Raw genomic sequence first — 112,565 nt, 5'->3', positions numbered from 1 at the left:
TTCGCGCCGCGCTACGTGGCCTCGGTGCTTCGGACCCAGAAGAACATCGCGGTCAACATCCGCGAGGAGAAGAACCTCCTGCCCGAGCACGCGCGCGAGCTCGCCGCCTTGCGCCAGACGTTCATGGCGCGGATGGAGACGCTGGTGGCCGGGGCGGCGCGCGACGGCGGCGTCGCCCTGCCCGACCCGCGCGTGGCCGCCTTTGCGATCGTGGGCGCGGTGAGCTGGTCGACGTTCTGGTTCCACGCCGACGGCCCCCTGACGGCCGAAGCGCTGTCCGGGAAGATGACCGGGATCATCCTCCACATCCTCGCGGGCGACGAGGTGGAATCCGCGCCCTAGGGCACCCGCCGGCTCCGGGTCCGCAGCTGCCGCGATTACGGGCGGCGCAAAAACTTCTAGCCAGAATACTCGTCAGTATGTGATTGTATCGGTGAGTATGGCGCGGCGCCGAGTCGCGCCGGATGCGGCAGGGAGCGGCCCGGTGGAGCAGGTCGAGACACTCATCGTCGGGGCGGGGCTCGCGGGGCTGCGGGCGCTGCACGCGCTGCGCGAGGCGGGGATCGGCGCCACCGTGCTGGAGGCCTCGGACGGCATCGGCGGGGTCTGGAACCATAACCGCTACCCGGGCGCGCGCTGCGACGTGGAGAGCTACGACTACTCCTACAGCTTCTCGCCCGAACTGGAGCAGGAGTGGCGCTGGACCGAGCGCTATCCGACCCAGCCCGAGATCCTCCGATACGTCGAGCACGTCGCCGACCGCTTCGACCTGCGCCGCGACGTGGTGCTGAACGCCCGCGTGGCGCGCGCCGACTACGACGAGGCCGCCGCCCGCTGGACCGTCAAGACCGAGGACGGGCGGCGCTGGAGCGCGCGGTTCCTGCTGCTTTGCCTCGGCCAGCTCTCGGCGCCGAAGCTGCCCGACTATCCGGGGCAGGACGCGTTCCGCGGCGAGGTCGTGGTCAGCGCCCAGTGGCCCAAGGGCGGCGTGGATTACGCGGGCAAGCGCGTGGGCATCGTCGGCACGGGCAGCTCCGGCATGCAGATGACCCCGGTGATCGCGCAGTCGGCCGAGCATCTCACCGTGTTCCAGCGCACCGCCAACTACAGCGTGCCGGCCGCCAACGCGCCGCTCACCGACGAGGAGGACCGCGCGGTCAAGGCGGACTACGCCGCGCGCCGGGCGCTCATGCGGAACTCGCCCACGGGGCTGGGCTTCAAGCCGGCGAAGGTCCGCACCCTCGACGTGCCCGAGGCCGACCGCGAGGCGGCCTTCGAGGCGGCCTATCACCGGCTCGGCTTCGGCTTCGCACTGACCTATCCCGACATCCTGCTCGATGCGGAGGCCAACGCGGTCGCCTCCGCCTTCCTGCACCGCCGCATCGGCGAGCGCGTCCACGATCCCGAGACCCGCGAGAAGCTGATCCCGCGCACTCACCACTTCGGCACCCGGCGCCCGTCGGTGGACAGCGGCTACTTCGAGGCGTTCAACCGCCCGAACGTGACCCTGGCCGACCTGCGGGAGTTCCCGATCCTAGAGTTCACCGAGAGCGGCATCCGCACCGCCAAGGCGCACCACGACCTCGATCTGGTGATCTTCGCCACCGGCTTCGACGCCCTCACCGGCTCGCTCCTGAAGCCCCGGATCGCGGGGCGGGGCGGCCAGCTCCTGCGCGAGAAGTGGGCCGAGGGTCCGCTCACGCAGCTCGGCGTTGCCACGGCGGGCTTTCCCAACATGCTCGTCGTCGCCGGCCCCGGCTCGCCGTCGGTGCTGTCGAACGTGATGGTCTCGATCGAGGAGCAGGTGGACTGGTTCACGGACCTCCTGGCGGGGATGAAGCGCCGGGGCGAGGTCGAGATCGAGGCCACGCCCGAGGCCGAGCAGTCTTGGACGGCGCACGTGCAGGAGCGCGCGCGCGAGACGCTCTACATGACCGCGGACAGCTTCTACAATGGCGGCGAGATGGCCGGGAAGCCGCGCGTCTTCATGCCCTATTCCGGGGGAATCCGGGCCTATCGCCGGATTCTGGAAGAGACTGCGGCGGGGGGCTACGAGGGTTTCGCGCTCCGCTCCGCGCCCGCTGCCGCGCAGCCCGAGGAGGTGGCGCAGGATGGCTGACGCGCGGGGCCATGTGGGCGTCGTGGGCGCCGGGACGATGGGCACGGGCATCGTCTACGTGTTCGCCATGGCGGGCTTCGCGGTCCACCTGGTCGAGCCGGACGCCGCCGGCGTGGAGCGGGCGCGCGGCGCGCTGCGCGAGGCGGCGGACGGCGCCGTGGCGCGGGGCAAGGTCGAGCGGGACGAGTCCGACGCCCGCCTCGCCCGGATCGCGGTGCACGGCGATGCCGCCGACCTCCCCGAGGCGCTGGACCTCGTCGTCGAGACCGTCCCCGAGCGCCGCGCCCTCAAGATGGAGGTGCTGGCCCGCATCGCCGCCCGCGCGCCGCGGCTGATCGCGACGAACACCTCCGCGATGTCGATCGACGACCTCGCAAGTGCGGTAGCGGACCCCTCGCGCTTCCTGGGCATGCACTTCTTCAACCCGGTCTGGTCGCTGAAGCTGGTGGAGATCGTGCGCGGGCCGCGCACCGACGCGGGCGCGGTGGCGGACGCCTGCGCCTTCGCCGAAGCGATCGGTAAGGGCACCGCCGTGGTGGCCGACAGCCCCGGCTTCGCCACCAGCCGCCTCGACCTCGTGCAGGCGCTGGAGGCGATCCGCATGGTCGAGGCCGGCGTCGCCTCGCCCGAGGACATCGACCGCGCCGTCACGGCGGCCTACCGCCACCCGGTCGGCCCCTTGCGCCTGAGCGACATGGTGGGCCTCGACGTGCGCCTCGACATCGCGCGCCAGCTCGCCGGCACGCTGGGCGCGCACTTCGCGCCGCCCCGCCTCCTGGAGGAGATGGTCGCGCGCGGCGATCTCGGCGCCAAGTCGGGCCGGGGCTTCTACGACTGGCCGCAAGGCGCGGCCCCCATGCAGGCAGGCTAGGCATCCGAATGGCACAGGTCTTCAACTCCACCCTCGTCGACACGGCCGAGCACCACGCGATGCTCCGCGACAGCGTCGGCAAGCTCGCCGGCGGCTTCGGGCGCCGGTACTTCCAGGACGTCGTGCGCCGGAAGGCCAAGCCGGTCGAGCTGTGGGACGCGCTGGGCGAGGCCGGCTTCATCGGCGTCCACGTGGACGAGGCGTATGGCGGCGGCGGCGGCGGCATGGCCGACTACAACGTCATCGTCGAGGAGGTCGCCGCCCAGGGCTGCCCGATCCTGAGCCTCGTGATCGGCTCGATCTGCGCGCCGATCATCCAGGGGCACGCCAGCCAGGCGATGAAGGACGCGTGGCTGCCGGGTCTGGCGTCCGGCAAGAAGCGCCTCGCCTTCGCGATCACCGAGCCCGATGCCGGCTCGAACACCCACAACGTCTCCACGGTCGCGCGTCCCGACGGCGACGGCTGGGTGCTGAACGGGGCCAAGTACTGGACATCGGCGGTGGACGAGGTGGACGCGATCATGGTGGTGGCGCGCGGCGAGGAGCCGGACGCGCGGGGACGCGGGCGCCTGTCGCTGTTCCTGGTGCCGACGGACGCGGAGGGCATCAGCAAGACCCCGATCGAGACCGCGCTCCACGTGCCCGAGACGAGCTTCATGCTCTACTTCGACAACGTCCAGATCCCGCGCGAGGCTCTGGTGGGGACGGAAGGCGAGGGGCTCAAGCACCTGTTCTCGGGCCTCAACCCCGAGCGCATCTGCGCGGCGGCCATCAACAACGGCATCGCCCGCTACGCCATCGAGCAGGGCGCGCGCCAAGCCGGCGAGCGCAAGGTCTGGGGCACGCCCATCGGCGCGCACCAGGGCGTCTCGCACCCGCTGGCCGCCGCCTACGTGGGCGTGCAGCAGGCGCGACTCATGACGGCGCGCGCGGCGCAGCTCTACGACGAGAGCTCGGGCGAGGCGGGCGAGGCGTCGAACATGGCCAAGTTCGCCTCCGCCGACGCCTCGCTCGTGGCGCTCGACCAGGCGATCCAGGTCCACGGCGGCAACGGCATGGCGCTGGAATATGGGCTGGCCGACCTGTGGTTCATCGCCCGCCTCCACAAGACCGCGCCGGTCAGCCGGGAGATGGTACTCAACTTCTTCGCCCAGCACTCGCTGGGCCTGCCCAAGAGCTACTGAGATGGGGCGCGCGGTGCGGAACCCGGCGGCAGGGAGCTTCGCGGACGTCGTGCGCGCCCATGCGCGCAGCCGCCCCGACGCCCCGGCGCTGACCTTCGGGGCGCGCACCTGGACCTTCGCGGAGCTCGACGCCGCGAGCTCGCGCGCGGCCAACGCCCTGCGGGCGCGCGGCGTGGGCGCCGGCGACCGGGTGGCGATCCTCGCGCGCAACCGGGCCGAGTACTTCGCGCTGATCCACGGCGCCAACAAGATCGGCGCCACGCTGGTCTGCCTCAACTGGCGCCTCGCCCCGCGCGAGATCGCCGAGATCCTGGCCGACGCCGAACCGGCGCTGGTCCTGGCAGACGACACCGGCGCCACGCTCCTGCCCGGGGACGCGGAGGCGGTGCGGCTGGGGCCCGAGTTCGACGCCATGTGCGAGGCGGCCGGCGACGCCGATCCGGGGCACGCGGCGGCTCCGGACGAAGTGGCGCTGATCCTCTACACCTCGGGCACCACCGGGCGCCCCAAGGGCGTGATGCTGACGCACGAGGGCCTGGGCTACACCCGCGCCCTCGCGGACGCCTGGGGCATGGGGCCCGGCAGCGTGAACCTCGTGGCGATGCCGCTCTTCCACATCGGCGGCTGCGGCTACGGCTCCAGCACGATGCTGGCGGGCGGGCACACCGTGCTGATGGCCGACGTGGACGTGGGCGCCATCGTCGAGCGGATCGCGCGCCACCGGGTGACGCACACCTTCATGGTGCCCGCCGTGGTGCAGGCGCTGCTGGGCGCGCCCGAGGCCGCGGAGGTCGACATGGGGAGCATGGAGCTCCTGATGTACGGCGCCGCCCCCATGGGCGACGTGCTCCTGCGCCGCGCCATGACCGCGCTGGGCTGCCGCTTCATGCACGCCTACGGCATGACCGAGGCCTCCGGCACCGTGGTCTGCCTCGGCCCCGAGGAGCACGACCCGGACGGCCCCCTCGCGCCGCTCCTGAAGTCCTGCGGCACGGCCCTGCCCTGGGTCGAGCTGCGCGTGGTCGACCCGGCGACGGGCCGCGACCGGCCCGCGGGCGAGGTGGGCGAGATTTGGCTGCGGACGCCGATGCTGATGCGGGGCTACTGGCGCAACCCCGAGGCCACCGCCGAGGTGCTGGTGGAGGACGGCTGGTTCCGCACCGGCGACGCGGCCTTCCTGGACGAGGCGGGCCACGTTTTCCTGTTCGACCGCTACAAGGACATGATCATCTCTGGCGGCGAGAACATCTACCCGGCCGAGATCGAGAACGTGCTGAACGGGCACGCCGCCGTGGCCCAGGTGGGCGTAATCGGCGTGCCGCACCCGCGCTGGGGCGAGACCCCGCTGGCGGTCGTCGTCCCGAAGCCCGGCACCGCGCCCACCGAGGCCGAGCTGCTGGACCACGTGCGCGCCTCGCTCGCGCGCTACAAGTGCCCCTCCTGGGTGGTGTTCGCCGAGAGCCTGCCGCGCAACGCCTCCGGCAAGGTGCTCAAGCACGAGCTGCGCCGCGCCCACGGGGCCTCCCGGTGAGCGTGCTTGCCCTCGTGCGCCGCTGGGTGGTCGGCTACTTCAACGGCCACGACGCCGCCGTGGCCCGCGCGATCTGCGCGCCGGACTACGCGCTGCGGATCGGCGACGTCACCTTCGCGGGGCGCGACGAGGCATGGCTGCCGGCGGTGGACGCGCAGATGCGGGCCTATCCCGGCCTCGGCATGACCGTGCACGAGACGTTGGCCGGCGATGGCTGGGCCGCGGCGTGGTTCAGCGAGCACGGCGCCACCGAGGGCCGCGCCGCCGCGTGGTCCGGGGTCGGCATCTGGCGCGGCGATGGCACGGCCCTCTCGGGCTGCGTGGCGCAGGAGGACTACATGACCCGCCGCCGCCAGCTGAAGGCCGGCACGGTCGACCCCGTGGACCGGCCTGCCGTGGCGCCCTGGGACGTCGAGCCGGCCCCGCGCGACGAGGCCGCCGAGCGGGCCGTGCTCCAGTGGGTGGGCGTCGGCTGGCCGCGCCCCGGCGCGGTGGTCTGCGACGACGAGCACGTCACCGGCGAGCCGCTCGCCTTCGACGTGGCCGGCACCGAGGTGGTCGAGCTCGTCTCGGCGGGCGACCGCGTCGCCTTCTCGGTCCGCCAGCGCGGCATCTTCCGCGGCGGCCTGCCCGCCCCCGCGAGCGGCCCCGCGATCGCGACGCTGGACGTGAACGGCCTCGTGCGGGTGCGGGACGGAGAGGTGGTCGGGGGCCGGGTGATCCGCGACCGCATGGGCCTGTGGTCCCGCCTGAGGGCCGCGGCATGAGCGCGAAGGTCCTCGTGGAGCGCGAGGGAGCGATCCTCGTGGTCACCCTGAACCGCCCCGAGCGGCGCAACGCCATCGACCGCGAGACCTCCGAGGCGGTGGCCGCCGCGCTCGACACGCTCGACGCCGATGGGGACCTCTCGGTCGCGATCCTGGCCGGCGCGGGCGGGCACTTCTCGGCCGGCATGGACCTCCACGCCTTCGCCGCCGGCGAGCGGGTGGAGCTGCCGGGACGCGGCCTCGCCGGGCTGACGCAGTCGCCCCCCGCCAAGCCGCTGATCGCCGCCGTGGAGGGCTACGCGCTCGCGGGCGGCTTCGAGATCGCGCTGGCCTGCGACATGATCGTGGCCTCCGAGACGGCGAGCTTCGGCCTGCCCGAGGTGCGGCGCGGGCTGATTGCCGGATCGGGCGGCCTCGTGCGCCTACCCGAGCGGATGCCCCGCGCGGTGGCCATGGAGTGCGCGCTGACCGGGCGCACGATCCCGGCCGCCGAAGCCGAGCGCTGGGGGCTGGTGAACCGCCTCGTGGCGCCGGGCGGGGCGCTGGACGCCGCCCGCGCGCTGGCCGCCGAGGTCGCCGAGGGCGCGCCGCTGTCCTTGGCGGCCACGAAGCGGATCGTGGCGGAGGCGGGCCGCTGGCCGGAAGGCGAGTTGTGGCCGCGCCAGAACGGGATCCTCGAGCGCGTCATCGCCTCGGGGGACGCGCGCGAGGGCGCCCGCGCCTTCGCCGAGAAGAGATCGCCGCGGTGGACGGGCACGTGACGCCCGCCCCCGCGGCGAAGGGAGCACGACCGGCCCGCCATCACGGCGGCCGCATCAGGGAGGAGACCAACCCATGAGACTGAACGCATACCTTCGCGGCACGGGCGCGGCGCTGGGCCTCGCCGTCCTCGCCGCCACCGCCGCCACCACCACCGCCGCCGAGGCGCGCGAGGTGAAGATCGTGGTCGGCGTGCCGCCCGGCTCGGGCGCGCACTACGGCGTCGACGCCTTCGCCGCCGATCTGGCCGAGCGCACCGGCGGCGAGCTCGAGGTCAAGGTGTTCCCGCCCTCGCTGCTCGACCTCGTGCAGACCTTCGGCGGCATCCGCGACGGCATCGTGGACGGCGGCTACCTCGTGCTGAACTACTTCCCCTCGGAGTTGCCCGAGGCGATGCTGCCCATCGAGATGGCGATGCTGGGCCAGAACCCCTACGCCATGGCCGGCGCCATGAGCGAGTACATCCTCACCTGCGAGGCCTGCGTCGCCGAGCGGATGGCCAACAACCAAGTGCCGCTGGGCAACGCCTCCACGGGCGCCTACGCGATCATCGGCACCGCGCCCATGACCACCGAGGAGGAGCTGGCGGGCAAGAAGATCCGCGCCGCCTCGGGCGCCTGGAGCCGCTGGGCCGAGGCGATGGGCGCCGTGGGCGTCAGCCTGCCGGGCAACGAGATCTTCGAGGCCGTCAGCCAGGGCACCATCGACGGCGCCTTCAACGCGCCCTCGGAGCTGACCTCGATCCGCCTGATCGACGTGGCCACGGACGTCACCGTGAACATGCCCGGCGGCACCGTGCACGGGCTCGACGTGATGAGCGTGAACCGCGACTTCTGGCGCTCGCTCACCGACGAGGAGCGGCGCGCCTACATGGACGCCGCCGCGCTCGGCAACGCCGCGACCACTTGGAAGTTCGCCAGCGACGTGGCCGAGAACCTGGCCATGGCCGAGGAGCAGGGCATCGCGCTGCACGAGGCTTCGCCGGAGATGCTGGCGAAGTCCGATGCGGCCATCGAGGCCGACCTCGCCAACATCGTCGCCATCGCCACCGACACCCACGGGCTGAAGGACGCCGAGAGCAAGATCGCGCGCTTCCGCGAGCTGGTCGCGAAGTACGAGGGGCTGCTGCCGCTCGACCGCGAGTGGACGCCCGAGGAGATCGCCGAGGTGTACCGGGCCGAGATCTTCTCGAAGCTCGATCCCGCCACCTACGGCATGTGAGGGTCGGGCCCGTGTCCAGCGCCTCCGATCGGATCACCGCCGTCGCGCGGAGGCTCGTCCGGGCGTTGGACCGGGCCCTTCTGGCGGTCGCCGCTGTGGGGCTGGTGGCGATGATGCTGCACATCAGCCTCGACATCCTGTCGAGCCTCCTCCTCAACCGCCCCGTCCCGATCACCTCGGCGATGGTCACCAACGTCTACATGATCGCGGTGGCCTTCCTGCCGATCTTGGCCGCCGAGCGGCGGGGCGCCCACATCGGCGTCAGCCTCCTCACCGACCTCATGCCGCCCCGCGCGCGGTTCGGGTTGGAAACCTTCGTGCTCGCGCTGATGGCGGCGGCCTACGCGATGCTGCTGTGGCAGTCCCTCGAGCAGGCCCTCGCCAAGCTCGCGCTGGGCGCCTTCGTGGTGGAGCAGGGCCTCAAGATCCCGGTCTGGCCCACCTTCTTCATGCTGCCCGCGGGCTTCGGCGCGATGGCGCTGCTGCTCGCCCTCAAGGTCGCGCTGCGCCTCGCCACGGGCGAGGACGCCCTCGCGCCCGCCGCCGCTGACGGCGACGCCCCGGAGGTGGAGCATGTCTGACGCGATGATCGGAGTGGCCGGCATCGCGGGGCTGATCGTCCTGATCGCCGCCAACATGCACATCGGGATCGCGCTGATCCTCGTGTCCTACGCCGGGCTGGTCGCCATCGTCGGCACCGGCGCGTCGTGGGGGATGCTAAAGGTCGTGCCCTACACCTTCATCTCGAACTGGACGCTGTCGTCGGTGCCGATGTTCGTGTTCATGGGCTACGTCTGCTACAACGCGGACCTCACGCGGGGCCTGTTCGACGCCGCCCGCCTGTGGCTCGCGCGGCTGCCCGGCGGGCTGGCGATCGCCTCCGTGTTCGGCTGCTCGGGCTTCGCCGCCGTGACCGGCTCCAGCGTCGCCTGCGCCGCGGCGATGGGCAAGGTCGCGGTCCCCGAGATGCTCCGCAACCGCTACGACGCCAGCCTGGCTTGCGGCACCGTGGCCGCCGCGGGCACCGTGGGCGCGCTGATCCCGCCCTCGATCCTCCTCATCGTGTTCGGTGTGATCGCGCAGGTCTCGATCACCGACCTTTTCCTCGGCGGCATCGGCGCAGGCGTCGCCACGGCGGCCGCCTACGTGGCCGTGATCCTCCTGCGCGTCGGCCTCGACCCCTCGCTCGCGCCTCGCGTCACCGAGCGCGTCACCTGGGCCGAGAAGTTCGCCGCCCTGGGCGGCGCCCTGCCGGTGATCGTGCTGATCGCCGCCGTGCTCGGCGGGCTGTTCGGCGGGCTGTTCACCGCCACCCAGGCCGGCGCCGTGGGCGCGCTGATGGCGCTGGTCGTGGCGGCAGCGCGGCGGAGTCTCTCGTGGCGCACTTTCAAGACCTCCGTGGTGGAGACCCTCGTCACCTGCGGCAGCCTCTTTATCGTCACCATCGGTGCCAGCATGCTGACGCGCTTCCTGACGCTCTCGGGCGTGGGCGACGCGATCACCGGGGCGGTGGACCAGCTCGGCACCAGTCCGGTGCTGCTGCTGGTCATGATCGCGGCCGTCTACCTGATCCTTGGCATGTTCTTGGAGCCGATCGGCGCAATGCTGATCACCCTGCCGATCTTCCTGCCGCTGGTGGCCAGCGCGGGCATCGAGGTGATCTGGTTCGGCGTATTCGTCGCAAAGCTCTTGGAGGTGGGCATGATCACCCCGCCCATCGGCCTCAACGTCTTCGTGCTCTCCTCCACCGTGGGGCGCGCGGCGCCCGCCGCCACCGTGTTCCGCGGCGTGATGTGGTTCTTCGTCGCCGACATCGTGCTGCTGGGCCTGCTTATCGCGTTCCCCGGCATCGTCACGTTCATCCCGTCGGTCTTCTGACCGGCCCCGTCCCCCTTCCGAAGGAGCCTCCCATGAAGGAAGCCGTCATCGTCTCTACCGCCCGCACCGGCATCGGCCGCGCGTTCAAGGGCGCGCTCAACGACACGAAGTCCCCGACCATGATGGGCCACGCCATCGCCCACGCCGTGGAGCGCGCCGGCGTGGAGGGCGCCGAGATCGAGGACACCACGATCGGCACCGTGCTGGCCGCAGGGACCGCCGGCATGAACCTCGGGCGCAACGCGGTGTTCGCCGCCGGCCTGCCGCACTCGGTGAGCGCGTCCACGGTGGACCGCCAGTGCGCGTCCGGCCTCGCCGCCATCGCAATCGCCGCGCGGCAGATCATGTGCGAGGGCGTGCGCGTGGCGCTGGCTGGTGGGCAGGACAACATCAGCGCCGTGCAAGGCCCCTACTTCGACGCCGCCATGGCCGCGAAGGACGCGAACGTCACCGCGAAGGTGCCCCACGCCTACATGCCAATGCTGAAGACGGCGAAGGTCGTTGCCGAGCGCTACGGCATCTCGCGTGAGCGGCAGGACGAGTACGCGCTGCAATCCCAGCAACGGACGGCGGCGGCGCAGGAGGCGGGGCGGTTCGACAGGGAGATCGTGCCGTTCACGACCCGCATGACCGTAAAGGACCGGGCCACCGGCGAGATCTCCAAGCACGAGGTCGTGCTGGACCGCGACGAGGGCAACCGGCCCTCCACCACACTGGACAGCCTCGCCGGGCTCAAGCCCGTACTCGAGGGCGGCACGGTCACCGCCGGCAACGCCAGCCAGCTGTCCGACGGGGCAAGCGCGATGGTGCTGATGGAGGCCGCCGAGGCCGCCCGCCGGGGCCTCGAGCCGCTGGGCGTCTACCGCGGCATGGCGGTCGCCGGCTGCGCGCCCGAGGAGATGGGCATCGGCCCCGTCTTCGCGGTGCCCCGTCTTCTGGAGCGCCACGGCCTGAAGGTCGCCGACATCGATCTGTGGGAACTTAACGAGGCCTTCGCCTGCCAGGCCCTGTACTGCCGCGACGAACTCGGCATCGACCCGGAGATCTTCAACGTGAACGGCGGCGCCATCTCGATCGGCCACCCCTACGGCATGACCGGCGCCCGCGTCGCTGGCCACGCGCTGATCGAGGGCAGGCGCCGCGGCGCCAAACGTGTCGTGGCAACAATGTGCGTGGGCGGCGGCATGGGCGCGGCGGCTTTGTTCGAGGTCAGCTGAGACCCAGGCGAACGGGGCGGGGGAGCAGTTCCGCCCCGGCAGCTGCATGATTTCGGCGGGATCCCTGCTCTTGCTGGAGTTCCAGCCGAGGGTTGACCAAGCCGTCGCCGCACGTCGTTGAAACCTAGCAAGGTTCCATGGCTAGCCAAGCCGGGTTCGGATCATGGAACGACGTTGCCTAGGTCGCCTTACGCAAAGCGTTTACGTCGCGATCGTCCTCGGTTCGTCTGCCCCGGTCCCTTGAGTCGCGCAGATCCGTTGCGCTGGCGACGAGATCCTCGACCCGACCGCGCTCCACCGGCCCTGACCAGTGACCGCCGCGCTTGAGGCTCGAGCCGACGATGGCGCCATCTAGATGCGGCAAGATCTCCGCCACGTTCCCGGGCGTCAGTCCGCTGCCGCCGATCACCGGCAGCGCGGTTCCGGCGCGGATCGCCGCGATCTCCTCAATCGGAATGGCATCGCCGGTGCGGTTGCCGGTCGCGATGGCGACGTCGGCGTCGTAGAACTCGGTGTCGCGTGCCAGTTCCGAGACGTCCCGGTCGCCGGTCACGGCATGGGCCCCGTGCTTAACGTGCACGTCAGCGAAGATCGCCACGGCATCAGCGCCGATGCAGCGGCGGAAGCGCAGCGCCTCGCTGCTGGGACCCTCTACCAAACCCTCATTGGCAACGTAGGCGTTGACCCACTGGTTGACCCTCACGAAGCGCGCGCCGGTGGCGTGAGCGACAGCTAGGGCGCCCATGGCGTGGTTGGCCAAGAGGTTGATGCCGAAGGGCAGCGCCGTGCGCTCGGCCACCGCCGCCACGATGGCCGCCATTGCTGCGATGATCTCGGGGCCGATCCGTTCGGGCTTGAGGAACGGGATGTCGCCGTGGTTCTCGAGCATCAAGCCGTCCATGCCGCCCTCCTCGTAGGCGCGCACGTCGGCGAGTGCGATCTCACGCAGCTCGGTCACCGGGGCGCCGGCGTAGCGCGGCGTGCCGGGCAGGGGGGGCAGGTGGACGTTGCCGATCAGCGGGCGCTCGCACGCGAAGATCCGGCGGAGGGCGTTGGAAGTTCCGGGCATGGTGGATGATCCTCGCGTTCAGATGGGTGCGGCGCCGGCGAGCGCGCGTGCATAGCGGGCGTTCCGCGCCTCGGGGTCCGGACGCTGGGTCGCCAGGGCGCCGTAGGCCTCGACCACGTAGGAGGCCGACACAGTTCCCATCGCTCCGCATTCCACGAGCGGCCGCCCGGTCGCGAGCCCGGCAAGGAACCCGCCGCAATAGGCGTCGCCGGCACCGGTCGCGTCCGCTAGGTCGACTTCGAGCGCCGGCACATGGACGATCCGTCCTCTGCCCGCCTCGGCCAACAGCGAGCCCTCGGCACCGATCTTGCCGACGACGTGAGCCCCGGCCCGCCGCGCTGTGGCGGCGAGCCAGTCCTCGATCCGGGCAGGCCCCCAAATGCGTGCGATTTCAGCTTCGCTTGGCAGGAACGCATCGAGGCTGTCCAAGTAGGAGAGGTCAGCGTAGCGGCTGGCGTCGATCATCCCGTCGGCGAGGATGTCCATGGTGAGCTTGCGACCTGGACGGCGCAGGGCCTCGACGGTGCGGATCGAGCTTTCCGGTCCCTGAGGCGCGACGTGGATGCCCGAAGCCTCGGTATAGGCCTCCGGCATGGCGCCCCGTGCGGCATCCATGTCGAGGGGCGTGGAGGAGCCGAGCTTCATGATCTGCTGCTTGTGCGCATCGCTCTCGTGCAGCATCCACAGCTCCAACCCGTTGCCCTCGGCGGTGGCGATCCCGGCGACGTCGAGGCCCCAGCCTGCGATCCCGGCCCGGCTGCGTTCGGCATGGGGCCGGCCCGCCGGCGCGTGCACGCCGACGTTCGGGTTCCAGATGGCCGCCCCGATCGCCGAGTAGAGCGCGCCGCCGCCGGGCATGGCCTTGCGGCACGTACCATTTTCGAGGACGATGTCGTCCACCGTGAGCCAGCCCACGGTCACGAGGTCGATCATGCCTCCTCCTCTAGCTCGGCTGCGAGCATGGACATGTACACGATCGCCCGCGACAGGCTGACCAGGTCGTCCAGGTGCGCCGTCGGGAAGGCACGGTCGAAGTGCCGGTCGGCCCCGGGAAAGCCCAGGAGGACAATCGCGTCGCTGCGTTGCATCACGCTCACGTCGTCGCTGCGCGAGGTATAGAGGTTCGCGGTCTCCTTCACGTTCGCCCCGCGCGAGCCGAGCGCACCGGCGAAGGTACGCACAGCTGCATAGAGCGCCGGAGGCGTGACCGCGCCTCGCGCGAGGCTCGAGAACTCGCTTAGCACCGCGCCGGCGCCGGGAACGCCGGCCCCCTCCGGGCCACCGTTCCCCTCGGCGGCCGTCTGCTGCATGTCGACCACCACCGCGAGGCGCGGCGCCGGCGCGGCCGCCACGAGGCGGGCGGAGCCACGGCCGATCGACTGGTTGCCCGTCGCCGCCGGTCCCTCCTCCTCGTCGGGCATCGCTAGAAAGGCGTCCGCGCCGATCGCAGCCAGGACCGGCGCGGCCACGGCTAAGGCTGCGACGCCGCCGGCGTTGTCGAAATGCCCCGTCAGCAGTCCGCTCCCGTCCGCCGCGAAGGGTGCCACCGGCACCACCCGGTCTCCGGGTCGCAGCGGTGTGCCGCGGGAGCTGCGGAAGGTCGGGGCACCGGCCTCGGATACTAGCGTTCCCTCGGCCACGGTGCGGAAGGCCGCCGCGTCCAAGTCGTAGCGCAGCGCCCGTGCCGGGCGCTCGCCGCTCTGGGTCAGGTGATAGCAGAACGGCACGAGCGGGTGCCTGCCCCCCTGCGCGGGATGGACAAGGTAGCTGATGGTGTCGAGGTGGGCGACGTACCAGAGCCCTGAGTTTGCGCCCGTGCCGACCGAGAGCGCCGCCGTGCCCGTGCCACGATAGTCTGGGTCGAGCGCGAGGTTGGCTCGAAGCGCGTCGTCGTCTTCCAGCAGCGCACGCAGGACAGGCGCGCGCAGGAGCGAGGCGGCGCCGGAGGGAGCGGGCGCGTCGCTCAGCGCCCGGAGGTAGCGCAGCATTCGCTCGGGCGTGACGTGCGCCTCAACAGCGGTGCGGCTGCCGTCGCAGCGCCGGAGCGCCCTCTCGATCTGCCGCGCGGTGGGGGCGCGGACGAGCCGACGTCGGGCGGCGGGGGCACTCACGTCCGGCTCGACCGGGCCATGATGAAGACCGCGACCACGATCAGCGCGCCCTTGAAGAGCTGCTGCACGAACGGATCGACCCCGGTCAGGTTCAGGATGTTCGCCAGCACCCCGATAATGAGCGTGCCCACGAAGGTTCCCGCCACTGAGCCCTTGCCGCCGAACAGGCTGGTCCCTCCGACCACCACCGCGGCGATGGCGTCGAGCTCGTAGGCCTGCCCCGCGATGGGCGTGCCGACGCTGAGCTGCGAGGCGTAGACCAACCCGGCGACCCCTGCCACGCCGCCCGAGATGACGTAGACGGCAGTCTTGTAGGCTCCCACGGGAACGCCCGACAGGCGCGCGGCGTCCTCGTTCGAGCCGATCGCGTAGACCGAGCGGCCGAAGGGCGTGAACGCAAGGACCACGCCGCTGATCACCAGCGTGGCGATCAGGATCAAGGTCGGGTTCGGCACCCCGAAGGTGTAGCCGTTGCCGAGGTCGTAGAAGGCCTCGTCGAGGATCGGGATCGGCGTGCCGCCGGTGTAGATGAACGCCAGCCCCCGCGCGAAGGACAGCGTGCCCAGCGTCATGATGAAGGGCGGGATGCCCGCGAGGGCGACCCCGACGCCGTTGACCAGCCCAAGTCCCATCGCTGCGAGAATGCCGAGCGGGATCGCTACCGCCATACTCTGGGTTTCCAGCAGGCCGGCGAACAGGACCACCGAGACGCCAAGGATCGATCCCACTGACAAATCGATTCCTTTGGTGATGATAACGAACGTCATGCCCACCGCGAGGATGCCGACAATCGAGACCTGCCGCAGCACGTTCATCAGGTTTGGCACGCTGAGGAATCGATCGTTGAGGAAGGACGACACGATCACCAGCAGGACCAACGCCGCCAGGACGCTGGTCCTGCGCAGAAGGCCGCGGAGGACGACCGTGCGGTCGCCCGGCGCGGGGGCATCGGATCCGGCCGCGGGGGAAGTGGGCGATTCCGTCATGGAGGGGTCTCCGTCATGTTCCGTCGAGCGATGCGGCACGCATCACGCTATCTTCGGTCGCCTCGCCCCGGGGCAGCTCGGTCGCGAGACGTCCCCCGCGCATAACGACCACGCGGTCGGACAAGCGCAGCACTTCTTCTAGTTCCGATGAGATAACGACGACGGCCACGCCGTCCTCGGCGAGCGCCTCGATGAAGCGGTAGATCTCGCGCTTTGCACCGATGTCGACGCCGCGGGTAGGCTCATCGAAGATCAGAACGCGCGGGTTCCCCGCAAGCGCCCGGGCGAGCAGGACCTTCTGCTGGTTGCCGCCGCTCAGGGTGCCGATCTCAGCTTGCATGTCGCCCGGCCTGATGTCGAGTTGCGCGATCTGCTCGCGCACGAAGGCCCGCTCCCGGCCCGGCCTCAGGAAGCCGAACCGTCGGAAGCGGGCGAGGTTCGAAATGGTGACGTTCTCGCGCACCGGCCGGTTGGGCAGCAGGCCGTAGGCCTTCCGGTCCTCGCTCAGGTAGGCGATCCCGTGGCTCCGCGCCGCCGCCGGTCCCGACAAGCGGACCGGGCGCCCGAGCAGCTTCAGGCGGCCGGCCGTGATGGGCCGCACGCCGAAGATCGCCTGCGCGACCTCGGTGCGGCCGGCCCCGATCAAACCGGCGAGGCCGACGATCTCGCCCTCGCGGACCGAGAACGAGACGTCCTTGAAGGCTCCGTCGCTCGATAGGCCCTCTAGCTCCAGCGCCACCGCGCCGGCGGTGCGTCCCTGCGCATGATGCGTCTCGAACTTTCGGCCGATCATCTTCGAGACCAACCAGTCCTGATCCACGTCTGCGACGGCACTCGTGCCGGTGCGCTCTCCGTCGCGCAGGACGGTCACACGGTCGGCGATGCGGAAGATCTCCTCGAGGTGGTGAGAGATGAAGACGATGCCGATGCCTTGGGCCTTCAGTCGCCCTACCAGTTCGAAGAGCGTGTCGACGCGGTCCGCGTCGAGCACCGCCGTGGGCTCGTCGAGCACCAGCAGCTTCGCCTCGACCGAGATCGCCTTCGCGATCTCGATCATCTGCTGCTGGGCGATGCTTAGGCGACCGACCGGCACTGTTGGGTCGATCTCTATTCGCAGGCGGTCCAAGAGTTCGCGCGTGCGTACGCGCATTCGGCGATGGTCGATCAGGCCCAAAGCGTTGCGGGGGAAGTGCCCGAGGAAGATGTTCTCCTCGGTCGTCAGGTGGGGGGCGAGCGACAGTTCCTGATGGATCACGACGATGCCCTGATCGAGCGCGGCCTGCGGCGAGCCGAGATTCACCGCGTGCCCGCCTAAGTGCACGGTGCCCCCGTCGGCGCGGTGCACGCCGCCGAGGATCTTGATCAGTGTCGACTTGCCGGCCCCGTTCTCGCCCACGATTGCGTGGACTTCGCCGCGGTCGACGGCGAGGTCCACGTCGCGCAGCACGACGTTGCCGCCGAACTGCTTTCGCAACGATGCTGCCTGGAGGAGCCGGTCTGCCATGTCGCGGGGCCCGGGGCGCGCCCGGCCGGAGCCGAGGCGCCCCTGTGCCGTCACTTGCAGGGATCGAGCGACGGCTCGAAGTCGCCCCAGCCGCGGCCGATCCACTCCTCTGCGTTCTCGGCGACAACAGTGGGCGAGTCCGGCAGCGCGAGTTGCTGCCCGGGCTGACCGTAGGCCTCGGCTCCGGGGATCTCGCGGCCCGTCAGCGTGTAGAGCGCGGCACGCATCGCGATGTCGCCTATGAACGGCGTGTAGTTCCCGTCGGCGCGGAAGGTCCCGTCGCGCACCGACTTGAAGCCCGCGTTCGAGCCGTCGAACGTGTAGTGCTTGATGCCGTCTTCGCAGCGGCCGGCCCGGGCGATCGCGAGCTGGGCGCCCCACGAGGATTCCTCGGCATGAGAGAATACGGCGTCGATCTCCGGATAGGCGGTGAGGAAGTCCTCCATGATCGGCACGGCAGGCTCGCGGATCCACTCCCCGTCGCCGACGGCCAACACCTCGATGTCCGGGTTGTCGGCGAGGACGTTCTTCATGCCCTGGTCGCGGTCCACCGCCGGCGAGGAGCCTTGGAGGCCGGTGATCACGACGATCTTGCCGGTCCCGCCTAGGTCTTCAGCCATCTTCTCGGCCACCTTCTCGCCCATGGTCACGTTGCTCTGGCCGATGAAGAGTGTCTTCTCGCTTGGCACGTCGCGGTCCATGACGATGAGCGGGATACCCTCGTTCATCACCGCGCGAGAGGCGGGGATGAGCGCAGCCGACTCGACCGGGCTTAGCAGCACGGCGTCGACGCCCCGTGCGAGCAGGTCGCGCACGTCGTTGCTCTGCTTTGCAACGTCAACGTTGCCATCGAGCACGATCATGCTGACGTTCGGATGCCGGCATGCCTCGGCCTGCGCCGCCTCCAGCATTGAGATGCGCCAGGGGTGGTTGAATCCGGTCTGCGAGAAACCGACGACGATCTCGTCCTCGGCGCCATCGACGGCGACGGGGCCTGCCTCCAGAGGCAGGATGTCGGTGAACGGCAGGCCTTCGTACTGCTCGAGCAGTTGCTCGCAGGTCTTGCCGGAGATGGGCATCGTCTCCTGGGCGGCGGCACCGGACGTGGCGCCCATGGCCGCGAGGAGCGCGGTGGTGGCGATCGAGGATCTCATATGAACTCCCTGTCGTTCTGGTGGCGGCCGCCGTCTGCCGGCAGCGCGTCGGCGCCCCCGCGCGGCGTGCATCGGCCTCCTCCCGAGGTGATGCGGGGCATTCGCTGCTTGCCGCGACACGACTCACTAAGCATGCTCGAAGGAGGCAATGCAAATGATATGACGTTCGGACGTTAGCATGGATGATTGGCAACGCCCCCTGGCGGCGGACAGCCCCGCTCCCCTCTGGTTCCAGATCGCTGAGCGCCTACGTCGTGCGGTCGAGGACGGTACGTTCCCACCCGGCGAGACGTTGCCTTCGGAGGCGCAAATCAACCGGCAGTTCGGCGTCAGCCGCGCCACGTCCCGGGCGGCGCTGAACGAACTGGAGTCGGCAGGGCTTATCGTGCGCCGCTCGGGCAAGGGTTCGATCGTGCTGCGCGCGCGGGTCGAGCAGCCCGCCGAGGAGATGGCGGGATTTTCCGAGGACATGCGCCGGCGCGGACTGGAGCCGTCGTACCGTGTGCTGGGGACCGGCCATGTGCCAGCAGCGGCGGAGGCTGCCGAGGCGCTGGAGGTCGCAATCGGAACTGAGGTGTTCCGTTCGCACCGCCTGCTGCTCGCGGATGGCGAGCCGATCGGCACGGCGATGTCCTGGCTGCCGCCCCGTCTGTTCCGCAGCCATCCCTATCCCACCGGCGAGGAACTCGAGACTGGGTCGCTCTATGCTTGGCTCAGGGACCGCAGGGGCGTGACCGTCCAGCGCGCGCGCGAGTACATCGAGGCGGCGGCCACGGACGGCGCGCTGGCGCGGACACTGGGTGTGCCCCGCGGCTCGCCACTGCTGATCGCGCGCCGCCAGTCCTTCGACGCGCAGGACAAGCCAGCGGAATACGTGATCCTCAGCTTCCGCCCGGATCGCTACCGCTTCCATCTGGAGGTCCGGCGCTGAGATCGCGTCGGTGCCTGCGGATGGGACCCCGACGGCCGGGAAGCTATCGCGACCTGTGTGGCCGAACCCATTATCCCGAGGCCCCGCGGTGCAAGACCATGAATGGAGGACAGTCCCTGCGCGGCCAGCCGGAACGAAGCCCTTCGCGCCATCGTGCGGGACAATCGGATGATCTTGCGAAAGTAAGGCAGCAATCACTTCTGGAACAGCACTGAGACTCGGATAAACCGGGAGCTGAAGGTCCGCTGTGCGAAGCTACTGAAATGGAGCTCGTTGCTCGCGACCTGGAAAGGTAGGCTGCGGAGAAACGTGCGCGCGTTGCCTTCTCTAACCGCGTCACTGAGCTGAAGATCCCCGTCTTGCCGGAACCAGGCTGACCTGGCCCCCCGCGAAATTTCTCGCCGCAATGTGAAGTCTCTTCACCTCGAAGGAGCAGACGACATGAGGAAGAGCTATTTCACGGACGCGCGGATCATGGAGTTGATCGAGGTGTAGGGAGCCAGGGTGGCGACGACGGATCTCTGTCGCGAGCACTGCTTGAGCCCGGCCATGTTCCATAAGCCAAAGGCAAAGTTCGCCGGTATGGAGTTGTCGGGCGCCTAGCGGCTGAAGGTGCTCGAGGCCGAAAACGCGAGTCTCAAACGGCCGCTGGCGGATACGATGCTCGACAACGTCGTTCTCAAGAATCTGCTGAAATAGCGCTGGCGGCGAGGCATCGCGTCGCCATGCGTTCGAGACCGATGGCGAACGAAGGAGAGGCGGGACGCGGCGCTCCGTGCGATGCGGGATCACGAGATCTCAAAGCGCCGGGCGTGTCGGCTCGTCCACTGTCCGGAAGGGCGTTGCCGCGGCGATGTCCCGCGAGGGGGTGGACCCCAATACGGTCCGACTCGCTCATCGAATGACGAGGACGCATGCGCGGCCATGCGGGAGATTCCGGGCGAGGGGCAGCGCCCTCGGCTATCGCCAGACCGAGATCCTGCTCGAACGCGGAGACACGGCGATGAACCGCAGCGAGCCGGACCAGGGAACGGTCCGGGGAACCGTTTCCCCAGCGAAGCGCTCCCCCGGCTTCGCCGTGAGGAATGGCTGGCGGTGAAGCGGAGGCGAGGGCGCAAGCGCGCCCGCGGGACCCGGGCGCCGATGCCCCAGGCCGCTCGACCAAACGCGCACTGGTCGTTCGACTTCCTGTCCGGCACGTTCGGCGCGTCCCGCCGCTCGCGCATCCTCGCGGTGAACGACGACTGTTGCCGGGAGGACCTTTGCTTCGTCGCCGACGCCAGCATTGCCGGGGACCGGGTCGCGCGAGTTGGATGCTCTCGTCCGAGTTTACGGCATGCCCGACGGCATCGTGTCGGACAACGGCGCGGAGTTCACCAGCGCCGCGATCCTGATGTAGGCCGACCGCAACGGCGTGGCCTGGAATCGCATCGATCCAGGCAAGCCATTTGGGAGAAGGCGCCTACCCGGCTCTGCCGGTCCGGGAGGACGCCCTGAACGTCATGCGCCCGGCCGCAACGGACGTCCCGACGGTCTGAAGTACGCGGCCATTGTCGGTCTGCACCGCGAGGGCGGCCTCGCCGCGTTGATCGCCGATGGGCATGTCACGGCGACCACGGTCTTCGATCCTCGCTACCGGTGCGAGGGACGGTACAAAACCTAGGCCGACAGCACCGCGTTCCGGGCGCGTTTCACGACCATCATGCTTCTGTCGCGAGAGCCGTTTCCGCGCAGTAGGTCATGAGCCGCCTTGGGGCGAAAGGCGTACATCGCTTCCAGCCGTAGGTAGGCTCGACAGCCAGAACCCAGGGTACGGTTTACCTCGTTGCCAAGATTGAGGGGTTTTTCGCGTAGGTGCTCCGGTTAGCGTCCTCGCAGGTGGTGTAATTTCTGGTGCAGATCGCGGTGCAGCCGGGGGTGGGGCATGCCCCACCCCCGGCTGCTCGATCCGCGGTGGCCACCGGGCGCATCGGGTTAAGGTGGAGTTGCTGAGCTTCACCAGAGAGTCCGAGGAGAACCCGATGACCGAGGACAGACTACCCATAGCCGAACTGCTCGCGAAGAGCGGGGATGACGACTTCTTGCGCTCCGTCGCGGAGGCCGTGCTTCAGATCATCATGGAGGCCGACGTCGAGGGCCTGATCGGGGCCGGCCGTCACGAGCGCAGCGAAGGGCGCACGACCTGGCGCAATGGCTACCGCGACAGGACGCTGGAGACCCGCCTGGGCCCTCTGAACCTGAAGGTCCCGAAGCTGCGCCAGGGCAGCTACTTCCCGGGCTTCCTGGAGCCCCGCAAGCCTGTCGAGAAGGCCCTGGTGGCGGTGATACAGGAGGCGTGGATCGCTGGGGTCTCGACCCGCAAGGTCGACGAACTCGTCCAGGCCATGGGCATGAGCGGGATCTCGAAGTCCTCGGTTTCCAAGCTCTGCCGCGAGATCGACGACCGCGTGCAGGCCTTCCTGGAGCGCCCCCTCGACGGGGAGTGGCCCTACCTGTGGCTCGACGCCACCTACCTGAAGGTCCGCGAGGGCGGGCGCATTGTCAGCGTCGCCGCCATAATCGCGGTCGCCGTGAACACCGATGGCCGGCGCGAGATCGTCGGCCTGCACATCGGCCCCTCCGAGGCCGAGCCGTTCTGGACGAGCTTCCTGCGCAGCTTGGTGAAGCGCGGGCTGTCGGGCACCCGGCTGGTCATCTCCGACGCCCATGGGGCCTGAAGGCCGCCATCACGCGCACCATGGCCGGGGCCGCCTGGCAGCGCTGCCGCGTCCACTTCATGCGCAACGCGCTCGCCCACGTCCCACGCTCCCAGAACACGGTCGTGGCTGCTGCCATCCGCCAGGTCTTCGTCCAGCCCGACCACGCTGGCGCCACCACTGCCTGGCGCCACGTCGCAGACCAGCTCCGCGAGCGCTGGCCGAAGCTCGGCAAACTCATGGACGACGCCGAAGCCGACGTGCTCGCCTACATGGCCTTCCCGGCCCGCCACCGCACCAAGCTGCATTCGACGAACCCGCTCGAGCGCCTGAACAAGGAGGTGAAGCGCCGCGCCGACGTCGTGGGCATCTTTCCCAACGAGGCATCCATCACCCGCCTCGTCGGTGCCGTCCTGCTCGAGCAGAACGACGACTGGCAACTCCAGCACCGCTACATGCAGATCGAAGGAATGGCCGAGCTCGACGCCGAAACCACACCCGAGATCGAGGGCGGCACAGCACCCCAGATCACACCGCCCCCTACACCCAAAGCCGCCCGAACCGATGCACTCGGAGCCACACCGAAATTACACCTCATTGACGGACGTGATCGGGCTCCGTCTCGAATGGCTACGCCGACAAGTCCCGGATGGAAGGTCGTATCCCCTTCAGGCTCCGCGACCGCTGCCTAGGATGCCCTGCGCCGGCGCAGGGGATCTGGGTGCCCCCGACGTTCACTTCGTGCGGCATGCCTGATTCCCAGAAGTTCACCGCAAGGCGCTGTAAGGAAACAGCAATGTTGCCTCGACGACCGCGCTCGAGCCTCCTGCCATGCCTTCTTGCGCAGACTTCTGATGCGTTTTGCGCAAGCTTCCCGTGAGTTTGGCATTCTGGAAGATAGTGGCGGTCCCGGCAGGACTCGAACCTGCAACCTATCCCTTAGGAGGGGATTGCTCTATCCAGTTGAGCCACGGGACCCCCGGCGGTGCCATAGCGGGCGGGCGCGGCGCTTGTCCACAGGCCGGCCCGCGGGCTAGCACGGGGCGAGGAGCACGGAGGCCCCCTTGTCCGACAATCCCCGCAGGCGCAGCCTCACGCTCCGCGACGTGTCCGAGGCCGCGGGCGTCTCCGAGATGACCGTGAGCCGCGTGCTGCGCGGCCGGGGCGACGTGAGCGAGCGCACCCGCGCCAAGGTCGAGGCCGCCGCGCGCGCCCTGGGATACGTGCCCAACAAGATCGCCGGCGCGCTCGCCTCGCAGCGCGTGAACCTCGTGGGCGTGATCGTGCCATCGCTGTCGAACCTCGTGTTCCCCGAGATGCTGGCCGGCCTGCAGGACGGGCTGGAGGACACGCCGCTGCAACCGGTCGTGGGCGCCACCGACTACGATCCCGCCAAGGAGGAGCGCACGCTCTTCGAGATGCTGTCCTGGCGGCCCTCGGGCGTGGTGATCGCGGGGCTGGAGCACACCGCGCCCGCCCGCGCCATGCTCGCCGCCGCGGGGGTGCCGGTGGTCGAGGTCATGGACGTGGACGGCGACCCGGTGGACGCGGCCGTGGGCATCAGCCACTGGCGCGCAGGCTACCAGGTGGGGCGCGAGATCGTGGCGCGCGGCTACCGGCGCATCGGCGTGATCGGCACCAAGGTCGACGGCGACCACCGAGCGCGCAAGCGGCTGGAAGGGGTGGAGCGGGCGCTCGCCGAGGCGGGGATCGGCATCGCGGCGCGCGCCGACTACGCGGGCGTCTCGGGCTTCGGCAAGGGCCGCGAGATGACCGCCGCGCTTCTGGACGGGGCGCCCGACCTCGACTTCATCTTCTACACCAACGACCTCACCGGAGCTGGGGGGATGCTGCTGTGCCTCGAGCGCGGGCTCGACGTGGGCGAGGGGATCGGGCTGGTGGGCTTCAACGGCTTCACGCTGCTCGACGGGCTGCCGCGCAAGCTGGCCACGGTCGACAGCCGCCGCCGCGAGGCGGGGCAGATGGCTGCCCGGATCATCACGGGATCCTGGGAATTCGACGGATCCGACCGCCGGGTCGAATTAACGCCGCATTTCTTGGCTGGAGATACGATGCGGACCCGGCCCGATTCCAACGAGGCGGGCTGACACGCGCGAGCCGTCCTCTCCGCCATCCGGGGGCCGTCCGCGCCCGAGCAGAGCAGGACGACAGACGATGCCCCTTCCCGACGAGATGTCCGCCCGGCGCTTCGCCCGCCGCGGGTTCGAGGCGCCGGCGGGCGCGGACGCGCGCCGCGCGGGGCCCACGCCGGTCGCCGATGCCGCGCTGGAGGATGCCGGCGCCCGTGCTAGGAGGGCCGCATGAGCAGGAAGGCCAACACCCTCGAGTTCCAGCACACCCGCAAGGAGGGCGTGCTGCGGACGTGGTTCCGCGGCGAGCAGACCAACTTCAACCCCGACTTCGCCCGCATGGCCGGGGCGGATTCGGCCCTGAAGTGGGCGGTCGACGGCTGGGCGCCCGAGGCGCCGATGGTCACGCCCGAGACCCGCATCTGCGCCTTCGGATCGTGCTTCGCGGCCAACATCTCGAACTGGCTCGCCAGCCGGAACTACTCGGTGCTGACGAAGGACCAGGGATCGAACGCCTACGTGGTGAAGTGCGGCGAGGGGATGGTGAACTCCTTCGTGATCCGCCAGCAGTTCGAATGGGCCTTCGAGGGCAAGCGCTTCGAGGAGGAGCTGTGGCACGGCTACTCGGCCGAGAGCTACGGCTACGACGAGGCGGTGCGGGAGGCGACGCTCGACATCTTCTCGAACACCGACCTGTTCATCCTTACCTTCGGTCTCTCGGAGGTGTGGTACGACGAGGTCTCGGGCGGCGTGTTCTGGCGCTCCATCCCCGAGGACGTCTACGACCCCGCGCGCCACAAGTTCCGCGTCACCACCGTCGAGGAGAACAAGGACAACATCCGCGCGATCTACGCGCTGATCCGCAAGCACCGCCCCGACGCCAAGATCCTGGCGACGCTCTCGCCGGTGCCGCTGATCGCGACCTTCCGGCCCGTGTCCTGCATCTCGGCCAACTCGGTCTCGAAGGCGGTGCTGCGGGTGGCCCTGGACGAGCTGATGCGCGAGCTGGGCCCCGAGGGCGTGCTCCACTACTGGCCCTCCTACGAGATCGTGACGGACGTGTTCCACTCGCCCTTCAAGCAGGACCGGCGGCACCTGCCGCGCGGCGTGCTCGACTTCATCATGATGCTCTTCGAGGAGGTGTGGTGCGTGGAGAAGCCCACCGACGAGGAGATGACGCGCCACTGGCTGACCGCCCTGTCGGCCGCCGGCCTCGTATCGGACCGGCTGGAGACGGCGCTGCGCGACGGCAACGGGCGGATGCTCGACCGCATCCTCGCCAAGCGGAAGGTGGCCCGCCATCCCGAGCAGGAGGAGGCGATCCGCGCCCAGATCGAGCGCATGCGCGCCGGCCTCGCGGGGGAGGCCGCGGCATGAGCGCCGAGACCCGGTCGGCACCCCGTCCGGTGCGCGACAACGCGCTCGCTGTGATGCGCCTCCTGCCCCGGGGCGCACGGGGGGCCGAGGTCGGCACCCACGACGGCCGCTGGACCCGCGCGCTGCGCGACGTGGCGGCGCCCGCCTCGCTGACGCTGATCGACCCCTGGGCCGAGGACGAGGGCCGCGACGCCCGCGCCCACGCCTACCGGGCCCCGCAGGCGGCGCGCGACGCGATGCACGCGGCCGTGCGCGCCGAGTTCTCCGAGGCCGAGATCCTGCGCCGCCCCTCCGCCGAGGCGCTGGCGGGGATGCGCGACGGCGCGCTCGACTGGCTGTTCCTGGACGGCGAGAAGCAGTTCGACGTGCTGCTCGCCGACCTCGAGGCGGCGGTGCGCGTGGTGGCGCCCGGCGGCGTCGTCGCGGGCGGCGGCTGGCACCACGGGCGCGAGCTGGGCTGGCCCGTGCGCGAGGCGGTGCGCGAGGTGGCCGGGCGGCTCGGGGTCGAGATCGCGCGCGAGGGGCACTTCTGGGCGCTGCGCCTGCCGGCGACCGTGCGCCTCGCCCCGCGCGACGCGCGCGCGCGATACCTCGTGATCGCGCCCATGAAGAACGAGGCGCCCTACATCCTGGAATGGATCGCCCACAACCGCGCCATCGGCTTCACCGACTTCCTGGTCCTCACCAACGACTGCGACGACACCACCGACCCGATCCTGCAGCGCCTGCAGGAGATGGGGCTGGCGACCCACGTGACGAACACGGTGCTCAAGCGCGGGCCGCACAAGTCGGCGCTGAAGTGGGCGCGCGACCACGTGGCGCGCCTGCGGGCCGACTGGATCCTGATCGCCGACGTGGACGAGTTCATCGACCTGCCGGGCCACGGCACGATCCCCGCCATGCTGGACGCCCTCGGGCCGGACACGGACGTGGTGAGCTTTCCGTGGAAGGTGTTCGGCAACGGCGGGGTGGAGGCCTTCGAGGACCGCCCCGTCACCGAGCAGTTCGTGCGCTGCGAGCCCGCGCCCCGGCGCGGCGGGCGGCGCTACCGCGACGTGAAGACCCTGTTCCGGCGGCCCGAGGCCATGTACCACTTCGGCCTCCACCGCCCCCGCGTGCGGGACGAGTGGAAGGACCGCATCGTCTGGAAGTCGCCCGCCGGCGAGGACATCTCGGCGCGCATGAACCGCGGCTCGCAGTGGCTGATGCGCTGGGACGGCTGCGAGGCGGCGGGCTACATGCATCACTACCCGCTGCGCTCCCTGGAGGCCTACATCCTCAAGAAGAACCGCGGCCGCGCCAACCACGTGGGCGAGGACCTGGGCCGCGCGTACTGGGACAAGTGGAACCTGAACGCGGGCCGCGACGCAGGGCTCGCGCGCGGCGTGCCGGGCTTCCGCGAGGAGCTGGACCGGCTGATGGCCGACCGCACCCTGCGGCGCCTGCACCGCGAGGGCGTGGCCTGGCACCGGGCCCAGTTCGAGGCGCTGATGCGGGAGCCGCGCTACCGCGCCCTGTGGGACGAGCTGCGCGCCGCGGGCGCGGACGAGGACACCGAGAGCGGCGCGGCCGCCTGAGAGGAGCGACATGGGCAAGAGGGACGACACGCGGCGCGCCATGCTGGAGGCGCTGCCCAAGGGCGGCACGGGCGCCGAGGTCGGCGTCTGGGAGGGACGGTTCTCGGAGACGATCCTGGAGGTGTGCGCGCCGGTGCGCCTGCACCTGATCGACCCGTGGGAGTACGACCCGCGCTTCAACAACACGGGCTTCGGGCGCAAGAAGAACGCCGAGCGGATGCCGCAGATGCACAAGCAGGTGGCCGCGAAGTTCGCGGGCGACGAGCGGGTGGTCCTGCACCGCGCGACCTCGCAGGAGGCGCTGCTGGAGATGGACGACGCTGCGCTCGACTGGATCTACATCGACGGCAACCACAACGAGCCCTTCGTTGGCATGGACCTCGCCCTCGCCTGCAAGAAGGTGCGCCCCGGCGGCGTGATCGCGGGCGACGATTACCACTGGTCCGACGGCGAGGGCACGCCGGTGAAGGACGCGGTGGCGAAGACGGTCGAGAAGCTGGGCGAGCGGGCGTCGCTGGAGGTGATGGGCCAGCAGTACATCATCCGGCTGGCGGCGTAGGGGGCGCCGCCCCCCGCGCTTCGCGCTCCCCCCGAGGTATTTCGGGCAAGGTGAGGGTGCCTTCCCGTATGCACGGGGGGTGTACGGGGGGTGCACGGGGGGGCGCCCCCCGTTTTGCCTACCGGCTCAGCACTCGGGCAGGTTGACCGCGAGGCCCCCCTGAGAGGTCTCCTTGTACTTCTCGCTCATGTCCCGGCCCGTTTGCCGCATCGCCTCGATGCAGTTGTCGAGCGGCATGAAGTGCGAGCCGTCGCCCCGCAGGGCCAGCGACGCCGCCGACACGGCCTTGATCGCCCCCAGCCCGTTGCGCTCGATGCAGGGCACCTGCACGAGGCCCGCGGCGGGGTCGCAGGTCATGCCGAGGTGGTGCTCCAGCGCGATCTCGGCGGCGTTCTCCACCTGCGCGTTCGAGCCGCCCAGGGCTGCGCACAGACCCGCGGCGGCCATCGCCGAGGCGCTGCCCACCTCGCCCTGGCACCCCACCTCGGCGCCCGAGATCGAGGCGTTGTGCTTCACCAGCCCGCCGATCGCGGCGGCCGCCAGCAGGAAGGTGCGGATGCCCTCCGGCGTCGCGCCCACGCAGTGGTCGCGGTAGTAGCGGATCACGCTCGGCACCACGCCCGCCGCGCCGTTGGTGGGCGAGGTCACGACCCGGCCCCCGGCGGCGTTCTCCTCGTTCACGGCCATGGCGTAGACCGACAGCCAGTCGTTCACGACGTGCGGCTGCGCGAGGTTCAGGCCCGCCTCGGCCAGCAGCTGCTCGTGGATCGCCCGCGCCCGGCGCCGCACCTTGAGCCCGCCCGGCAGGATGCCGGTGGCCCGCAGCCCGCGCTCGATGCAGTCGTCCATGGCGGCCCAGACGGCGTCGATGCGGCGGTCGAGTTCCGCGGGCGGAATCGCCGCCTCCTCGTTGCGGCGCTTCATCTCCGCCACCGTGAGCCCCGTGCGCTGGCCCATGCCCAGCATCTCCGCGGCGGTCGAGAAGGGGAACGGCACCTCGGTCTCGCCGGTGGCGGGCGCGGGTGGCGCGCGGCGCTCGGCCTCGGTGACCACGAAGCCGCCGCCGACCGAATAGAACGTCTCCTCCAGCGCCAGCGTGCCCGCGCCGTCGAAGGCCCGCAGCACCATGCCGTTGGCGTGCCCCTCCAGCGGCGGGCCCCAATCGAAGATCAGATCGCTCTCGGGATCGTAGCGCAGGGGCGGCAGGCCCTCGGGCTCCAGCGTCCGGGTCTCCGCAAGGCGCGCCAGAGCCTCCTCCGCCGCCTCCGCCTTCACCGTCGCAGGGTCGAACCCCAGCAGGCCGAGGTGCACGGCGCGGTCGGTCGCGTGCCCCTTGCCGGTCCAGGCGAGACTGCCGTGGAGCGTGGCCGTCACGTGCGCCGGCGCGCCTGCGCCCGGCTCGCGCTCCCCGTGCCGCAGCATGGCGAGGAAGCGCACCGCGGCCACCATCGGCCCCATGGTGTGCGAGGACGAGGGGCCGACGCCCGGCTTGAAGATGTCGAAGAGGCTGAGGAACATCGGCTACCCGTAGGTCTTCCAGCGCCGGTGGAACCAGTACCATTGCGACGGATCGGCGCGGACGCGCGACCCGAGGCGGCGGTTGAACTCGGCCATCATGGTCGCCGCGTCGGATGGCGGGATCGGCGCCTCGACGATCACGCGCAGGCCGTCCGCGCCCTCGACCGCGAAGGCGGGCAGGAGCGGTGCGCCGTGGCGCAGGGCCAGCTCGGCGGTGGCGAGCGAGGTGTGCGCGGGGTGGCCGAGGAAGGGTAGGGCGGGGCCGTCCTCCATGGCCTGGTCGGCCAGGATCTCGAACACGCCGCCCGCGCGCAGGTGCGCGATCATGCCGCGCAGGCCGGCGCGGCCCCGCGGCAGCACGGGGCGGCCCGTCTCCTCCAGCCCGGCCACGAAGATCGGGTCGTAGTGGGGGTTGTTGTTGGGCCGATACAGCCCGCCCACCTCGATGCCCTCGTTGCGCAGCGCGTGGCGCATGGCCTCGAACGGGCCGAAGTGGCCGGTCACGAGGATCGCGGGGCGTCCCTCAGCTTGGGCGTCGCGCAGGGCGTCCAGCCCCTCGCCCTCGGCGCGCAAGGAGGACAGGGCCGCGCGGGCATCGCGCGCGAACCAGATCATCGCCAGCGCCCGCCCGGCGTTCGCGGCGGCGGCGAGGGCCACGCGGCGGCGCTCGGCCTCGGGCCAGCCGGGATAGACCAGCGCGAGGTTGCGCTCGGCCCGCGCGCGCAGCGAGGGCACCAGAGCCGCGAGCGTGCGCACCACGCGCCCCACCCCCTCGACGCGCACGGCGTAGGGCAGGGGGCGCAGCACGGCGAGCAGGACGCGCAGGGCGAGGGCCTGGAGACGGTATGTCATGGCAGCGGCGTGGCGCAGAAACCCGCCGACGGCAAGGCGCCGCCCTCGCCCGGAGCGCGCCGGCGCGCTACGCCGCCCGCGTCGATCCACCCGGAGACCCTCCGATGCGCCGCATCCTCCTCGCCGCCCCCCTCCTCGCCCTCGCCGCCTGCGCCGCCCCGCCGCCGCCCGAGGCCACCATGGCCGAGGCCGCGCCCACCGCGCTGCCGCTGTTTCCCGGCGAGACGCCGCGGGTGCGCAGCCTCGTGAACAAGTGGGCCGACCACTACGACCTGCCGCGCACGCTGCTGCACCGCGTGATCCAACGCGAGAGCGACTACCGCCCCGGCGCGCGCAACGGCCCCTACTGGGGGATGATGCAGATCCTGCCCGCCACGGCGCGCAACATGGGGATGCAGGGCGAGCCGAAGCAGCTCCTCGATGCGGACACCGCGATCAAGTACTCGGCCCGCTACCTGCGCGGCGCGTGGATGGTCTCGGACGGCGACGAGCACGAGGCCATGATGTGGTACGCGCGGGGCTACTACTACGAGGCCAAGCGCAGGGGCCTCCTGTTCGCGACCGGCCTGCGCGGCAGCCTCTGGCAGCGCCACGACCGGGGCGAGGCCCAGATGCCCCCCATCGACGAGGCCGGCAACCTCCTGCCCCCCGAGCCCGCGAAGCCCGCCTGCGAGCCGCGCACGGGGCTGGCGGCGGCGCTGCGCGGATCGGGGTGTCCGTCGGCGGCCTGACGCCTCGGATCGTGCTAAGAAGGGAGTGGTGAGCCGGCTCGGGTTCGAACCGAGGACCCTCTGATTAAAAGTCAGATGCTCTAACCAACTGAGCTACCGGCCCACTCGGGGGCGGACGTAGCGGGGGCGGCGGAGGGGGTCAAGGGAGGATCGCGCCCGGTCTGGAACGTCGCTTCCGATGGGCCTATGGGGGCGCCCATGGCGACGCGCTCCCCCTCCGGCCTCCCGTTCATGAAGATGCACGGGCTGGGCAACGACTTCGTGGTCCTCGACGGCCGCGACGGCGTGCGCGTCGATGCCGCCCTGGCGCGGGCCATGGGCGACCGGCATCGGGGCGTGGGCTTCGACCAGCTCGCGCTGATCGAGGCCGAGGGCGAGGGCCTGCGCCTCGCGTTCTGGAACAGCGACGGCTCCACCGCGGGCGCCTGCGGCAACGCGACCCGCTGCGTTGCGGCGTGGGAGATGGCGCGGCGGGGCACGGACGCGCTCGCGATCCGCACCGAGCGCGGTCTGCTGCGTGCAGAGATGCAGGGCGGCGCGGTGGCCGTGAACATGGGCGCGCCGATCCTCGACTGGCGGGCGATCCCGCTGGCCCAGGACGTGGACACCCTGCACCTGCCGATCGAGGGCGACCCGGCGGCCACTGGCATGGGCAACCCGCACTGCACCTTCTTCGTGGCCGACGCCGAGGCCGAGGATCTGGCCGCCTGGGGTCGGTTCGAGACGCATCCCCTGTTCCCCGAGCGCACCAACGTGCAGGTGGTGAGCCTGCTCGGCGAGGACCGCCTCAGGATGCGCGTCTGGGAACGGGGCGTGGGGCCGACGCTGGCCTCCGGCTCCTCGTCCTGCGCCGTGGCGGTGGCCGCAGCCCGGCGGGGCGTCTCGGGGCGGAGCGTGGAGATCGTGCTCGATGGGGGCAGCCTGCACATCGACTGGCGGGACGACGGGGTGTGGATGCGCGGGCCGACCGCGCACGTGTTCGACGGGGTGTGGCATGGCTGAGGCGCCGATCCTCTCGAACCACGGCTGCCGGCTCAACGCCTACGAGGCCCACGCCATGGAGGCGATGGCGCGCGAGGCGGGCGTGGACGCGGTGATCGTGAACACCTGCGCGGTCACGGCCGAGGCCGTCCGCAAGGCCCGCCGCGACATCCGCCGCCTGCGCCGGGAGCACCCCGAACGGCGCCTCATCGTGACGGGCTGCGCCGCGCAGACCGACCCGGACGGCTTCGCCGCGATGGCGGAGGTGGACGCGGTGGTCGGCAACGCCGAGAAGATGCGCCCGGCGACGTGGAAGGGTCTGGCCACCGGAGGCACCGAGCCGGTGCAGGTCGACGACATCATGTCCGTCACCGAGACCGCGGGCCACCTGATCGACGGCTTCGGCACCCGCTCGCGGGCCTACGTGCAGGTCCAGAACGGCTGCGACCACCGCTGCACCTTCTGCATCATCCCCTTCGGCCGCGGCAACGCGCGCTCGGTGCCCGCGGGCGTGGTGGTCGAGCAGGTCCGGCGGCTGGTCGAGCGGGGCTACCGCGAGGTCGTGCTCACGGGCGTGGACCTGACCTCCTGGGGCGCCGACATGCCGGGCACGCCGCGTCTGGGCGACCTGGTGGCGCGCATCCTCCGCCTCGTGCCGGACCTGCCGCGCCTCAGGATCAGCTCGATCGACTCGATCGAGGCGGACCCGGCCCTCATGCGCTGCATCGCCGAGGAGGCGCGGCTGATGCCGCACCTGCACCTGAGCCTCCAGCACGGGGCCGACCTGATTCTCAAGCGCATGAAGCGGCGGCATCTGCGGGGCGACGCGGTCTCCTTCTGCGAGGAGGCCCGGCGCCTGCGCCCCGACATGACCTTCGGAGCCGACATCATCGCCGGCTTCCCGACCGAGACCGAGGCGCACTTCGCCGACTCCCTGCGGCTGGTCGAGGACTGCGACCTGACGTGGCTGCACGTGTTCCCCTACTCGCCCCGCGAGGGGACGCCGGCGGCGAAGATGCCCCCGGTGGACGGACGCGCGATCCGCGAGCGGGCGGCTCGCCTGCGCGCCGGCGGCGACGCCGCCGTGGCGCGGCACCTCGCCGCGCAGGTGGGGCGGGCGCACCGCGTGCTGATGGAGAGCCCGCGCATGGGCCGGACGGAGCAGTTCGCCGAGGTGCGCTTCGATGCGGACCAGCCCGAGGGCGCGGTCGTGCCCGCCAGCGTCACTTCAGTCGAAGGAACGTCCCTTCGGGCCGAGGCGTCCACGCTGACATGAGGCCCGCCGAGGCGATCAGCGCGATGCCGACCCAGCCCCACGCCTCGGGCAGGTGCGCGAAGAGCGCGAAGTCGAAGGCCACCGCGAAGACGAGGCCGGTATAGTCGTAGGCGGCCAGGGTAGTGACCGGCGCGCGCGCGGACGCCTCGGTGGCGGCGATGTGGGTCACGGCCCCGAACGCGCCCGCTCCCAGCAGCCAGGCCCAGAGGGTGACCGTCATCGGCGTCCAGCCGGTGAACATCGTGACGCCGAGGCCCACCGCGCTGGCGATCAACGCGAAGCTGAGCGCGATCGAGATGGTGGTCTCGGTCGCGGTCATGGCCCGGACGAACACCCGCAGCAGCGCCATGAGGCAGGCCGACAGGATGCCCGCCGCCATGCCCGACAGCTCCGCCGCGCCCCATTCGGGGCGGGCCACCGAGGTGTAGAGCATCGCCAGCATGCCCAGGAACCCGATGGCGACGGCCAGCACGGCGCGCACCGACAGGCGCTCGCCGAGCAGCACGACGGCGGCGGGGACCATGAGGACGGGCGTGAGGTAGCTGAGGGTCTGGGCGTGGGCGACGGGGAGCTGCCCGAGGGCGTAGAAGTTCAGCGCCATCACCGCGCCGCCCACCGCGCCGCGCAGCAGGTGCTTGCGCGGCGCGCGGGGCACCAGGTCCGCGAGGGGGCCGGCGAACGAGGCCCAGAGCAGGAGGAACGGGATCGACAGGGCCGCGCGCATCAGCACCACCTGCCCGGTGGTGGCCCCCGCCTTCGAGGCGCCGTGGATGCAGATCCCGATGCCGGTGGCGAAGGCGGCCGCGGTGACGCGGAGCGCGATGGCCGACCCGATCCGGTCGGTGCGGCTGTCGAAGGCGACCTGGGACATCGAGCGGGACACTGCGGGCGGCGGAGGGCGACGGCAAGGTCGCGGGCCCGCCGCGCGGGGGAAAACCGCCCATGCATCCGGGCCGGGCGTTTCGCGGCGGGGCCCGCGGGCGGGACGTCGGCCCGGCCGTCGGCACGAACCCCTCGCCCCGTCGCCGCGCCCATGGCCGCCTCTGGCGCCGGAGGGGAGACGGTGCTTCTGTCGCGGCTCACCAAGGAGACCCGACATGCAGCTTCTGAGCTCCCCCGCCTCGCCCTTCGCACGCACCTGCCGCGTGGTCCTCTTGGAGACCGGGCAGGCGGACGTGGAGGTGCGCGACGTGAGCGCCTCGCCCCTGGGCGGCGAGCCGGCGCTGAACGCGGCCAACCCCTCGGGCAAGATTCCCGCGCTGGTGCAGGACGACGAGCCGACGCTCTACGACAGCCGCGTGATCTGCCGCTTCCTCGACCACCGCGCGGGGGCCGGCCTCTACCCGGACGCGCGCCTGTGGGACGTGCTGGCGCTGGAGGCCAACGCCCACGCGGTGATGGAGGCGGCCATCACGATCACCTACGAGAAGCGCCTGCGCCCCGAAGACCTCTGGTGGCCCGAGTGGTTCGAGGCCCAATGGACGAAGATCGCGCGCTCGCTCGATGCCATGGAATCGCGCTCCATGCCGCTGCTGGAGGGGCCGCTCCACATGGGGCAGGTCGCGGTGGGCTGCGCGCTGGGCTACCTCGACCTGCGCCACGGCGACCGGAACTGGCGCGAGGGGCGGGACGCGCTCGCGGCGTGGGAGAAGCGGTTCGCGGCGCGCGAGGCGATGGCGGCCACCGCCCCGTGATCGAGCGCTTCGATGCCCCCCCGCCCGAGGCGCTGGCGATCCGCTGGCGCGTCTTCGTGGAGGAGCAGGGCGTGCCCGAGGCCGACGAGCTGGACGGCACCGACGGCGGCTGCGCGCACTGGCTCCTGCGCGAGGCGGACGGGCGCGCGGTGGCGACGCTGCGCTCGAAGGTGACGGACGGCGAGATGCACGTGGGCCGCGTCGCAACGCTGGCGGACGCACGCGGGCGCGGCCACGGGCGGGCGCTGATGGATGCGGCCGTGGCCGAGGCGCAGGCCGGGGGGCTCCGCGCCGTCGTACTTTCGGCGCAGGAGAGCGCCGTGGCGTTTTACGAGGCCCAGGGCTTCCGCGCCGAGGGCGCGCCCTACATGGACGCCGGGATTCCGCACCGTACCATGCGCCGTGCCCCGTGAGCCCCGGCGTCTTCCTCGCCGTCCTCCTGGCCGCGCTGCTTCATGCGGGGTGGAACGCGGTGGTGAAGGGGGGCGACGACAAGCTCGCCGGCATGGCCGGCATGGCGATCGGCCACGCGGTGCCGGGGCTGCTGGCGGTCGCGCTGCTGCCGGCGCCCGCGCCCGCGTCGTGGCCGTGGATCGCACTCGGGGTGCTGCTGCACTTCGGCTACCAGTGCTTCCTGTTGGTGGCCTACCGCCTGGGCGACCTCAGCCAGGTCTACCCGCTGGCCCGCGGGTCGGCGCCCCTGATCGTCGCCGCGGTCTCGGTGGGGGCGCTGGGCGCGACGTTGTCGGGCGCGGAATGGCTGGCCGTGGGGCTGATCGCCGCCGGCATCCTCGGGGTCGGCCTCGCGCGGGCGGGGCGGGCGAATCCCCGCGCGGTCTGGGCCGCGCTGGGTACGGGCGGGTTCATCGCCGCCTACAGCCTCGCCGACGGCACCGGCGCGCGCCTGTCGGGCTCGCCGGTGGCCTTCTTCGGCTGGATCGCCGTGCTCGGCGCCGTGCCCTTCGCGATCTTCACCGAGTGGCGCCGCCCCGGCCTGGTCCTGCGCCTTCCGGTGCGCGTCCCGGCGGCGTTCTGGGGCGGCGGCTGGGCCAGCTTCGCGGCCTACGCCATCGTGGTCTGGGCGTTCACCGAGGCCCCGCTGGCGCTGGTGACGGCACTGCGCGAGACCTCGATCGTGTTCGCGGTGCTGATCGGGGCGGTGGTCCTGCGCGAGCGGGTGGAGACGGCGCGCATCGCCGCCGTGCTCGTGACGCTCGGGGGTGTTGCGGCGATGCGGCTGGCGCGCTGATCCGCGGCCCGGGTGCGACGATTGCCCGCTGGCACATCGCGTGCCTCTGGGTCTATATGCCCTGCAATGCCGCGCGGGGCCCGTTCCCGCGCACCACGAACCGCACGCATCCCGGAGAGCGCCGTGTCGCACGCTGAAGACCACCATTCCTCCGCCACCCGCCGCGATTTCCTCTACTACGCCACCGCAGGCGCGGGGATCGTGGTCGCCGGGGCGGCGATCTGGCCGCTCGTGAACCAGATGAACCCGTCGGCGGACGTGGTGGCGCTGTCGTCGATCGACGTGGACGTGTCGGGCCTCGAGCCGGGCACGCAGCTCACCGTGAAGTGGCTGGGCAAGCCCGTGTTCATCCGCCGCCGCACCGAGGAGGAGATCGCCGAGGCCGCCGCGGTGGACCCGGCGGAGCTGCCCGACCCGCTGGCGCAGAACGCCAACCTCGACGGCGCCGCGCCTGCGATCGACGCCAACCGGACCCTCACGCCCCCGGGCGTCGAGGTGGCCGAGGACGCCGTCGCGGGCGGCGAGTGGCTCGTGATGATGGGCGTGTGCACGCACCTCGGCTGCGTGCCCCTCGGCGACGGCGCCGGCGACTTCGGCGGCTGGTTCTGCCCCTGCCACGGCTCGCACTACGACGCGGCCGGCCGCATCCGCCGCGGGCCCGCGCCCACCAACCTTCCGGTGCCGGTGGCCGCGTTCACCAGCGACACCGTCATCAAGCTCGGCTAAGGAGAGAGCCCCATGTCAGGCATTCCCCACGACCACTACGAGCCCTCCACGAAGGGCGAGAAGTGGGTCGAGAAGCGGCTCCCGATCCTGTCGCTGCTCTACGACACGCTGATGATCCCCACGCCCAAGAACCTGAACTGGATGTGGATCTGGGGCATCATCCTCACCTTCACGCTGGTGCTGCAGATCGTGACCGGGATCATCCTGGTCATGCACTACACGCCCCACGTGGACTTCGCCTTCGCCTCCGTCGAGCACATCATGCGCAACGTGAACGGCGGCTGGGCGCTTCGCTACATCCACGCCAACGGCGCCTCGCTGTTCTTCGTCGCCGTCTACGCGCACATCTTCCGCAACCTCTACTACGGCTCCTACAAGGCCCCGCGCGAGATCACGTGGATCCTGGGCATCGTCATCTACCTGCTGATGATGGGCACCGCGTTCATGGGCTACGTGCTGCCCTGGGGGCAGATGTCGTTCTGGGGCGCCACGGTGATCACCGGCCTCTTCGGCGCAATCCCCTTCATCGGCGAGCCGATCCAGACCTGGCTGCTGGGCGGGCCCGCGGTCGACAACGCCACGCTGAACCGCTTCTTCTCGCTGCACTACCTGATGCCGTTCCTGATCCTGGGGCTCGTCATCATGAAGATCTGGTCGTTCCACTCGACCGGCAACTCGAACCCCTCGGGGGTCGAGGTGCGGCGCACGTCGAAGGCCGAGGCCAAGGCCGACACCCTGCCGTTCTGGCCCTACTTCATCATCAAGGACCTGTTCGCGCTGGCCGTGATCCTCCTGGTGTTCTTCGCAATCGTCGGCTTCATGCCCAACTACTTGGGCCACCCCGACAACTACATCGAGGCCAACCCGCTGGCGACGCCGGCGCACATCGTGCCCGAATGGTACTTCCTGCCGTTCTACGCGATCCTGCGCGCCTTCACCGCCGACGTGTGGATCGTGCAGTTCTCGTCGTGGATCACCGGCGGCATCGTGGACGCCAAGTTCTTCGGCGTGCTGGCGATGTTCGGCGCCATCGCGATCATGGCCTTCGCGCCCTGGCTCGACACCTCGTCGGTGCGTTCGGGCCGCTACCGGCCGATGTTCAAGTGGTGGTTCTGGCTGCTGGTCGTCGACTTCTTCGCGCTGATGTGGCTCGGCTCCATGCCGGCCGCCGAGCCCTGGGCCACCTTCTCGCTGATCGCCGCCGTGTACTGGTTCGCCTACTTCCTGGTGATCCTGCCACTGCTCGGCGTGATCGAGAAGCCGCTGCCGCGCCCGCTCACCATCGAGCAGGACTTCGCGGAGCACTACGGCCCCGACAAAGACGGCGGCTCGCCCGGCACGGGAATGCGCCTGCCCGGCGAGAAGTCGGCCACGCCCGCGGAATGAGGACGACCATGCTCCGTACCATCAAGTCGGCCCTCGCGGCCCTCGTCCTCGCACCTTCGGCGGCGCTGGCCGCCGGGGGCGAGGGGCACATCATCGACTTCGACTTCCCCTTCGAGGGTCCGTTCGGCACCTACGACCAGCTCCAGCTCCAGCGGGGCCTGAAGGTCTACACCGAGGTCTGCTCGGCCTGCCACGGCATCAAGTACGTCGCCTTCCGCAACCTCGCGGACGGCAACGGCGTGGGCTTCACCGAGGAGCAGGCCAAGGAGTACGCCACCCTGTTCGAGGTCTTCGATCCCGAGATCGACGACTTCCGCACCGCCTCGCTGCCCGACCAGTTCCCCGAGAACAACGCGGTCAACGCGCCCGACCTGACGCTGATGGCCAAGGCGCGCGCGGGCTTCCACGGGCCCTACAACCTCGGCCTCAACCAGCTCGTGAACGGCATGGGCGGCGCCGAGTACATCGCCTCGCTCCTCGTCTCCTACACCGGCGAGGAGCAGACGGTGGCGGGCACCACGCTCTACGAGAACACCGCCTTCCCGGGCGGCTGGATCTCCATGGCGCCGCCCCTCTACGGCGACGACGTGGCCTTCGACGACGGCGCCCCCGCCGACATCGAGAGTGCCTCGCAGGACGTGGCCGCCTTCCTGATGTGGACCGCCGAGCCCAAGCTCGCCGCGCGTAAGCAGATGGGCCTCGTGGCCTTCATCATGCTCGGCGTCCTGTCGGTGCTGCTCTACCTCACCAACAAGCGCATCTGGGCGTCCGTGAAGGGCCGCCGGAGCGACGGCGAGGGCTGATGCTCCGCCAGCCGCAAGGCTTCGGGGGCGCCTTCGGGCGCCCCCGTCACGTTCCGAGGTAGGCGCGCAGTTCCGGCGAGGGGGCCGCGAAGGCCTCGGTGATCGGCACCGGCGCCATCAGCCGCCCCTCCGCCACCAGCGCCAGCCGGTCCGCCACGCGCCGCGCGTCCTCGGGGTCGTGGGTCACCAACAGCACCGAGACGCCCTCGGCCGCCGCGGTGTCGCGCACCAGATCCAGCATCTCGCCCCGCAGCGCCGGCCCGAGGGCCGAGAACGCCTCGTCCAGAAGCAGCCAGGGGCGGTGCCGCAGCAGCGCCCGCGCCAGCGCCGTGCGGCTACGCTGCCCGCCCGACAGGTCGCGCGGCAGGCGCGCGCCCATGCCCTCCAGCCCGACCCGCGCCAGAACCGCGTCGCGCCGCGCCCGCTCCTCGGCCGAGAGGCGCAGGTCGGGGCGGACCCCGAGGCCGACGTTCCGTTCGACCGTCAAGTGCGGGAAGAGGTTGCCCTCCTGGAACAGGATCGACACGGGCCGCTCGCCCGGCGGCAGGGCGGTCACGTCGCGTCCCGCGATGCGCACCACCCCGCGGTCCGGGGCGAGGAAGCCCGCCGCGAGCGAGAGGATCGTGGACTTGCCCGACCCGCTGGCGCCCATCAGCGCGGTGATGCCGCCCGCGGGAATGGCGGTATCCGCCTCCAGCCGGAAGGCGCCGAGGGTGACAGCGACGCGGTCGAACTCAAGCACGGGCACGGCCCCCCCTCTCGAACAGCCAGAAGAGGCCCAGCGACAGGGCCACGAGGATCAGGGCGGCGGCCTTGGCCTCGCCCATGCGGTAGCTCCCCATCAACTGGTAGAGCGCGAGGGGCAGCGTCGCGTCCCCCGGCCGCGCGAAGAGGGCGATGACCCCGAGGTCGCCCGCCGCCAGCGCCGCCGCCAGTCCCATGGCGTAGCCCAGCGGGCGGCGCAGGCGCGGCAGGGCCACGAGGCGCAGCCACGTCCAGCCACGGAGCCCCAGCGAGGCCGAGAGGCGCCCGTAGCCCGCATCCAGGTCGCGCACCGCCGGCACGAGGGCGCGCAGGGCGGAGGGGACGGACAGGAGCACGTTGACGGCCGCCGTCACGGGCAGGGCCAGCCTCACGGGGTTCGCCAGGGGCAGGATCAGCACGTAGAGACCCACCCCCAGCACCAGCGGCGAGGCGGTGACGGCGAGCGTGCCCACCACCTCCACCCAGGCCCGCCCCCGCGCCACGGCGAGGGCCATGGGCAGGGCGAGAGCAGCGGTCAGCACGGCGGCGACGAGGGCGATCAGCAGGCTGCGCAGCGCGGCCCACCAGACCGAGGCGGGCAGGGCGTGTAAATACAGCGCGCCCTCGGCCAGCACGGCGAGCATGGGGGCGAGGAGGAACAGGAGGGCGAGGGCCACCGCGCCCGCGTCCTGCCAGCGCAGCCAGCCGCCCGAGTCCCAGCGCGGCACGGTGCGGTCCAGCCCCGCGCCGAAACCGGACGGCAACGCCACGCGCAGGGTCAGGATGGCGGCCGCCACGCCGATGGCGAGCTGGAGAGCCGCGAGCAGGGCCGCGCGGCCGAGGTCGAAGTCGAAGCGGAACGCCTCGTAGATGGCCAGCTCCACGGTGGTGGAGCGCGGGCCACCGCCGAGGGCGAGGGCCACGGCGAAGGACGTGGTGCAGATCAGGAAGATCACCAGGAAGACGCCGGGCGCGACGGCGCGCAGCATCGGCCACTCCAGCAGGCGGAACGTGTCGCGGGCGCGGAAGCCCAGCGAGGCGGCGAGGCGCAGGCGCTCGCCGGGGATCGCGCTCCAGCCCTGGAGGAGGAGGCGCACGGCGAGGGGCATGTTGAAGAACACATGCGCCAGGATCACCCCGTGGGCGCCGTAGATGTCGGCCTCCACCCCCAGGGCCCCCAGCCAGCCCGAGCGGCCGAACACGGCGACCAGCCCCAGCACTGCGACGATGGTGGGCAGGATGAAGGGCGCGCCGAGAAGCAGCACCACCGCGCCGCGCCCCGGAAAGGCGCGGCGGGCGAGGGCGCGGGCGACCGGCACGGCCAGCGCCACCGACAGCGCCGCCGACAGGGCGGCCTGCCAGAGCGTGAAGCGCAGGGCGCCCCAGTCCGAAGCGCGCAGGCCGCCCCAATCCTCGGCGCGCCACGCCACGGCGAGGAGCGGCAGCACGAGGGCGGCGACGAGCGCGAGCGCCGCCGCCGCGCCGAGGCGCGCTCCCGTCAGCGGCCGAGCCCCGCCTCGAAGGCGGCCACCACCGCGGCGCGGCGCGCCTCGGCTTCCTCGGGCGTGAGGAGGAGGGCCGTCTCCGGCAGGTCGAGCTGCTCGAACCCTTCGGGCAGGTCGCCCGCCTGGGCGGCGGGGAACGACCAGTTGCCTTCGGGGATGATGCGCTGGAAGGCAGGGGACAGCACGAAGTCCATGAACCGCTGCGCCAGCTCCGGCTGGTCGGTGCCGGCCACCTGCGCGGCGGTCTCCACCATCACGTAGTGCCCTTCGGGGAAGATCGCGGCGCGCTTGGTGTCGTCGCCTTCCGCGATGATGTGGTAGGCTGGCGAGGTGGTGAAGCTGAGCACCATGTCGGCCTCGCCTTCCGTGAACATGCCGTAGGCCTCGGACCAGCCCTTGGTGACGGTCACGATGTTGTCCGCCAGATCGGCCCAGACCGCCTCCGCCTCGTCGCCGAACACCTCGTCGATCCAAAGGCCCAAGGCTAAGCCCGAGACGGACGCGCGGGGGTCCTGCACCACGATCCGCAGATCGTCGGGGGCGTTCCGCAGCGCCTCGAAGCTCTCGGGCGCGGCATCCAGCTTCGTCGTGTCGTAGACGAAGGCGGTGTGGCTCCAGTTGAAGGGCAGGAAGGTGTCGTCGGTCCACTCGACCGGGAGCGTCAGGCCCGAGAGGTCCACGCCGTGGGGCGCGAAGAGGCCGGTCTCGCGGGCGGCCTGCATGGTGTCGGTGGCCAGCCCGATCACCACGTCGGCTTCGGTGGCGTCCCCTTCCAGCCGCAGGCGGGGCAGGAGGTCGCCGGTGACGTATTCAAGCGTCGCGCCGGTCTCGGCGGCGAAGGCCTCGGCGATGGCGGGGCCGGGGCCCCACTCGGAGGCGAAGTAGTCAGGGGCATAGACGGTGAGCGTCTCGGCGGAAGCCGAGGTGGCGATCAGCGTCAGTCCCGTGGCAATGGCGGTCTTCATAGCAAGCTCCATGGCGACGGGCGGGAGTCGGGGAGCGTGCGCTACCTTCCCTCCGCCGGTCCTAACCGGTTCAGGTTCGACGGGTCCGCTTGCGCGTCTCAGCCCGTGACGGGCTCCCCGAGGTGACACGGGACCTAGCGCGCGCGGCGGGCGCAGTCCAGCCGTGCACCGGTGCACCGACCCCGTGCTCGCCGGAGTGTGCCCGCGCTTCTATGTGTGGGCGGAGAGGAGGACGCACCGATGGACATCCTACAGACGCAAGGCTTGCACCACATCACGCTGATGGGGGCGGGGCGGCAGGCCACGATCGACTTCTGGGAGGGCGTGCTCGGCATGCCCTTCGTGTTCGAGCAGCCCAACCTCGACGACCCCGACCAGGGGCACCTCTACTTCGATCCCGGCGACGGGCGGATGATCACGATCTTCACCAGCGAGGCGCGCGGGCAGGAGCATTCCCGCACCCCCACGGGTGCGGGCTGCGTCCACCACATCGCCTTCGCGGTCAGCCAGTCCACCTACTGGGGGCTGAAGGAGAAGCTCGAGGCGCGGGGCATCGGCAACTCCGGCGAGAAGGACCGGGGGTTCATGAACTCGATCTACTTCAAGGACCCGCTGGGGCTCCTGATCGAGCTGGCCAGCTACCGCTTCGAGCCGCCCGAGGGCGCGACCCACGCCGACGTGCTGTTCGAGGCCCACGGGATTCGCGTGGACGCCGGCGACGACCACATCGCCGACGCGCATCTGGCGGAGGCCATCGTGCGCCTGTCGCGGCGGAACCGCCGCTCGCTGAGCGAGGACCGCGGGCCGAAGGACCCCTACGGCAAGGCCTGACCGGGCCGCCGGCGGCGGGCGCCTTGCGCGCGGGGCGGGGGCTGGCTACCCCCGCCCCCGGAGGACCGCGCCCCATGTTCAACAGCTTCGGACACCTGTTCCGCGTCACCACCTGGGGCGAGAGCCACGGCCCCGCGCTCGGCGCCACCGTGGACGGCTGCCCGCCGGGCATCCCCGTGGACGAGGCCGCGCTCCAGCACTGGCTCGACCGCCGCAAGCCGGGGCAGTCCAAGCACACCACGCAGCGCAAGGAGCCGGACGCCGTCGAGATCCTGTCGGGGGTCTTCGAGGGGCGTACGACCGGCACGCCGATCCAGCTGACCATCCGCAACACCGACCAGCGGTCCAAGGACTATGGCGAGATCGCCGAGAAGTTCCGCCCCGGCCACGCCGACATCACCTACTGGCAGAAGTACGGCATCCGCGACTACCGGGGCGGCGGCCGCTCCTCGGCGCGCGAGACGGCGGCGCGCGTGGCGGCGGGGGGCATCGCGCGGGCCGCGCTGGCCGAGCTGGCGCCCTCCTTGCGGATCACCGGCTACATGACCGCGATGGGCCCGCTCGACGTCGACCCCGCGCGCTTCGACTGGGACGAGATCGGGCGCAACGACTTCTGGTGCCCCGATGCCGAGGCGGCCAAGGCCTTCGCGGACCACCTCGACTGGCTCCGCCGGGACGACCACAACTCGGTCGGCGCCATCGTGGAGTGCACCGCGCGCGGCGTGCCCCCCGGCCTCGGCGCGCCGGTCTACGCCAAGCTCGACACCGATCTGGCGGCGGCGATGATGTCGATCAACGCCGTGAAGGGCGTCGAGATCGGAGAGGGGATGCACGCCGCGCGCCTCACGGGGCGCGACAACGCCGACGAGATCGCGATGGGGCCGGACGGGCCGGAGTATTCCTCGAACCACGCGGGCGGCATCCTGGGCGGCATCTCCACCGGGCAGGACGTGGTGGTGCGCTTCGCGGTGAAGCCGACCTCCTCGATCCTCTCCGAGCGGCGGACCGTCACCAAGTCCGGCGAGGACACCACGCTGGTCACCAAGGGCCGCCACGATCCTTGCGTCGGCATCCGCGCCGTGCCCGTGGCCGAGGCGATGATGGCCTGCGTGCTGCTCGATCACCTGCTCCTGGACCGCGGCCAGACGGGCGGCGTGCGGGGGCAGATCGGGTAGGGGGTGGCGCGCTTCGCCCCGGCCTTGCGCCGGGGCCTCCGGTGGCCGTGCGCGCTTCGCTCCGTGACGGAGGCGCCAACGGCCGCCGGAGGCCCCGGATCAAGTCCGGGGCGTGAAATCGGGAACGGCCCGCCCCGGCCTTGAGCCGGGGCCTCTGCGTGCAACGGGCGCTTCGCTCCGCAGTGGAAGCGTCAATGGCGGACGGAGGCCCCGGATCGGGTCCGGGGCGTGACGAGGCTCAAACGTATGCGCCCCGGCCTTGAGCCGGGGCCTCTGCCCGCAACGGGTGCTTCGCTCCGCAGCGGCATCACCAACGGCCGCCGGAGGCCCCGGATCGGGTTCGGGGCGTGGCCCGCCCCCTCACGCGCTCTCCCGCACCGCCGCTTCGATCCCGAACCGCGCGGCCACGTCCGGCGCATAGCGCGCGAGGTCCGTCCGAAGCCTCAGCAGCGCCTCGTCCTTGCGCTTGGCCTCCAGCATCACGTCGAACTCGAGGTGCGCGGCATCGCGCATGAAGCGGATGAACTCGAAGGGCTGCACGAAGTCGGCGTGGCCGGTCCAGATCGGGGGCGCCTGCCCGGCGACCTTCTTGCCCGTCTTGCGGTCCTTGCGCTCGATGGTGCGCATCTCGGTGCGGGGGGAGGAGAAATGCATCTTGGGCCGCTCGCCCTCGGGCCACGTGGCGAGGCAGGCGGCGAAGGTCTCGACGAGGTCGGCGTCGGGCTCGTGCAGGCACCAGAAGTGCTGGTGGTCGAAGATCAGCCGCACGCCGGTGCGCTCGCTGATCCACAAAGTGTCGGCGGCCGAGAAGCGCAGGTCGTCGTTCTCCAGCACCAGACGGCGCCGAACCGGCTCGGGGCAGCGGTCCCAGTTGCGGACCCAGCGCTCGCGCGAGGCGGCGCGGTCCTCGTAGACGCCGCCCACGTGGGTCACGACCACCGCCTCGGGGCCCATCCCCATGAGATCGAGCATCCGCGACTGGGACAGCAGATCGTTGATGGAGCGGTCCACCAGCCCGTCGTCGGGCGCGTTCAGCAGCACGAACTGCGAGGGGTGGAACGACAGCCGCACGTCGAGCGCGCGGGCCTTCGCTCCCACTTCCGCCAGCCGCTCGGCGCTCTCCTCCACCATGCCGTGGAACTGCGGCATGTCGGGATGCGTGGCGTAAGGCGCGAGGTCGGAGCTCATGCGGTACATGCGCACGCCGAGCTTCGCGCAGTGGTCGAGGATCTGGTCGACGTAGTCCAGCGAGACATGGAGGTGCGGCGCGTTCTGCCACCGCCGGGTGTCGTTGGACTTGAGGTCGGGGCGGCCGAGGACCTTGACCGGGATGCCGAGGCGGAGGGGGGTGTCGTGGATCATGGGGGGGCAACGGGCGGGGCGCCGTGCCGTTCCACGCGAACCTTCCCGCGGGCCCGGCGTTGCCCGCCCATGACCGATGCCTCCCGCCCCCTCGACGACGAATGGATCGACGCCGCCCGCGCCCGCTTCCGCGCCTTCGCCGACGGGCTGGACGGCCCGCCGCTGATCCTGAGCCACGACGACGCCGACGGCCTATCCTCGGGCGCGCTGCTGGCGCGGGCCTTCGCACGGCGCGGGGCCATGCCGGACGTGCGGCTGGTGGGCCGCGGGCGCAACGCCTGGTCGGATGCCACCGCCGCCGAGGTGGCCGAGGCGAAGGCGCCGGGCCTCGTGGTCTCGGACCTCGGGATGCGGGGCCGCGTGCTTCATTCCCGCATGGCCGTGGTCGACCACCACGTGCCCACGGGGACGCCCGAGGGCGCCTGCGTGGTCCACGGCTACGGACTGGACCCCACGCCCTCCTCGTCGCTCTTGGCGTGGTGGTGCGCGCAAGGCTTGGGCGAGGCCGACGACCTCCTGTGGCTCGCCGCCGTGGGGCTGATCGGGGATCTGGGCGACAAGGCTCCGTTCGACGCCATCCCGCTCGCCAAGAAGCGCTTCGGCGCGGGCAAGCTGCGCGAGCTGACCACGCTGGTGAACGCGCCCCGCCGCTCGGCCTCGGGCGACGGGACGCCGGCGCTGCGCCTCCTCCTGGCGGCGGACGATCCCGCCGACGCCCTCTCGGGCCGCCACGAGGGGCTGGAGGCGTGCCAGGCGGCCCGCGAGGAGGTGAAGGCCGCGCTCGCCGAGGCCCGCCGCCAGCCGCCCCGTTTCGGGTCGCGCTACGGCGGCACCGTGGCGATGGTCCGGATCGACAGCCCCTGCCAGGTGCATCCGGTGGTGGCACAGAGCTGGGTCGGGCGGCTCAAGGCCGACTTCGTGCTGGCAGCCAACTTCGGGTACCTGCCGGGGCAGGTGGCGATGTCGGGGCGCGCGCGGGGGGACGCTGACCTCGTGGCGTTCCTGCGCCGGCACCGTCCCGAGGGCGCCGATCCGCTGCTCTACGGCAACGGTCACCGGCGCGCGGCGGGCGGGACGCTGGGACCGGAGGCGTGGAACGCGCTGGTCGAGGACCTGGGCTTCGGGCCGGAGATGCGGGCGTAGGGGGCGATGCCCCGCCCCGGCCTCGCGCCGGGGCCTCGGGGTGCCATCGACGCTGTTCTGGATGGTGGAGCGGAAGGCGTGCCGGCCGCCCGCTCCCTCAGCGACCGCGTCGCCCGCTGCACCCGGAGCCACGCCCCGGCTCAGGGCCGGGGCGTGGCTCCGGTCACCGCCGCCCCCCGCGCGCCCATCCGCGAGACCTGCACCGCCAGGATGCCTCCCGCAATCACTGCCACGCCCACCGCGTCCACCGGCCCCATGCGCTCGCCGAGGAGGAGGGCCGCGATCACCACGCCGAAGAACGGGTTGAGGAAGTGGAACGTGGCCGCCGGCGTCGCGCCGATGCGGGCCACCAGCCGGAACCAGATCCACGTGGCCAGCAACCCCGGCACCAGCGTCGTGTAGGCCAGCGCCGCCACAAGCGTCGGCGTCCACGTCACGTCCCACACTTCCGTCGCCAGCCCCACGGGCAGGAGCGCCAGCGCCCCCACCAGCATCTGCAGGCCCACCACCATCAGGAGGTTGCCGCCCCCCGACGCGCCGCGGACGGCGAGCGTGGCCGCCGTGAGGGCGACGACGCCGAGGATACACAAGGCGAGGCCCAGCGGGTCGGCCCCGCCTTCCAGACGCGTGCCGAGGATCAGGAGCACGCCCACCGTGCCCGCGAGCAGGCCCGCGACGCCGAGGAGCCGCGTGCGCTCTGAGAACAGCACCCAGTTGGCGAGGGCGACGAGGAGCGGGAGCGTCGAGGCGACGATGGCGGCCAGCGAGGCCTCGATCCACTGCATCGCCACGAAGTTGAGCCCGAGGTAGAGCGCGTTCTGGCATATCCCGAACACGACCACCGCGCGCCACTGGCCCCGCGTCAGGCGCATCCGCTCGCCGATGGCGAGGGCGATCAGGACGCCTAGGGCTCCCGAGATGGCGAAGCGCAGGGCGAGCGACAGGATCGGCGGGGCCTCGGCCACGATGATGCGCGCCGAGGTGAAGGCCGACGACCACATGAGCGCGAACAGGAGGCCGAGGACAAGGGCGCGGAGATCCATGCGTCCCTTGGGCCGGATCGCGCGTCGGGAGGCAAGGCCCCGCGGCGGGACGCGGCCATGCGCGGATCGCGTGCCGGGGCGGGCGCACGAAGAAAGGGGCCGCGCATGGCGCGGCCCCTTCGCGTCCCGCGGGGCGGGATCAGCTGTTGACGCTGTCCTTCAGGGCCTTGGCGATGGTCATCTTCACCACCTTGTCGGCTTCCTTCTTGAACTGCTCGCCGGTGGCCGGGTTGCGCACCATGCGCTCGGGGCGCTCGCGGCAGGCGATCTTGCCGACGCCGGGCAGCGTCACGGCACCGCCGTTCGACACCTCTTCGGTGATCACGTCGGTCAGCGCCTCGAGTGCCGCGGTCGCCTGCTTCTTGTCGCTGTCCATCTTCTCGGCCAGCGCGGCGACGAGCTGCGTCTTGGTCAACGGTTTCTGCGCCATTCGGCTTTCCCTCCGGAGGAATCTAACGATTTCTTCAGGAAACCCTACTCCGGGCTTCCGAGGCACCACAACACGCGATCTTGTCGCAAAATGCTGCGAATCGTGGGCATTTTGCATCACAGGAAGGCGGTTTCCTCGAAACTGCGCAGCTTTCGGCTGTGCAAACGCTCCAGCGGCATCTCCCGGAGGCGCTCCATGGCGCGCACGCCGATCAGCAGATGGCGCGCCACCTGCGTCTTGTAGAACTCGCTGGCCATGCCCGGGAGCTTCAGCTCGCCGTGCAGCGGCTTGTCGGAGACGCAGAGCAGCGTGCCGTAGGGCACCCGGAAGCGGAAGCCGTTGGCGGCGATGGTGGCCGACTCCATGTCGAGCCCCACGGCGCGCGACTGGCTCAGGCGCTGCACCGGGCCGGAGTGCTCGCGCAATTCCCAGTTGCGGTTGTCGATGGTGGCCACGGTGCCGGTGCGCATGATCCGCTTGAGCTCGTAGCCTTCCAGCTGCGTGACCTCGGCCACGGCCTGCTCCAGCGAGACCTGCACCTCGGCCAGCGCCGGGATCGGCACCCAGACCGGCAGGTCGTCGTCGAGCACATGGTCCTCGCGCAGGTAGGCGTGGGCCAGCACGAAGTCGCCCAGGGACTGCGAGTTCCGCAGGCCCGCGCAGTGCCCGACCATCAGCCAGACGTGGGGGCGCAGCACTGCGATGTGGTCGGTAGCCGTCTTGGCGTTCGAGGGGCCGACGCCGATGTTGACCAGGGTGATGCCCTGCTGGCCCCGCCGCGACAGGTGATAGGTGGGCATCTGCGGCATCTTCGCCGGCTCCACGATCGGCGCGTCGGGGTCCTCGGCGGTGACGACCTGGTTCATCGGCCCGACCAGCGCGTCGTAGCCCGACGCGGGGTCGCGCAGCGCCTCGCGGGCGTAGGCGATGAACTCGTCGATGTAGAACTGGTAGTTCGTGAACAGGACGTGGTTCTGGAAGTGCGCCGGGTCGGTGGCGGTGTAGTGCGCCAGCCGCGCCAGCGAGTAGTCCACGCGCTGCGCCGTGAAGGGGGCCAGGGGCCGGGCGCCGTCCTCGTAGTGGAAGCCGGTGCCGTTGACGATGTCGTCGTTGGTGGACTCGAGGTCCGGCACGTCGAACACGTCGCGCATCAGGAAGGGCAGCACCCCGTCCTGCGGCACCTCGAGGGCGGTGTCGCTCAGCACCGCGAAGTGGATCGGGATCGGGGTGCGCGACCAGCCCACTTGCACCGGCACGTCGTGAGAGCGGATCAGCAGGTCTACCTGCTGGGTGAGGTAGCCCTCGAACAGGTCGGGCCGCGTGATCGTGGCGGCGTAGTGCCCCGGCTCGGCCACGTGGCCGAAGCTGAGGCGCGAGTCGGCGCGTCCGAACGAGGCGGTGACGATGCGGATCTCGGGGTAGAAGGCGCGGTAGCGGCAGTCGGGCATGCCCTCGGTCACGGCGCGCTGGAAGTGCTCGCGCAGGAAGCCCGTGGCCTCGGCGTAGAGCGCCTGCAGCGCCGCCACCGCCTCGGCGGCGTCGGTGTGGGCGGTGTGCTCGCGCGAGTCGGGCGCGCAGATGGGCATGAAGCGCTTGTCGGTCATGGGGTCTCGAGAAGGTCGGTGATCTGGAAGCGGCGCACGTCCACGAGGCCGAGGTCGCTGATGCGAAGCTCGGGGATCACGACGAGCGCCAGCAGCGAGTGCTGCATGAAGGCGTTGTTGAGCGCGCAGCCCGCGGCGCGCATCGCCGCGCCCAGCGCGTCGGCGGCGGCGGCGACCTCGGCGGCGGGGCGGTCGGACATGAGGCCCGCGACGGGCAGGGGCACGAGGGCGCGCTCGGCGCCGTCCGCCCAGAGCGTGGCGCCGCCCCCCACCTCGCCGAGGCGGTTGGCCGCGGCGGCCATCATCTCGGGGTCGGTGCCCACCACGATCATGTGGTGGCTGTCGTGGGCCACGGTGGAGGCCAGCGCCATCGCGCCCCGGTAGCCGAAGCCCTCCACGAAGGCGTTGACCACGCCGCCGGTGCCGCGGTGGCGCTCCACCAGCGCGATGCGGCAGACGGCGCCCTCGGGCTCCACCAGCCCGCCGCGCACCGGCAGGTTGCGCTGGAGGGCCTTCGTGGGCGCTTGGTTCTCGACCACGCCGATGACGTTCGCGCGCACCGTGGTCGCGCCTTCGGGGGCTGGGACGGCGAAGTCCGCGGCGGCGAGGCGCTTGCCCAGATTCACGGTCGCGCGCGCATCCTCGGGCCAGTCGCCGTGGGGGCAGGGCGCCACGAGCCGCCCGTCCTCGGCCACGGTACGGCCCATGGCGATGACCCGCTCGGCGCGGAAGTCCTCGAGCGAGGCCGTGAGCACGCAGTCGGCCCGGCGCCCCGGCGCGATGGCGCCGATCTCGCGGGCCAGCCCGAAGTGCTCGGCGGCGTTGATGGTGCACATCTGCAGCGCCACGAGGGGGTCGCAGCCGCACTGGATCGCGTGGCGCAGCACGCGGTCCATGTGGCCGTCGTTCACCAGCGTGCCCGAATGGCAGTCGTCGGTGCACAGCACGAAGCCGCGCGGATCGAGGCCGCGCTCGGTGACGGCGGTGATCTGCCGCTCCACGTCGTACCACGCCGAGCCGAGGCGCATCATGGAGCGCATGCCCTGCCGCACCCGCGCCACGGCGTCGTCCTCGCATGTGCCCTCGTGGTCGTCGGCGGGGCCGCCGGCGGCGTAGGCGTGGAACGCCGGCCCGAGGTCGGGCGAGGCGTAGTGCCCGCCGATGGTCTTGCCGGCACGGGCAGTGGCGGCCATCTCGGCCAGCATCTTCGGGTCGCCCGCCACCACGCCGGGGAAGTTCATCATCTCGCCGAGGCCTATGACGCCGGGCCAGCCCATCGCCTCGGCCACGTCCTCGGGGCCCAGCTCGTGGCCCGTGGTCTCCAGCCCCGGCGCCGAGGGCGCGCAGGAGGGCATCTGCACGAACATCGAGCAGGGCAGGCCGCGCGCCTCGTCGTGCATCAGGCGCACGCCGCGCAGGCCGAGCACGTTGGCGATCTCGTGGGGGTCGGTGAACATCGCCGTCGTGCCGTGGGGGATCACGGCGGCGGCGAACTCGGCCGGGATCAGCATGCCCGATTCCACGTGCATGTGCGCGTCCACAAGGCCGGGGACCAAGAGGCGCCCGCCGGCGTCGATCACCTCGGTGCCCTCGCCGATGCAGTGCGCGGCGTCGGGGCCGACGTAGGCGAAGCGGCCGCGGGCGATGGCCACCTCCCACTCCACGACCTCGCGGGTCTGCACGAGCGCCACGCGGGCGCCCCGGATCACGGTGTCGGCGGGGCAGCGTCCGGCGGCCACGGCGACGAGGTCGGCGGCGCAGTCGGGCCAGGAGGGAAGGGTCTCGGGCGTCATGGCGCAGGGTGTCACGCACGGCGGGGGCGTGCAACCGGAGCGGCCCGGGGGCGTTGGGGGCGCATGGCACGGCCCGACATCGTCTTCTACGCCGACGACCGCCCCGGCATCACCCGCCGGCGGGCGGGCCGCGGCTGGAGCTACCGCGCGCCCGACGGCACCACGATCGACGATGCGGCCGAGCGGGCGCGCATCGACGCGCTGGCCGTGCCGCCCGCCTACGAGGACGTGTGGATCTCGCCCCGGCGCCGGGGGCACCTGCAGGCCACGGGGCGGGATGCCAAGGCCCGCAAGCAGTACCGCTACCACGACCTGTTCCGCGCCTGGCGCGAGCGCCAGAAGTTCGACGAGCTGCCCGCCTTCGGCGAGGGGCTGCCGCGCCTGCGTCGCCGGGTCGCCGAGGCGCTGCGCGGCGAGGCGGGCGAGCGGGACTTCGCCATCGCCGCCGTGCTGCGCCTCATCGACCGCCAGAGCATCCGCGTCGGCGCCCCGATCTACGCCCGCCTCAACGGCACCCAGGGCGCGACCACGCTGCGGGCGCGCAACCTGCGGCTCGACGACGGCGGCGTGCGGCTGCACTGGAAGGCCAAGGGCGGCATCCGCGTGCGCCGGCGCCTGTCGGACCGCACCCTCGCGCGCGCGCTGGAGCAGCTCTCGGAGCTGCCGGGCGCGCCCCTGTTCGAGTGGATCGAGGGAGGCGAGCGCCACGCCGTGCGCGCCGAGCACGTCAACGACTGGCTGCGCGAGGCCAGCGGCGTGGACGGCGCCTCGGCCAAGACGTTCCGTACCTGGAACGGCTCGGTCGCGGCCCTGGAGGCGGCGCTTGAGGCGGGCGAGGACGTCACCGTGAAGGCGATGGCGGACGCGGCCAGCGCGCGGCTCCACAACACGCCCGCCGTGGCGCGCAAGAGCTACGTGCACCCGGACGTGATCGCGCTGGCAGAGCGATGGCGCCCGCTGGACGCACCCGAGGGGCCGGACGGTTTGCGCGTGGCGGAGCGGTCGCTGCTGGGGTTGATCGGTTAGGGGAGCGCGTCACACGCCCCGGACTTGATCCGGGGCCTCTGCCCGCGACCCGCGCTTCGCTCCGCAAGGGTAGCATCGACGTCGGCCGGAGGCCCCGGATCGAGTCCGAGGCGTGCCGGGAATGCTTCCTACCGCCGCTCCACCCGCGCCGGCGCCGCGCCCTCGCGGGGCCAGACGACCTCGCCTTCGGGCGCGCCCTCCAGATCCTCGCCGCGCAGGTCCACGGTGACCACGAAGGGGCCGCGCGCGAAGCGGAGCTGGCCCTCGGGGGCTTCCAGCGGCTCGTACCCGGAGGCGAACGCCTCCGGCTCGTCGCGGCGCAGGCGCAGGAGCGTGCGCGTCAGGTCCATCTTGCGCCGGTCGAAGGCGCGCATCTCGCGGCGGCGGGCCAGCGCGTCGAAGTCCACGGCGGCGCGGTTGTCGGGGTCGGTCAGCAGGTGCGAGCCGACCTCGGTGCCTTGGTAGATGTCGGGGATGCCGGGCACGGTCAGCTTCAGGGCCGCCTGCGCTAGCGCCAGCCCGTCGGCACGCTTCGCCAGCGGCTTCAGGGCATCGGGCAGGGGGTCGAACCGCTCGGCGGCCTCCAGCGCGCCCTCGATGATGCGCGCCTCGAAGGTCTCGTTCGGAGCGGCCCAGAAGGTGCGCCGCTTGGCCTCGCGCATGGCCTTCTCCATGTGGACCGGCAGGCGCTCGGCGAGGTCGCCGTCGGGCTGCGCGGCGAAGGCCGACTGGGCGAGGTACCAGCGCCACGGGTGCGGCAGGTCGGGCACGAGCTCCAGGAGCATCTCGCGCCCCTCGGGCTGGTGCGACAGCGCCATGATCCGCGCGCGCGCGTCCTCGGAGCGCTTGGTGTCGTGGCTGGAGGTGAGCGTGAGGCCGTGGGGCATCTCGCGCGCACGCCGCTCCATCGCGGCATGGAAGCCGGCGGCGTCCAGGGCAGGGTGGTCGGGCTCGGCGCCCACCTCGTTGGCGGCGAGATAGGGCACGTAGCGGTAGAACGCCGTGTCCTCCTGCGCCTTGGCGATGGCCGCCCCCGTGAGTTGCTGGAGCCGCAGGCGCAGCTCGGGGTTGGCGGTATCGGTCAGCAGGTCCGCGAGGTCGGGCAGGGCGCCGGGATGGGGGAAGCGACTGGCGGCGCGGACGGCGGCGTCGCGGATCAGCGCGGCATCCTCGTCCCCGACGGCGTCCAGCGTGGTGTAGGTGCGGTAGCGCGGGAAGGCGCGGATGTAGGCCAGCAGCGCCTCGCGCCAGGCGGCGCGGCCCCACTCGCCACCCGTGACATCGGCGAGGTCGGCGAGGCGCTCGATCTCGAACTGCAGCTCGGTGGTGACGATCTGGGTCTTGGCGTCGTCCCGGGCGCGGGCGAAGGGCGCCCAGCCCTCGGCCAGAGCCTCGGCGCCGGCGCCGTCGGTCAGCACCTGCGAGATGGCGCGGCCGGCGACGTAGCCGGTGGTGCCCTCCACGGGCCAGGCGGGGGGCAGGCCCTCGTCGCCGGTGAGGATCTTCTCGATCCAGACCGGGGTGCCGGGCAGGCGGGCGTGCAGGCGGTCGAGGTACTCGGCCGGATCGGCCAGCCCGTCCACGTGGTCCACGCGAAGGCCGTCCACGATGCCCGCCTCGACCAGCTCGAAGGTCAGGCGGTGGACATCCTCGAACACCGCCTCGTCCTCGACGCGCAGGCCGATGAGGCCCGTCACGGTGAAGAAGCGCCGGTGCGAGATGGCCGAGGCCTCGGTGCGCCAGTGGGTCAGGCGCCAGGGCTGCGCGGCGTGGACCGCGCGCACGTCCTGGCCCTTCTCGGCCGGCACGGCGAGGGGGATGCGCAGGCCCGGCGCGGCGATGTGGTCGCCGTCCACGGTGATCTCGCCCGCGCTCGCCAGCGCCTCGAAGCTGTCGCTCAGCCACGGCAGGCGCAGGCGCCGGCGGCTCCAGTCGATGTCGAAGTGGTGGGCGTAGCGGCTGTCCTGCCCGTGGCGCAGCACGTCCATCAGCCAAGGCGTGTCGGGGCCGAACGCCATGTGGTTGGGCACGATGTCGAGGATCAGGCCGAGGCCCGCGGCCTTCAGCGCCTCGGAGAGGGACTCCAGCCCCTCGCGCCCGCCCAGCGAGGGCTCGATCTCGTTGGGGTCGGCCACGTCGTAGCCGTGGGTGGAACCCGAGGCCGCGGTGAAGATCGGCGAGAGGTAGAGGTGCGACACGCCGAGGTCGGCGAGGTAGGGCACCAGCGTCTCGGCGCGGGCGAAGTCCATGCCCTCGCGCAGCTGCAGGCGGTAGGTGGCGGTGGGCAGGGCGGTCATGCGTTGGGCCTCGGGCGCGCGTCGCGCATCAGCGCGGTGATGCGCCGGAAGGTGGGATGGTCCGCGACGTCGTCCACGGCCACCGGCGCGCGGGGGCGCCAGTTCGGGTAGCCGTCGGTGGTGCCGGGCATGTTGGTGGGCCGGTCGGGGCCCACGAGGTCGGCCAGCCGCACGCCGGCCAGCAGGCAGGGCGTGGCGGCGATGAAGCGGTGGGCCGCGTCCAGCATGGCCTCGGGCAGCGCGTCGGCCGCGGCGTCCACGTCGGCGCCCATCGCCTTCGCCAGCTCCCGGCGCTCCCATACCCGGTGCTCGCGCTGCTGGGCTGCGGCGCCCTCGGAGATCAGCCCGTTCTCGGCGCGCAGGCGGATGTCGTCGCCGCGCCACCACCCCGCGAGGGGCGGCAGGTCGTGGGTCGACAGGCACGCCATGGCGGTGCGGGGGTAGGCGTCCGGCCCATGGAACCCGCGCTCGTCCTGCTCGAAGTAGACGATGCGGTAGGCCAAGACGTTGGCCTCGGCCATGGCATCGCGGAAGCCCTCGGGCACCCAGCCCAGATCCTCGCCGATCACCACGGCGCCCGAGCCGTTGGAGCGCGCGGCGAGGGTGCGGAGCAGGGCCTCCATGGGGTAGCGCAGGTGGGTGCCGTTGGCGGCGGGCTCGCCCTTCGGGATCAGGAAGAGCTGCCAGAGCGCCATGGCGTGGTCTATCCGCAGCGCGCCCGCGTCGCGGAGCTGCGCCTCGATCATGGCGTCGAAGTCCCCGTGACCGCCGCGCGGCGAGGGGGCGGCGAGCTGCCAGTTCTGGCCGTCCTCGGAGAACACGTCGGGCGGCGCGCCCACGGTCACGCCCTCCAGCGCGTGGGCCGTACCCGACCACGTGGCCGAGCCGTCCAGCGCCTCGCCCACGGCGAGGTCGAGGTAGAGCCCGAGGCGCATGCCCGAGCCTTCGGCCGCGCGCTGGGCGGCGGCGAGCTGGGTGCGGGCGATCCACTGGAGCCACTCGTGGAAGCGGATGTCGTCCTCGTGCGCCTCGGCGTGCTCGCGCACCTCAGGGGCATCGGGGCGATGGAAGGCCTCGGGCCAGCCGAGCCAGCCGCCGCCGAAGCGGTAACTGAGCGTCTCGAACAGGGCGTGGAGGCGCAGGGCCTCGCCCTCGCGCGCGCGGAAGGCGTCGAAGTCCGCACTCTCCGCGGCGGCGTCGAAGGCGGCGCGCAGGGCCGCAAGCTTCGCCTTGGCCACGGCGACGTAGTCCACCTCGTCGCCGTCGGGCAAGCCCTCGGGGCGTGGGCAACCCAGAAGGTCGGGAGCGATGTAGAGGGGATTCAGGAAGCGCCGGTTCGAGGGCGAGAAGGGCGAGGTGTGGCGCGGCTCGGCGGTGAAGAGCGCGTGCACCGGGTTGATGCCGAGGAAGTCGGCCCCCGCCGCGCCGCAGGTGCGCGCGAGCACGGCGAGGTCCGCGAAGTCGCCGATGCCCCAGTTCCGCGCCGAGCGCAGCTCGTAGAGCTGGCCGAACACGCCCCAGCCGGGCGCGTCGCGCAAGGACTGCGGCAGGAAGCAGCGCCCGTCCTCGGGCACCCGCATCTCGGTGGCGGCGGGCGGACCCTCGGGGGTGCCCACTGGGTCCACGCCGAGGTCGCGCAAGAGTAGGCGGAGCGTGGCGTCGGGCACGGGCCGGCCCTCGTAGGCGAGGGTCAGGCCGTGATGTCGGGCGAGGTCGTGAAGGCTCATGCGTCCACCGCGAAGAGGGTCGAGTTCGGGGCACCCATCGTGGGCCCGGTGAGGTGGATCGTCTCGCCCGACACCGGCGGCATCGCCACGGGGTGGTGGGCGAAGTTGGCGCGGACCTGCAGGAGGCCCCCGCCGAGGCGCCAGTCCACGGCGATGGCCTCGCGGTCGGTGTGGAGCCGCCGGCCGGCATGGGGCCGGGTGCCGGGCAGCAGCGGCGCGATGCGCTCCAGCCGCAGGGCGATCAGCTCTCGCGTGCGGGCCAGCGCGTCTTGGTGATCGCCCTGCTCGGCGCGCGCCCAGTTCAGCTTCGAGGCCTCGAAGGAGGAGCGCTCGATCGGGTCGGGCACGGCGCCCTCGAAGCCCACGAACGAGGCGAACTCCCGGCGGCGGCCCTCGGTCACGGCCCGGGCCAGGTCGCCCTCGAAGTCCGCGAAGAACAGGAACGGCTCGGTCGCGCCCCACTCCTCGCCCATGAACAGGAGCGGGATGCCGGGCGAGAGCAGCAGCAGCGCCTGCAGCGCATCGAGCCGCGCGGCGGGGGCGAGCTTCGTCAGCCGCTCGCCGATGGCGCGGTTGCCCACCTGGTCGTGGTTCTGGAGGAAGTTCACAAAGGCCTCGGGCGGCAGGTGCCCCGAGGGCTTGCCGCGCGCCTCGCCGCCCGGCCCGGTCTCGCCCTGGTAGGCGAAGCCCTCGGCCACGGCGCGGGCGAGGTGGCCCACGGGGTCGTCCGCGAAGTCGCCGTAGTATCCTTCGGTCTCGTCGGTGGCGACCACGTGGGCGGCGTTGTGCCAGTCGTCGTTCCACTCGCCGTCCATGAGCGGCGTGGCACCGTCCTCGCCCCGCTCGTGAAGGTAGGTGACGTTGCGGTTGTCCTCGGTCATCAGCCAGGCGTCGGGGACGCGCTGGCGAATCTCGCGTGCCATCTCGGTCAGCACGTCCGGGTCCGAGGGGTCGACCACGTGGTCGATGGCGTCCATGCGCAGGCCGTCGATGCGGAAGTGCTCGAGCCAGTAGAGCGCGTTCTCGATCGCGAAGCGGCGCACGGGGGCGCGGGTGTAGTCGATGGCGGCGCCCCAGGGGGTGTGCCGCGCCTCGTCGTAGAAGCCGGGGGCGTAGGCGCCGATGTAGTTCCCGTCGGGGCCGAAGTGGTTGTAGACCACGTCCATCATGACCTTCAGCCCGCGCCCGTGTGCCTCGTCCACCAGATGGGCGAGGTCCTGGGGCGTGCCGTAGGCCTCGTGGGGGCAGTAGAGCAGCACGCCGTCGTAGCCCCAGCCGTGGCGGCCGCCGAACTGGGCCACGGGCAGGATGTCGATCGCCGTCACGCCGAGGTCGACGAGGTGGTCGAGCTTGGCCACCGCGGCGCGGAACGTGCCCTCGGGCGTGAAGGTGCCCACGTGCATCTCGTAGATCACCGCCTCGTGCCAGGGGCGCTCGGGGTGGGGGTGGCGGAAGCGGTGCTCGGCCTCGGCCACGACCGAGGCGCCGTGCACGTCGCCCGCCTGCCGCCGCGAGGCGGGGTCGGGCACGGCGGTGCCGTCTGGCAGCACGAACAGGTATTCCGTGCCCGCGGGCGCGTCGAGCGTGGCCGAGAACCAGCTCTCGCCCTCGGCCTGCATGGCGTGGTCGGTGCCCGCCACGCGGACCTGCAGGGACGCGACGCCCGGCGCCCAGAGGCGGAACCGGGTGCCGCGGTCGGTGGGGACGGCGCCCCAGGAGGGCAGCGTGCTCATTCGGCGGCCTCGAACAGGATCAGCGACCGGGACTCGAGCGGCACCTCGCCCTCCACCGGCTCGCCCTTCGGGTCGGGCGTGGCGAGGTCGGCGGCGGTGTCCACCAGACGGTGCCAGCGGCCCTCGGGCAGGTGCAGCTCGCGCGGCTCGGGCCCGGCGTTCATGGCGAGGTAGAGCGTGCGGTCGGCCTTGCCGTGGAACGAGATGGCCACGGCGCGGCGCTCGGGATCCTGCCAGATGTCGGGATTCATGTCGTCGCCCTGGATGCGGTGCCAGTGCACGTAGCGACCCTCGGGGTTGCCGTTGCTGTCGTGGAGGAACCGCTCGTAGGTCAGCATCGGGCGCGACTGGCGCACGGCGATCAGGCCGGCGGTGAAGTCGACCATGGGGTCGTCCACGCCGTCCCAGTCGAACCAGTTCATCTCGCCGGGCTGGCAGTAGGCGTTGTTGTTGCCGTGCTGGGTGCGGCCGTACTCGTCGCCCATCAGCATCATCGGCGTGCCTTGGCTCAGCATCAGCGTGGCCATGAGGTTGCGCCGCTGGCGGTCGCGCAGGGCGTTGATGCCCTCGTCGTCGGTGGCGCCCTCGTGGCCGTGGTTCCACGACAGGTTGTGCGAGTGCCCGTCGCGGTTGCCCTCGCCGTTGGCGTCGTTGTGCTTGTCGTTGTAGCTGACCGTGTCCATCAGCGTGAAGCCGTCGTGGGCGGTCACGAAGTTCACGCTCGCCTGGGGGCGGCGGCCGTCGTGCTCGAAGGTCGAGGCCGAGCCGAGCAGCTTGTCGGCCAGCGCGGGCGCCTGGCCCGCGTCGCCCTTCCAGAAGGCGCGCACGGTGTCGCGGTACTGGTCGTTCCACTCCGACCAGCCGGGGGGGAAGTTGCCCACCTGGTAGCCGTCGTTGCCGGTGTCCCAAGGCTCGGCGATCATCTTGGCCTGCGAGAGCACCGGGTCCTGCAGCACCGCGTCGAGGAAGGCGTGGTGCGGGTCGAAGTGGTCGCGGCGGCGGCCCAGCGTGGAGGCGAGGTCGAAGCGGAAGCCGTCGACGTGGCAGTCCTCGACCCAGTAGCGCAGGGAATCGAGCACCATCTGGTTCACGCGCCGGTTCGACAGGTTCAGCGTGTTCCCGGTGCCCGTGGTGTCGTAGTAGTAGCGCGGATCGTCGCCGAGCATGTAGTAGCTGGCGTTGTCGATGCCGCGGAAGCTGAGCGTCGGGCCCATCTGGTTGCCCTCGGCGGTGTGGTTGTAGACCACGTCGAGGATCACCTCGATGCCGGCGTCATGCAGGCGCCGGACCATCACGCGGAACTCGTCGAGCGCGCCGGGCTGCATCAGGTAGCGGGTGGCGGGCGCGAAGAAGCCCATGGTGTTGTAGCCCCACCAGTTCACCAGCCCCCGGTCCAGCAGGTGCCGGTCGTCCGGGAAGTCGTGGATCGGCAGGAGCTCGATGGCGGTGATGCCGAGGCGCTTTAGGTGGGCGATGGTGCCGGGCTGGGCGAGGCCCTCGAAGGTGCCGCGCAGGGGCTCGTCGACGTGGGGCGCGGACATGGTCATGCCGCCCACGTGGGCCTCGTAGATCACGGTTTTCGACCAGTCGGTGCGGGGCCGCCGGTCGGCGCCCCAGGACGAGGCGTCGGGCGTGACCACGCACTTGGGCATGGAGCGCGCGCTGTCGCGGCGGTCGAAGCTCAGATCCTCGCGGGGCGAGCCGACCTTGTAGCCGAACAGGCTGTCGTGCCAACGCACCTCGCCCGAGTGGGCGCGGGCGTGGGGGTCGAGCAGCAGCTTGTTGGCGTTGAAGCGATGGCCCGCCTCGGGGGCGTAGGGCCCGTGGACCCGGTAGCCGTAGAGCTGGCCGGGCCGCACGTCGGGCAGGTACCCGTGCCAGACCTGGTTGGTGTACTCGGGCAGCGCGATGCGCGCCGTCTCGCGGCGGCCGTCGCGGTTGAACAGGCACAGTTCGACCTTCTCGGCGTGGGCCGAGAACAGGGCGAAATTGGTGCCGGCCCCGTCCCAGGTCGCGCCGAGACGCGCCCCCGAGCCGGGTTCGATGCGGTGTGCGGAAGACATGGGGGAGGGCCTCAGTCGGAGTCGTCGGTTGCGGGCGTCAGGATCAGGGTCGCCAGCGGCGGCAGGGTGAGCGAGGCCGACACGGGCTGTCCGTGCCATTCCGCGCCGTCGGCCGTCACAAACCCGCCGTTGCCCGATCCGGTTCCACCGTAAGTTGTGGCATCCGAATTCAGCGCCTCGCGCCACCGGCCGGCGGAGGGCAGGCCGACGCGGAAGTCCTCGCGCAGCACGGGCGCCATGTTGCAGATCACCGCCACGGGCGGCGTGCCTTCGTGGCCGAGGCGCAGGAAGCTGAACACGTTGTTGTCGGCGTCGCCGCCGTCGATCCAGCGGAAGCCCTCGGGGTCGCAGTCGCGGGCATGGAGCGCGGTCTCGCCGCGATAGACCGCGTTCAGGTCGCGCACGAGGCGCTGGATGCCCGCGTGGCGCGGGTCGTCCAGCAGGTGCCAGTCGAGCGAGGCGTCGAAGTTCCACTCCCGCTCCTGGGCGAACTCCGAGCCCATGAAGAGCAGCTTCTTGCCCGGGTGCGTCCACATCCAGCCGAGATAGGCGCGCAGGTTCGCGAAGCGCTGCCAGTCGTCGCCCGGCATCCGGCCCAGGAGCGAGCCCTTGCCGTGCACCACCTCGTCGTGGCTGATCGGCAGGACGAAGTTCTCGGTGAAGGCGTAGTGGAGGCCGAAGGTCATCTTGTCGTGGTGCCAGCGGCGGTTGACCGGGTCCTCGCCGATGTACTGGAGCGTGTCGTGCATCCAGCCCATGTTCCACTTGAAGTCGAAGCCGAGGCCCCCCTCGTCGGCGGGGCGCGACACGCCCGGGAAGGCGGTGGATTCCTCGGCGATGGTGTGGCCGCCCGTGCGCGCGCCCACCTGGCGGTTCACGTCCCGCAGGAAGTCGATGGCGTCGAGGTTCTCGCGCCCGCCGTAGCGGTTCGGGATCCACTCGCCGTCGTTGCGGCTGTAGTCGAGGTAGAGCATCGAGGCGACCGCATCGACGCGCAGGGCGTCGACGTGCAGCTCGTCCAGCCAGTAGAGCGCCGAGGCGCGCAGGAAGTTCGCGACCTCGTTGCGCCCGAAGTTGTAGATCAGGGTGTTCCAGTCCTTGTGGAAGCCCAGGCGCGGGTCCTCGTGCTCGTAGAGCGCGGTGCCGTCGAAGCGCGCCAGCCCGTGCTCGTCCGAGGGGAAGTGCGCGGGCACCCAGTCCATGATGACGCCGACGCCGGCGCCGTGGAGGTGGTCCACCATGGCGGCGAAGTCCTCGGGCTCGCCGAAGCGCACCGTGGGCGCGAAGAGGCCGATGGGCTGGTAGCCCCAGGACGGCGTGTAGGGGTGCTCCGAGAGGGGCAGGAACTCCACGTGGGTGAAGCCCATGTCCGCCACGTACTCGGCCAGGAGCGGGCCGACCTCGCGGTAGCTCAGCAGGCGGTCCCCGTCGCCGCGGCGCCAGGAGCCCAGGTGCACCTCGTAGATCGAGACCGGCTTGCCGCGGAGGTCCTCGCGTCCCTTGGCGCGCCAGTCCCCGTCCTGCCACGCATGGGCGAGGGGGGCGGCCACGACCGAGCCGGTCGAGGGCGCGTGCTCCATGCGGAAGGCCATCGGGTCGGCCTTCAGCGGCAGCACGTCGCCGTGCACGCCGACGATCTCGTACTTGTAGACGTCGCCGGGGGCCACGGCGGGCACGAACAGCTCCCACAGGCCGGCGCCGAGACGGCGGCGCAGGGGGTGGCGGCGGCCGTCCCAGGCGTTGAAGTGGCCGACCACGCTGACGCGGCGGGCGTTGGGCGCCCAGACCGCGAAGGCGGTGCCCTGGGTGCCCTCGTGGGTCATGGGGTGGGCGCCGAGGCGCTTCCACAGCTCCTCGTGGCGGCCTTCGGCCACGAGGTACTCGTCGGTCTCGCCCAGGACGGGGCCGAAGCGGTAGGGATCGTCGCGCTCCCACTCGTGCTCGCCCGCGCGGCACCGCAGGCGGTAGGCGAAGCGGTCCTTCGCCTCGGGAAAGGCCAGGTGGAACACGCCCTCGGGATGCACGCGCTCCATGGCGCCGAGGGACTTGCCGTCGGCGCCCAGCACCACGACCTCGCCCGCGTCGGGGGCGAACACGGTGATGGCGTGACCCCGTTCGGCGGCGTGGAGGCCGAGCGTGGCGAACGGATCGCCCAGACGCCCGCGCACGATGGCCTCGAGGGTGCCCGCGTCGATCGGCGGCGCGGCGGGGGCGGCCGGCTTCGACGCGGCGGCCGCGTCGGGCTTCGCCGATGCCGCGGCGGCGGGGGCCTTGGGCTTCGCCTTCGCGCCCGTCGTCTTGGCAGGGGCCTTCGCGGCGCGCGGCTTCGGGGCGGCGCGCTTCTTGGGCGCGGGCGCCGCGGCGGCTTCGGCCTCGGGGGCCTTCGGATCGGCTGCCCTGGCGGAGGCCTTCGCTGCGCGCGGCTTGGCGGGGGCGCGGCGGGTCTTTGCGGGGGGTGTCTTCTTGTCGGTCATTGGTCGTCCAGTACTGACAGCATCCCGCGCAGCGGGACGTCGATCCAGGCGGGGCGGAAGCTGCGCTCGTACTCCACCTCGTAGGCGCACTTGCGCAGCAGGTGCAGGTCGAGCAGCGCGCGCTCGAAGTCGGGGTCGGTGGGGCGGATCGGGGCGTCGCCCACGGTGGCGCGCCACGCATCCAGGAAGGCGCCCGCCGTGGCGGAGCGCCACTCGGCCACCTGCTCCATGGCGCGCGCCTCGTCGGCGCCGCCCTCGATGCGGCGCGCGAGCGCGGTCCACAGCGCGTAGTCGAAGCTGCGGAGCATGCCCGCCACGTCGCGCAGGGCGGACGACTTGGCCTGCCGCTCCTCGAGCGAGCGCGAGGGCTCGCCCTCGAAGTCGATGATGGCCAGGTCGCCCTGCGCCACCAGCACCTGCCCGAGGTGGTAGTCGCCGTGGACGCGGCTCAGCGCGCCCGAGGGCTGCATGGCGCCCACGCGCTCGATCCGGTCGAGGATCTCGGCGCGGCGGCCCAGCACCGCCTCGGCGTGCTCGCGCGCCTCGGGTCCGAGGTCGGCGGAGGCGAGGCGGTCCAGCGTGGCCGCCACCTCGGCGTGGGTCTCGCGCACGAGGGCGTCGAGACCCCCGCGATCCAGCGGCTCGGTGCCGAAGGCTCCCGCGCCGGAGGCGAGCGCGAGGTGCATCTCGGCGGTGCGGACCCCGAGCAGGGTGCCGAGGTCGAGCGCGCCCACCATGAGCGGGCGCCCGTCGCCCTCGTGGCCCACCTCGCGGGCCTCCATCTCGCGGTCCAGCCCTTCGGTCACGAAGCTCCAGGCGTCGCCCTGGTTGGGCACGAACTCGGAGGCGGCGGCCAGCACGGTCTCGGTGCCGTCGCCCGCTTGCCAGACGATGGTGCCCAGGAGGCGCGGCGTGCCGGTGAACTGGGTCTCGTTGGTGAGGAACCGGCCCACCTCGATGTCGGGCTGCAGCCCGCCGCGCAGGCGGCGGTAGAGCTTGAGCACGAGCCGGTCCGAGAAGGCCACGGACGCGTTGGACTGCTCGGCGCCCAAGAGGCGCGGCTCGCCCGCCTCCTCATCGCCGGGCAGGTCGGTGCCCTCGAAGCGCAAGACGCCGCCCTCGCCCTCGATCACGGCGCCCTCGCGCATGGCGGCGAGCAGGGCGCGGGCCATCTCCTCGTCGGAGGCCCCGTCGCGCAGGGCGCCCACCTTGTTGGTGCGGCGCAGCTTGGCGAGCGTGGCGGGCAGCTTGGGCGAGAGCGACAGCGCCGCCTCGTCCCAGACCGCCGAGAGCGGCAGGAAGTAGCTCTGGGTCTCGCCGCCCGTCTCGACGTCGGCGATGGCGAGCGCGTGGCGCCCCTCGGCCAGCTCGCCCAGGGTCCGCAGGCGGACCGATCCGGCGCCGGCGTCCTTGCCGGCGAACCAGCGCTGGAGGCCGACGTACTGCGGCAGGCTCTGCTGCTCGAACTGGCGCGCCTCGCGGCCCGTGAGCGCGGTCGACAGGCGCCCGTCGCGGGTGGTGAGGGTCACGAAGTCGGGCAGCACCGGCGTGTGCGGCGTGTGCCACTCGGGAGCCTCCTCCTCGGAGGCGAGCAGGAACCAGTAGAACCCGTAGGCGGGCAGGGTCAGCATGTAAGGCAGGTCGCCCACGGGCGGGAAGGGCGACTGGCCCACCAGCTCCACGGGGACGCGGCCCCGGTAGCGGCTCAGGTCGATCTCCACGGCCTGGGGCGCGCGGGAGAGGTTGGCGACGCAGAGAACCGCCTCGTCGCCCTCGGCGCCGGGCTCCGCGTCGCGGCTCCGGCGCACGTAGGCCAGCACCTTGCGGTTCGCGGGGTAGAGCAGGTCGATCTCGCCGCGGCCGAACACGTCGTGCTTCTTGCGCACGGCGACCATGCGGCGGATCCAGTTGAGGAACGACGACGGCGAGGCGGCCTGCGCCTCGACGTTCACGGCCTGGTAGCCGAACACCGGGTCCTGGATCGCGGGCAGGTAGAGCCGCTGGGGGTCGGCGCGGCTGAAGCCGGCGTTGCGGTCGGCCGACCACTGCATCGGCGTGCGCACGCCGTCGCGGTCGCCGAGGTAGATGTTGTCTCCCATGCCGATCTCGTCGCCGTAGTACATGATCGGCGTGCCGGGCATGGACAGGAGCATCGAGTTCAGGAGCTCGATCTTGCGGCGGTCGTTGCGCATCAGGGGCGCGAGGCGCCGGCGGATGCCCATGTTGATGCGCGCCCGCTTGTCGGAGGCGTAGGTCTCCCACAGGTAGTCCCGCTCCCGGTCGGTCACCATCTCGAGCGTCAGCTCGTCGTGGTTGCGCAGGAAGATGCCCCACTGGCACTCGTCGGGAATCTCGGGGGTCTGGCGAATGATGTCGGTGATGGCGTGGCGGTCCTCCTGGGCCACGGCCATGTACATCCGCGGCATCAGGGGGAAGTGGAAGCCCATGTGGCACTCGTCGCCCTCGCCGAAGTAGGGGCGGGTGTCCTCGGGCCACTGGTTGGCCTCGGCCAAGAGCATGCGCCCCTCGTAGTGGGCGTCGAGGTCGCGGCGCATGGCCTTGAGGACCTCGTGGGTCTCGGGAAGGTTCTCGTTGTTGGTGCCGTCGCGCTCGACGAGGTAGGGGATCGCGTCGAGGCGCAGCCCGTCCACGCCTTTGTCGAGCCAGAAGTGCATGACGTCGAGCACCGCCTCCATCACGGCGGGGTTGTCGAAGTTCAGGTCGGGCTGGTGGTCGAAGAAGCGGTGCCAGTAGAACTGGCCGGCCACCGGGTCCCAGGTCCAGTTGCTGTCGTGGGTGTCGTTGAAGATCACCCGCGTGGTGTCCATCCACTTCGAGGGATCGTCGGACCAGACGTAGAAGTCGCGCTCGGGGCTGCCCTTGGGCGCGCGGCGGGCGCGCTGGAACCACTCGTGCTGGTCCGAGGTGTGGTTGATGACCAACTCGGTGATAACCTTGAGACCCCGGGCGTGCGCCTCGTCCACCAGGCGCTGGAAGTCGTCCATGTCGCCGTACTGGGGGTTCACCGCCTTGAACTCGGCGATGTCGTAGCCGTCGTCGCGCAGGGGCGAGGGGTAGAACGGCAGCAGCCACAGCGCCGTGGCGCCGAGGCTCTGGATGTGGTCGAGGCGGCCCATCAGGCCCTTGAAGTCCCCGATCCCGTCGCCGTTGGAATCCTGGTAGGCCTTCACGTGGCACTGGTAGATCACCGCGTCCTTGAACCAGTCCGGGCGGTCGAACTTGGCCTCCTGCGGGGCGATCTCGGGGACGGGTGCGTTCATCGGGTGCCACCTCCGGGGGGCGTGATCTTCCAGATCGCGTAGGGCCGCTCCTGCGGGTCGAGGCGCAGCACGTGGTCCTTGCCGTGCCACGTGAAGCGGTTGCCGTGGACCAGGTCCTCGACCTCGACGCTGGCGGCGTCGGGCAGGCCGAACTCCCACAGCGGCACCTCGAAGCCGAACTCCGCGCCCGCGTGGGGGTCGAGCAGCACGTGGAACAGCACGTAGCTGCCCGAGGCCGGGTCCATGCGCCCGTAGTAGAGCACGCGGTCGTCGTGCGCCGCAAAGAACTTGAGGTTGCGGAAGTCGCGCATCGCCGGCTGCTCGCGGCGCACGCGGTTGATCAGGGCGACGTCGTCCTTGATGTGCCCCTCGGCGTCGAAGTCGCGGGGGCGCAGCTCGTACTTCTCGCTGTCGAGGTACTCCTCCTTGCCCGGCATCGGCGCGGCCTCGCAGAACTCGAAGCCCGAGTAGAGGCCCCAGGCGCCCGAGAGCGAGGCGGCCAGGATCGCGCGGGTGCGGAAGCCGGGGCGCCCCGACGTGTGGAGGAACACCGGGTTGATGTCGGGCGTGTTGACGAAGAAGTTGACGCGCATGTAGTCGCGGCACTCCTCCTGGGTCAGCTCCGTGAGGTACTCGGTCAGCTCGTGCTTGGTGTTGCGCCAGGTGAAGTAGCTGTAGCTCTGGTTGTAGCCGATCTTGGCGAGCCGCTTCATCACCTTGGGCCGCGTGAAGGCCTCGGCCAGGAAGATCGCGCCGGGGTGATCGCGGCGGACCTCGGCGATGATCCACTCCCAGAACGGGAACGGCTTGGTGTGGGGGTTGTCCACGCGGAAGGCCAGCACGCCGTGCTCGGCCCAGAAGAGGAACATGTCGAGGACCGCGTGCCAGAACGGCAGGTTCGGCGCCCCGTCGTCGAGGTAGTAGCGGAAGTTGACGATGTCCTCGTAGCGCTTCGGCGGGTTCTCGGCGTACTTGATGGTCCCGTCGGGGCGCCACTCGAACCACTCGGGATGCTCGGCGATCCAGGGGTGGTCGGGCGAGGCGTTCAGCGCGATGTCGAGCGCGATCTCGAGGCCGGCATCGCGGGCCGCGTCCACGAGGTGGTCGAAGTCGTCTAGCGTGCCCAGCTCGGGATGCACCGCCATGTGGCCGCCCTCGGCGGAGCCGATGGCGTAGGGCGAGCCGACGTCGCCGGGCTCGGCCGTCAGGGTGTTGTTCTTTCCCTTGCGGTTCTTGGTGCCCACCGGGTGGATGGGCGGGAAGTAGAGCGTGTCGAAGCCCATCCCGGCGACGTACGGCAGGTGCGCCTCCACGTCGCGGAAGGTGCCGTGGGCGCCGTCCCGGCCCAGAGAGCGGGGGAACAGCTCGTACCAGGCGGCGAAGGCGGCGGCCTCGCGGTCGACCCAGACGGGCACGTCGCCGGACTTGGACAGGTTCGCGCGGGGGCCGATGCGGGCCATCAGCGTGGCGGTGTCGGGCGACAGGAGGACACCCGCGGCGTCCTCGCCCTTCGCAACAGAGCGCAGCGCCTTGAGCGCCTTCGCGTCGTCGCCCCGCGCCTTGGTCTCCGCCAGGATGGCGCGGGCCTCCTCGACCTCCACGGCCACGGACTGGCCGGCGGCGACCTTCTTGGCGGTGTCGCGGGCCCAGGTGGCGAAGACGTCGCGCCAGGCCTGGATGCGGAAGCGGGCGGGGCCGGGGCCGTCGAAGCGCACGGTGGCGCGCCAGCGGTCGTTCATGTCGTGCGCCATGGGCGTCTCGCCCGCGGGCGTCACCACGGAGGCGCCGAGCACCTCGTGGCCGTCGGCGAAGATGTCGGCGGCGACCGCGACGGGCCAGCCGGCGACCACCTTCGCGGCGAAGCGGCCCGCATCGACGCAGGGCTCGATCGCCTCGATGGCGAGACGGGTGGCGGCCAGGGCGCGGGGCGGATCGGGGCGTTCGGCGCTCATGCGCGGAAGGTTCGCAACTTGGGCGAGCAAAACATCGGATGTCCTCCCTCGACGTGATTCGTTAGCGCTCTCATTCGGCGCCTGTGAACTCGGACCCCAACGAAAGCACAAGCCGCAGGTTCCGCAAGATGGACCTGCGCCCGACGCAAGACGCCGGACCCGTGGGGGCCCGGCGCCGGATGCGGCGCGCCCCCGGGAGGGGCACGCGAGGGGGCGGGGATCAGGCCGCCACGTCGAAGCGGTCGAGGTCCATCACCTTGGTCCAGGCGGCCACGAAGTCGCGGGCGAACTTCCCGCCGTTGTCGTCCTGGGCGTAGAACTCGGCGATGGCCCGCAACTGCGAGTTGGCGCCGAACACGAGGTCGCAGCGGGTGCCCGACCAGCGGATCTCGCCGGTCTCGCGGTCGCGGGCATCGTAGACCTTGGCCCCTTCGGTGCGCGGCTTCCACTGGATGTTCATGTCCAGCAGGTTGCGGAACACGTCGTGGGTCAGGTGCCCCGGCGTCTCGGTGAGCACGCCGTTCTGCGAGCCGTCCGGCACGCAGCCCAAGGCGCGCAGGCCGCCCACCAGCACCGTCATCTCGGGCGCGGTGAGGGTCAGGAGCTGCGCGCGGTCCACCAGCAGCTCCTCGGGCGAGGCGGTGTAGTCCACCGACTGGTAGTTGCGGAACCCGTCGGCCTTGGGCTCGAGCGGCTCGAAGCTCTCGGCGTCGGTCTGCTCCTGCGTGGCGTCGCCGCGGCCGGGCGTGAACGGCACCTTCAGGTCGTGGCCCGCCTCGCGCGCCGCCTTCTCGACCGCGGCCGAGCCGGCCAGCACGATCAGGTCGGCGATCGACACGGTGCGCCCGCCCTTGGCATCCCACTCGCGCTTGATTCCCTCGTAGACGTCCAGCACCTTCGCCAGCTCGGCGGGGCGGTTGATCTCCCAGGAGCGCTGGGGCTCTAGGCGGATGCGCGCCCCATTGGCGCCGCCCCGGCGATCGGAGCCGCGGAACGTCGAGGCCGAGGCCCAGGCCACGCCGATCATGTCGCGCGCCGAGAGGCCGCTGCCGAGCAGCATCTCCTTGAGCGCCGGCACGTCCTCGGCGGTGATCGGGTTCGCGGGGACCGGAACCGGGTCCTGCCAGATCAGGTCCTCCGAAGGCACCTCCGGCCCGATGTACCGGACCTTCGGCCCCATGTCGCGGTGGGTCAGCTTGAACCACGCGCGTGAGAAGGCGTCGGCGAAAGCCGCCGGATCATGGCGGAACCGCTCCGAGATCTCGCGGTACTTCGGGTCGACCTTCATCGCCATGTCGGCCGTCGACATCATCGGCGGGTGCTTCTTGGAGGGATCATGAGCGTCGGGCACGATGGCGTGCATCGCCGGGTCCACGGGCCGCCACTGGTGCGCGCCGGCGGGGCTCTTGGTCAGCTCCCACTCGTTGTCGAGCAGCATCTCGAAGTAGCTGTTGTCCCACTTGGTCGGCGTGGGCGTCCAGGCGCCCTCCAGCCCGGAGGTGATGGTGTGCCCGCCGTGCCCGGTCTCCCAGGTGTTGGTCCAGCCGAAGCCCATGTCCTCGATCGGCGAGCCCTCGGGCTCGGGGCCGACCGAGGTGACGTCGCCCGCGCCGTGGCACTTGCCGAAGGTGTGGCCGCCGGCGGTCAGCGCCACGGTCTCCTCGTCGCCCATGGCCATGCGCGCGAAGGTGTCGCGGATGTCGTAGGCCGAGGCGGCGGGGTCGGGGTTCCCGTTGGGGCCTTCGGGGTTCACGTAGATCAGGCCCATCTGCACGGCCGCGAGCGGGTTCTCCAGGAACCGGCCCTTGCCGTCCTCGCCCGCGTCGTAGCGCTCGTCCTTCGTGCCGAGCCACTCGTCCTCGGAGCCCCAGTAGATGTCCTCCTCAGGGGCGAACACGTCCTCGCGCCCGCCGCCGAAGCCGAAGGTCTTCAGGCCCATGGACTCCAGCGCCACGTTGCCGGTCAGGATGAACAGGTCGGCCCAGGAGATGGCGTCGCCGTACTTCTGCTTGATCGGCCAGAGCAGGCGCCGCGCCTTGTCGAGGTTGCCGTTGTCGGGCCACGAGTTGAGCGGCGCGAAGCGCTGGGCTCCGCTCGTCGAGCCGCCGCGCCCGTCGGCGGTGCGGTAGGTGCCCGCCGAGTGCCAGGCCATGCGCACGAAGAAGGGCCCGTAGTGGCCGTAGTCCGCCGGCCACCAGGACTGGCTGTCGGTCATCAGCGCGTGGAGGTCGGCCTTGATCGCGTCGTAGTCGAGGCCGCGGAACTTCGCGCGGTAGTCGAAGTCCGGGTCCATCGGCGCCGTCTGGGGCAGGTGCTGGTGCAGGATGTCCAGCTTCAGCTGGTTCGGCCACCAGTCGCGGTTGCCGCGCACGCGGTTGGTCACGTGCAGCGTGGCGCCGTGGATCACCGGGCATTTGCCGGCGGGGGTATCGTTTCCGTCCATCATGGGGGCGGTCTCCCTGTCGAGAATGGGTCGGGCGGGCGAGCGTCCGCCGCTGAGGAGCAGGTAACACCTCCGGGCCATTGGTTTAAGTTGCATCTCGCTATCCGGGCCATAACTTGCGCCTATGAACAGCGTCACCCTGCGGCAACTGCGCTACTTCGAGGCCCTGCTCCGCCACCGCCACTTCGGGCGGGCCGCGGAGGCTGCCGCCGTGTCGCAGCCCGCGCTCTCGGTGCAGATCCGCGCGCTCGAGGAGGCCTTGGGCGGCCCACTGTTCGAGCGCGGCCCCCGCGAGGTGCGCCCCACGCCCTTCGGCACCCGCGTCGCCGCCGAGGTGCGCGGCGTGTTGCGCGGCGTGGAGGCGCTGGGCGCGTTGGCGCAGGCCGAGGCCGGGGGGCTCACTGGCCTGCGGATCGGCGTGATCCCCACCGTTGCGCCCTACCTGCTGCCCGCCTTGGTGCGGGGGCTGGAGCGGGCGCGCCCCGGCCTCGACCTGGAGATCCGCGAGACCGTGACGCCGCGGCTCCTGGAGGCGCTGGCCGACGGCGCGCTCGACACAGCGCTCGTGGCGCTGCCCGTCTCGGAGCCCGCGCTAGTGGAGCTGCCGCTGTTCCGCGAGCCCTTCGTGCTCGTGCGACCCGAGAGCGAGGCCACAAAGCCCGTGCCCGACGCCCGCGCGCTGGCCCGGATGCGGCTCCTGCTGCTGGAGGAGGGGCACTGCTTCCGCGACCAGGCGCTGGAGTTCTGCGGGCAGGGCGCGCGGATGCGCCACGGGCTCGACGGCTCGTCGCTGGCCACCCTAGTGCAGATGGTGGGCGCGGGCCTCGGCGTCACCCTGATCCCCGAGATGGCGGTGGCGGTGGAGACCCGCTCCGCCCCCGTGGCCGTCGCTCGCTTCGCGGACCCCGCGCCGGACCGCACCCTGGGGCTGGTGTGGCGCCGCTCCAGCCCGCTGGGCGCCGAGCTTCGCGCGCTCGCTCCGGTGCTGCGGGCCGCGGCGGGTGCGTCCGCACCGGCCGGCGGCGACGCCTTGCGGCGGAGCGGACCTGTCGGGTAAGGCTCCGCCGGGGCCGCGCGAGGGCTCTCGGTCGGGGGATCGCCGCGATGAACGTCGAGAAGCGCCACAACGTCCGCCTCACGGGCCGGGACGATCCGTCCGCGCCCGCGATCGTCTTCGCCCACGGCTTCGGTTGCGACCAGGCCATGTGGCGCTACGTGACGCCGCGCTTCGAGGACCGGTTCCGCGTCGTGACCTTCGACCACGTAGGCCACGGCGGCTCCGACCACTCGGCCTTCGACCCCGAACGCTACGGCTCGCTCGACGGCTACGCCGCCGACGTGGCCGAGCTCTTGGAGGCCATGGACCTGCGGGACGCGGTGTTCGTGGGCCACTCGGTCTCGTCGATGATCGGCGTGCTGGCTGCGCGCCGGGCGCCGGGGCGCATCGGCAAGCTGGTCATGGTCGGCCCCTCGCCGCGCTACATCGACGACGCGGACTACCGCGGCGGCTTCTCGGAAGCCGAGATCGAGGAGCTGCTGGTCTCGCTCGACAGCAACCACATGGGCTGGTCGGCGGCGATGGCCCCCGTGATCATGGCCAACCCGGACCGCCCCGAGCTGGGCGAGGAGCTGCGCAACAGCTTCTGCCGCACCGATCCCGAGATCGCCAAGAGCTTCGCGCGCGTCACCTTCACCTCCGACAACCGCGCCGACCTCGCGGACGTCTCCGTGCCGACGCTGATCCTGCAGTGCTCCGACGACGCCATCGCGGGCGAGGCGGTGGGCCGCTACGTCCACGAGGCGATCCCCGGCAGCCGCTTCGTGAAGCTGCGGGCCACGGGCCACTGCCCGAACCTCTCCGCTCCCGCCGAGACCGCGGACGCCATCGCCGCCTTCGCCTGATGGACCGCACGGTCGATCCGGCGCTGTTCTTCGACGAGGCGCCGTGCGGCTTCCTCCTGCTCGACGCGGACTGGCGCGTGGTGCGCGCCAACGCGCGGCTGCTGGGCTGGATCGGCCGCGCCGAGGACGCGGTGGCGGGCCTCCACGTGCGCGACCTCCTGGACGTGGGCGGGCGCATCTTCTTCGAGACCCACTTCGCGCCCATGGTCCGCATCCAGGGCGGCTTCGACGAGGTGGCGCTGAACTTCCGCCGGGAGGGCGGCGGTGTGATGCCCGCGCTGGTGAACGCCGCCGAGCGGCGCGGCGCGGACGGCGCGGTCGAGGCGGTCGCGATGACCGTGCTGAACGCCAGCGACCGGCGCCTCTACGAGACCGAGCTGCTGGCCGCGCGCGACCGCCTGCGCGCGCTCAACGAGGAGCTGGAGGCGCGCGTGGCGGCCGAGGTCGAGCGCCGCCTCGCCGCCGAGGAGGAGCTGCGCCACGTGCAGCGCGTGGAGACCATCGGCGCGCTGGCGGGCGGCATCGCCCACGACTTCAACAACGTGCTGCAGACCATTGCCCGCGACCCCGGCGCCGGCCCGCAGGTGCACGAGGGCGTGGAGCGCGGCGCCGCGCTGGTGCGCCGCCTCATGGGGCTGGCCCGCCGCGACGGCGAGGCCCCGCGCACCTTCGACGCCGCGCGCGCCGTGGCGGGCCTGCGCGCCATGGCGGAGCACGCCCTCGGCGGCGGCGAGGCGGCGATCGCGCTGGAGATCGAGGTCGGCGACGCGCCGCTGCCCGTCACCGCCGACCTGCGCGAGCTGGAGAATGCGGTGCTGAACCTTGCCGTGAATGCCCGCGACGCCATGGAGGGGACGCCCGGCACCTTGCGCATCGAAGCGCGCGCCGCCGCGCCCGCCGACCGGCCCGAGGGGCTGGAGGGCGCGTTCGCCGCTGTGGCCGTCGAGGACACCGGCCCGGGCATGGACGCCGAGACCCTCGCGCGGGCTTTCGGGGCCTTCTTCACCACGAAGCCCGAGGGACGCGGCACGGGGCTGGGCCTCGCCATGGTGGACCGCTTCGCGCGCCGCGCCGGGGGGCGGGCCGTGATCCGCTCCGCGCCGGGCCGGGGGACCACGGTGACGATCCTGCTGCCGCTCGCAGACCCCGCGCTGCTGGCGCCCGAGCCGGCCGCGGCGCCCGCCCCTGCGCCCGCCGCGGCCGCCGCCCCGTCCGCGCCGCTGCGGGTGCTGCTGATCGAGGACGACGCGATCATCCGCATGGGCATGGTCGACGACCTGGAGATGCACGGCCACGAAGTGACCGAGGCCGCCACCGGCGCCGCCGGGATCGAGGCCGCCGGCGCGGGCGGGTTCGACGTGGTGGTGGCCGACCTCGGGCTGCCCGACATCGGCGGCCCCGCGCTGGTGGCGCGGATGCGCGCGCTGCTGCCCGGCGCCGGCATCGTCGCGGCCACGGGCGCGGTGGTGCTTCCCTCTGAGGTCCGGGACCACGTCACGCACCTGCCCAAGCCCTTCGACCCCGACACCCTGTGCCGCGCGGTGGCGGAGGCCGCGCCGCGGGGCTGAGCCTCTGGGCGCCGCGCCCGATCCGTGGGAAGCCTCGCCGCGAAGGAGGCCCCCATGACCGACCACACCACCCACGCCGCCGAGGACGACCCCCGCAACGAGACCGTGCTGGTCTGGGTGGACGGCGCGCTCGTGCCCCGCGCCGAAGCCAAGGTCTCGGTGTTCGACAGCGGCTTCATGCTCGGCGACGGCATGTGGGAGGGCATGCGCCTCCACCGCGGCCGCTGGGGCTTCCTGGAGGAACACATGGACCGGCTGTTCAGCAGCTGCCGGGCCGTCTCCATCGACATCGGCATGACGCGGGACGAGGTGCTGGACGCGCTCCGCCGCACCGCCGAGGCCAACGGCATGACGGACGACGTCCATTGCCGCCTGATGGTGACGCGGGGCGTGAAGGTGCGGCCCTTCCAGCACCCCTCGCTGTCGCGCTCCGGGCCCACGGTGGTGATCATCATGGAGCACTCGAAGCCCGTCGATGCGCTCAAGACCCGCGGCATCCGCCTCGCCACGGTGCCCCAGGTGCGCGGCCTGCCCATGAGCCAGGACGCCAAGTACAACAGCCATTCCAAGCTCAACTGCGTGATCGCCTGCCTCCAGGCCGAGCAGGCCGGGGCCGACGAGGCACTGATGCTCGACCCCTTCGGCTTCGTGAACACCACGAATGCCTGCAACTTCTTCATCGTCCGCCGGGGCGAGGTTTGGACCTCCACGGGCGACTACTGCATGAACGGCGTGACCCGCCGGAAGGTGATCGAGATCTGCCGGGCCGAGGGCATCCCGGTGTTCGAGCGCAACTACTCCCTCGTGGACGCCTATGCCGCCGACGAGGCGTTCCTGACGGGCACCTTCGGCGCACAGACGCCCGTGGCCTCGATCGACGGCAAGGCCATTGGGACGGAAGGAGGCCGCGGCCCGGTCATGCGGCGCATCGCCGAAGTGTACCGCGCGTGGATCGAGGAGGACGCGCGGACGGGGGCGAAGTAGGCGCGACGCGCCCCCGGCGCGAGGCCGGGGCGTACCCTAGCCGCCTTGCACCGCGTCCATGATGTAGCGCGCCGTCATCAGGTCGAGATGCGCGCCGCCGCCGTTCTTGGCGACCGTGATGTCCCCGGGCGCGCGCCGGAACCGGTCCAGCTCGTAGAAGTCCGCCACCACGTCCTCGCGCCGGATCGTGCCCGCGGCGAGCGGAATCTTCAGCTCCCCGATGTGGTCGAGCGTGGTCTCGCGGCTGTCCACGAACAGCTTGGCGCGTCCCAGGGCATCGTCGTCGGCCTCGCGCATGTCGGGGCGGTAGGCGCCGATGAGGTCCACGTGGGTGCCGGGGCGCAGCCACGCGCCGCGCAGCACCGGCTCGGTCGCCATCGTGGCGCAGCCCACGATGTCGGCCGCGCCCACGGCCTCGGCAAGGTCCGGGGCGGCCTCGATGCCGCGCGCCTCGGCGAAGGCGCGGGCGTTCTCGGGCCGGCGCGACCACACCGCGAAGCGGGCCTCGGGGAAGGCGGCGCCGTAGGCCTCGTGGAGCGAGGCGGCCACGGTGCCCGAGCCAACCAGCAGGATGCGTTCGCTGTCGGGCCGCGCGAGGCGGCGGGCGGCGAGCAGGCTGTCACCGGCGGTCTTCCACTTGGTGACGAGGTGGAAATCGAGCATCGCCGCGAGCGTGCCGTCCGCGTCCGAGAAGAGAGAGACCGCGCCGTTGATGTTGGGCACCTCGCGGTTGCCGGGGAAGATCGTCGCGGTCTTCACAAGGCTGCCCAGGCCGTCGATCCACGCCGCGCGGGAGAGCATCGTGTCCGGGTCGCGGTAGAGGAACGTATCGCCGATGGCGGCGCGGGGCAGGGCGTGCCCGGCGGCGAGCGCGTCCGTCAGCGCGATCCAGTCGAGGTGCCGCTCGGCGCCAGCGTCGATGAAGGGAACCATGAAACCTCCGTGGTGCGGGTTGCGGATGCGGGAGCGAGGGGCCAGCCCCTCGCGCTCCCCGAGATATTTGGGGCCAGAGGAAGGGGGCGGCCTCATCCTGCCCCAAGTACCTCGGGGGAGCCGCCAAGGGCGGCGGGGGCGGAGCCCCCTAGAGCGCCTCGTCCTCGGTCAGCAGGCCCTCGGCCACCAGTCGCTCCGCCCAGCCGTCCGGGCTCTCGAACAGGTGCGTGCGCCAACCACGGGCGGCGGCGGCCTCGACGTTGTCGGGGCGGTCGTCGGCAAACAGGAACGTCGCTCCGCTCGCGCCCGCGGCCCGCTCGGTCATCTCGAAGATCGCCGGGTCGGGCTTGATCACGCCCATGTGCCCCGAGACGTGGGCGTGGTCGAACTCGCCGAGGAAGTCGTAGTGCCGCTGCGCCACCGCGAAGCTGTCGATCCCGAAGTTGGTTAGCGCATGGACCGGCACGCCCTTCGCCCGCAGCGCGCGCAGGAGGCGCACCGAGCGGGGGATCGCGGGCGAGGCCAGCTCGATCCAGTGGTCGTGCCACAGCCGCACCTCGTCGCGCCAGGCGGGGTGCGCCTCGGCGGTGGCGTAGATGATGTCGCGGAAGCCCTCGCCGAGGTCCACGCGGTCGTTCATGCCATGGAGGTCCACCTCGGCGAACATCGCGCGGCGCCGCTCGGGGCCGATGCGGCGGTCGAACCACGCCTCGGGGTTCCACTCGATCAGCACGTTGCCGATGTCGAAGACGACGATGCTCGCCCCGCTCACGTCAGGTGCGCCGCATGGTGGTCGACGTGGGATTCGGCGAAGGTGGAGACGAAGAAGTAGCTGTGGTCGTAGCCGCGCCGCAGGTTCACGGCCGCCTCGGCGCGCGCCTCGGCGGCGGCGGCGGCGAAGGCGGGCAGCCCCAGCTTGTCGAAGTGCGGATCGTCGGTCCCGGCGTCCACGAGGCAGGGCGGCAGCTCGGCCCCGCCGCGCAGGAGCAGCGCGGCGTCGTGGTCCTCGGGGTCCAGCCCGTAGGCGCGCAGTTGCGGCGCCCCCCAGTCCGAGGTCGACGGGTTGCAGATCGGCGCGAAGGCCGAGACGGAGGCGAAGCGGCCCGGGTGCTTGAGCGCCAGCGTCAGCGCGCCGTGCCCGCCCATGGAGTGCCCGGTGATGCCCTGGCGCTCGGGGTCGAGGTCGAAGCTGGCGAACAGGAGCTTCGGCAGCTCCTCGGCCACATAGCGCTCCATGCGGAAGTTGCGGGCCCAGGGCAGGGCCTCGGCGTCCACGTAGAAGCCCGCGCCCTGGCCCATGTCGAAGGCCTCGTCGTCGGCCACCCCCTCGCCGCGGGGCGAGGTGTCGGGAAAGCACAGCGCGATCCCGGCCTCGGCGGCCCAGACCTGCAGCCCCGCCTTGGTCATGGCGTTCTCGTGGGTGCAGGTCAGGCCCGAGAGGTACCACAGCACCGGTGCGCCCGCGGGCTCGGGCGGCAGGAACAGCCCGAAGCGCATCGCGCCCCCCGTGGCCGCGGAGCGGTGGTCGAGCACGAGCTGTCGCCCCCCGTGGCACAGGGTGTCGGAGACGGTCTGCATCAGGTTCCCCCTTCCAGAAGGCCCACCACGAGCGACACGGTGGCGATCGACAGCGCGGTGGACACCAGGATCGCCGCCGAAACCCGCTGCGGCGCCACGCCGTAGTGCTGCGCCAGCATGAAGACGTTGCCCGCCACCGGCAAGGCGGCCGCCGCGATCATCACCTTCGCCGCGTAGGGGTCGGCCACCGGGAACAGCACCAGGGCCGAGAGCGCCACCGCGGCCGGATGGAGCACCAGCTTGCACAGCGTCAGCCACGACGCGACCGACAGCCGCTCCGCGGTCTTCGAGGCGAGCGAGGCGCCGATCGCGAAGAGCGCGCCCGGCGTGGCCGCGGCGCCGAGGATGGCGACGAACTCGGCCACCGGGTCCCACAGCTCGCGCCCCGTGGCGGACCAGGCGATGCCGGCGGCGATCGAGACCACCATGGGGTTTTTCACAAGGCCTCCGCCCACGGTGCGCAGCATCCCCCACCCCGCCTCGCCCCGCGAGCCGGTGATCAGGATCACGATCAGCGACGAGAACAGGATCAGGTCCACGGCGAGCAGCATCAGGAGCGGCCCCGCCGACTGCGGCCCGAGCAGCAGCGCCAGCATGGGGATGCCCATGAACCCGAGGTTGCCGATCACCGCGCACTGCGCCTCAACGGCCGATTCAGCGACCGACAGCCCGCGCACGAAGCCCACCGCCGTCGCCACGAGGTAGATGAAGCCCGTGCCCCACAGGTAGGCGGCGATGAAGCGGCCATCGAGGATGTCGGCCAGCGTCAGGTTCGCGGCGAACGAGAACAGCATCGCCGACAGCGCGAACCAGAACACGAACTTGGTGAGGTAGGCGGTGGCCTCCTCGGTGAAGAAGCGCGTGCGGCCCGCCGCATAGCCCAGCCCGATCAGGGCGAAGAAGGGCAGGGTCTTGAGGAAGATGGCGAGCACGCGCGAACCGCTAGCGGCGGGGCCGGGGGGTGTCCAGCGGCCCCGGGGGCGAAGGCGCCCTGCCGAGGGCGAAGGCGCCCGTGCCCGCGTCGAAGGCGCCCCCGCGCTACCCGGACCCGATCAGGACGCCCGCGGCCAACACCAGCCCGCCGCCCACCACCACCTGCAGCGTCGCGCGCCAGAACGGCGTGTCCATGTAGCGGTTCTGGATCCAGGCGATGGCCCACAGCTCCACGAACACCACCGCGATGGCGATCGCGGTCGCCACGGCGAAGTCCGGGATCAGGTAGGGCAGGGCATGGCCCAGGCCGCCCAGCGTGGTCATCACCCCCGACGCCAGGCCCCGCTTCCACGGCGCGCCGCGCCCCGAGATCGCGCCGTCGTCCGAGGCGGCCTCGGTGAAGCCCATGGAGATGCCAGCGCCGACGCTCGCGGCCAGCCCCACGAGGAACGTGGTCCACGTGTCCTGCGTGGCGAAGGCGACCGCGAAGATGGGGGCGAGCGTGGACACCGAACCGTCCATCAGTCCCGCCAGCCCCGGCTGCACCCAGGTCAGCACGAACTGGCGGTGCGCGGTGGCGTCCTCGGCCTCGCGCTCGCCCCCGAGGGCGGCCTCCAGCTCGCTCGCCCGCGCCTCGTGGCCCGCCTCGGCGGCGGCCAGGTCGCCGAGGAGGCGGCGCGTGGCGGCGTCCCCGGTCGCCTGGGCGGCGCGCAGGTAGAACCCGTGCGCCGCGCGCTCCATGGCCCGGGCCTCGCCGCGGGCCTGCTCCAGCGTCAGCGCGTCCTGCATCCAGACCGGGCGCCGGGCGTAGAAGCCCGAGACGTGCTCGCGCCGCACGAGCGGGATGGTCTCGCCGAAGCGCGCGACGTGGAGGTCGATCAGGCGGCGGCGGTGCTCGTCCTCCTCCTCGGCCATGGCGCGGAAGGTGGCGGCGGTGGCCGGGTAGTCGGCGCCGAGCCGCTCCGCGAAGCCGCGGTAGATGCGGGCGTCGTCCTCCTCGGCGGAGATGGCCAGCGCCAGCACCTCCCTCTCGGAGAGGTCGCGGAAGCGGCGGCGTCGGTCGAGTCCGGGGATCATGGCGCGAGCCTTATCCCCCGCGCGTGCGAGCGCAACCATGGTCCTCGGCGCGCCGAACGTCTTGTGCGGTGAACCGAACGGTTTATGTCAGCGCGGCCCGGGGAAGTCCGGGCGCGATGGGGAAGCCGCGATGAACGAGGCCGTGCCGGTCAAGAAGGGGCGCAAGTTCGCGCAGGTGCTGGAAGGCGCCCGCGTCGTGTTCCTGGCCGATGGCTACGAGGGCGCGAGCGTGGACGCCATCGCCAAGGCGGCCGGCGTCTCGAAGGCCACGCTTTACAGCTACTTCCCCGACAAGCGCCTTCTGTTCCTCGGCGTGGCCGAAGCCGAGTGCCTCGCGCAGGTCGAGGAGACCGGCGCGCTGCTCCTGCACGACGCCGACCCCGAGGAGGCCCTGCGCCGCGCCGGGCGCCGGATCGTGGACTTCGTGCTTTCGGACACGGCGCAGCGCATCTTCCGCATGTGCGTGGCCGAGGCCGACCGCTTCCCGGAGCTGGGGCGCGAGTTCTTCCGCACCGGCCCCGCGGTGTTCCGCGCCCGCATGGTGGACTACCTGCGCGAGGCCGTGGCCGCGGGGCGCCTGCGCATCGACGACGTGGCGCTGGCCGCCGACCAGTTCGTGGAGCTGTGCCACGCCACGCTGTTCCCCGAGATGGTGTTCGGCGTGCGCAGCGAGGCCACCGACGCCGAGCGCGCCCGCGTGGTCGACGGCGCGGTGGCCACCTTCCTCGCCCGCTACGGCGCGGGGCGCGCCTGACCCCTCACGCGGCGGGGCGCAGGCTGGCCGTCACGTAGTTCACCGACAGGTCGTCGGGCGACAGGCGCCACGACCAGCGGGCGAAGTTGAACACCATGCCCATGCGGTCCACCGGCTCCAGCCCCGCGTCGCGCAGGAGGCCGTAGAGCTCGTCGGGCGTGATGAACTTTCGCCAGTCGTGGGTGCCCTTCGGCAGCCAGCGCATCACCTGCTCGGCGCCCACGATGGCGAACACGTAGGACTTGGGGTTCCGGTTCAGCGTGGATGCGATCATCAGCCCGCCGGGGCGCAGGAGGTCGTGGCAGGCGCGCAGGTAGGCGGCCGGGTCGGCCACGTGCTCCACCACCTCCATGTTCAGCACCGCGTCGAAGGGCGCCTCGCCCGACACCACCAGCGCCTCCGCTGTGGTGTGGCGGTAGTCGATCTCCAGCCCCGACTGCGCGGCGTGGGCCTCGGCCACGGGGATGTTGCGCCCGGCCGCGTCCACCCCGACCACGGTGGCCCCGAGCCGCGCCATGGGCTCGCTCAGGAGGCCCCCGCCGCAGCCGATGTCGAGGATGCGCAGCCCCTCGAACGGGCGCGGGGCCGAGAGGTCGCGGTCGAACTCGCCGGCGATCTGCCCGGTGATGTAGTCCAGCCGGCAGGGGTTGAGCATGTGCAGCGGCTTGAACTTGCCCTCCGGGTCCCACCACTCGGCGGCCATGGCCTGAAACTTCTCGATCTCGCCGGGGTCGACGGTGCTCATGGGAAACTCTCCGGGTAATCGTTGCGCGCGAGGCGTGGTAGACGCGCCTCGGGGAGCTATATGGGGCGCAGATGGATCGAAGCCCAACTCCCCGCAGCGTTCCGGCGCTCTACCCGCCGCTCGACCCGTTCGATCAGCGCATGCTGGACGTGGGCGACGGCCACCGGGTCTACGTCGAGCAGTGCGGCAACCCCGAGGGCGTGCCCGTGGTGGTGCTCCACGGCGGGCCGGGCGGGGGATGCTCTCCCATGATGCGCCGCTTCTTCGACCCCGAGCGCTGGCGCATCGTGCTGTTCGACCAGCGCGGCTGCGGTCGCTCGCGCCCCCACGCCTCGATCCGCGACAACACCACCTGGCACCTCGTGGAGGACATGGAGTGCATCCGCCGCGCCCTGGGCGTCGACGCCTGGGCGCTGTTCGGCGGCTCCTGGGGCGCGACGCTGGCGCTGATCTACGCGATCGCCCATCCCGAGCGCGCCCTCCATCTCGCCCTGCGCGGCGTGTTCCTCATGGAGGAGCGCGAGCTGCAGTGGTTCTACGGCGGCGGCGCGGGACAGTTCTGGCCCGACCAGTGGCGCCGGTTCCGCGACATGGTGCCCGAGGCGGAGCGCGGCGACCTGATCGCCGCCTACCACGCCCGCCTGTTCGACACGGCGCCCCACGAGCAGATCGCCTTCGCGCGCGCATGGGCGTCCTGGGAGAACGCGCTCGCCTCCATGGCCAGCCAGGGCCACGGCGGCGAGGCTGGCGCGGAATACGCCCGCGCCTTCGCCCGGCTCGAGAACCACTACTTCATGCACCGCGGCTTCCTCGGCGAGGACGGCTGGATCCGTGCCCGGCTGGACCGCATCGCCGACGTGCCCGGCGTGATCGTGCAGGGGCGCTACGACATGATCTGCCCGCCGCTCTCGGCGCGGCTCTTGGCCGACGGCTGGCCGAACGCCTCGCTGCACATGATCCCCTTCGCGGGCCACGCCCTGAGCGAGAGCGGCATCGCCGAGCAGCTGGTGCGCGTCACCGACGCCGCCGGGCGCCGGCTCGCCCGCCACGGGGCGGGCGGCGGCGAGGCGGGCTGACAAGCCTCCAAGGCCGGTCTAGGACGGGCCGACGCGCACAACGGGGACGGGCACAGCATGGAGATCACGCGGACGGCGCTGCCGGGGGTGCTTCTCGTCGCGCCCCGGCGCTTCGGCGACCACCGGGGCTTCTTCGCCGAGACCTGGAACGCGCGCGCCTTCGCGGAGGCCGGCATCCGCGCCGACTTCGTACAGGACAACCACTCGCTGTCGGCCGAGGCGGGCACGCTGCGGGGCCTCCACTTCCAGGCGCCGCCCCACGGGCAGGGCAAGCTGGTGCGCTGCGGACGCGGGGCGCTGCTGGACGTAGCAGTCGACATCCGCGCGGGCTCGCCCACCTACGGGCAGGCCACCGCCCATGAGCTGACGGCCGAGAACGGCCACATGCTCTGGATTCCCGAGGGCTTCGCCCACGGCTTCGCCACCCGCGCGCCGGACACCGAGATCGTCTACAAGTGCACCGGCTTCTACGAGCCCGCGGCCGAGGGCGCCGTGCGCTGGGATTCGGCCGGGATCGACTGGGCACTGGACGGCGCGCCCGTGCTGTCGGCCAAGGACGCCGACGCCGCGCCGCTCGCCGCGCTCGACACCCCGTTCCGCTGGAAGGACGCCGCATGAAGCTGCTCGTGACCGGGGGGTTGGGCTTCATCGGCTCCGCCGTGGTGCGCCGTGCCATCGCCGAGGGACTGGAGGTCGTGAACCTCGACGCCATGACCTACGCTGCCTGCGAGGCCAACGTCGCCGAGGTCGCGGACGCGCCCGGCTACCGCTTCGAGCGTGCCGACATCCGCGATCCCGCCGCGCTCGCCCGCGTGTTCGCCGCGCACCGCCCCGACGCCGTGATGCACCTCGCCGCCGAGAGCCACGTGGACCGCTCCATCGACGGCCCGGCCGCCTTCGTGGAGACCAACGTCGCCGGCACGTTCAACCTCCTGGAGGCGGCCCGCGTCCACTGGGAAGGCGCGGACCGCCCCGAGGGCTTTCGCTTCCACCACGTCTCCACCGACGAGGTGTTCGGCTCCCTGGGGCCCGAGGGCATGTTCCGCGAGGACACGCCCTACGACCCCCGCTCGCCCTACTCGGCCACCAAGGCCGCCTCGGACCACCTCGTGCGCGCCTGGGCCGAGACCTACGGCCTGCCGGTGGTGCTGACCAACTGCTCCAACAACTACGGCCCCTTCCACTTCCCCGAGAAGCTGGTGCCCGTCGTGATCCTGAACGCCCTCCACGGCCGCCCGATCCCGATCTACGGGCGGGGCGAGAACGTGCGCGACTGGCTCTACGTCGAGGACCACGCCGACGCGCTGCTGGCCGTTCTGCGCCGGGGCGCCGTGGGTCGCACCTACGCCATCGGCGGCGAGAACGAGGCCCGCAACGTCGACCTCGTGCGCCTGATCTGCGGGCTGATGGACGAGATGCGCCCCGCCGGCGCCCCCCACGACCGCCTGATCGAGTTCGTCGCGGACCGCCCGGGCCACGACGCCCGCTACGCGATCGACCCCGCGCGCATCCGCGCGGAGCTGGGCTGGCGCCCCTCGGTGACGCTGGAGGAGGGACTGCGCCGCACCGTGCGCTGGTACCTCGACAACGAGGCGTGGTGGCGCCCGCTCCTGGCGCGCGACGGCGTGGGCCAGCGGCTGGGGAAGGCCTCGTGATCCTGGCGTTCGGACGCGGCGGGCAGGTGGGCACCGAGCTGGAGCGGCTCGGCGCCCGCGTCCTGGGGCGCCGCCGCGCCGACCTCTCGGACCCGGTGGCCGCGGGCGAGGCGATCCACGCCCTGCGCCCCGCCGTGGTCGTGAACGCCGCCGCCTGGACCGACGTGGACGGCGCCGAAGCGCGGGAGGCCGACGCCCGCGCCGTGAACGCCGTGGCGCCCGGCGTCATGGCCCGCGCCTGCCACGCCCTCGGCATCCCCTTCGTGCACATCTCCACCGACTACGTGTTCGACGGCTCCGGCGACCGCCCGTGGCGGCCCTCCGATCCCGTCGCGCCCCTCGGCGCCTACGGCCGCACGAAGGCGGAAGGAGAGGCGCTCGTGCGCGGGGCGGGCGGCACCCACGCGATCCTGCGCACCTCCTGGGTCGTCTCGCCCCAGGGGCGCAACTTCGCGCGCACCATGCTGCGCCTCGGCGCCGAGCGGCAGGCGCTGCGCGTGGTGGACGACCAGCACGGCGCGCCCACGCCCGCCCGGGCGTTGGCCGAGGCCGCCATAGCCGTCGGCGAGCGCCTCGCGCGCGATCCCGAGCTGTCGGGCACCTACCACCTCTCGGGCACCCCCGACACGACCTGGGCCGGGGTCGCGCGCGCGGTGATGGAGGCGGCGGGCCTCGCCTGCCGCATCGAGCCGATCCCCTCGGCCGAGTACCCCACTCCGGCGCCGCGTCCGCTCAACTCGCGCCTCGACTGCGCGTCGACCGAGGCCGCCTTCGGCATCGCGCGCCCCGACTGGCGCGCGCACCTTTCCAGCATCGTGGAGGCCGGCGCATGACCCGCCGCGGCATCGTCCTCGCCGGAGGCACCGGCTCGCGGCTCTGGCCGATCACGCTGGGGCTCTCGAAGCAGCTCCTGCCGATCTACGACAAGCCGATGATCTACTACCCCCTCTCGGTGCTGATGCTGGCGGGCATGCGCGAGATCGCCGTGATCACGACTCCCGAGGACCGCGCCCAGTTCGAGCGCACCCTCGGCGACGGCGCGCAGTGGGGCCTGCAACTGACGTTCATCGAGCAGCCCTCGCCCGACGGTCTGGCGCAGGCCTACCTGCTGGCCGAGCGGTTCCTCGACGGCGCCCCCTCGGCGATGGTGCTGGGCGACAACATCTTCTACGGCGCCAACCTCTCGCGGATGCTGGCCGGCATCCCCGCCGAGGGCGGGACGGTCTTCGGCTACCACGTGGCCGACCCCGAGCGGTACGGCGTGCTGGGCTTCGACGAGGGCGGGCGCGTCACCCAGATCGTCGAGAAGCCCGAGAACCCGCCCTCGTCCTACGCGGTCACGGGTCTCTACTTCCTCGACGGCACGGCGCCCGAGCGGGCCCGCCACGTGCGCCCCTCGGCGCGGGGCGAGCTGGAGATCACGACGCTGCTGGAGAGCTACCTCGCCGATGGAACCCTGCGGGTGGAGCGCATGGGCCGGGGCTTCGCCTGGCTCGACACCGGCACCCACGCCTCGCTGCTCGACGCGGGCAACTTCGTGCGCACCCTGGAGGCGCGTCAGGGCCTCCAGTCGGGCAGCCCCGACGAGATCGCCTTCCAGCGCGGCTGGATCGACGCGGCGGGGCTGCGCAAGCGGGCCGAGATGTTCGGCAAGACGGAGTACGGGCGCTACCTCGCCCGCCTCCTCTAGCGGGTCAGGCGGGGGCCACTGCCTCCAGCACGGCCGCGAGCGAGACCCAGCGCTCCGCGGTGGTCGTGCCCTGCGGCCGGGCGAAGACCAGGAGGTAGCCGTCGGCCCCGACCGCCTGCCCGCCGAGGTCGGCGTCGAGCCGGACCTGCCCGCCCGAGAGGTCCGCCGCGCCCGACCAGAGCTGCGCTCGAGACGTGTCGCCGTCCGAAGCCCAGCCCGCGCCCCACGGGCCCCACTGCAGGAACACTGCCAGGTCCAGCCCCGCGACCTCGGCGTGCTCCGAGCGCAGCGCCATGCGCAGGTGCCCCAGCTCGGTCCCGGCGCGCACCAGCGGCCCGGATTGCCGCCAGTCCAGCGCCGGCGTGGTGCCGGTGCCCGCCGCGGCGTCGAAGGCCGTGCCGCCCCAGCCGACCCAGCGGCCGGTCTCGCAGGCGACGCGGCCGCCGACCTCGCGGGGCGCCGCGATGCGCGCGCCCGAGGGAAAGCGCACCACGCCGGTGGCCGCGTCCACCGCCAGCCCCGTGGCCCAGGCGCTGCCGTCGGCGCTGACCTTCACCGCGAAGTCGTCCGAGCCGGCGGTGCCCATCTCGGCGCGGCCCGCGTAGCCCGTCTGGAACAGCAGCGAGGCGGTGTCGGCGGCGCCGGCCTTGTTCACCACGACCCGGTGTCCCGCCCCGGCATGGGTGAGCAGCACCGCGTCCGAGGACACGGCGAGGCGGTTCGCGTCATCGGGCGCGGCGGCGACGCCGAGGCGCGGCACCGTCTCGGGCACCTCGCCCGTGCCCTCCGGGCGCCAGCCGTCCGCATCGCGCACGAGCGTGCCGCCGGTGTCCCGCCGCCGCAGCGCCCAGCCCTCGCGCGGCTGGAGGAAGCTCCAGGCCCCGTCGGTGCGCCAGGCGATCTCGCCCGCGTGGCCCTCCCAGCCGCCGGTGGGGGCATCCCCGACCACCCACAGCGCGCCCTCGGCGGCGCCCGAGGGGGGCGCGTCGCGCGGCCCCTCGGGCACCGACCCCTGCACGAGCGCGTCGAGCAGGCGGATCGCCTCGTTGTGGGTGACGTGCTTCTGGGCCTGCGCGGGCTGGATGAAGGGCAGCGCGAGGTTCGCCGAGACTTGGGTCATGGGGGAGCGTCTCCGGGAATGGGAAAGTCCCGGAGGGTTCGCGCGAGCGGTTAACGAAGCGTTGCGCGCGGCCCGCGATCCATCCGCACGCCGCGCGGATCGCTCAGTTGAGGTTGGCCTGACGCGCCAGACCGAACACCCGGCCCACGAGGCCGAACACCGTCTCGACGCTGTTCACCGGGCTCTCGCTGACGTAGATCAGGTCGCCCGAGCGGATCGGGAAGTGGCGCGCCGAGAACAGGCCGTCCGCTTCCGTCAGGTCGAGCGTGAACACCACCCGCTGCTGGCGCGGTCCCCGCTGCCCCGATGCGAGCGCCGCCTCGGGGTACTCGCGCAGGATCAGCACGCCCTCGGGATCGGCGCGGTTGGCGTCCACGCCGCCCACGATCGCCACCGCGTCCAGCGCCGAGAGCGTCTCGCGGGTGAAGGGGTGGAGGTTCTCCTCGGCCGAGGCGCCGACCGAGAGGAAGTAGCGCTCGTCCTCCTCGACGATCACCTTGTCGCCCCCCAGCAGGCGGGTGTCGAGTTCGGGGTTCTCGTAGAGACGCTCCAGCGAGGTGCCGTAGCGCCGGCCCCCGCGCTGGAGCGTGACCTGCGGGTTCTCGAGGCGGGTCTCCGCGCCGCCGCCCGCCGCGATCAGCCCGAGCACGGTGTAGCGGTTGTCGGGCATGGGGTAGGCGCCGGGCGAGGAGACGCCGCCCACGAGGTCCACGGAGTTGGCGCGCCCCTCGACCAGAGCGAGCTGCGCCTGCGCCGTCGGGGCGACCCCGGCGAGGGCGTTCTGGATGCGCAGGCGGGCGCTCTCGGGCGAGGCGTCGGCGATGCGGATGTTGCCCACGTAGGGCAGGAACACCGAGCCCGCGGGCGAGACGCGCATCGCGGGCATCGCCATCTGCCGCTGGCCGGGCGAGAGCAGCAGCGAGTTGTCGGCGCTGTCCCAGATCACGATCTCCACCGTGTCGCCGGGGCGGATCACCCGCTCCGAGGAGCCCGCGCTGGCCGAGATCCAGCTGCGGCGCGGCTCGCCCGTGACGGGCCATTCGGCGATCGAGGGCAGCAGCGCGCGCGTCACCGGATAGACCGCGAAGCCGCGTTCCGCCTCGCGCTCGGAGCCCACCACCTCGCGCTCGATGCCCGCGCCGCGCGGAAGCGAGCAGGCCGCCAGCAGGAGTGCCAGCGCGGCGAGCAGGACGGTGCGCGGTCCGGTGTGCATGAAGGGAGCCTCGGGGTCGGTTTTCCCTGCCTTGTCGTGCAAGCTCGGGTGCGTTGCAAGAATGCCCGTTCCTTCAGCACGATGAGCGGGACGGGGTGGTGCAGAACGGCCCCATGGACGATATCGCTGCGATCCCGCGGCGGCCGGAGGGGCCCCGGACGGGGCGGCGACGGTCCACTGCCGGGCCGGGGAGGATGTGCCATGGAATGGGTGATGCGCGCGCTGCGCGGCATGGACCGCAGCCAGAAGGCCAACGTCCTGCTGGTCCTCGACATCCTGGCGACGCCCCTGGCGATGCTGGCGGCCGTCCAGATCCTGTCCCCGGGGCTGCGCGCCGACGTCTCGCTGCCGCTCTGGATCGGGCTCACCACGCTGATCTCCGTGGCGATCCACCGCACGTTCCGGCTGCCCCACGTGACGCTCACCGAGTTCAACGCCCGCGCGCAGGGCTGGCTCGTGGCCCATGCCGCAGGCGTCGGCGTCACCTCCATGGTGGTGGGGCCGGCCGCGGGGCTCGACGCCTCGCCGCTGTTCCACGCCCTCGTGGCGATGGTGAGCTTCTCGCTCGTGTCGCTGAACCGGGCGCTGCTGCTGCGGCTCGTCACCTCGCTCTACCTGCGCGACAAGCGCCGGCTCCACGTGCTGATCTACGGGGCGGGCACCACCGGGCGCCAGCTCGCCCACGCGCTGCAGTCGAACGGCACCATCGACGTGGTGGCCTTCGTGGACGACAACACCTCGCTGCAGCGCCACGCCGTGGCGGGCCTGCCCGTCTACGCCCCCTCGCACCTCGCCGAGCTGGTGCGGCGCTACGAGATCGGCCGCGTCTGCCTCGCCATGCCGTCGGTCTCGCCGCCGAAGCAGGCGCAGATCGCCCGCCGCCTCGTGGCCATGGGCACCGAGGTGCAGTCCGTGCCGTCCTTCTCGCAGCTGATCGGCGGCGAGCCGCTCGACCAGCGGCTCGAGCCGCTCGATCCCATGCGGTTCCTTCCGCGAGACGAGCTGGATCCCGCACTGATGAACGTGGCGGACACCTACGAGGGGCGCACCGCGATGGTCACCGGTGCGGGCGGCTCGATCGGCTCGGAGCTGTGCCGGCAGCTCCTCGCCGCGCGGCCCCGGCGGCTGGTGATGCTCGACGTGTCGGAATTCTCGCTCTACACGATCCACTCCGAGCTCGCGACGCTGGCCGACCGCGTCGGGGTGGAGCTGGTGCCGCTGCTCGGCTCCGTTGCCGACGAGGCCCTGATGCGCCGCATCCTGCGCGAGCAGGGCGTGGAACTGGTCCTCCACGCGGCCGCCTACAAGCACGTGCCCCTGGTCGAGGCCAACGTCGAGGCCGGCATCCGCAACAACGTGTTCGGCACCCGCACCATGGCCCGCGCCGCGGTCGCCGAGGGCGTGGAGCGCTTCATCCTCGTGTCCACCGACAAGGCCGTGCGCCCCCGCGGCGTGATGGGCGCCTCGAAGCGCCTCGCGGAGATGGTCGTACAGGACCTGGCCGCGCGCGCCGAGGGCACCGTCTTCGCGATGGTGCGCTTCGGCAACGTGCTCGGCTCGTCGGGCTCCGTGGTGCCGCTGTTCCAGGACCAGATCCGCCGCGGCGGTCCCGTCACCGTGACCCACCCGCAGGTGTGCCGCTACTTCATGACCATTCCCGAGGCCGCCCGCCTCGTGCTCACCGCCGGCGCCATGGCGCAGGGCGGCGAGGTGTTCGTGCTCGACATGGGCAAGCCGGTCACCATCGCCCAGCTCGCGCGGCAGGCCATCGAGGCCGCCGGCTACGCGGTGCGCGACCGCGGCAATCCCGACGGCGACATCGAGATCGTCTACACCGGCCTGCGCCCCGGCGAGAAGCTGTTCGAGGAGCTGAGCTACGACGGCAACCTCGCCGACACCGCCCACCCCAAGATCCGCTGCGCCCGCGAGACGCGCCTGCCCGAATTGGAGCTCGCCGCCTGCCTGCGCGAGATCGACCGGGCGCTGGAGGGGGGCGACGCGGAGGCCGTGCGCGCGCTCCTGGCGGACCGGATCGAGGGCTTCGCCGCGGCGGCCGTCCCCGCTCCCGAGGAGCCGGCGCGCCCCGCGGGCCACCGGATCGCTGCAGGCACGCCCCGGGGGGGCCTCGAATCCGGTCGGCCCGCGCGCTAGCTCTGCGCATTCAGCGCTCTGGGGTATGTGCGATGCGGATAGCGATGATCGGGACGGGGTATGTGGGTCTGGTGTCGGGGGTGTGTTTCTCGGACTTCGGGCACGAGGTGGTGTGCGTGGACACCTCCGAGGAGAAGATCGCGCGTCTGCGGGGCGGCGCGGTTCCGATCTTCGAGCCGGGTCTCGAGGCGCTCATGGCGCGCAACGTCGAGGCGGGGCGGCTGAGCTTCACCACCGACCTCGCCGCGGCCGTGGCGGGGGCCGAGGCGGTGTTCATCGCCGTGGGCACGCCCACGCGCCGGGGCGACGGCCACGCCGACCTGCGCTTCGTGGAGGCGGCCGCGCGCGCCGTGGCCGGGGCGCTCACGGGCTACGCGGTGGTGGTCACGAAGTCGACCGTGCCCGTGGGCACCAACCGCCGGGTGGCGGCGTGGATGCGCGAGGCGGCGCCGGGGGCGGCCTTCGACGTGGCCTCGAACCCCGAGTTCCTGCGCGAGGGCGCGGCGATCGACGACTTCATGCGCCCCGACCGCGTGGTGGTGGGCGTGGAGTCCGAGCGCGCCGCCGGGGTGATGCAGGCGATCTACCGGCCCCTCTACCTGCGCGACTTTCCGGTCATGGTCACCGACCTCGAGTCGGCCGAGATGATCAAGTACGCCGCGAACGCCTTCCTGGCCGCCAAGATCACCTTCGTGAACGAGATCGCGGCCCTGTGCGAGCGCGCCGGCGCCGACATCAAGCAGGTCAGCCGCGGCATCGGGCTCGACGGGCGCATCGGCAACAAGTTCCTCCACGCCGGCCCCGGCTACGGCGGCTCGTGCTTTCCCAAGGACACCTCGGCCCTGGCGCGGATCGGCCAGGAGCACGGCGTGCCGATGCGCATCACCGAGACCGTGATGGCCGTGAACGAGGCCACCAAGCACCGCATGGTCGAGAAGCTGCGCGACCTGCTCGACGGCTCGTTCAACGGCCGCGCGGTGGCGGTGCTGGGGGTGACGTTCAAGCCCAACACCGACGACATGCGCGACGCGCCCTCGCTCACGGTGGTGCCCGCGCTGGTGGGGGGGGGCGCCAGCGTGCGCGTGGTCGACCCCCAGGGCCGCCGCGAGGGCGAGGCGCTGCTGCCCGGCGCCACCTGGCACGAGGACCCCTACGAGGCCGCCGCGGAGGCCGACCTCGTGGTGATCCTCACCGAGTGGAACGAGTTCCGCGCCCTCGACCTCGCCCGCATCGCCCGCGCCATGCGAACCCCCCGCCTCGCCGACCTGCGAAACGTCTACAGCCCCCGCGACGCCGAAGCCGCAGGCTTCGAACGCGCCGCATTCGTCGGACGAAAGGGAATCGGGGAGGCATGACCCGCATCCTGCTCGTCCACCAGAACATGCCTGGCCAGTACCGGGAGATGATGGACGCCCTGCGGCGGACCGGCGAGCACGACATCGTCTTCCTCACCCAGCGCCGCGAGGCGGAGGCGCCCCAGGGCGTGCGCAAGGTGCTCTACCGGCCCCACCACCGGCCCGCCGAGGACGCCTACGGCCTCGCCCGGGTCTGGGCCGAGGCCGCCGGCGCGGGCTACGGCGCCGCGCTGACCTGCCAGGCCCTGCGGGATCTCGGCTGGCGTCCCGACGTGATCCTCGGCCACACCGGCTGGGGGGAGCTGCTGTTCCTCAAGCACGTCTGGCCGGACGTGCCGATCCTGGGCTTCTTCGAGTACTACTACCTGAACCACGGCGGCCCCGTGAACTTCGACCCCGAGGATCCCTCGGATGCCACCGCGCCCTATCTCCTGCAGGCCCGCAACGCGGTGCCCAACGCCAACATCCACGCCGTGGACCGTGGCACCTGCCCGACGCTGTGGCAGCGCGACACCTTCCCCGAGATGTTCCACCCCAGGCTCTACGTCGCCCACGACGGCATCCGCACCGACCGCCTGCGCCCCGACCCCGATGTGGCGCTGGAGCTGGGCCGCGCGGGCCGCGTCACGCGCCGCGACGAGATCTTCACCTACATGGCCCGCAACATGGAGCGCACCCGCGGCTTCCACGTGTTCATGCGCGCGCTGCCCGACATCCTCGCGGCCCGCCCCGAGGCCCGGGTGCTGATCGTCGGCGGCAACGAGGCGAGCTACGGGCGCGCCTCCTCCGCCGAGGGGGGCTTCCGCGCCGAGATGGAGGCCGAGGTGGGCAGCCGCGTCGACTGGAGCCGCGTCCACTTCCTCGGGCGGCTGCCCTACGGGGACTACCAGCGCGTCATCCAGATCTCGCGCTGCCACATCTACCTGACCATGCCCTTCGTACTGTCGTGGTCGCTGCTGGAATCCATGGCCATGGAGGCCACGGTCGTCGCCGCCGACGTGGCGCCCGTGCGCGAGGCCGTGCGCCACGGCGAGACCGGCCTCCTGGTGGATTTCTTCCGCCCCGACCTCGTGGCCCGGCAGGTGGTGGAGGTGCTGGAGAACCCGGGGCGCTTCGCCCATCTCGGACCCGCCGCCCGCCGCCACGTGGTCGAGCACTACGACTTCGAGACGGTCTGCCTGCCGCAGCACCTGGCCGAGATCAACGCGCTCCTGCCCGAGGACCGGCACGTCCGGGTGTGAGGCCTCAGAGCACGTCCCGCCACTCGGGGTGCCGCGCGAACTGCGCGCGGGCGAACGGACATAGCGGCACGATCCGGCGTCCTTCGGCGCGCGCGTCCTCGACCGCGCGCAGCACCAGCGCGGCGCCGGCCCCGCGTCCGCGCAGGGCGTCCGGCACCTCGGTGTGGTCGACGATGATCTGCGATGCGCCGAGGCGGGAGTAGGTCAGCTCCGCCGCCGCGCCGTCGATCCGCAGCACGTATCGCCCCTTGGTCTCGCCTTCCTCGCGCTCGATCTGCATCGCCGGCTCCCGTTGCGTCCGCGGTCCCCCGCGCCTATCCCCCTCCCATGCTCAACGCCATGCCGGACCCCTCCGAGACCGCCCGCGAGGTGCTCCGCACCGAGGCCGGGGCGCTGCTCGCCATGGCCGACGCGCTGCCCGAGGGCTTCGCCGCGGTGATCGACCTCCTGCAGACCCTGGATGGACGCACCATCGTGTCGGGCATCGGCAAGTCGGGCCACATCGCCCGCAAGATCGCCGCCACGCTCGCCTCCACCGGAACGCCCGCGCTCTTCGTCCATCCCGCCGAGGCCTCCCACGGCGATCTCGGCATGATCACCCGCCACGACGCGGTGATCCTGATCTCGAATTCCGGCGAGACCGCGGAGCTGCGCGACATCCTGGCCCACACCCGGCGTTTCAACGTGCCCACCGTGGCGATCAGCTCGAACCCCGCCTCGACGCTCGCCACCACCGCCGACCACGCGCTCGTGCTGCCGCGCTGGCCCGAGGCCTGCGGCATCGGCATGGTGCCCACCACCTCGACCACGCTGACGCTAGCCCTGGGCGACGCGATCGCGGTGGCGCTGCTGCGGCGGCGCAACTTCCGGGCCGAGGACTTCTCGGTGTTCCACCCCGGCGGCAAGCTCGGCGCGCAGATGGCCCGCGTGCGCGCGCTGATGCACGCCGCCGTGCCCGAGGTCTGCACCGACACGCCCATGTCCGAGGCGCTGATCGCCATGACCGCGGGCGGCTTCGGCATCGCCGCGGTGACGCAAGGCGGCCGCCTCGCGGGCGTCGTCACCGACGGCGACCTGCGCCGCAACATGGCCGGGTTGCTCGACCGCACCGCCGGCGAGGTCGCCACGCGCGATCCCGTCACCGTGCCCCCCGACATGCTGGCCGCCAAGGCGCTGGCGGTCATGAACGAGCGCAAGGTCTCGGCGCTGATCGTGGTCGAGGACGGGCGCCCGGCGGGTGTGCTCCACGTGCACGACCTGCTCCGCGCCGGCGTCGCCTGAGGAATCCGCATGAAGACCGCCATCGTGATCCCGGCCCGCTACGCCTCCACCCGCTACCCGGGCAAACCGCTGGCCGAGCTGCGGCAGGCGGACGGCTCGGTGAAGTCGCTGATCCGCATGACCCACGAGGCGGCGGTGGAGGTGCCGGGCATCGACGCCGTCCACGTCGCCACCGACGACGCGCGCATCGCGGCGCACTGCGAGGCGTTCGGCGCCTCGGTGTTGATGACGTCCGAGACGGCCCGCAACGGCACCGAGCGCTGCGCCGAGGCGCTGGACCGCATCGAAGCCGAGGTCGTCGTGAACCTGCAGGGCGACGCGCCGCTGACCCCGCCGTGGTTCGTCTCGGCCCTCGTGGAGGGGCTGGCGGACGGCGAGGCCGACATGGCCACCCCCGTCTTGCGCTGCGACGAGGCGACCTGGGCGATGTTCCGCGAGGACCGCGCGCAAGGTCGGGTGGGCGGCACCACGGCCGTGTTCGACCGGGGCGGCCGCGCCCTCTACTTCTCAAAGGAAGTGATTCCCTACGTCGATCCGGGCAAGGCCGTCGATCCCGTCCCCGTGTTCCACCACGTCGGCTGCTACGCCTACCGCCCTGCTGCCCTTGCCGCCTACGTGCGATGGCCCGAGGGCCCGCTGGAGCGGCTGGAGGGGCTGGAGCAGCTGCGCTTCCTCGAGAACGGCGCCCACGTGCGCTGCGTCGAGGTCTCGGCCCGGGGCCGGGTGTTCTGGGAGCTGAACAACCCTGCCGACGTTCCCCGCATCGAAGCCGTGCTGAAAGGCTGATCCCATGGACCCCATCGCATCGAAACCGGTCGACGTCGCCGGCATCCCCGTCGGGGGCTCGCACCCCTTCGCGCTGATCTCCGGGCCGTGCCAGCTCGAGAGCCGCGACCACGCGATGATGATGGCCGAAGCCATCGCCGCGGCCTGCGCCCCCACCGAGACGCGCTGGATCTTCAAGGCCAGCTACGACAAGGCGAACCGCTCCTCCCTGGGCACCTCGCGCGGCCTCGGCATGGAGGAGGGCCTGCGCATCCTCGGCGACGTGCGGGACGCCTTCGGCTGTCCCGTGCTGACGGACGTCCACGAGGCCTCGCACTGCGCGCCCGCCGCCGAGGTCTGCGACGTGCTCCAGATCCCCGCCTTCCTGTGCCGCCAGACCGATCTGCTTCTGGCGGCCGGCCGCACCGGTGCGGCGATCAACGTCAAGAAGGGCCAGTTCCTGGCGCCCTGGGACATGGGCAACGTCGCCGCCAAGATCGCCTCGACCGGCAACGAGCGCATCCTGCTCTGCGACCGGGGCACGTCGTTCGGCTACAACACCCTCGTGTCCGACTTCCGCGGCCTGCCCACGATGGAGCGCACCGGCTACCCGGTGGTGTTCGACGCGACCCATTCGGTGCAGCAGCCCGGCGGGCAGGGAACGACGAGCGGGGGGCAGCGCGAGTTCGCTCCCGTGCTGGCCCGCGCCGCCTGCGCGGTGGGCGTCTCGGCGCTCTTCATCGAGACCCACGAGGACCCCGACAACGCCCCGTCGGACGGCCCCAACATGATCCCGGTGGACCGCATGGAGGCGCTGGTGACCGAGCTCCGCCGCTTCGACGACCTGCGCAAGGGCAACTGACCGCCGAGGGACCGACTGCCCCGCTCGCGATGCAACGCGCGCCCGCCCTGCCGCGTTGGGCGCGCGGAAGGAATCCCTCATGTTCGACTGGATCGTCTCGATCATCGCCGCCGGCGGCTACTTCGGCCTCGCCGCGCTCATGGCTATTGAGAACGTCTTTCCGCCCATCCCGTCGGAGCTGATCATGCCGCTCGCCGGCTTCCAGGCCGCCAAGGGCGAGATGTCGCCCGTGCTGGCGGTGCTGGCGGGCACCTTCGGCTCGGTGCTGGGCGGCTCGCTGTGGTACTGGCTGGGCCTGCGCCTCGGGCTGAAGCGCCTGCGCAAGCTGGCCAAGCGCCACGGCCGCTGGCTCACGGTCGGCCCCGAGGACATCGACCGCGCCAACGCCTGGTTCCACCGCCACGGCGAGATGGCGGTGTTCTTCGGGCGCATGCTGCCCGGCTTCCGCACCCTGATCTCGGTGCCCGCCGGCATAGCGAAGATGCCGCTGGTCCCGTTCCTCGCGTGGTCCACGGCGGGTAGCCTCGTGTGGATCGGCGGGCTGACCGCGCTGGGCTACCTGCTGGAGGCCAACTACGACCGCGTGGCCGGCTGGCTCGACCCCGTCACCTGGGTGGTGATCGGCGCGGCCGTCCTCGGCTACGTGTCGCGGCTCCTGCGGGGCAAGGGGCGCGCGCGGAAGGCCTAGCGGGGCAGCGGGTTCGCCGCCGCCTTGTAGGCCGACCAGTCCTCGATGTCGGGGTAGTACTTCCGCCGCCACGCCCGCACGCGCGGGTTCATGCGCCGGCGCCAGAGCGGCGGGATCATCGCCATCACGGTCATCACCGGGTAGCCCGCGGGAAGCTGCGGGGCCTCGTCCTCGCTGTAGGTCTGCAGGAGCGGGAAGGGCCGGTCGGGCTTGTAGTGGTGATCCGAGTGGCGCTGGAGGTTGATCAGCAACCAGTTCGACGCCTTGGCCGCGGAGTTCCACGAATGGTGCGGGCGCACCGGCTCGTAACGGCCTTCGCCCAAGTGGCGGCGGGTCAGGCCGTAGTGCTCCACGTAGTTCACCAGTTCGAGCTGCCAGATCGCCACGCCCGCCTGCACGAGGAACAGCGCGACCCCGGCCCAGCCGCCGACGAGGAGGGCGAGCAGCAGCATGGCGCCCTGCAGCGCGGCGTAGCGCCAGAACGGGTTCGACCGGTGGTGCGCAGGCAGGGACTTGCGCGCCAGCATCGCCGCCTCGGCCTTCCAGGCGGACACGAGGCTCTCGCGCAGGACGCGGGGGTAGAAGCGGTGGAAGCCCTCGTTGTAGCGCGCCGTGGCCGGGTCGCGCGGCGTGGCCACGTAGCGATGGTGGACCAGCAGGTGCTCGGAGCGGAAGTGCCCGTAGAGCACCATCGCCAGCAGGAGGTCGGCGAGCCATCGGTCCAACTTCGGGCGCTGGTGCATCAGCTCGTGGGCGTAGTTGATGCCGATCGTGCCGCCCAGCACGCCCATGCCGAAGAACAGGCCCCCCAGCTCCCACGCCCCCAGATGCGGCGCGCGGGTGGCGTAGGCGATCAGGGCGAACAGGGTCAGGAACTGCACCGGCCCCCAGATCAATGTGATCGCGCGGTACCAGCCGAGGCCGCTCCGGTCCATCAGCGGGTCGGGGTTGCCCTCCTCCAGCCCGGCCGCCGCATCGAGCAGCGCGAAGGCGCCCCAGGCGTAGATCGGCACGGCCAGCACCCACCAGCCGCCCAGCATGGCGGCTGTCCAGATCACGGGCACCAGCGTCAGCGACAGCCAGAAGGGCAGCGCGCGCAGGGGGCTTCGGACGGCCTCGTCGGGAACGGCGTGGGTCATGGTCGGCTCCGGGTCGCGGCGGAGGATAGGCCGGCGGCGGGCTCCGCCTCAACGCCCCCCGGGGGGCTGAGACGATCCGACGCGGCGGCATGCACCTTCGCGAAGAGCGTCGGGAGGGCCGCCGGGTCCAGCGGTGCCCACGCCCCGCGGTCGGGGTTGCCCCGGCACTCGGTCACCATCACGTCCAGTTCGAGGTGGAAGTGGGTGAACCCGTGCCGCACCGTGCCGGCCGCGCGCCAGTCGGCGGCGAAGGGCGGGGCGGGATCGGGCGCCTCGGACCAGTCGGAGACGGGGAACGCGAGCGTGCCGCCGAGGAGGCCGCGCTCGGGCCGCCGCTCCAACAGCCACTCGGCCCCGCTGCGGGCCGCGTAGGCGAAGCCCCGGCGCGTGGGCCGCTCGCGCTTGGGCGCCTTGCGGGGGAGGGCGGCGGCGATTCCCCTTTCGCGCCCCTCGCACCACGCGGCCACGGGGCAGAGGAGGCAGGACGGCGCGCGCGGCGTGCAAACCGTGGCACCGAGGTCCATCATCGCCTGCGCGTGGTCGCCCGGCCGCTCGGCGGGGGTGAGGGCGTCCGCCGCCTCGCGGATCGCGGGGCGGGCGGCGGGCAGCGGCGTCTCGATGGCGCGGAGACGCGCGACCACCCGCTCCACGTTGCCGTCCACCACCACGGCGCGGCGCCCGAAGGCGATCGAGGCGATGGCCGCCGCCGTGTAGGCGCCGATGCCGGGCAGGACGCGGAGGCCCGCTTCGGTGTCCGGGAACCGGCCCCCCATCTCGCGCGAGACGGTGCGCGCGCAGGTCAGCAGGTTGCGGGCGCGGGCGTAGTAGCCCAGCCCCGCCCAGGCGGCCATCACCGCGCCGTCCTCGGCCTCCGCCAGCGCGTGGACGTCCGGCCAGAGGGCGAGGAACTTCGCATGGTAGTCCCGTACGGCTGCCACCGTGGTCTGCTGGAGCATCACCTCCGAGAGCCACACCGCGTAAGCGTCGGGCGCGCGGGCCTCGCCGGGCGGCACGCGCCACGGCATGGCGCGGGCGTGTACGTCGTACCACTCGCGCAGCGCCGCCGTCTCACGCATCCGTGTGTGCATCCCGTTTCCCCCGGCTCCACGCCCGATGTAGGATCGCCGCCATGAAAGCGACAGGCCCCCGAGCACCGCGCCGCGGCGGCGCCCCCCGCGCCGTGGGCACGCTGGTGGACCGCACGATCCGCCGCGCCGGCGAGAGCCGGGGCTTCGCGGAGCTGCGGCTCCTGACCCACTGGGCCGAGTTCGCGGGCCGCGACGTGGCCGCGATCTGCCGCCCTGTGAAGGTGACCCATCCGCGCAAGGGCCTCGGCGCCACGCTGGTGCTGCTGACCACGGGCGCCCAGGCCCCCGTACTGCAGATGCGCCTGCCGCAGCTGCGCGAGCGGGTGAACAGCTGCTACGGCTACAACGCCATCGCCGCGATCCAGATCACCCAGACCGCGCCCACCGGCTTCGCGGAAGGGCAGGCCGCCTTCGACCCCGCGCCGCGCGCGCGCGCGGAGCCGCCCGCCGCCGCCGTGGCCGAGGCCCGCGCCCGCGCCGAGGGCGTGGCCGACGATGGCCTTCGTGCGGCGCTGGAGCGGCTGGGCACCAGCTTCCTGGCGCGCGAAGGTGGCCGGTAGGACACTGGCGGCGGCCCGTCATCGCATACGCGCCCCGATCCGGGCAGGGACCGGTTGAACCGCCCGCCACCCGCACAGACATTCACCCCACAGGCAAGAGGGCCCCGCGCCCCGAGGAGACACCCATGAACAGACGCAACCTGCTTCTCGCCGGAACGATCGTGACCGGCGGCCTCGCGATCGGCTTCTGGCCCGGCGGCAAGCCCGGCGATCCGGGCCTGCTGCCCGGCATCTCGGCCGCCAACGCCCAAGGCACGTCGGAGATCGAGGACATCACGCTCGGCGACCCGAACGCCCCCGTGAAGGTGGTGGAGTACGCCTCGTTCACCTGCCCGCACTGCGCGGCGTTCCACCAGGAGACCTTCAAGGACTTCCGGCGCGAGTACGTCGACACCGGGCGGGTGCACTTCACCTACCGCGAGGTGTTCTTCGACCGCTACGGCCTCTGGGCCGCGATGATCGCCCGCTGCGGCGGGCCCGAGCGGTACTTCGGCATCGCCGACCTGATCTACGCGCAGCAGTCGAACTGGGCCCGCGCCGGCGAGCCGGCCGAGGTGGCCGACGCGCTCAAGAAGCTGGGCCTCCAGGCCGGGCTGAGCCAGGCCGAGCTGGACGCCTGCCTCCAGGACGCCGAGCAGGCGCAGGGGCTGGTGAACTGGTACGAGGCGAACGCGGGCGCCGACGGCATCAAGTCGACGCCCTCGTTCGTGATCGACGGCGAGGTCCACTCGGGCAACATGAGCCTCGACGCGCTGGGCGAGCTGATCGACGCCGCGGCGAGCTGAACCACACGGGGGGGGGCGGGCGCGCGGCGCCCGCCCCCGCCCTCAGGGGATGCCGAGCCCCTCCAGCGCCGCCCCCAGGGCGGCGTCGTCGTCCCAGGCCACCCGCACCGGCAGCACGAGCACGCGGCCCCGCAGGCCCGCGGGCAGGCGCACCGCGTCCTTCTCCGTCGTCACCGGCTGGGCGCCGAGCTGCGCGGCCCGCTCGCCCAGCCGCAGGCACAGCGCGGTGGTCAGCGGCTGGTGGTCGGCCAGCGCCTCCGTGCCGCGCAGGTCGGCCCCCAGCGCCTCCAGCGTGGCGAAGAACTTCTCGGGGCGCCCGATCCCGGCGAAGGCGAAGACCGGCAGGCCCTGCCAGTCCATGCCGGTCCGCAGCGGGGCCAGGTGCCCGCGCGCGCGGGGCAGGGCGGAGGGCAGCGACAGCGCCGCCTGCGCCGCCGTCGGGCCCAGCGACACCACGAGGTCGGCCCGCGCGAGGCCCGCCGCCACCGGCTCGCGCAGCGGCCCGGCGGGGATCGTGCGTCCGTTGCCCCAGCCGGCCTCGGCGTCGACCACCACGATGCTCAGGTCCTTCCGCAGCGCCGGGTTCTGGTGCGCGTCGTCGAGCACGATCGCCCGTGCACCCGCGGCCTCTGCGGCGCGCGCCCCCGCGGCCCGGTCGCGGGCGACCCAAGTGGGCGCGAAGGCGGCGAGCAGCAGCGGCTCGTCGCCCACGTCGGCCGCGGTGTGCGTGCTCGGATCGACCCGGACGGGGCCCGCGAGCCGCCCGCCATGGCCGCGGGTGACCGCGTGGGCGCCGGGGATGCGGCCCAGGAGGTCCATCGCCACCGGCGTCTTGCCGGTGCCCCCCGCCGAGAGGTTGCCGACCGAGATCACCGGCACGCCGACGCGTAGGCCGGAGCGGGTCACGCGCCGCGCGGTCGCCGCCGCGTAGAGCGCGCCCAGGGGCGCGAGCAGCGCAGATGCCACGCCCGGCGGGCGCGACCAGAAGCCGGGCGCCTTCAATCCACGCCGTCCAGCATGGCGAACAGAAGGTCGAGCGCGTTCTCGGTCACGTCCGCGCCCGAGGAGCAGACCTCCCAGGCGGCATGGGCCATGCGCGCGGCGGCGTCCGGCTCCAGCACCTCGGCGAGGACGCGGCCCAGCCCCTCGCCGTCCACCTCGCGCGCGCCGCCCGCGTCCTGGAGGCGGCGGTAGATGTCGGCGAAGTTCTCGACGTGGGAGCCGTGGAGGATGGCCGATCCGAGCGCGGCGGGCTCGAACGGGTTGTGCCCGCCCACCGGCACCAGGCTGCCGCCCACGAAGCTGACGGGGGCCAGCCGGTACCACAGGCCCAGCTCGCCCATGGTGTCGGCCAGGTAGACCTGCGTCTCGGGGCGGATCGGCTCGCCCGAAGAGCGGCGCGCCACCTTCCAGCCCGCCGCGCGTAGGCCGCCCGCGATGGCGGGCGCGCGGTCGGGGTGGCGCGGCACGAGGATCATCAGGAGCCGCGTCCAGGAGCGCAGCGCGTGGCCGTGGGCCGCGGCGGCCAGCGCCTCCTCGCCCTCGTGGGTCGAGGCGGCCAGCCACACGGGCCGGCCCACCGTCTCGGCGCGCAGCTGCGCGAGGGCGTCCTCGTCGTGGGCGAGCGCGGCCGTGCCCTCCTTCAGCGTGCCGGTGATCTCCAGCTTCGCTGGGTCCAGCCCAAGCGCGCGCAGCCGCTCGGCGGTCAGCGCGTCCTGCGCCTGCACGTGGTCCACGCGGGCGAGCAGCGAATGCGCCGCGCCGCGTCCGAAGCGCGCCCAGCGGCGGAACGAGCGCTCGGTCATGCGCGCGTTCAGCAGCGCGAGGGGGGTGCCGCGGCGGTGGGTCTCGTGGATCAGCGCGGGCCACAGCTCGCTCTCGGCCAGCACCGCGAGGTCGGGGCACCAGTGGTCGAGGAAGCGGCGCACCCAGGGGCGCACGTCCATGGGCAGGTACTGGTGCACCGTGCGCGGCGGCATCCGCGTGGCCAAGAGGCCCGCGGAGGTGACCGTGCCGGAGGTGACGAGGAAGTGGAGGTCGGGCCGCTCCTCGCCCATGCGGCGGATCATCTCCAGCAGCGACAGCGTCTCGCCCACGGAGGCCCCGTGGAGCCAGACCAGCGGCCCCTCGGGGCGCGGCTCGGAGGCGATGCCGCGGCGCTCGTCCATTCGCGGGGCGTCCTCCTTGCCGTCGGCGAGGCGGCGGCGCAGCGCGCGCTCGGCCAGCGGCGCGGCGCGGGCCGACGCGGCGAGGTAGGCGCCGAGCGCCGCCGAGCGCGGGGGCCGGGTGCTCAGGCGCCCAGCTCCTCGGTGGGGCTCGCCTCGCGCTCCTCGTCGCGCAGGCGGTGGATGTGGGCGATGAAGTAGCGGGCGTGGGCGTCGTCCACGGTGCGCTGGGCCTCGCGCTTCCACGCGTCGTAGGCCGAGGCGTAGTCGGGGAACATGCCGACCATGTGGATCTTGGAGGGGTCGGCGAACTGCGTCGACTGCGGGTTCACCAGCTCGCCGCCGAAGACGAGGTGCAGGCGCTGTTGGGGCATCGGGACTCTCCTGTTGGCTCGCCTCCGCCTAGCGGGCCGGAGCGAGACGGTCCAGAAGCGCGGCGTGGACGCCCGGGGTTCCCGCCAGGACGCCCGCCACCTGCGGATGAGGGTTGGCGAAGCGCAAGGCATCGCCATGGCGGTCCGTAGCCGAGGCGCCCGCCTCGAGGCACAGAAGCGCGCCGGCGGCGATGTCCCACTCCCAGCAGGGGCGCAGGGTCATCATGCCGTCCACGCGCCCCTCGGCCACCAGCGCCATGCGCAGGGCCAGCGAGGAGCGGAAGCTGCGGCGGAAGCCGGGCGCCGCGCGCCAGTGCTCGGGCCGCTCGGCGACCTTGGCGGCCAGCACGGCGGCCCCCTCCAGCGCCGTGCGCCCCGAGGGCGCGAGCGCGTCGCCGTTCAACGTGGCGCCCGCCCCCGATGCCGCGCTCCACAGGCGGCCCTTCGCGGGCTGGAACACCGCGGCGGCCACGGGCGCGCCGCGCTCCACCACGGCGAGCGCATGGGTGAAGTCCGGCCCGCCCTCCACGAAGGCGCGGGTGCCGTCGATGGGATCTACCACGAACACCCGCTCGGCGCCCCGGTCCACGGCGCGGCTCTCCTCGGAGATCCAGCCGTAGCCCGGGCGCGCCTCCAGCAGCATCTCGCGCAGCATGGCATCGACGGCGAGGTCGGCCTCGGTGACGGGGCCCTGGTCGCCCTTCTGCCAGACCTCTGGAGAGCGCCGCCAGAAGCCCATGGCGATGCGCCCCGCCTCGCGGGCCGCCCGCTCCAGCAGCGCGCGGTCGCCGTCAGCCGCCCGCAATCGTCAGCCCCTCGACGCGCAGGCTCGGGACCGCGCGCGACACCCAGGGGCGGGCGTCGTTCGCGGGGGCGATGGTCCGCAGCATCGCGCGCAGGTTGCCCGCCACGGTGCACTCGTTGACGGGGTAGGCGATCTCGCCGCCCTCGACCCAGAAGCCGGACGCCCCGCGCGAGTAGTCGCCCGTGGTGGGGTTGATCGAGGAGCCGATCATGGAGGTGACCAGCAGCCCCGTGCCCATCTCACGCAGGAGTGCGTCGCGGGTCGCGGCGCCTTCGGTCATCCGCACGTTGGTCACCGAGGGCGAGGGCGGCGCCGAGGTGCCGCGCGCGGCGTTCCCGGTGCTCGGCATCCCCAGCTTGCGCGCCGTGGCGAGGTCCAGCGTCCAGCCTTCGAGCACGCCGCCGCGCACGATGTCCCGGCGCGCCACCGGCAGCCCTTCCGCGTCGAAGGGGCGCGAGGCGGAGATGCGGGCGAGAAGCGGGTCCTCCCAGACGTCGATCCCCTCGGGCAGCACCGCCTCGCCCAGCGCGTCCCGCAGGAAAGTGGCCCCGCGCGCCACGGCCGAGCCGCTGACCGCCGAGAGCAGGTGCCCGATCAAGCCGCCCGCCACGCGCTCGTTGTAAAGCACGGGATAGGCGCCGGTGGGGGGCTTGCGCGCGCCGCGCCGCGCGACCGTGCGCTCGGCGGCGCGGCGGCCCACGGTCTCGGGGTCGTCCATGTCGGCGCGATGCACCCGGCTGTCGCCGTAGTAGTCGCGCTCCATGCCGGTGCCCTCGCCGGTGATGGCGACGCAACTCAGCGAGGTGCCGGTGCGGCGGTAGCCGCCCGAGAAGCCGTTGGTGGCCGCCAGATGGATGCGCCGGTCGCCGTGGCCCGCGCCCGCGCTGGACACCTGCGCGATGCCGTCCACGGCGAGGGCCGCGGCCTCGGCCCGTGCGGCCCAGTCCTGCAGCTCGGCCGGAGAGGGGGCCTCGGCGCCGTCCACGAGGTCGAGCGCGGCGGCGTCCCACGCTTCGGCCAGCTGCGAAGGGTCGGCCAGGCCCGCGTGGGGGTCCTCGGGCGCCTCGCGGGCCATCGCCACGGCGCGCTCGGCCATGGTCCGCAGCGTCTCGGGGCGGGTGTCCGAGGCGCTGACGCAGGCCTGCCGGTGGCCGACGAAGACGCGCAGGCCGATCTCCACGCCCTCGGAGCGCTCCGCATGCTCGAGCTTGCCCCGCAGCACGTCCACCGAGACCGAGGCCCCGTCCACGGCGAGCGCGTCGGCGCCGTCGGCCCCGGCGCGGGTGGCGGCATGGAGCAGGTCGCCGGCGAGGGCGGCGAGATCGGTCGGTTGGGTCATGGGCGGCGGGCCTCCGGGCGGTGCAGTCCGGAGGTAGGGCGCGGCGGGCACGGGCACAACCGCGGCGGGGCGGCGCGGGGCGGCGGCGTGCGCCGCCCCGCGGCAGGCGTCAGAACGGCAGCGGCAGGCCGTTGGCGAGCACGCCGGTCTCGGTGAACTCCAGGTCGGAGCGCAGGGCGTCGTCGCCCACGGGCTGGGCCACGGCGCCGGCCATGCCCTTCACGAGCGCCGCCTGCTGCGGCGGCACGAAGCCCAGCGCCACGAGGCCGTCGAGCAGCGCGAAGCCGCCGTCCAGCTCCAGCGTCGCGGTGCCCAGCGGCATCGGGTTCGCGGGCAGGCCCGGGAACTGCAGGGCGCCGGTGCCGCGCAGCTCGGCCCCCGCGACGCGCACCAGCAGGGCGGCGAGGTTCAGGGTGCGCGGCAGCAGCGGAGAGCCGGCCATCGCCTCCATCGCGGCGGGGTCGAACAGATCGGCCAGCACCTCGGCCTCGCCGTCGATCGCCAGCTCCAGCGTGGCCGGATCGCGGGCGAGCTGTCCCGTGGGGTCGAACAGCGCCCAGAGCGTCTCGTCCACGGCCAGCTCCTCCAGGAGGACCCGCATGGCGTAGGGCTGGAGCCCGGCATCCGCGGCCAGCGGCACGTCCAGCGCGACGTTCGCCTCGGCCAGCGAGAGGTTCACGGGCAGCGGCAGGCCCGGCCGGGTGAGGGTGATGGCCATCTCGCTGGAGGAGACCTCGTAGCCCATCGCCTCCGGCGACAGGGCGACGGCGATGCGGCCCCCGCCCGAGCTGCCGTCCACCGCGAACGGACCCTGCGGCCCGGTGCCCTGGAGCGCGGTGCGCCCGCCCGCATGGGTGACCTCTGTGTCGAGGTCGAAGGCGATCCGCTCCGGTGCGGCGGCGGGATCGCCGGCGAGCGCGCCGGGATCGGGCAGCGTGCCCGAGGCCGTGCCCTCGATCCCGGCGAGCGCGTAGTCGAGCGTGAAGGACGGCATGCCCTCCGACGTGGCCTCGATCCGCATCCCTCCCGAGAAGGTGCCCTCGTAGCGGTCGTCCGCGCCCAGACGGGTGCGCGACGCCACGTCGCTCAGGGTCAGGGTCATCGGCACCGGCGCCTCGGAGTCGCCCTCGGAGACGTCGTCGATGGTGTAGCTCAGGCGCGCCGCGGCCCCGTCGTAGACGTGGGCGCCGTCCTCCTCGCGCACGGTGTAGTCGAGGCCCTCGTGCTCCAGCACCAGCGCCGAGGTCTCGCCGCCCGAGGTGGTCTCGATCTCGAGCTGCGCGGGCGGCTCGATGCGGACTGCGCCGTCCACCTCCACGAGGCTCAGGGCGCCGTAGCGGGTGGTCGAAGGCTCCGCGTCGCCCACCGCGGGGGCCTCGGCGACGATGCCCTCGAGGCGCAGCGTGCCGCCCGAGTAGTCCTCGGACTCGGCCGTGAGCGTGGCGCCGTAGCGCCCCAGCGTGGCCTGCCAGCTCTCCCACAGCTCGGGCGCGGTGAGCGCGGCGGCGGGGGCGGCGGCGAGGATCGCCCAAGCCGACACGGCGGAGAGAAGTCTGAGCATGGGCCACCTGCTTGGGCTGAAGATCGGGGGCGGAGCATCTGCCACGCCCGGCGGGCCGTCAACCGAAGCGGCGGCGGAATGGTTCATCCCGCCTGCAGGCCCGGGCGGGGGCGGCCCCCCCGCGGGGGGGGCCGCCCGGGGCGATCAGTTCCCGACGCCGCGGCGGCGCATCTCGACGGGAATGTTGAACGGCGCGGTGCCGAGGCCGACGCCGGTGCGCATGTCGCCCAGGATCACCGTGGTCTGCTGGCCCGAGTCGTCGGTGATCTTCCACTGCCGCAGCGTGGTGGGCGAGGGCGTGAACACCAGCTCGATGTTGCCGTACTGGGGGTTCTGCGGGTCCTGCAGCGTGATCGCCGTCTGCGTGGCGTCGCCGCCGTGGCGCACCACCATGCCCGACGAGCCGAGGTTGACCTGCTCGCGCAGGATCAGGTTCAGCGGCGTCTGGCTTAGCGGGTACTGCTCGGGCGCGGTGTTGCTGACGGGGTCGAAGATCGCGACCTGGCTGCCGCCGGCGATCACGAGGCCCCGGTTGGGGGGATCGTAGTCGAAGCGGGCGCGGCCGGGGCGGCTGATCATCAGGTCGCCCGTGGAGATCGTGCCGTCGGCGTTCACCTGCGTGAAGGCCGCCTGGGCGGTGCGGAACGAGTTCAGGTAGCGGCTGATCTCGCTGACGGAGAGTTGGGCCTGCGCGGGCAGGGCCGTGACCACCGCGGTGGCGGCGGCGAGGAAGAGGGCGGCGAGGCGCATGGATGGCTCCCGGTGGTTGGGTCGGTGTCCGACGCATATAGGGTCGGAGGGGTTCCGATTGCCAACCGCCGCGGGGCGCTAGGCGATGACGCGCCCCCGCGGGGCGGTGGCGCGGGGGGGGCCGCTCACGCCTCCGGCACCAGGATCTCGCGCTTGCCGACGTGGTTCGCGGCGGTGACCACGCCCTCGTCCTCCATCTGCTCCACGAGGCGCGCGGCCTTGTTGTAGCCGATGCCGAGCTTGCGCTGGATGTAGGAGGTCGAGCACTTGCGGTCCTTGGCCACGATCGCCACCGCCTGGTCGTAGAGCGCGTCCTCGCCGCCGGTGTTGCCGCCCGTGAGGCCCAGCACCGCGTCGATGTCCGAGGACTTGTCGTCGTCGGGGCCGTCGAGCACGCTCGCGGCATACTCGGCGGGGCCGAAGCTCTTGAGGTGGTTCACGATCTCCTCGACCTCCTCGTCCGAGCAGAACGGCCCGTGGACGCGCGTGATCTTGGAGCCGCCCGCCATGTAGAGCATGTCGCCCATGCCCAGGAGCTGCTCGGCGCCCATCTCGCCGAGGATGGTGCGGCTGTCGATCTTCGAGGTGACGTGGAAGGAGATGCGGGTCGGGAAGTTGGCCTTGATCGTGCCGGTGATGACGTCGACCGACGGGCGCTGCGTGGCCATCACGAGGTGGATGCCGGAGGCGCGCGCCATCTGCGCGAGGCGCTGGATGCAGGCCTCGATCTCCTTGCCGGCCACCATCATCAGGTCGGCCATCTCGTCCACGATCACCACGATGTAGGGCAGCTTGACCGGCTCGAACTCCTCGGTCTCGAAGACCGGATCGCCGGTCTCCTCGTCGAAGCCGGTCTGGATCGTGCGGCTGAACATCTCGCCCTTGGCCTGCGCCTCGGCCACGCGGCCGTTGTAGCCGTCGATGTTGCGCACGCCCATGCGGCTCATCTTGCGGTAGCGCTCCTCCATCTCGCCCACGACCCACTTCAGCGCCGTGACGGCCTTCTTGGGGTCGGTGACCACGGGGGACAGCAGGTGCGGGATGCCGTCGTAGACCGACAGCTCCAGCATCTTGGGGTCGATCATGATCATGCGGCACTCGTCGGGCGTCATGCGGTAGAGCAGCGACAGGATCATGGTGTTGATCGCCACCGACTTGCCCGAGCCCGTGGTGCCCGCGATCAGCAGGTGCGGCATGCGCGCGAGGTCGGCCACCACGGCGCGCCCGCCGATGTCCTTGCCCAGGGCCAGCGCCAGCTTCGAGCCGGTGTCGTCGAAGTCGCGGGCGTCGAAGATCTCGCGCAGCACCACCTTCTCGCGGCGCTCGTTGGGCAGCTCGATGCCGATCACCGAGCGGCCCGGCACCGTGGAGACGCGCGCCGACAGGGCCGACATGGAACGGGCGATGTCGTCGGCCAGCCCGATCACGCGGCTCGCCTTGAGGCCGGGCGCGGGCTCCAGCTCGTACATGGTGACCACGGGGCCAGGGTGCACCGAGACGATCTCGCCCTTCACGCCGTAGTCCTCGAGCACGCTCTCCAGGAGGCGCGCGTTCTCCTGCAGCTTGTCGTCGGGCAGCACGTGGCGCTCCACCGAGGCGGGGTCGGCCAGCAGCGCGCGGGGCGGCAGCTCGAAGTCGCAGTCGGTCGCGGCGGCGGGGGCGGGGCGGGGCGCCGGGGCCGGCGTCGCACGGGCCTCGGCGGGCGCGGGGGCCGGTGCGGGCGCGGGGGCGCGGTCGCGGCGGATCGGCGTAGCGGGGGTCTCGGGGGCGTCGACGGCCTCGAACGCGGCGGGGGCCTCGAACAGCGCCTCGTCGTCGGCCTCCGGCTCCGCGCGCGGCGCGGGCGCCTCGGGCGCGACGGGAACGCGCCGCACCGGTGCGACCGGCGCGGCAGGGGCAACCGGCTCGGCGGCTGCGGCGGGGGCGGCGTCGGCGCGGCGCAGCACCGGCTCGGTGCGCGGGGCCGCGGCGGGGACCACCACCGGCTCGGGGCGCAGGGCCTCGGAGATGTGGGCGCGGCGCACGCGGGTGCGGACCGCCGAGGCGATGCGCCCCGCGACCCGGTCGTCATCGCTGACGGGAGGCTCGGCGCGGGCTGGCGCCGCCTCGGCGTCCGCGAGGGTGCGGTTCAGGAAGCTGAGGAAGCGGCGCGGGGCGGGGGCCTCGTCGGCCTCGAAGTCCTCGACCACGATGTCGTCGTCGGCCTCCGCGGCCGCCGCGCGGCGCTCGCGCAGGGTTCCGGCGGCCCCCCGCGCGCCCCCGGCCGCGCCGCGCAGCGCGGCGGCGGAGCCGGTGCGGACCAGGAACCAGACGCTGCCGAAGCCGCAGAGCACGAACGCCCCGAAGCGCGCCAGCTCCTCGCGCGTGAAGCCGAGCACCCAGGCGCCCAGGATCGCGGCGCCCGCCGCCACGGCGAGGGCGAGCAGCTTCAGCCCCGCGGCGGCGCCGATGGGCAGGAGCGAGATCAGCATCGCCAGCACGGTGTCGCCCAAGAGCCCGCCATTGCCGAAGTCGTGGCCCCAGTTCGGGCCGGGCACGGTGGACGAGGCGTAGACCGCGCAGACCGGCACCCAGAGCGCCACGAACAGAGCGCGGGGCAGCACCCGCTCCGAGCCCCAGTGGCCCGCGAAGCGCACGCCCCAGACGATCATCGCCGCGGCCAGCGCGAAGGCACCGTGGCCCACCACCAGCATCAGCGGCGCGGCCACGGTCGCGCCGGGCAGGCCCAGCCAGTTGCGCGGCGAGGCGGGCGAGGACGCGAGCCAGGCGCCGTCGCCGTGGTGGTAGCTCCACAGCGCGAGACCCAGGAGCGCGCCGGCGAGCACCAGGACGACGCCGAGGCCCTCGCGGCCGCGCCGCGCCAGGGTGATCTGGACGGTGCTGTCCAGGAGGGGATCGCGCTGTCGGACCTGGTACGCCATCGGGGCGGCTCCTATCGGTAGAGGGTGCGGCGCAGGCGGCGGAGGCCGCGCGCGGTGTTGGCGGGATCGGCGACCAGCGCCGCCCGAACGTAGTCGTGGCCGGGGTTCCCGGCAGGCGTGTCGCGGGCGAGGTAGGCGCCGGGCAGCACCTTCACGCCCGCATCGCGCCACAGGCGCAGGGCGGCGGCCTCGCCGCCCTCGGCACCGGGCACGGGCAGCCAGAGGAAGAAGCCGGCCTCGGGGATCGCCACCTCGGGCACGTCCGCGAAGGCTTCGGCGGCGTCCTGGAACTTCGCGGCGTAGAGGGCGCGGTTGGCTTCGACGTGGACCTCGTCGTCCCAGGCGGCGGCGGCGGCCATCTGGAGCGGCAGGGGCAGGGGGGCGCCCGCATAGGCGCGCAGGCGCTTCATCGCCGCGATGGTCTTCGGCCCCGAGACCGCGAAGCCCGAGCGCAGGCCCGCGAGCGAGGAGCGCTTGGACAGCGAGTGGAAGGCGACCACGCGCTCGGGGTCGGCGCCCGTGGCGCGCACGGCCTCCAGCACGCCCACCGGGGGCGCGCCGCGGTAGATCTCGGCGTAGCACTCGTCGGCGAACACGAGGAAGTCGTGGCGCTCCGCGAGGCGCAGGAGCGCGGACCACCAATCGAGCGAGGCGACCGCGCCTTGCGGGTTCGCGGGCGAGCAGACGTAGACCACGGCGGTGCGGTTCAGCGTGGCGGCATCCAGTGCGGCGAAGTCGGGCAGGTGCCCCGTGTCCGCCCCGGCGTTCACGAAGCGCGGCTCGGCGCCCACGGCGAGGGCCGCTGCGGCGTAGACCTGGTAGAAGGGGTTGGGCGTCAGCACGAAGGGCCGGGCGCCGTTCTTCCGCTCCGGGCAGAGGGCGAGGCAGGCGTTGAAGAGGCCCTCGCGGGTGCCGTTCAGGGCCATGATCTCGGTCGCGGGGTCGGCGCGGCGATCGTAGCGGCGCCCGAGCCAGCGGGCGCAGGCTTCCAGCAGCGCGGGAGCGCCGTCGTTGGGCGGGTAGGAGCGGAAGGCGGCGGCGTGCTCGGCCACCACCTTGGCCACGAAGGCGGGCGGCGCGTGGCGCGGATCGCCGATGGTCATCTCCACGGGCTCGGAGTCGCCCGGGTCCACGCCTTCCAGAAGCGCGCGCAGGCGCGGGAACGCGTAGTCGGGCAGTGCGGCGAACCGCTCCGGTGATTCCATGCCTGTGCCTCGCTGCGGGTGCTCTGCCGGCCCCGCTTGGCGGCAGGCTAGCAGGGGCGCGGCCCGGCGGTCCACGGTGCGCTCCGCCTCGGACGGGCGGTGTGGCAATCAGGCAAGGGCCGCCTCCGCCGCCTGCCCCAGACGCAGGAGGCGCCGCTCCCGCAGCGGTCCGCACAGCATCATCAGCCCGCAGGAGGGCGCGCCCGTGGGCAGGCTCAGGCCGCACAGGCCCATGAGGTTGCCGACGCGGGTGTTGCGCAGCGCGGCGAGGTTGCGCTCGGCGTAGAACGCCTCGTCGGCCAGCAGGCGGCCCCGGTCCGGGGGCAGGATCGGGACGGTGGGCAGGATCACGGCGTCGAACGGGGCCGTCTCGCGGGCGTAGTCCACGCGCAGGGATCTCAGGCGGCGCCACGCCGCGAGGACGCGGTGCGCGGGGGCCTCGCGCCCGCCGCGGAAGCGGGCGAGGATCGGCGGGAACATCGCGCCCGGATCGGCCTCGATGCGCTCGCCCCAGATGGCGTAGGCCTCGGGCGCGAAGACCTCCGCCGACAGCGGCATCGCCTCGGCGACGCAGGCGAGGCTCCGCCGCTCCAGCGCGGCGCCCGCGTCCGCGAGGCGGCGGGCGGCATCCTCGAAGGCGGCGCGGGGGGCGTCCTCGGAGCCGTCCGCGAAGTCCTCCAGCACCAGGAGGCGCGCGCCCCGCAGCGTCGCACCGCGCAGGTCGGGGGGCCTCGACCCTTCCAGAAGCGCCAGCCCGAGGGCGGCGTCCTCGACCGAGCGGGCAAGGGGGCCGACGGTGTCGAAGCTCTCGGCGAGGGGGACGACGCCGCGCAAGGAGAGGTGCCCGGCGGTGGTCTTGAGGCCCACGAGGTCGTTCCAGGCGGCGGGCGTGCGCACCGATCCGCCGGTGTCCGAGCCGATGGCGAGCGGCGCCAACCCGAAGGCCAAGGAGGCGGCGGCGCCCGACGAGGAGCCGCCGGGCACGGCCTCGGCGTCGTGGCGCCCGGGGGGCGTGGCGGCCATCGGGTTGAGGCCGAGGCCCGAAAAGGCCAGCTCGCTCATGTGGGTCTTGCCGAGGCACACCGCGCCGCCGTGGGTGGCGGTGGCGACCACCTCGGCGTCCCGCTCGGGCACCCGGCCCCGCAGGAGGCGCGAGCCGGCCTCGGTGGGCGCTCCGGCGGTGTCGAACAGGTCCTTCCAGCTGACCGGCACGCCGTCAAGCGGCCCCAGCCGCCGGCCGGCGCGCGCCCGCGCGGCGGCGGCGGCGGCCTCGCGCCGGGCGCGCGCCTCGGTGACGTGGCTGTAGATGCTGCCCCCATGCTCCGAGGCGGCGATGGCGGCGAGATGGGTCTCGCACAGCGCCTCGGGGTCGATCTCGCCCGCCGCGATGCCGCGTCCCAGCGCCGCGGCGCCCGTCCAGAGCCAGTCCTGCATGCCGTCCTCCCCGATCGCCGCGACGCTAGAGACGCCGCCGCCCTTGGACAACCGCGCCCGCACCGCCTACCTCGCCTCCATGGACACCGACGCCCTCATCGTCGGCGGGGGGCTGAACGGCCCGCTCGCCGCCCTGGCCCTCGCCCGCGCAGGCATGCGCTGCACGCTGCTCGATGCGGGCGCCCGCCCGGAGCGGGGCGCGTTCGACGGGCGCGCCTACGCGCTGGCCCTTAGCTCGGTGCGGATGCTGCGGGCGCTGGGCGTGTGGGAGCGGCTGGAGGACCCCGAGCCGATCCGCGCGATCCGCGCCTCGGACGGGCGCGCGGGCGAGGGCGCCTCGCCGCTGCACCTGCGCTTCGACGCCGAGGCGATCGGCGAGCCGTCGATGGGGCACATGGCCGAGGACCGGCACCTGCGCCACGCCCTGCTCGCCGCCTGCGACGCCGAGGGCGGCGTCACG

The 112,565-nt window shown here is 72.5% G+C and carries 96 protein-coding genes, 2 tRNA genes, 2 pseudogenes and 1 riboswitch (2 of these 101 cut by a window edge); of the genes and pseudogenes, 52 read left to right on the top strand and 48 right to left on the bottom strand.

What is annotated here, in order from left to right; all coding sequences use genetic code 11:
- The 11 genes from K3554_RS01855 to K3554_RS01805 form a co-directional block, all read left to right on the top strand.
- Positions 1-342, top strand: partial view of a TetR/AcrR family transcriptional regulator gene (locus K3554_RS01855; RefSeq protein ID WP_259942791.1) — the 3' portion only. 297 nt of this gene lie to the left of the window's left edge; the window shows 342 of its 639 coding nt (coding positions 298-639); the start codon falls outside the window, past its left edge; the stop codon is at positions 340-342.
- A 142-nt stretch (positions 343-484) separates the two neighbouring features.
- Complete coding sequence (locus tag K3554_RS01850; RefSeq protein WP_259942790.1) at positions 485-2,119, top strand: NAD(P)/FAD-dependent oxidoreductase; 1,635 nt, start codon at positions 485-487, stop codon at positions 2,117-2,119.
- Positions 2,112-2,990: a 3-hydroxyacyl-CoA dehydrogenase family protein gene (locus tag K3554_RS01845; RefSeq protein ID WP_259942788.1), complete on the top strand. Its 879-nt coding sequence runs from the start codon at positions 2,112-2,114 to the stop codon at positions 2,988-2,990. Before K3554_RS01850 ends, K3554_RS01845 begins: the two co-directional genes overlap by 8 nt.
- 8 nt (positions 2,991-2,998) lie before the next feature.
- Complete coding sequence (locus tag K3554_RS01840; protein ID WP_259942787.1) at positions 2,999-4,174, top strand: acyl-CoA dehydrogenase family protein; 1,176 nt, start codon at positions 2,999-3,001, stop codon at positions 4,172-4,174.
- A gap of 1 nt (position 4,175) precedes the next feature.
- Positions 4,176-5,705 (top strand): long-chain-fatty-acid--CoA ligase, encoded by a 1,530-nt coding sequence (locus tag K3554_RS01835; protein ID WP_259942785.1) that lies wholly within the window; start codon positions 4,176-4,178, stop codon positions 5,703-5,705.
- On the top strand, positions 5,702-6,472 hold the full coding sequence (locus K3554_RS01830) for a nuclear transport factor 2 family protein (protein WP_259942783.1): 771 nt from the start codon (positions 5,702-5,704) through the stop codon (positions 6,470-6,472). The genes K3554_RS01835 and K3554_RS01830 overlap by 4 nt, the downstream gene beginning before the upstream one ends.
- Positions 6,469-7,233: a crotonase/enoyl-CoA hydratase family protein gene (locus K3554_RS01825; RefSeq protein ID WP_259942781.1), complete on the top strand. Its 765-nt coding sequence runs from the start codon at positions 6,469-6,471 to the stop codon at positions 7,231-7,233. Before K3554_RS01830 ends, K3554_RS01825 begins: the two co-directional genes overlap by 4 nt.
- A 73-nt stretch (positions 7,234-7,306) precedes the next feature.
- On the top strand, positions 7,307-8,452 hold the full coding sequence (locus tag K3554_RS01820) for a C4-dicarboxylate TRAP transporter substrate-binding protein (protein ID WP_259942779.1): 1,146 nt from the start codon (positions 7,307-7,309) through the stop codon (positions 8,450-8,452).
- Between the two features lie 11 nt (positions 8,453-8,463).
- A complete protein-coding gene (locus tag K3554_RS01815) occupies positions 8,464-9,033 on the top strand; it encodes a TRAP transporter small permease (RefSeq protein WP_259942778.1) in 570 nt (189 codons plus the stop codon).
- Positions 9,026-10,330 carry a TRAP transporter large permease gene (locus K3554_RS01810; protein WP_259942777.1) on the top strand — a complete coding sequence of 435 codons (1,305 nt, stop codon included), beginning with the start codon at positions 9,026-9,028 and terminating at the stop codon, positions 10,328-10,330. The genes K3554_RS01815 and K3554_RS01810 overlap by 8 nt, the downstream gene beginning before the upstream one ends.
- A 32-nt stretch (positions 10,331-10,362) precedes the next feature.
- The gene (locus K3554_RS01805; protein ID WP_259942775.1) at positions 10,363-11,547 is read left to right on the top strand and encodes an acetyl-CoA C-acyltransferase; all 1,185 of its coding nucleotides are present in this window, start codon (positions 10,363-10,365) and stop codon (positions 11,545-11,547) included.
- A gap of 178 nt (positions 11,548-11,725) precedes the next feature.
- On the opposite strand, the gene K3554_RS01800 is transcribed toward K3554_RS01805, so the two are convergent.
- From K3554_RS01800 to K3554_RS01775, 6 genes are all read right to left on the bottom strand, one after another.
- Positions 11,726-12,616 (bottom strand): BtpA/SgcQ family protein, encoded by an 891-nt coding sequence (locus K3554_RS01800; protein WP_259942773.1) that lies wholly within the window; start codon positions 12,614-12,616, stop codon positions 11,726-11,728.
- Between the two features lie 18 nt (positions 12,617-12,634).
- Positions 12,635-13,549 (bottom strand): carbohydrate kinase family protein, encoded by a 915-nt coding sequence (locus K3554_RS01795; protein ID WP_259942770.1) that lies wholly within the window; start codon positions 13,547-13,549, stop codon positions 12,635-12,637.
- On the bottom strand, positions 13,546-14,604 hold the full coding sequence (locus tag K3554_RS01790) for a hypothetical protein (RefSeq protein ID WP_259942767.1): 1,059 nt from the start codon (positions 14,602-14,604) through the stop codon (positions 13,546-13,548). Before K3554_RS01790 ends, K3554_RS01795 begins: the two co-directional genes overlap by 4 nt.
- 119 nt (positions 14,605-14,723) lie before the next feature.
- Positions 14,724-15,713 carry an ABC transporter permease gene (locus tag K3554_RS01785; RefSeq protein ID WP_259942763.1) on the bottom strand — a complete coding sequence of 330 codons (990 nt, stop codon included), beginning with the start codon at positions 15,711-15,713 and terminating at the stop codon, positions 14,724-14,726.
- A gap of 13 nt (positions 15,714-15,726) precedes the next feature.
- Positions 15,727-17,217: a sugar ABC transporter ATP-binding protein gene (locus tag K3554_RS01780; protein ID WP_259942760.1), complete on the bottom strand. Its 1,491-nt coding sequence runs from the start codon at positions 17,215-17,217 to the stop codon at positions 15,727-15,729.
- 50 nt (positions 17,218-17,267) lie between these two features.
- The gene (locus K3554_RS01775; protein WP_259942758.1) at positions 17,268-18,371 is read right to left on the bottom strand and encodes a substrate-binding domain-containing protein; all 1,104 of its coding nucleotides are present in this window, start codon (positions 18,369-18,371) and stop codon (positions 17,268-17,270) included.
- A 178-nt stretch (positions 18,372-18,549) separates the two neighbouring features.
- Here K3554_RS01775 and K3554_RS01770 point away from each other — a divergent pair, with 178 nt between their 5' ends.
- The 3 genes and pseudogenes from K3554_RS01770 to K3554_RS01760 all read left to right on the top strand — a co-directional run.
- A complete protein-coding gene (locus tag K3554_RS01770) occupies positions 18,550-19,302 on the top strand; it encodes a GntR family transcriptional regulator (RefSeq protein WP_259942756.1) in 753 nt (250 codons plus the stop codon).
- Positions 19,303-19,905: 603 nt separating this feature from the next.
- Positions 19,906-20,698, top strand: a pseudogene (locus tag K3554_RS01765) (DDE-type integrase/transposase/recombinase); the annotation flags it as partial.
- Positions 20,699-21,323: 625 nt separating this feature from the next.
- Positions 21,324-22,504, top strand: a pseudogene (locus K3554_RS01760) (IS256 family transposase); the annotation flags it as partial.
- Positions 22,505-22,899: 395 nt separating this feature from the next.
- Here the strand turns inward: K3554_RS01760 and K3554_RS01755 are convergent.
- Positions 22,900-22,976, bottom strand: a tRNA-Arg gene (locus K3554_RS01755).
- Positions 22,977-23,062: 86 nt separating this feature from the next.
- Between K3554_RS01755 and K3554_RS01750 the strand changes: the two genes are divergently transcribed.
- From K3554_RS01750 to K3554_RS01730, 5 genes are all read left to right on the top strand, one after another.
- On the top strand, positions 23,063-24,106 hold the full coding sequence (locus K3554_RS01750) for a LacI family DNA-binding transcriptional regulator (RefSeq protein WP_259942754.1): 1,044 nt from the start codon (positions 23,063-23,065) through the stop codon (positions 24,104-24,106).
- A 67-nt stretch (positions 24,107-24,173) separates the two neighbouring features.
- Complete coding sequence (locus tag K3554_RS01745; RefSeq protein ID WP_259942752.1) at positions 24,174-24,323, top strand: hypothetical protein; 150 nt, start codon at positions 24,174-24,176, stop codon at positions 24,321-24,323.
- Entirely contained in the window at positions 24,320-25,465 is a 1,146-nt protein-coding gene (locus tag K3554_RS01740; protein ID WP_259942750.1) for a GSCFA domain-containing protein, read from the top strand. Before K3554_RS01745 ends, K3554_RS01740 begins: the two co-directional genes overlap by 4 nt.
- Entirely contained in the window at positions 25,462-27,042 is a 1,581-nt protein-coding gene (locus K3554_RS01735; protein WP_259942748.1) for a glycosyltransferase family 2 protein, read from the top strand. Before K3554_RS01740 ends, K3554_RS01735 begins: the two co-directional genes overlap by 4 nt.
- Before the next feature lie 10 nt (positions 27,043-27,052).
- Entirely contained in the window at positions 27,053-27,601 is a 549-nt protein-coding gene (locus K3554_RS01730; RefSeq protein ID WP_259942744.1) for a class I SAM-dependent methyltransferase, read from the top strand.
- Positions 27,602-27,727: 126 nt separating this feature from the next.
- Here the strand turns inward: K3554_RS01730 and K3554_RS01725 are convergent, their stop codons facing one another.
- Together K3554_RS01725 and K3554_RS01720 are read right to left on the bottom strand one after the other, a co-directional pair.
- Positions 27,728-29,119 (bottom strand): L-serine ammonia-lyase, encoded by a 1,392-nt coding sequence (locus tag K3554_RS01725; RefSeq protein ID WP_259942742.1) that lies wholly within the window; start codon positions 29,117-29,119, stop codon positions 27,728-27,730.
- A 3-nt stretch (positions 29,120-29,122) separates the two neighbouring features.
- Positions 29,123-29,971, bottom strand: coding sequence for a lysophospholipid acyltransferase family protein (locus K3554_RS01720; RefSeq protein ID WP_259942741.1), 849 nt, complete (start codon positions 29,969-29,971; stop codon positions 29,123-29,125).
- A gap of 104 nt (positions 29,972-30,075) precedes the next feature.
- Here K3554_RS01720 and K3554_RS16815 point away from each other — a divergent pair, with 104 nt between their 5' ends.
- Positions 30,076-30,702: a lytic transglycosylase domain-containing protein gene (locus K3554_RS16815; protein WP_311200352.1), complete on the top strand. Its 627-nt coding sequence runs from the start codon at positions 30,076-30,078 to the stop codon at positions 30,700-30,702.
- A 26-nt stretch (positions 30,703-30,728) separates the two neighbouring features.
- Here K3554_RS16815 and K3554_RS01710 read toward each other — a convergent pair.
- A tRNA-Lys gene (locus K3554_RS01710) sits at positions 30,729-30,805 on the bottom strand.
- 95 nt (positions 30,806-30,900) lie between these two features.
- Here K3554_RS01710 and dapF point away from each other — a divergent pair.
- Positions 30,901-31,704 carry a diaminopimelate epimerase gene (gene dapF / locus K3554_RS01705; RefSeq protein WP_259942740.1) on the top strand — a complete coding sequence of 268 codons (804 nt, stop codon included), beginning with the start codon at positions 30,901-30,903 and terminating at the stop codon, positions 31,702-31,704.
- Entirely contained in the window at positions 31,697-32,959 is a 1,263-nt protein-coding gene (mtaB, locus tag K3554_RS01700) for a tRNA (N(6)-L-threonylcarbamoyladenosine(37)-C(2))-methylthiotransferase MtaB (protein ID WP_259942739.1), read from the top strand. The genes dapF and mtaB overlap by 8 nt, the downstream gene beginning before the upstream one ends.
- Here mtaB and K3554_RS01695 read toward each other — a convergent pair.
- Positions 32,907-33,830 (bottom strand): DMT family transporter, encoded by a 924-nt coding sequence (locus K3554_RS01695; protein WP_259942738.1) that lies wholly within the window; start codon positions 33,828-33,830, stop codon positions 32,907-32,909. The genes mtaB and K3554_RS01695 overlap by 53 nt on opposite strands.
- Before the next feature lie 226 nt (positions 33,831-34,056).
- Between K3554_RS01695 and K3554_RS01690 the strand changes: the two genes are divergently transcribed.
- The 6 genes from K3554_RS01690 (at position 34,057) to K3554_RS01665 (ending at position 38,817) form a co-directional block, all read left to right on the top strand.
- Entirely contained in the window at positions 34,057-34,653 is a 597-nt protein-coding gene (locus K3554_RS01690) for a glutathione S-transferase family protein (protein WP_259942736.1), read from the top strand.
- Positions 34,650-35,066 carry a GNAT family N-acetyltransferase gene (locus tag K3554_RS01685; RefSeq protein ID WP_259942734.1) on the top strand — a complete coding sequence of 139 codons (417 nt, stop codon included), beginning with the start codon at positions 34,650-34,652 and terminating at the stop codon, positions 35,064-35,066. Before K3554_RS01690 ends, K3554_RS01685 begins: the two co-directional genes overlap by 4 nt.
- On the top strand, positions 35,063-35,902 hold the full coding sequence (locus tag K3554_RS01680) for an EamA family transporter (protein WP_259942733.1): 840 nt from the start codon (positions 35,063-35,065) through the stop codon (positions 35,900-35,902). The genes K3554_RS01685 and K3554_RS01680 overlap by 4 nt, the downstream gene beginning before the upstream one ends.
- Positions 35,903-36,025: 123 nt before the next feature.
- Positions 36,026-36,628 (top strand): ubiquinol-cytochrome c reductase iron-sulfur subunit, encoded by a 603-nt coding sequence (gene petA, locus K3554_RS01675; protein WP_259942731.1) that lies wholly within the window; start codon positions 36,026-36,028, stop codon positions 36,626-36,628.
- 12 nt (positions 36,629-36,640) lie between these two features.
- Entirely contained in the window at positions 36,641-38,014 is a 1,374-nt protein-coding gene (locus K3554_RS01670) for a cytochrome b N-terminal domain-containing protein (RefSeq protein ID WP_259942729.1), read from the top strand.
- An 8-nt stretch (positions 38,015-38,022) separates the two neighbouring features.
- Entirely contained in the window at positions 38,023-38,817 is a 795-nt protein-coding gene (locus tag K3554_RS01665) for a cytochrome c1 (protein ID WP_259942728.1), read from the top strand.
- 46 nt (positions 38,818-38,863) lie between these two features.
- Here the strand turns inward: K3554_RS01665 and K3554_RS01660 are convergent, their stop codons facing one another.
- The 3 genes from K3554_RS01660 to K3554_RS01650 are packed head-to-tail and all read right to left on the bottom strand — an operon-like array spanning position 38,864 to position 42,031.
- Positions 38,864-39,559, bottom strand: a complete 696-nt coding sequence (locus K3554_RS01660) for an ATP-binding cassette domain-containing protein (protein WP_259945733.1) — start codon at positions 39,557-39,559, stop codon at positions 38,864-38,866.
- Positions 39,552-41,009 carry a thiamine/thiamine pyrophosphate ABC transporter permease ThiP gene (locus K3554_RS01655; RefSeq protein WP_259942726.1) on the bottom strand — a complete coding sequence of 486 codons (1,458 nt, stop codon included), beginning with the start codon at positions 41,007-41,009 and terminating at the stop codon, positions 39,552-39,554. The genes K3554_RS01660 and K3554_RS01655 overlap by 8 nt, the downstream gene beginning before the upstream one ends.
- A gap of 50 nt (positions 41,010-41,059) precedes the next feature.
- Entirely contained in the window at positions 41,060-42,031 is a 972-nt protein-coding gene (locus tag K3554_RS01650; protein WP_259942724.1) for a thiamine ABC transporter substrate binding subunit, read from the bottom strand.
- Positions 42,032-42,061: 30 nt separating this feature from the next.
- Positions 42,062-42,161: riboswitch (TPP riboswitch) on the bottom strand.
- Positions 42,162-42,271: 110 nt separating this feature from the next.
- Here K3554_RS01650 and K3554_RS01645 point away from each other — a divergent pair.
- Positions 42,272-42,862 (top strand): VOC family protein, encoded by a 591-nt coding sequence (locus K3554_RS01645; protein ID WP_259942722.1) that lies wholly within the window; start codon positions 42,272-42,274, stop codon positions 42,860-42,862.
- Positions 42,863-42,936: 74 nt separating this feature from the next.
- The gene (aroC, locus tag K3554_RS01640; protein WP_259942719.1) at positions 42,937-44,037 is read left to right on the top strand and encodes a chorismate synthase; all 1,101 of its coding nucleotides are present in this window, start codon (positions 42,937-42,939) and stop codon (positions 44,035-44,037) included.
- A 360-nt stretch (positions 44,038-44,397) separates the two neighbouring features.
- Here aroC and uvsE read toward each other — a convergent pair whose 3' ends face one another.
- Positions 44,398-45,399 carry a UV DNA damage repair endonuclease UvsE gene (uvsE, locus tag K3554_RS01635; protein WP_259942717.1) on the bottom strand — a complete coding sequence of 334 codons (1,002 nt, stop codon included), beginning with the start codon at positions 45,397-45,399 and terminating at the stop codon, positions 44,398-44,400.
- A 69-nt stretch (positions 45,400-45,468) separates the two neighbouring features.
- Here uvsE and K3554_RS01630 point away from each other — a divergent pair, with 69 nt between their 5' ends.
- On the top strand, positions 45,469-46,542 hold the full coding sequence (locus K3554_RS01630; protein WP_259942715.1) for a hypothetical protein: 1,074 nt from the start codon (positions 45,469-45,471) through the stop codon (positions 46,540-46,542).
- Between the two features lie 140 nt (positions 46,543-46,682).
- Here K3554_RS01630 and K3554_RS01625 read toward each other — a convergent pair whose 3' ends face one another.
- From K3554_RS01625 to K3554_RS01610, 4 genes are all read right to left on the bottom strand, one after another.
- Positions 46,683-47,585: a DMT family transporter gene (locus tag K3554_RS01625; RefSeq protein WP_259942713.1), complete on the bottom strand. Its 903-nt coding sequence runs from the start codon at positions 47,583-47,585 to the stop codon at positions 46,683-46,685.
- Between the two features lie 139 nt (positions 47,586-47,724).
- Positions 47,725-48,015: an HU family DNA-binding protein gene (locus tag K3554_RS01620; RefSeq protein ID WP_259942711.1), complete on the bottom strand. Its 291-nt coding sequence runs from the start codon at positions 48,013-48,015 to the stop codon at positions 47,725-47,727.
- A 116-nt stretch (positions 48,016-48,131) separates the two neighbouring features.
- Positions 48,132-49,619, bottom strand: coding sequence for an AMP nucleosidase (locus K3554_RS01615; RefSeq protein WP_259942709.1), 1,488 nt, complete (start codon positions 49,617-49,619; stop codon positions 48,132-48,134).
- Positions 49,616-51,412, bottom strand: a complete 1,797-nt coding sequence (locus tag K3554_RS01610; RefSeq protein WP_259942708.1) for an adenine deaminase — start codon at positions 51,410-51,412, stop codon at positions 49,616-49,618. Before K3554_RS01610 ends, K3554_RS01615 begins: the two co-directional genes overlap by 4 nt.
- A gap of 63 nt (positions 51,413-51,475) precedes the next feature.
- Here K3554_RS01610 and K3554_RS01605 point away from each other — a divergent pair, with 63 nt between their 5' ends.
- Positions 51,476-52,438: a DNA topoisomerase IB gene (locus tag K3554_RS01605; protein WP_259942707.1), complete on the top strand. Its 963-nt coding sequence runs from the start codon at positions 51,476-51,478 to the stop codon at positions 52,436-52,438.
- Positions 52,439-52,566: 128 nt separating this feature from the next.
- On the opposite strand, the gene treY is transcribed toward K3554_RS01605, so the two are convergent.
- The 8 genes from treY to katG form a co-directional block, all read right to left on the bottom strand.
- Complete coding sequence (gene treY / locus K3554_RS01600) at positions 52,567-54,735, bottom strand: malto-oligosyltrehalose synthase (RefSeq protein WP_259942705.1); 2,169 nt, start codon at positions 54,733-54,735, stop codon at positions 52,567-52,569.
- Positions 54,732-56,462, bottom strand: a complete 1,731-nt coding sequence (malQ, locus tag K3554_RS01595) for a 4-alpha-glucanotransferase (RefSeq protein WP_259942703.1) — start codon at positions 56,460-56,462, stop codon at positions 54,732-54,734. The genes treY and malQ overlap by 4 nt, the downstream gene beginning before the upstream one ends.
- The gene (gene treZ, locus K3554_RS01590) at positions 56,459-58,195 is read right to left on the bottom strand and encodes a malto-oligosyltrehalose trehalohydrolase (RefSeq protein ID WP_259942701.1); all 1,737 of its coding nucleotides are present in this window, start codon (positions 58,193-58,195) and stop codon (positions 56,459-56,461) included. Before treZ ends, malQ begins: the two co-directional genes overlap by 4 nt.
- Complete coding sequence (glgX, locus tag K3554_RS01585) at positions 58,192-60,258, bottom strand: glycogen debranching protein GlgX (protein WP_259942699.1); 2,067 nt, start codon at positions 60,256-60,258, stop codon at positions 58,192-58,194. The genes treZ and glgX overlap by 4 nt, the downstream gene beginning before the upstream one ends.
- Positions 60,259-60,269: 11 nt before the next feature.
- Positions 60,270-62,732: a 1,4-alpha-glucan branching protein GlgB gene (gene glgB, locus K3554_RS01580; protein ID WP_259942697.1), complete on the bottom strand. Its 2,463-nt coding sequence runs from the start codon at positions 62,730-62,732 to the stop codon at positions 60,270-60,272.
- Positions 62,729-66,013, bottom strand: coding sequence for a maltose alpha-D-glucosyltransferase (gene treS, locus K3554_RS01575; RefSeq protein WP_259942696.1), 3,285 nt, complete (start codon positions 66,011-66,013; stop codon positions 62,729-62,731). Before treS ends, glgB begins: the two co-directional genes overlap by 4 nt.
- Positions 66,010-67,965 (bottom strand): alpha-1,4-glucan--maltose-1-phosphate maltosyltransferase, encoded by a 1,956-nt coding sequence (locus K3554_RS01570; protein ID WP_259942693.1) that lies wholly within the window; start codon positions 67,963-67,965, stop codon positions 66,010-66,012. Before K3554_RS01570 ends, treS begins: the two co-directional genes overlap by 4 nt.
- A gap of 220 nt (positions 67,966-68,185) precedes the next feature.
- Entirely contained in the window at positions 68,186-70,408 is a 2,223-nt protein-coding gene (gene katG, locus K3554_RS01565) for a catalase/peroxidase HPI (protein WP_259945731.1), read from the bottom strand.
- A gap of 124 nt (positions 70,409-70,532) precedes the next feature.
- Between katG and K3554_RS01560 the strand changes: the two genes are divergently transcribed.
- From K3554_RS01560 to K3554_RS01545, 4 genes are read left to right on the top strand one after another with little or no spacing between them, the layout of a single operon-like run.
- Positions 70,533-71,465 (top strand): hydrogen peroxide-inducible genes activator, encoded by a 933-nt coding sequence (locus tag K3554_RS01560; RefSeq protein WP_259942691.1) that lies wholly within the window; start codon positions 70,533-70,535, stop codon positions 71,463-71,465.
- A 47-nt stretch (positions 71,466-71,512) separates the two neighbouring features.
- Positions 71,513-72,310: an alpha/beta fold hydrolase gene (locus tag K3554_RS01555; protein WP_259942690.1), complete on the top strand. Its 798-nt coding sequence runs from the start codon at positions 71,513-71,515 to the stop codon at positions 72,308-72,310.
- Positions 72,310-73,878 carry an ATP-binding protein gene (locus tag K3554_RS01550; RefSeq protein WP_259942689.1) on the top strand — a complete coding sequence of 523 codons (1,569 nt, stop codon included), beginning with the start codon at positions 72,310-72,312 and terminating at the stop codon, positions 73,876-73,878. Before K3554_RS01555 ends, K3554_RS01550 begins: the two co-directional genes overlap by 1 nt.
- A gap of 54 nt (positions 73,879-73,932) precedes the next feature.
- Positions 73,933-74,862, top strand: a complete 930-nt coding sequence (locus K3554_RS01545) for an aminotransferase class IV (RefSeq protein WP_259942688.1) — start codon at positions 73,933-73,935, stop codon at positions 74,860-74,862.
- A 36-nt stretch (positions 74,863-74,898) separates the two neighbouring features.
- On the opposite strand, the gene K3554_RS01540 is transcribed toward K3554_RS01545, so the two are convergent.
- From K3554_RS01540 to mbfA, 5 genes are all read right to left on the bottom strand, one after another.
- A complete protein-coding gene (locus K3554_RS01540) occupies positions 74,899-75,795 on the bottom strand; it encodes an ornithine cyclodeaminase family protein (RefSeq protein ID WP_259942687.1) in 897 nt (298 codons plus the stop codon).
- 148 nt (positions 75,796-75,943) lie between these two features.
- Positions 75,944-76,567: an HAD family phosphatase gene (locus K3554_RS01535; protein ID WP_259942686.1), complete on the bottom strand. Its 624-nt coding sequence runs from the start codon at positions 76,565-76,567 to the stop codon at positions 75,944-75,946.
- Positions 76,564-77,373, bottom strand: a complete 810-nt coding sequence (gene fghA, locus K3554_RS01530; RefSeq protein WP_259942685.1) for an S-formylglutathione hydrolase — start codon at positions 77,371-77,373, stop codon at positions 76,564-76,566. Before fghA ends, K3554_RS01535 begins: the two co-directional genes overlap by 4 nt.
- A complete protein-coding gene (locus K3554_RS01525) occupies positions 77,373-78,305 on the bottom strand; it encodes an AEC family transporter (RefSeq protein ID WP_259942683.1) in 933 nt (310 codons plus the stop codon). The genes fghA and K3554_RS01525 overlap by 1 nt, the downstream gene beginning before the upstream one ends.
- A 106-nt stretch (positions 78,306-78,411) precedes the next feature.
- A complete protein-coding gene (gene mbfA / locus K3554_RS01520; RefSeq protein ID WP_259942681.1) occupies positions 78,412-79,383 on the bottom strand; it encodes an iron exporter MbfA in 972 nt (323 codons plus the stop codon).
- A 130-nt stretch (positions 79,384-79,513) separates the two neighbouring features.
- Here mbfA and K3554_RS01515 point away from each other — a divergent pair, with 130 nt between their 5' ends.
- Positions 79,514-80,137 (top strand): TetR/AcrR family transcriptional regulator, encoded by a 624-nt coding sequence (locus K3554_RS01515; protein WP_259942680.1) that lies wholly within the window; start codon positions 79,514-79,516, stop codon positions 80,135-80,137.
- A 4-nt stretch (positions 80,138-80,141) separates the two neighbouring features.
- Here the strand turns inward: K3554_RS01515 and ubiG are convergent, their stop codons facing one another.
- Positions 80,142-80,882 (bottom strand): bifunctional 2-polyprenyl-6-hydroxyphenol methylase/3-demethylubiquinol 3-O-methyltransferase UbiG, encoded by a 741-nt coding sequence (gene ubiG / locus K3554_RS01510; RefSeq protein WP_259942679.1) that lies wholly within the window; start codon positions 80,880-80,882, stop codon positions 80,142-80,144.
- A 71-nt stretch (positions 80,883-80,953) separates the two neighbouring features.
- Here ubiG and pip point away from each other — a divergent pair, with 71 nt between their 5' ends.
- From pip to rfbA, 5 genes are read left to right on the top strand one after another with little or no spacing between them, the layout of a single operon-like run.
- The gene (gene pip, locus K3554_RS01505) at positions 80,954-81,958 is read left to right on the top strand and encodes a prolyl aminopeptidase (protein ID WP_259942677.1); all 1,005 of its coding nucleotides are present in this window, start codon (positions 80,954-80,956) and stop codon (positions 81,956-81,958) included.
- 57 nt (positions 81,959-82,015) lie between these two features.
- Positions 82,016-82,576, top strand: coding sequence for a dTDP-4-dehydrorhamnose 3,5-epimerase (rfbC, locus tag K3554_RS01500; protein ID WP_259942675.1), 561 nt, complete (start codon positions 82,016-82,018; stop codon positions 82,574-82,576).
- On the top strand, positions 82,573-83,613 hold the full coding sequence (gene rfbB, locus K3554_RS01495) for a dTDP-glucose 4,6-dehydratase (protein WP_259942673.1): 1,041 nt from the start codon (positions 82,573-82,575) through the stop codon (positions 83,611-83,613). The genes rfbC and rfbB overlap by 4 nt, the downstream gene beginning before the upstream one ends.
- Positions 83,610-84,446 carry a dTDP-4-dehydrorhamnose reductase gene (rfbD, locus tag K3554_RS01490; RefSeq protein WP_259942671.1) on the top strand — a complete coding sequence of 279 codons (837 nt, stop codon included), beginning with the start codon at positions 83,610-83,612 and terminating at the stop codon, positions 84,444-84,446. Before rfbB ends, rfbD begins: the two co-directional genes overlap by 4 nt.
- Positions 84,443-85,303 (top strand): glucose-1-phosphate thymidylyltransferase RfbA, encoded by an 861-nt coding sequence (gene rfbA / locus K3554_RS01485; protein WP_259942669.1) that lies wholly within the window; start codon positions 84,443-84,445, stop codon positions 85,301-85,303. Before rfbD ends, rfbA begins: the two co-directional genes overlap by 4 nt.
- A gap of 4 nt (positions 85,304-85,307) precedes the next feature.
- On the opposite strand, the gene K3554_RS01480 is transcribed toward rfbA, so the two are convergent.
- Together K3554_RS01480 and K3554_RS01475 are read right to left on the bottom strand one after the other, a co-directional pair.
- The gene (locus tag K3554_RS01480) at positions 85,308-86,423 is read right to left on the bottom strand and encodes a DUF2793 domain-containing protein (protein WP_259942667.1); all 1,116 of its coding nucleotides are present in this window, start codon (positions 86,421-86,423) and stop codon (positions 85,308-85,310) included.
- Positions 86,424-86,526: 103 nt separating this feature from the next.
- Positions 86,527-87,636, bottom strand: a complete 1,110-nt coding sequence (locus tag K3554_RS01475; RefSeq protein ID WP_259942666.1) for a polysaccharide biosynthesis/export family protein — start codon at positions 87,634-87,636, stop codon at positions 86,527-86,529.
- Positions 87,637-87,837: 201 nt separating this feature from the next.
- Between K3554_RS01475 and K3554_RS01470 the strand changes: the two genes are divergently transcribed.
- The 3 genes from K3554_RS01470 to K3554_RS01460 are packed head-to-tail and all read left to right on the top strand — an operon-like array spanning position 87,838 to position 92,383.
- Entirely contained in the window at positions 87,838-89,787 is a 1,950-nt protein-coding gene (locus K3554_RS01470; protein ID WP_259942664.1) for a nucleoside-diphosphate sugar epimerase/dehydratase, read from the top strand.
- Between the two features lie 32 nt (positions 89,788-89,819).
- Positions 89,820-91,142 carry a UDP-glucose/GDP-mannose dehydrogenase family protein gene (locus K3554_RS01465; protein ID WP_259942662.1) on the top strand — a complete coding sequence of 441 codons (1,323 nt, stop codon included), beginning with the start codon at positions 89,820-89,822 and terminating at the stop codon, positions 91,140-91,142.
- Positions 91,139-92,383 (top strand): glycosyltransferase, encoded by a 1,245-nt coding sequence (locus K3554_RS01460; protein ID WP_259942660.1) that lies wholly within the window; start codon positions 91,139-91,141, stop codon positions 92,381-92,383. Before K3554_RS01465 ends, K3554_RS01460 begins: the two co-directional genes overlap by 4 nt.
- Before the next feature lie 4 nt (positions 92,384-92,387).
- On the opposite strand, the gene K3554_RS01455 is transcribed toward K3554_RS01460, so the two are convergent.
- Complete coding sequence (locus K3554_RS01455; RefSeq protein WP_259942658.1) at positions 92,388-92,663, bottom strand: GNAT family N-acetyltransferase; 276 nt, start codon at positions 92,661-92,663, stop codon at positions 92,388-92,390.
- 47 nt (positions 92,664-92,710) lie between these two features.
- Between K3554_RS01455 and K3554_RS01450 the strand changes: the two genes are divergently transcribed.
- The 4 genes from K3554_RS01450 (at position 92,711) to K3554_RS01435 (ending at position 95,979) form a co-directional block, all read left to right on the top strand.
- A complete protein-coding gene (locus tag K3554_RS01450) occupies positions 92,711-93,664 on the top strand; it encodes an SIS domain-containing protein (protein WP_259942657.1) in 954 nt (317 codons plus the stop codon).
- A gap of 9 nt (positions 93,665-93,673) precedes the next feature.
- Positions 93,674-94,450, top strand: a complete 777-nt coding sequence (locus K3554_RS01445; protein WP_259942656.1) for a 3-deoxy-manno-octulosonate cytidylyltransferase — start codon at positions 93,674-93,676, stop codon at positions 94,448-94,450.
- 4 nt (positions 94,451-94,454) lie between these two features.
- Positions 94,455-95,291 carry a 3-deoxy-8-phosphooctulonate synthase gene (gene kdsA, locus K3554_RS01440; RefSeq protein ID WP_259942654.1) on the top strand — a complete coding sequence of 279 codons (837 nt, stop codon included), beginning with the start codon at positions 94,455-94,457 and terminating at the stop codon, positions 95,289-95,291.
- Between the two features lie 79 nt (positions 95,292-95,370).
- Positions 95,371-95,979 carry a DedA family protein gene (locus K3554_RS01435; RefSeq protein WP_259942652.1) on the top strand — a complete coding sequence of 203 codons (609 nt, stop codon included), beginning with the start codon at positions 95,371-95,373 and terminating at the stop codon, positions 95,977-95,979.
- On the opposite strand, the gene K3554_RS01430 is transcribed toward K3554_RS01435, so the two are convergent.
- Both K3554_RS01430 and K3554_RS01425 read right to left on the bottom strand, forming a co-directional pair.
- A complete protein-coding gene (locus K3554_RS01430; protein WP_259942651.1) occupies positions 95,976-97,118 on the bottom strand; it encodes an alkane 1-monooxygenase in 1,143 nt (380 codons plus the stop codon). The two genes, K3554_RS01435 and K3554_RS01430, sit on opposite strands and share 4 nt — an antisense overlap.
- The gene (locus K3554_RS01425; RefSeq protein WP_259942649.1) at positions 97,115-98,194 is read right to left on the bottom strand and encodes an A/G-specific adenine glycosylase; all 1,080 of its coding nucleotides are present in this window, start codon (positions 98,192-98,194) and stop codon (positions 97,115-97,117) included. The genes K3554_RS01430 and K3554_RS01425 overlap by 4 nt, the downstream gene beginning before the upstream one ends.
- A 53-nt stretch (positions 98,195-98,247) precedes the next feature.
- Between K3554_RS01425 and K3554_RS01420 the strand changes: the two genes are divergently transcribed.
- Together K3554_RS01420 and K3554_RS01415 are read left to right on the top strand one after the other, a co-directional pair.
- The gene (locus K3554_RS01420) at positions 98,248-98,766 is read left to right on the top strand and encodes a DUF721 domain-containing protein (RefSeq protein WP_259942646.1); all 519 of its coding nucleotides are present in this window, start codon (positions 98,248-98,250) and stop codon (positions 98,764-98,766) included.
- A gap of 125 nt (positions 98,767-98,891) precedes the next feature.
- A complete protein-coding gene (locus K3554_RS01415; RefSeq protein ID WP_259942643.1) occupies positions 98,892-99,551 on the top strand; it encodes a DsbA family protein in 660 nt (219 codons plus the stop codon).
- A 42-nt stretch (positions 99,552-99,593) separates the two neighbouring features.
- Here K3554_RS01415 and lpxK read toward each other — a convergent pair whose 3' ends face one another.
- The 10 genes from lpxK to K3554_RS01365 form a co-directional block, all read right to left on the bottom strand.
- Positions 99,594-100,553: a tetraacyldisaccharide 4'-kinase gene (lpxK, locus tag K3554_RS01410; protein WP_259942642.1), complete on the bottom strand. Its 960-nt coding sequence runs from the start codon at positions 100,551-100,553 to the stop codon at positions 99,594-99,596.
- The gene (locus tag K3554_RS01405; protein ID WP_259942640.1) at positions 100,550-101,719 is read right to left on the bottom strand and encodes a 3-deoxy-D-manno-octulosonic acid transferase; all 1,170 of its coding nucleotides are present in this window, start codon (positions 101,717-101,719) and stop codon (positions 100,550-100,552) included. Before K3554_RS01405 ends, lpxK begins: the two co-directional genes overlap by 4 nt.
- Positions 101,720-101,841: 122 nt before the next feature.
- Positions 101,842-102,090: a DUF4170 domain-containing protein gene (locus K3554_RS01400; RefSeq protein ID WP_259942638.1), complete on the bottom strand. Its 249-nt coding sequence runs from the start codon at positions 102,088-102,090 to the stop codon at positions 101,842-101,844.
- Between the two features lie 28 nt (positions 102,091-102,118).
- Positions 102,119-102,895, bottom strand: a complete 777-nt coding sequence (locus tag K3554_RS01395) for a 3'(2'),5'-bisphosphate nucleotidase CysQ (RefSeq protein WP_259942636.1) — start codon at positions 102,893-102,895, stop codon at positions 102,119-102,121.
- Entirely contained in the window at positions 102,882-104,234 is a 1,353-nt protein-coding gene (locus K3554_RS01390; protein WP_259942634.1) for a TldD/PmbA family protein, read from the bottom strand. Before K3554_RS01390 ends, K3554_RS01395 begins: the two co-directional genes overlap by 14 nt.
- Before the next feature lie 109 nt (positions 104,235-104,343).
- On the bottom strand, positions 104,344-105,795 hold the full coding sequence (locus K3554_RS01385; protein WP_259942632.1) for a DUF2125 domain-containing protein: 1,452 nt from the start codon (positions 105,793-105,795) through the stop codon (positions 104,344-104,346).
- A gap of 144 nt (positions 105,796-105,939) precedes the next feature.
- Positions 105,940-106,545 carry an outer membrane lipoprotein carrier protein LolA gene (locus K3554_RS01380; protein ID WP_259942630.1) on the bottom strand — a complete coding sequence of 202 codons (606 nt, stop codon included), beginning with the start codon at positions 106,543-106,545 and terminating at the stop codon, positions 105,940-105,942.
- Positions 106,546-106,670: 125 nt separating this feature from the next.
- A complete protein-coding gene (locus tag K3554_RS01375) occupies positions 106,671-109,466 on the bottom strand; it encodes a DNA translocase FtsK (RefSeq protein ID WP_259942629.1) in 2,796 nt (931 codons plus the stop codon).
- An 11-nt stretch (positions 109,467-109,477) separates the two neighbouring features.
- Positions 109,478-110,671 carry an aminotransferase class I/II-fold pyridoxal phosphate-dependent enzyme gene (locus tag K3554_RS01370; protein ID WP_259942627.1) on the bottom strand — a complete coding sequence of 398 codons (1,194 nt, stop codon included), beginning with the start codon at positions 110,669-110,671 and terminating at the stop codon, positions 109,478-109,480.
- A gap of 108 nt (positions 110,672-110,779) precedes the next feature.
- A complete protein-coding gene (locus tag K3554_RS01365; protein ID WP_259942624.1) occupies positions 110,780-112,105 on the bottom strand; it encodes an amidase in 1,326 nt (441 codons plus the stop codon).
- A gap of 43 nt (positions 112,106-112,148) precedes the next feature.
- On the opposite strand from K3554_RS01365, the gene K3554_RS01360 reads away from it, so the two are divergent.
- Positions 112,149-112,565, top strand: partial view of a UbiH/UbiF/VisC/COQ6 family ubiquinone biosynthesis hydroxylase gene (locus tag K3554_RS01360; RefSeq protein ID WP_409197328.1) — the beginning only. The gene runs 822 nt beyond the window's last position; the window shows 417 of its 1,239 coding nt (coding positions 1-417); it begins with the start codon at positions 112,149-112,151; its stop codon lies off the right edge, out of view.

This window comes from Jannaschia sp. W003 (assembly GCF_025144335.1).
Taxonomy (GTDB): domain Bacteria; phylum Pseudomonadota; class Alphaproteobacteria; order Rhodobacterales; family Rhodobacteraceae; genus Jannaschia.
This window is presented reverse-complemented; position numbering and strand designations above follow the sequence as displayed.

What these genes read in the sequence shown, in the direction of transcription:
- K3554_RS01845 (WP_259942788.1), top strand. Translation starts at nt 2,112, where the DNA reads ATGGCTGACGCGCGGGGCCATGTGGGCGTCGTGGGCGCCGGGACGATG.
- K3554_RS01840 (WP_259942787.1), top strand. Translation starts at nt 2,999, where the DNA reads ATGGCACAGGTCTTCAACTCCACCCTCGTCGACACGGCCGAGCACCAC.
- K3554_RS01835 (WP_259942785.1), top strand. Translation starts at nt 4,176, where the DNA reads ATGGGGCGCGCGGTGCGGAACCCGGCGGCAGGGAGCTTCGCGGACGTC.
- K3554_RS01825 (WP_259942781.1), top strand. Translation starts at nt 6,469, where the DNA reads ATGAGCGCGAAGGTCCTCGTGGAGCGCGAGGGAGCGATCCTCGTGGTC.
- K3554_RS01820 (WP_259942779.1), top strand. Translation starts at nt 7,307, where the DNA reads ATGAGACTGAACGCATACCTTCGCGGCACGGGCGCGGCGCTGGGCCTC.
- K3554_RS01810 (WP_259942777.1), top strand. Translation starts at nt 9,026, where the DNA reads ATGTCTGACGCGATGATCGGAGTGGCCGGCATCGCGGGGCTGATCGTC.
- K3554_RS01805 (WP_259942775.1), top strand. Translation starts at nt 10,363, where the DNA reads ATGAAGGAAGCCGTCATCGTCTCTACCGCCCGCACCGGCATCGGCCGC.
- K3554_RS01800 (WP_259942773.1), bottom strand. Translation starts at nt 12,616, where the DNA reads ATGCCCGGAACTTCCAACGCCCTCCGCCGGATCTTCGCGTGCGAGCGC.
- K3554_RS01795 (WP_259942770.1), bottom strand. Translation starts at nt 13,549, where the DNA reads ATGATCGACCTCGTGACCGTGGGCTGGCTCACGGTGGACGACATCGTC.
- K3554_RS01790 (WP_259942767.1), bottom strand. Translation starts at nt 14,604, where the DNA reads ATGCTGCGCTACCTCCGGGCGCTGAGCGACGCGCCCGCTCCCTCCGGC.
- K3554_RS01785 (WP_259942763.1), bottom strand. Translation starts at nt 15,713, where the DNA reads ATGACGGAATCGCCCACTTCCCCCGCGGCCGGATCCGATGCCCCCGCG.
- K3554_RS01780 (WP_259942760.1), bottom strand. Translation starts at nt 17,217, where the DNA reads ATGGCAGACCGGCTCCTCCAGGCAGCATCGTTGCGAAAGCAGTTCGGC.
- K3554_RS01775 (WP_259942758.1), bottom strand. Translation starts at nt 18,371, where the DNA reads ATGAGATCCTCGATCGCCACCACCGCGCTCCTCGCGGCCATGGGCGCC.
- K3554_RS01770 (WP_259942756.1), top strand. Translation starts at nt 18,550, where the DNA reads ATGGATGATTGGCAACGCCCCCTGGCGGCGGACAGCCCCGCTCCCCTC.
- K3554_RS01745 (WP_259942752.1), top strand. Translation starts at nt 24,174, where the DNA reads ATGCCCCTTCCCGACGAGATGTCCGCCCGGCGCTTCGCCCGCCGCGGG.
- K3554_RS01740 (WP_259942750.1), top strand. Translation starts at nt 24,320, where the DNA reads ATGAGCAGGAAGGCCAACACCCTCGAGTTCCAGCACACCCGCAAGGAG.
- K3554_RS01735 (WP_259942748.1), top strand. Translation starts at nt 25,462, where the DNA reads ATGAGCGCCGAGACCCGGTCGGCACCCCGTCCGGTGCGCGACAACGCG.
- K3554_RS01730 (WP_259942744.1), top strand. Translation starts at nt 27,053, where the DNA reads ATGGGCAAGAGGGACGACACGCGGCGCGCCATGCTGGAGGCGCTGCCC.
- K3554_RS01725 (WP_259942742.1), bottom strand. Translation starts at nt 29,119, where the DNA reads ATGTTCCTCAGCCTCTTCGACATCTTCAAGCCGGGCGTCGGCCCCTCG.
- K3554_RS01720 (WP_259942741.1), bottom strand. Translation starts at nt 29,971, where the DNA reads ATGACATACCGTCTCCAGGCCCTCGCCCTGCGCGTCCTGCTCGCCGTG.
- K3554_RS16815 (WP_311200352.1), top strand. Translation starts at nt 30,076, where the DNA reads ATGCGCCGCATCCTCCTCGCCGCCCCCCTCCTCGCCCTCGCCGCCTGC.
- dapF (WP_259942740.1), top strand. Translation starts at nt 30,901, where the DNA reads ATGGCGACGCGCTCCCCCTCCGGCCTCCCGTTCATGAAGATGCACGGG.
- mtaB (WP_259942739.1), top strand. Translation starts at nt 31,697, where the DNA reads ATGGCTGAGGCGCCGATCCTCTCGAACCACGGCTGCCGGCTCAACGCC.
- K3554_RS01695 (WP_259942738.1), bottom strand. Translation starts at nt 33,830, where the DNA reads ATGTCCCAGGTCGCCTTCGACAGCCGCACCGACCGGATCGGGTCGGCC.
- K3554_RS01690 (WP_259942736.1), top strand. Translation starts at nt 34,057, where the DNA reads ATGCAGCTTCTGAGCTCCCCCGCCTCGCCCTTCGCACGCACCTGCCGC.
- K3554_RS01670 (WP_259942729.1), top strand. Translation starts at nt 36,641, where the DNA reads ATGTCAGGCATTCCCCACGACCACTACGAGCCCTCCACGAAGGGCGAG.
- K3554_RS01665 (WP_259942728.1), top strand. Translation starts at nt 38,023, where the DNA reads ATGCTCCGTACCATCAAGTCGGCCCTCGCGGCCCTCGTCCTCGCACCT.
- K3554_RS01650 (WP_259942724.1), bottom strand. Translation starts at nt 42,031, where the DNA reads ATGAAGACCGCCATTGCCACGGGACTGACGCTGATCGCCACCTCGGCT.
- K3554_RS01645 (WP_259942722.1), top strand. Translation starts at nt 42,272, where the DNA reads ATGGACATCCTACAGACGCAAGGCTTGCACCACATCACGCTGATGGGG.
- aroC (WP_259942719.1), top strand. Translation starts at nt 42,937, where the DNA reads ATGTTCAACAGCTTCGGACACCTGTTCCGCGTCACCACCTGGGGCGAG.
- uvsE (WP_259942717.1), bottom strand. Translation starts at nt 45,399, where the DNA reads ATGATCCACGACACCCCCCTCCGCCTCGGCATCCCGGTCAAGGTCCTC.
- K3554_RS01630 (WP_259942715.1), top strand. Translation starts at nt 45,469, where the DNA reads ATGACCGATGCCTCCCGCCCCCTCGACGACGAATGGATCGACGCCGCC.
- K3554_RS01625 (WP_259942713.1), bottom strand. Translation starts at nt 47,585, where the DNA reads ATGGATCTCCGCGCCCTTGTCCTCGGCCTCCTGTTCGCGCTCATGTGG.
- K3554_RS01620 (WP_259942711.1), bottom strand. Translation starts at nt 48,015, where the DNA reads ATGGCGCAGAAACCGTTGACCAAGACGCAGCTCGTCGCCGCGCTGGCC.
- K3554_RS01615 (WP_259942709.1), bottom strand. Translation starts at nt 49,619, where the DNA reads ATGACCGACAAGCGCTTCATGCCCATCTGCGCGCCCGACTCGCGCGAG.
- K3554_RS01610 (WP_259942708.1), bottom strand. Translation starts at nt 51,412, where the DNA reads ATGACGCCCGAGACCCTTCCCTCCTGGCCCGACTGCGCCGCCGACCTC.
- K3554_RS01605 (WP_259942707.1), top strand. Translation starts at nt 51,476, where the DNA reads ATGGCACGGCCCGACATCGTCTTCTACGCCGACGACCGCCCCGGCATC.
- treY (WP_259942705.1), bottom strand. Translation starts at nt 54,735, where the DNA reads ATGACCGCCCTGCCCACCGCCACCTACCGCCTGCAGCTGCGCGAGGGC.
- malQ (WP_259942703.1), bottom strand. Translation starts at nt 56,462, where the DNA reads ATGAGCCTTCACGACCTCGCCCGACATCACGGCCTGACCCTCGCCTAC.
- treZ (WP_259942701.1), bottom strand. Translation starts at nt 58,195, where the DNA reads ATGAGCACGCTGCCCTCCTGGGGCGCCGTCCCCACCGACCGCGGCACC.
- glgX (WP_259942699.1), bottom strand. Translation starts at nt 60,258, where the DNA reads ATGTCTTCCGCACACCGCATCGAACCCGGCTCGGGGGCGCGTCTCGGC.
- glgB (WP_259942697.1), bottom strand. Translation starts at nt 62,732, where the DNA reads ATGACCGACAAGAAGACACCCCCCGCAAAGACCCGCCGCGCCCCCGCC.
- treS (WP_259942696.1), bottom strand. Translation starts at nt 66,013, where the DNA reads ATGAACGCACCCGTCCCCGAGATCGCCCCGCAGGAGGCCAAGTTCGAC.
- K3554_RS01570 (WP_259942693.1), bottom strand. Translation starts at nt 67,965, where the DNA reads ATGAGCGCCGAACGCCCCGATCCGCCCCGCGCCCTGGCCGCCACCCGT.
- katG (WP_259945731.1), bottom strand. Translation starts at nt 70,408, where the DNA reads ATGGACGGAAACGATACCCCCGCCGGCAAATGCCCGGTGATCCACGGC.
- K3554_RS01560 (WP_259942691.1), top strand. Translation starts at nt 70,533, where the DNA reads ATGAACAGCGTCACCCTGCGGCAACTGCGCTACTTCGAGGCCCTGCTC.
- K3554_RS01555 (WP_259942690.1), top strand. Translation starts at nt 71,513, where the DNA reads ATGAACGTCGAGAAGCGCCACAACGTCCGCCTCACGGGCCGGGACGAT.
- K3554_RS01550 (WP_259942689.1), top strand. Translation starts at nt 72,310, where the DNA reads ATGGACCGCACGGTCGATCCGGCGCTGTTCTTCGACGAGGCGCCGTGC.
- K3554_RS01545 (WP_259942688.1), top strand. Translation starts at nt 73,933, where the DNA reads ATGACCGACCACACCACCCACGCCGCCGAGGACGACCCCCGCAACGAG.
- K3554_RS01540 (WP_259942687.1), bottom strand. Translation starts at nt 75,795, where the DNA reads ATGGTTCCCTTCATCGACGCTGGCGCCGAGCGGCACCTCGACTGGATC.
- fghA (WP_259942685.1), bottom strand. Translation starts at nt 77,373, where the DNA reads ATGCAGACCGTCTCCGACACCCTGTGCCACGGGGGGCGACAGCTCGTG.
- mbfA (WP_259942681.1), bottom strand. Translation starts at nt 79,383, where the DNA reads ATGATCCCCGGACTCGACCGACGCCGCCGCTTCCGCGACCTCTCCGAG.
- K3554_RS01515 (WP_259942680.1), top strand. Translation starts at nt 79,514, where the DNA reads ATGAACGAGGCCGTGCCGGTCAAGAAGGGGCGCAAGTTCGCGCAGGTG.
- ubiG (WP_259942679.1), bottom strand. Translation starts at nt 80,882, where the DNA reads ATGAGCACCGTCGACCCCGGCGAGATCGAGAAGTTTCAGGCCATGGCC.
- pip (WP_259942677.1), top strand. Translation starts at nt 80,954, where the DNA reads ATGGATCGAAGCCCAACTCCCCGCAGCGTTCCGGCGCTCTACCCGCCG.
- rfbC (WP_259942675.1), top strand. Translation starts at nt 82,016, where the DNA reads ATGGAGATCACGCGGACGGCGCTGCCGGGGGTGCTTCTCGTCGCGCCC.
- rfbB (WP_259942673.1), top strand. Translation starts at nt 82,573, where the DNA reads ATGAAGCTGCTCGTGACCGGGGGGTTGGGCTTCATCGGCTCCGCCGTG.
- rfbA (WP_259942669.1), top strand. Translation starts at nt 84,443, where the DNA reads ATGACCCGCCGCGGCATCGTCCTCGCCGGAGGCACCGGCTCGCGGCTC.
- K3554_RS01480 (WP_259942667.1), bottom strand. Translation starts at nt 86,423, where the DNA reads ATGACCCAAGTCTCGGCGAACCTCGCGCTGCCCTTCATCCAGCCCGCG.
- K3554_RS01475 (WP_259942666.1), bottom strand. Translation starts at nt 87,636, where the DNA reads ATGCACACCGGACCGCGCACCGTCCTGCTCGCCGCGCTGGCACTCCTG.
- K3554_RS01470 (WP_259942664.1), top strand. Translation starts at nt 87,838, where the DNA reads ATGGAATGGGTGATGCGCGCGCTGCGCGGCATGGACCGCAGCCAGAAG.
- K3554_RS01465 (WP_259942662.1), top strand. Translation starts at nt 89,820, where the DNA reads ATGCGGATAGCGATGATCGGGACGGGGTATGTGGGTCTGGTGTCGGGG.
- K3554_RS01460 (WP_259942660.1), top strand. Translation starts at nt 91,139, where the DNA reads ATGACCCGCATCCTGCTCGTCCACCAGAACATGCCTGGCCAGTACCGG.
- K3554_RS01455 (WP_259942658.1), bottom strand. Translation starts at nt 92,663, where the DNA reads ATGCAGATCGAGCGCGAGGAAGGCGAGACCAAGGGGCGATACGTGCTG.
- K3554_RS01450 (WP_259942657.1), top strand. Translation starts at nt 92,711, where the DNA reads ATGCTCAACGCCATGCCGGACCCCTCCGAGACCGCCCGCGAGGTGCTC.
- K3554_RS01445 (WP_259942656.1), top strand. Translation starts at nt 93,674, where the DNA reads ATGAAGACCGCCATCGTGATCCCGGCCCGCTACGCCTCCACCCGCTAC.
- kdsA (WP_259942654.1), top strand. Translation starts at nt 94,455, where the DNA reads ATGGACCCCATCGCATCGAAACCGGTCGACGTCGCCGGCATCCCCGTC.
- K3554_RS01435 (WP_259942652.1), top strand. Translation starts at nt 95,371, where the DNA reads ATGTTCGACTGGATCGTCTCGATCATCGCCGCCGGCGGCTACTTCGGC.
- K3554_RS01430 (WP_259942651.1), bottom strand. Translation starts at nt 97,118, where the DNA reads ATGACCCACGCCGTTCCCGACGAGGCCGTCCGAAGCCCCCTGCGCGCG.
- K3554_RS01425 (WP_259942649.1), bottom strand. Translation starts at nt 98,194, where the DNA reads ATGCGTGAGACGGCGGCGCTGCGCGAGTGGTACGACGTACACGCCCGC.
- K3554_RS01420 (WP_259942646.1), top strand. Translation starts at nt 98,248, where the DNA reads ATGAAAGCGACAGGCCCCCGAGCACCGCGCCGCGGCGGCGCCCCCCGC.
- K3554_RS01415 (WP_259942643.1), top strand. Translation starts at nt 98,892, where the DNA reads ATGAACAGACGCAACCTGCTTCTCGCCGGAACGATCGTGACCGGCGGC.
- K3554_RS01405 (WP_259942640.1), bottom strand. Translation starts at nt 101,719, where the DNA reads ATGGACGAGCGCCGCGGCATCGCCTCCGAGCCGCGCCCCGAGGGGCCG.
- K3554_RS01400 (WP_259942638.1), bottom strand. Translation starts at nt 102,090, where the DNA reads ATGCCCCAACAGCGCCTGCACCTCGTCTTCGGCGGCGAGCTGGTGAAC.
- K3554_RS01390 (WP_259942634.1), bottom strand. Translation starts at nt 104,234, where the DNA reads ATGACCCAACCGACCGATCTCGCCGCCCTCGCCGGCGACCTGCTCCAT.
- K3554_RS01385 (WP_259942632.1), bottom strand. Translation starts at nt 105,795, where the DNA reads ATGCTCAGACTTCTCTCCGCCGTGTCGGCTTGGGCGATCCTCGCCGCC.
- K3554_RS01380 (WP_259942630.1), bottom strand. Translation starts at nt 106,545, where the DNA reads ATGCGCCTCGCCGCCCTCTTCCTCGCCGCCGCCACCGCGGTGGTCACG.
- K3554_RS01375 (WP_259942629.1), bottom strand. Translation starts at nt 109,466, where the DNA reads ATGGCGTACCAGGTCCGACAGCGCGATCCCCTCCTGGACAGCACCGTC.
- K3554_RS01370 (WP_259942627.1), bottom strand. Translation starts at nt 110,671, where the DNA reads ATGGAATCACCGGAGCGGTTCGCCGCACTGCCCGACTACGCGTTCCCG.
- K3554_RS01365 (WP_259942624.1), bottom strand. Translation starts at nt 112,105, where the DNA reads ATGCAGGACTGGCTCTGGACGGGCGCCGCGGCGCTGGGACGCGGCATC.